The following is a 115,343-nucleotide window of genomic DNA, read 5'->3' on the forward strand; positions in this document are numbered from 1 at the left end:
GCCATCGTTACCCCGGTACTGGCTGGCTATGATCACATACCCCTTGCTGCTCAGTTCTCCCAAGCCTCGAAGGATAAACCCTTCGTCGGTGATCTTGCTGAACTCCTGGTTGCCACCCCTATTGTAAATAATGCCGGGGTAGCTGCCCGCCTGCTTAGGCGTTGCCAGGTACCCCTTCACCTTCAGGCCATCCGAGAGGTACGTAATATGGTAGAAGTCGACCGTGGCAAGTATGGACCGGATACGGGGAGCTATTTTCGCCAGACTATCGATACTTTGAGTGGACAGGGTAATAGGTACCTGATCTAAGATCCGCCTGGTCTGTGACCGGGCTGTGAGGCAGGATAGGACAAGTAGTAGGGAGAAGATATATTTCATATAAAGATTATAGTGCACACATAGAGGTCACAAAAGTAAAGAGTCGTAGCTTACACAGAAAACTACGACCAAAAATTACGTACTGTACAGCCCATGACTACTTACGATAAATGCGCAAAGCGGTGTAGGGTTGGGTAGTCTGGTAGGTGAATTTTCCCGCTGCTGCCGTACCTTTTTTCACTACCTGCATGTTCCAGGTATCCAGTACCTCCAGGGCGTAGTCTGTGGTGCCGGGTAAATCCAGATTAATGGGCTGTCCTGCCTCTGCCACATAAGCCAGGTAGTAGGTACCCGGCTTGGCGTAGATGTGTACATTGTTTTTCAGGTTTTTTGGGTCGCCGTTGTCTCTCATCTCCGGAGTCATTTCGTGTACCGGCGCCTGCTCCATGACTGTTCTGAAGTACCTGATCCGCTCGGGACTCTGACCCATCAGGGTACCCCCTTTGGCCCACCACCGTACTTCGGTTTCGGTATCTGAGTCATTCTTATACGTATCACCGTGGGTACCATAGCCACCACTCAGCCCCGCCATCCAGAAGTAGCTGCTCATCTCCTGAGAATTCATGTTACCCCAGCCACTCTTGACGTCCCCTTCGTAGCGCATCTCATCAAAAAGCAGGGGCTTCTTGTACTGATTGCGCCATTTAATGGCATTGTAAAATTCGGCAGTCTGCGCGCTGACGTGGGTGATCCAGGGGCGGGTATGGTCGTAGAAATGGTCTTCTGAGCTATACCAGTTGTGGATGCCCCGCAGGCGCTGGTGGGGATCTTCCTTCTGCAGCAGGGTACCTATGCCCTCCCAGTCTATGGTAGTTTTGATGTCCGGTACGTCCCACTCATTAGCCAGCGACCACCACACATTCCGGTAGGCCGACAGGCGGGCCATCATGTAGCGCACGTACTTCTCGTTCATCTCTTTACCCATCTTACTATATCCCCAGGCGTCATAGGGGTGAAACAGGATTACGTCCGCCTGAATACCCATCTTCATAAGTTGCTCCACCCGCTCGTCAAAATTCCGGAAGAAAGCGTAGTTGGGCTGCGTCAGGTCATTCTCCTTTCCTTCTCTTTTGTACGGGTACGCCCAAGGTTCGGTCTTGTTGCCGTACTCGTAGGACTTCGGAAATACGCACATCCTGATTTTGTTGAAGGGAGCCTTCGCCAGTGTTTCCAGCGTCCTGGCCTGAACCGGCTGCTTGACGCTGGTCCACTGGTAGGCCGTAGTACCTACTGCGTAGTAGGGGGAGCCATCGGCATACTGCAGGTAGTAGGTATTGACCACTTTAACAGGGCCATGATTCGTACCCGTAGGGGCTACGCACTGGAAGCCTCCTTTCTTCCCGGAAAGTTGGGCTACATTGCTTTGGGTCTGGTAGGTCCAGTTGCCCCGGATGGAAGGTGAAAAACGGATCCGGTAGGTGCAGTTACCGTCGTAAAAGCCCGGTACCTGTACGCTTTGTCCACCATTCTTGAAAACGGCCGCCAGCTCCACCTCCATGTAGGGGTTTCCGGTGGCGGGGCCACTGAGTACTATTTCATGCACCCCCCATTGCTCGGTTTTTTGCTTTTTATTGGCCTGAGCAAAACCCATTAGTGAGGCGGCGCTCAGAAGTAGTGTAAGTAGGAGTTGTTTCATACTGAAAAGGCTAAGGGTGAGGTATAGGTCTGTTACTGAAGGAAGAATTTATATGGTACAAGATACTCCTACTCAATGCCATAAATTATTATATGGAAGTATTTTGCCTCATATTCAAACAGGTGTCATTATAATTAATCAGGTAGTTATCTGATTTCTCAATTCCGTTGCTGGCGAATAGCAAATAGAGGAGACAAAGCGATCTACTGTATCGCTATAGAAAAAGGGCGTAGCCTCTATTTCCTGGCTATGCCCTTTCAAATAAAAACTATACAAAGATCTCCTTGCCTTACTCTTTATAAACAGATATCACCGCAGGTGTAGATATCTTCTGCTTTTTTAAGAAGCGAAAGAAACAAGCTGCTTCACCATCTTCTCAGCAGTACTCGAATAGACTTCTGTATATTTATTCATTAGCTCTTCTCTGGTGGGCTTTTTATCTTTGGCCTGCCGCTCCCATAAAACAGAGAGGGTGGCAAAGGGCGGAAAAAGTAGGCCAATGGCGTTATAAAAATTCGAAATATTGGCAATGACGCTCTGGGCGCCATCAGAATCACCCGTAATGATCAGGCCTCCCACCTTTCCTTCCAGTCTTGAGGTTTTCCCTTCTAGAATTTCGTCGTGAAGCTCGTCCAGCCGCTCAATGACCCGCTGTATTTTGGAGGACTGGTTGTTCCACCAGATCGGAGTAGCAAAAATGATGATTTGCGAAGCCAGGAGCTGGTCCAGGATCAAAGGCCATTGGTCATTATCTCCCATATTACTACAGGTACCCGGTAGTATGGTGTAATCCACCAGTCTGATGATTGTACATTCTACATTCTGTTTTTCCAGAAACTGTACCAGGAATTCTGACAACACGGCGGTATTCGACAGTTCCGTCTTTTTTAGGGTTCCGAGTAGTATGGTTGCTTTCATCATCAATGGTTTGTTTTCTATAAAAAGGTAAGGAGAATAAAGCTATCACAATTAGGTTATACCACACTAATTCGTCACCACTGGGGCGGTCGAATCAGACTAACTGGGAGATCAGTAGGGGTACTTGCCAGAAGAGGGGAAGATATCTTATTCTTCTCAAATGTAGCAGAATAGTTTACCTATTCAACCAGTCAATAGCTCCATACTTTACAGAAACAAGTATTGGCAGAACCTGAGCAACCATAGCCACCTACCTATCAGGATAGGTGGCTATGGTGCTTTTTTAACTGATACGTTGCCGTTTGGTATTGATTTTTTTTGAGCAAATAGCCAGTCCAGTACCCCCGGTGTATCACTGACCTGCTTCCAGATGTCGTGGCCCCGGTCCGGGAACTCCGTGTAGCGGGGAGTGCCCCCTGCTTTGCGGATGGCTGCTATCACATCCCGTGAGCCGCTGACGGGTACGTTCTTGTCCAGCCGGCCGTGAAAGGCCCAGATGGGTACATGGATCAGGTTAGAAGCCAGAGCCGGATCTCCTTCACCACAGATGGGCATGGCCGCGGCAAACAGCTCCGGACGAGTACCGGCTAGGTGCCAGGTACCATAGCCCCCGAGCGACCCCCCCCCTACGTACCTCCTCGTTTCGTCTATGGAATACTCCTGTTCCAGAGCGCGAATCGTTTCGAATACCAGAGAGTCTATGGCCGGTCGGCCCAGCAGACCACCCCAGCTCGCATCGGGCGGACACTGGGGCACAAACAGAAAGGCCCGATACTTCTGGCGGTTGGCGGGTTCGGATAGCGTCTTCGCCTCCCACGACCCATCTACCTGCCTGATGTTGTCGGTACCCCAGCCACCGCCCCCGTGCAGGCACACCACCAGCGGGTACTTCCGGGCTGGGTCGTAGTCCAGCGGTTTCAGGAGGCGGTACTGTAATTTGTCGCCTTTGGAGTTGGTGTAGGTATGGGCCTCAAAGGTTTGGGCCAGTACTTTGCCAGCGGGCGAGGCGTGCATATTCTGGTAAGTGGCGGTGGCTAGTCGGAGTCCAAAAAACAGCGTAAACCCTATGGAGGCTACAGCCAGAAAGCCCAGCATACCACCTGCTGCCTGTGGAAAGGGAGGGAGTACATCCCGGGCGGGCAACTGCCGTGCTTCCTCCCGAAAGTTCAGGAGAAACAGGACGGGGACCAGGCTATTTAGTAAGGAAGCCCATTCGGCCACCCTTTGCAGGGTACCTTGCAGGGCTACATCCTTAGTGCTGATCGTCCCTATAAAGGTTATCACTAAGATCGCATCCATAAGGAGCATACCTACCCCGGCTGCCCTGAGCCAGCCTCTCTCCCTCGCCGGGAATGCAATTAGACTAGTTCCATGCAGCAGTCCCGCTCCTACGACCAGCAGCGTAGCCGGTACAAACAGGTGCCGTAGCTCACCCTGTACCCGTACCGCCAGTATCACGCCAGCCTGAAAGGTAGTAGCCAGCAGGAGAACTACCCCTGATGTAAACGGGAAGCGGTACCCCCTGGCGTGATAGTAGTTGAGCAGGAGCAGTAAGCTCACCAGCGACAGGACGAACATCCCCACCAGCCATACCGTCAGGGTAGGCAGCGACAGAAAATGCGGCCCCGCCCACAGACCAAGCAGTCCCTGCAGCAGCCCAGCCGCTACGAACAGTCCCAGAAATAGGTTGGCAAAGAGGTAGAAATCCCGGTTGAGGGGGAGTGGTCTCATGGAGTAGCAGGACAGGTACCTCTCTAAGGTAAAGCAATGGGACCAGTACCCAAACACATTCGGGATGAGTGGTCAATAGTCCGGGGCTGGTGGGGCTAAGCCCCCCCTTACATGAAAAAATCAAGTTAAGACTGGGGCTTTGGCTCCGCCTTCACCCGCTTGTACTTCTCAATGATAATACGGTCAATGCCCAGCTCCTCAATTTTTTCTACGCCTTTCTGAATCAGGGTATCTTTCTGGATTTTGACCACAAACTCGAAGGAGTGGTTTTCCCAGGCGGGGTCACTGTAATAATTCAGGTGTTCGGTATAGGTACTATCCACCAGCGTATAGGTACCCCCACCGGCCGAATAGGGGGCCACCGTGGATGCGGCGGTAGAATCTGTCCGAGCATTTATCGCGTGATTCAGAAAAGCGAAGTGCGACTTGTTCAGGATCTTGATCATGCTGCGCGAGGAGTCGAAGGTGGAGTAGGTACTATCCTTCTCGGTGGCCGTAGCCGAAATTAATTCCCAGGTACCTTCAAGAGGAAGCTGATCAGTTTTGGAATTGCATGAAAACAGCAGGCTGGCGAACAGAAATACAGTATAGGTAGGTGTACGCTTCATAGACAAGAGGGATTCAGGAGTAGGATGGTTTATGAAAATGCAAGGTAGGGAGAAAAGGAAACAATTTATAAAACAAAACACCTACCCCCAATGGAGGTAGGTGTTTTGTACGAGCAGCTAACAGGATTACTTAGCCGCAGGAGTAATGATGATGTTGCGGTACTCTACTGGACCGTGGTCGCCCTGGATATAGATGGGGCCGGGCTCGCCTTCGTTGCTGTCGAGGGCTCCGCCGGTGATACCCGGGATCTCCTGATTGGTGATAACCCGCTTGCCATTAACATCCAGCGTGATCATCCGTCCAACCAGCGTCACGTCAAATGTCTGCCATTCGCCGGGCTCTTTGGCTACCATTTCGCTGGGAGTGATAAAGCCATACACGGCACCCAACTGATCCAGGGCCGGCTCCATGCCTTTGCTATCCGTTACCTGCACCTCGTAGCGTCCGCGCAGGTACAAACCGCTGTTGCTTCCCTTCGGAATCCGGAACTCCGCGTGTAGTTTGAAGTCATCGAATTTCTGGTCGGTGATCAGGTTCGCACCAGATTTCTCGCTTTTCAGTACGCCGTTCTGGATCGTCCATTGGCTGGGGCCTTCGGTATGCCAGCCTTTAATCGTATTACCTTCGGTTAATTTTATCGGCTTTCCCCAGGTAGGTTGAGTCGTTTTACGGAGGGAAGGGGCCCGTACGCCGGTCCAGTTGTATTTTTTGCCGTCGGGGGCGGTAATGGTACCGCTGATCTTTTCACCCTGAAGGGTACCTTCCAGCGAAAAGTCCCCGTCTCCCTGTTCCCACTGTGGCGGAATGGTGAAGTTGAACTTGCCGTCCTTAAAGTGTACCTCCGAAATAGGACGGGCGCTACCCGATACGGATGTAAATTGGCCCACCAGGGTCTTGTTACCTGAGTGTCTGACTTCCAGCCACGAAGGAGCCGGCTTGCCGTTCATGTCCACCGTAATATCCCACCGGCCTTCCAGCGGAGAAGCCAGGGGTTTGGCCTGTGCATTGATAGTAAGTACGGCCAGCAGCAGGGTAAGTGCCGATAGCGAGAAGTACCGGTAAAAGGGTTGAGGTTTGGTTTGGAATAAGCTCTTCATAATGATTTGTATGATGGAAAGGCCCTAAATTACTTATAAAAATGGAATAGACGAATGGATTTGCCTGAGAGGGGCCACTCTCCGGGGTAACAGAAGCTACCTTGATTCTTTCTGACCTGCTCTAAACAGTAGGCTCGTGGTGAACCTCCTTTTAGTAAGTAGATACATGTTCAAGACCCGATTCCCATGAAGCCTTCAACACTGCTGCTGCTGTTCCTCTTTTTTGTCTCTGTTTCTCCCCTCGCTTTGGCTCAAAAAAAGTGGCAGGACCTTACTACCGTGGAGGATATATGTACCTATATGCCGGGAACTATGAAAAAGATGCTGGACCAGTTTGATCTGGATAGGCCGGGCATGGAAAAGGTGAAGCAGGCCCATGCAAAAGGGGATCTGGTGCAAGCCTGCAAAGAGCTACTGGCCTATTACCGGAACGGAAATACCGCTTCTTACCTTCGCAAAACCCAGCCAGGTACCTCCACCAAGACCATAGCGGACGCGGATACGGTTCTGAACTATGTATTCTACGTCCAGAATGTACGGGGGCAAGTACCCCTCCTGGCCGACGGGCACCGCGACTGGCACTACCAGGGGCCCAACAATGACAAGGAGTGGGCCTGGTTATCCAACCGGCATACACAACTAGGGGAAGTATACAACGCGTATATGGAAACCGGTAACCCGAAGTACGCTCAGTACATGGATGGGTTCCTGCGGGACTTCATTATCAAAAGCATGCCTTACCCTGCAGCCAAAAGCAGTACTCCGGTATGGCGCGGGCTGGAAGTAGCCGCCCGGGTAAAGACGTGGTCACGGATATTCTATGGCATGATCAATAGTCCCTATTTCTCCCCGGCTACGCAGCTGTTGGTCCTGAGCAGCATGCCCGATCATGCCCATTACAACCGGTACTTCCACGCCGGTAACAACTGGCTGACGATGGAAATATCGGCCCTGGCTACGGCCGCCACCAACTTTCCGGAATACAAACAGGCGGACGAATGGCTCACCTACGCCATCGCCACCATGACCGAAAGCATGAAAGGGCAGGTGTATCCCGATGGCATCCAGACCGAACTCACCTCGCACTACCACAACGTGTCGCTGGCTAATTTCGAATTGTTCAAAGAGATCTGTGACCGGGCCAATCGCCCCCTGCCTGACTTCTTCAACCAGACCATCGTAAGCATGTACGACTACATCGCCCGGGCGGTACGTCCCGACGGATACCGGATCCTGAACAACGACGGCGACCGGGGCAGCGACCGCGAATTGCTCCTGAAGGCGGCCCAAAAATACAACAAGCCCGAGTGGGCCTACCTGGCTTCTAACGGACAAAGCGGTACCAAACCGGCGCAGGGACCGTCGTACTTTTTCCCGTGGGCCGGTCAGCTGGTGTCCCGGTCTGGGTACGAAGCCCAGGCGCACTGGTCGTATTTTGACATCGGTCCCTGGGGGAGTGGTCACCAGCACAACGACAAGCTGCATCTGTCGGTTTCTGCCTATGGGCGTGACTTGCTGGTTGATGCCGGACGATTTGCCTATACCGGCGAGGTAGCCCAAAAATTCCGTCCCTATGCCACCGGCAGTGCCGGGCATAATCTGGTATTGATCGATGGCAACGGGCAAAATCCCGGTCCCAAACTGGCCGATGCTCCGCTGGATAGGAGCCATTTCAAAATCACCCCCGACTATGACTACGCCACCAACCGCTTTGCCAGTTTCAAAAATGTAGAAGGTACCGCCAGCCACACGCGGGCGCTGCTGTATGTACGGGGAGAGTTCTGGGTAGTAGTAGACCGTATTAGCACCGACCGCCCCCGTACCATCGAAACTCTCTGGCACTGGCACCCTGACTGCCTCGTAACCCAGGACGGTACTATCGTAAAGACCACCAATCCCAAAGGAAACCTGGCGGTAATTCCAGTGAGTAATCAGACAATGGATATTCGGTTTGTAAAAGGGCAGGAGCAGCCGGAGATTCAGGGCTGGTACAGCCCCGAGTACAATGTGTATATGCCTAATACCGCCACCATCTACCGGGCCAGCATCCCCCGCGACCAGACTATTGTGTGGCTGCTCATGCCCTCCGAAGGTGTCACGCCCACGGTGCAGGCCAAAGTACTTTCTGAAAATGAAAGAGAAGTGCAGGTAGAGGTAACGACAAAGGGCAAGACCCGGAAACTGGTGGTACCGTATGCGGAGAGTGGGGGCGTATCGGTTGGGAAGTGATGGATATCGGGGGGCTATGCCCGCGTTAAAAACGCAAGGGGTTGCAACCCCAATTGCAAATTGGGGTTAGCGGGTGTTGTAAGACAAGTTCTACATAGGATTAAAATAAAATCCACACAGATTATATAAATTTAAAGCTCGCAACTGATTATTGAACTATGAATTTTTTAGTATTTAGATACTTTTCGATATTTTTTAATATATTTCTAAGGTAAAGTACTGTTTCCTTTTTCATTATACGTAGATCACTTATTGTATAGTTTCTTCCGCACTCAGCGAATGATACTACACCATGAGCTAAATTATTACGTTGAGTCTTAACTAGATGTAACTTGTTGCCATTATTGGCATTCTTATGTACTTTATTTGAAAATCCATACTTTATAGAAAATTCTCTAATCTTTCTTCCATCGATATTTCCAGATATTGTTCTAGTATGATCAAATCTAATTTCAATTATTTCTTCTGCTAAGTTGTTAATTGTAGAGAATATATTATCTGTTCCCTTATTTTTAAAGTTGTCGTATTTCTCTATAATCCATATCTTCTTTATTTCATCGATTACTTTGTTATACTTCAAGTTATTGGCAGAGATTGAGTCGTAGATTTCTGTTAAAGATTGTTTAATTGAAGACTCTGCTAAGTTATATAAAAGTAAAAATAAATTAGCTTTAAGAACTTTTATAAGTTCTGGGTCGTGTGCGACGATCTTTCTTCTTTTTCTATGAGGGAAATATATTGATGCGCCGCTTTCTTCAATACTTTCTAAGTGGGAAAAGAAAAGCTCGATTTCTGCTACCCTTTTTTCAAAGTCAGTTAATACTGAATTCATTTATTTTTAATTAATTTGTTATACACGAACTCTATTCTTTCCTTGATGGCTGATGGAGCGTTTTGCCCACCTTTTGTTATTAGCTCGTTAAATGTTTTACTATTAATCCAGTCTGTATCAGTGATCTCTAATAGAGGGTTATCTCTTAATGCTAAGTTAACTCCTACGGCTAATGCATCAAACCTAACTCTAGGTGTTTTTTTTGAGTTAGCTGATTTGATGAAGCCGCCTGGAAAATGTTTGTCTACGAACTTTAACATGTTGTCGTATTCTTTGTATAGTATATTTTTGTTAAATGATTTGTTTTTTTCTTCAACGAAATTATTTAAAAATTCATTTACCCCTGATCTTACTTCCTTATAATTTTCAGAATATGCAAAAAATCTAATGATGAGCTCTTGTGGTTCTCCACGTTTTTCTAAATTTTCTGTAAAGCGTGTATTTCTTATAAATAGGGGATGTTTAGAGCAATCATTGTACACAAAGTCCATAAACTTTCCACCAAATATTCCTTTTCTTTTTTCCATATCTTTTAGAAGTGCACTTCCTGTATTTATTCTTTCAAACATAAGGAATCTAACATCTTCATCACTTTTGTCTGACAGGGCTATCATTCTAATTGTTGAATTTAAGAATTTTCTTTGACGTGACTTAATCAAATCTTTGTACTTAAACCCATTTAAGCTAACCAAGATGTCAAGGTTTCTTAAAGTCAATTCATTTGAGTTAAACGCTACCAACGTTCTAAGTCTCTGTGATCCGTCTACAATTTCAAGCCGTCCCTCTGTGTCAGCTGAAAAAATATAAGGTATTGGGAGGCCAAGCAAAACAGATTCTATGAATTTTGACTGTCTATCTACATCCCAAACGAAGTTTCTTTGATAAGTTGGGATAAATATATCATTGTCATCGGATTCCTTTCCTGTTAAGTATTTTGATATTAGAAGTTCAATAGTGAACTCTTTTATGTCAAAATCAACTATTCTTTGTTTTTCAACGATTTGCTCTTCAGCTTTTTGGTAAATATCCATACCTTATCAATCGATTTATATTTATTTACAAAATTTTATTTATGCTAATATAAATATTTTACTTTACTATTATGCCTTGTTCTACTTTGGTAACCGAGAATTTTAGTTCAAAGCTATTCCTCTCTCAATACTCTTGATATTATTCAATGAATACTTACTCCAACTTCTTCGCCGCCGCCCACTGGCGGTACTTCTGGGGTGATAGCTGCATGATTTCCTTGAACTGCCGGTTGAAGTAGGAGAGGCTGTTGAAGCCGGCTTCGAAGCAGGCTTCGGTGACGGTGTAGTTGGGCTTCTGCAGGAGCTTGCAGGCATAGGCGATGCGGATCTCGTTGAGGTAGCGGGTGAAGTGTTTGAGGGTGCGACTCTTGAAGTACCTGCAGAAGGCCGTTTCGCTCATGTTGGCAATGGCGGCTACATCGGCAATAGTGATGCGCTCGGTAAAGTGCCGGTACACGTACTGGTTGATCTGCCACATACGCTCCTCGTCGCGGCCGTGGTCAAAGTAGTAACCCTGGTGGGTGAGGTAGTCGTAGTCGACCGTTTCGGATAGGGTCAGGAGTACATGCAGGATACCCATCAGCTTGCGGCTGTCGGGCTGGCCGGGCATCTCATTGAGTACATCGGTTACCTTTTTGCTGGCACTCTTCCCAAACCGGATTCCCCGCCGGGCCCGCTCAAAAAGTTGCTTCATGCCCTGCAGTTCCGGGCTGTTGATAAAAGCCTCCCCCAAAAAACAGTCGGTAAACTGGATGATCAACCCGAACGGCCTGGCAGTAGGGTACTGCTGCGTATACTCGCTATGGGGTTGCAGTACGTGCGGAAAGTTAGCACCCAGCAGCACTACCTCCCCCTCATCAAACTCCCTGAATCCATCCCCCATGACGCCACTGACTTTCCCCTCGATGAAGTAGATCAGTTCCAGCTCCGGGTGGTAGTGCCAGCGCGTGGTCAGGTCAAAGGGCTCCCATTTGAATATAAAAGAACGATTCGCTTGCGGGTTGATCAGGCGGTAAGATGGCGATGCCATTGGTATACGTTGGTAATATTATGACGTGAACGTTCTCAAAAGCTCTACTCCTTGCTAAAATACTTCAACTATCAGTAAGAAAACGGGTAGCGTCTGAACCAGCAGGAGTGGATATTTGCATAAAAATAGATAGAATATTTTGGATTTAGGGCTTAGTACATATTCCTTTCCGTGGGCGGTAGGAATACCCGGTTCGGTGCCGGAGCGTCCGATTACGCCGGTGGAGCTGGTACACCAGACGGTCAAACACGGGCTGCATCATCTGCAGTTTGGTGACAACCTTCCCCTGCACCAGCTTTCGGATTCCAGCCTTGAGGAGTTGATCAGGACGGCGGCCCAGTCCGGTGTACATCTGGAAGTGGGTACGCGTCGGCTGACGAAGGAGCACATCGCGCTGTACCTGGGCTTGGCCGTGCGCTGCGGATCACCTTTTCTGCGGGTGGTCATTGATGACAACTGCTTCAAACCGGGCAAAGAAGAGGTCATCCAGATCATCCATTCCTTACTGCCTGACCTACAGGCGGCCGGGGTAGTACTGGCCATCGAAAACCACGACCGTTTCCCGGTGCGGGAGATCGAGGAGATCATACTGGCCACGAGTACCCAATGGGTAGGCGTATGCCTGGATACGGCCAACTCGCTGGGAGCCGGCGAAGGTGTGCGGGAGGTCGTGGAGGTGCTGGCCCCCTATACCGTCAATCTGCACATCAAAGACATCACGATCCGTCGGGTCAGCCACAAAATGGGCTTTGAAGTAGATGGCTGCCCCGCCGGTAAAGGCATACTACCCATTCCCTGGATCATCGAACAGCTAAGCCAGTACGGCCGTTGCCGGACCGCTACGCTCGAGCTATGGTCGCACCCCGAAAGTACACTGTACGGTACCCTGGCCAAGGAAGCCAGCTGGGTTGAAGAAAGCATCGCGTACCTGCAGTACATAATGAGACAGGCAGGCCGGTAGTAGCAGAGTGTCACAATTTGAAATTAACATTTAGAAACAGCTAACACCTAATAGCTAACAACTAACAACTAAATATGAGCAAGATAAAAGTAGCCCTGATAGGAGCCGGAGGCAAAATGGGATGCCGGCTGGTAGATAACTTTCTGAAGTACGACCAGTACCAGGTAGACTGCGTGGAGATAGGAGAGCGTGGAATACAGAACCTGGCCCAGCGGGGCGTACTGACTACAGGGGCGGAGGTAACGGTACCCGAGGCCGACGTGGTGATCCTGGCCGTACCCGACGTGACCATCGGACAGATATCACAGGAAATCATCCCCCAGATGAAAGCCAACGCGCTGGTAATGACGCTGGACCCGGCGGCTCCGCTGGATGGTGTCATCGCGCACCGCGAGGACCTGGGCTACGTGATCGCGCACCCCTGTCACCCGTCTATCTTTAACTGGGAGCCTACCGAAGAAGCCTTCCGTGACTTTTATGGCGGTATCTCGGCCAAGCAGTCCATCGTAGTAGCCCTCATGCACGGCAGCGAAGAGCACTACCAACTGGGCGAGAAGGTATCGCAGGATATGTACGCGCCCATCAAGGACACGCACCGCATCACGCTGGAGCAGATGGCGATCCTGGAGCCGGCGATGGTAGAGACCCTGGCGCAGACCTGCATGGAGGTAGTGAAGGAAGGCTACGATCGCATAGTAGCCTTGGGGGTACCCGAGGCGGCCGCCCGTGACTTTGTACTGGGTCACCTGCGCATCCAGATCGCGGTACTCTTCAAGGAAGTAAACGGTACCTTCTCCGACGCAGCCTACAAGATCAGCAAGCGCGCCAAGCCGCTGCTGTTCCGCGATGGGTGGCAGAAGATATTCGAAATGGACGATATTAAGGAGCAGGTGCGGGATATTACGAATAAGTAGTTTTCGTATGCAGATCCAGCAGTGTACGAAGAATTTATTTGTGTCAAATAGGCTATCTGCCTATAAATAGTCAATGGCCCCATAGGGGCTGTACTTTAGTAGAAGTAATGCCATTATATCTATAATAGCTCCGTAGGAGCGGCACATTTACTCTTGCGTGCACTATTGATGCAGATTTTCGGATTTAGAAAATACCCTTTGCATATCTCCACGTTTTTCAATCCTAATAGAAAGTAGTTATATCCGAATTTTTATAATATGAAAAACCTTTCTCTAATCGCACTGCTCTGTCTGGTAAGTCTGGTTGCGCAGGCCCAGCTGAAAGTGAGTGATAACAAACGGTACCTAGTTACGCAGGACGGCAAGCCTTTCTTCTGGCTGGGTGATACCGCCTGGGAGCTGTTTCACCGCCTCAACCGGGAGGAGGCTGACCGCTACCTGAAAAACCGGGTCGATAAAGGATTCACCGTAATTCAGGCGGTGGCCCTGGCCGAACTGGACGGTCTGCACTCGCCCAACCCCTACGGCGAGGTACCCCTCGAAAACGACGATCCCACCAAACCTCGCGAAGCGTACTTCCAGCACGTGGATTATATCGTAGACAAAGCGGCTTCACTGGGCCTTTACATCGCCCTGCTCCCTACCTGGGGTGACAAGCTGAACAAAAGTTCATGGGGAACGGGCCCTGAAATATTTACTACCAGCAATGCCAAGGCCTTTGGCAAGTGGATGGGCAATCGCTATAAGAACCGGAAGAACATCATCTGGATCATGGGCGGTGACCGCAATCCCCGCGACAACAGCAACGATGTGGAGGTATGGCGGGCCATGGCGGCTGGCGTGGCCGAAGGAGTGGGTAGCCAAAATGCCGCGCTGATGTCGTACCACCCCCAGCCGAACAGTCTGGAAGATGCGGGCTCCGCTAAGTGGTTCCATAATGACGCCTGGCTGGACTTCAATATGTTCCAGACCGGTCACTGCCGCGAAAACAACGTGTGGGACCGGGTGCAGGTCGCTTACAACAAGACGCCCGTCAAGCCCGTGCTGGATGGCGAAACGCTCTACGAAGACCATCCGGTTTGCTTCAATGCCAAAGACCTAGGTACCTCCAGTGCCTACGACATCCGCAAGCACGCCTACCTGGATCTTTTTGCCGGGGCTTTCGGACATACCTACGGTGCCCATCCTGTGTGGCAGATGTACGGTCCCGGCCGCCAGCCCGTCAATGGTCCGCACTTCTACTGGTACGATGCGCTGGACCTTCCGGGAGCAGCTCAGATGACCTACGTGCGTCGCCTGATGGAGTCGCGACCCATGCTGGATCGCGTACCTGACCAGAGCCTGATTACCAACGCCCGCGAAGCCCACGACCGCATCCAGGCTACCCGCGGCAAAGACTACATCTTTGTGTACACGACGCAGGGAAAAGACTTTACGGTAAACATGGGCAAGATATCGGGCCAGAACCTGAAAGCTACCTGGTATAACCCCAAGAACGGCGAAACCAAGGAGGGAGAACAGGTGGAGAACAAGGGCCAAAAGAAATTTACTCCTCCCAGCAACGGCTACGGCCACGACTGGGTGCTGGTACTGGACGATGCTTCAAAAAACTATCCTAAACTCTGACCTTACTGATCAGGGGCAGGCGGTAAACCCGATGGGTAAACCGCTTGCCCCTCCATCTTTTATCCTCACAAGACTAGTTAAAATAGGTTGACTGATTTGCTCTAATGAAGAAACTGCGCTTCGCGGTAATCGGAACCGGCTTCTGGGCCAACTACCAGATCCCTGCCTGGCAGGAGCTGGAAGGCGTAGAGCTGGTGGCTGTATACAACCGCACCCGTTCCAAAGCCGAGACCATAGCCAAACGCTTTGGGGTACCCCGGGTGTACGACGATATCAATGAACTCCTGCAGCACGAGGAGCTGGATTTCGTAGACATCATCACGGACGTAGATACCCATTCGGTATTTGTGAAGCTGGCCGCGGAGCGGGGACTGGATGTGATCTGCCAAAAGCCGATGGCCTCGTCGCTGGCTCAGGCCCAGGCGATGGTGGATGTGTGTCAACAGGCGGGAGTGAAGTTTTTTATTCACGAAAATTTCCGCTGGCAGGCACCCATCCGGGCCGTAAAGAAGGCGCTGGACTCTGGCGTGATCGGCGAGCCTTTCAAGGCTCGCGTTACCTTCTGCTCGGGCTTTCCGGTATTTGACAACCAGCCCTTCCTGGCCGAGCTGGAGCAGTTTATCCTGACGGACATCGGCTCGCACGTACTAGATGTGTGCCGCTTTCTGTTTGGCGAAGCCCGGAGCCTGTACTGCCTGGCCCGTCGGGTCAACCCAAAGATCAAAGGAGAGGACGTAGCCAATGTACTGATGGAGATGGAGAGTGGGCTGCACTGCTACGCCGAAATGTCCTACGCCTCCATTCTGGAAAAAGAAGCCTTCCCCCAGACGCTGGTACTGGTAGAAGGAGAGAAGGGCTCCATCTGGCTGACCAACGATTTTGAATTGAAAATAACAACACGCGAAGGTACTACCTCCGAGTTCATCAAACCGGACCTGTACTCCTGGGTGGACCTGGACTATGCCGTGGTACACTCCAGCATCGTAGATTGCAACCGCGATATCCTTAACGGGCTACGCGGTGGTACTTCCGAAATCACCGGCGAAGACAACTTCCGGACTATGCAGCTCGTATGGGGCAGCTACCAGTCCGCGGCGGAGGGTAGAGTACTTACGTTCTAACTTAAAAAATGTAGTTTAACCACAGAGAGGTAAGAGCGGTACGCCACCCGGTTTTTACACAGAGTAAAATGAGTTTTTCTCTGTGCTGGACTCATTTTAATTCTGTTGAAAAATAAAACTTAAAAAACTAATAGCTATCGGCTACGAATGCTCCGGCTGGAAAACATATCGAAAAGCTTTCCCGGCGTCAAGGCGCTGGATGAGGTATCGCTGGAGTTCAGGGCCGGAGAGGTACATGCCGTGTGCGGGGAGAATGGAGCCGGCAAAAGTACCCTGATGAACATCATCACCGGCAACTACCAGCCGGATCAGGGGCGACTGGTATGGAACGGCGAAGAGACTACTATTCCCAACGTACAGCACGCCCAGCGCCTAGGCATCAGTATCGTATACCAGGAACGTAGCCTCGTGGATTCGCTGAGCGTAGCCGAAAATATTTACCCCATCAACAAGCCCCGGTACCGCTGGGGCATTATTAACTACTCCGCCCTTTACCAGAATACCCAGCAGCTCCTTGACCAGCTGCAGCTTACTGAGTTCTCCCCCCGCACGCCCGTATCTCTGCTTTCGTCGGCGCAGAAGCAGATGGTAGAAATAGCCAAGGCTTTGGCAACCGGGCCCAAACTCCTGATCCTGGATGAACCTACGGCCTCCATCACCGAGCGCGAAACCAGGCTGCTCTTTGACATTATTCACCTGCTTAAAGAAGAGGGCGTAGCCATTATCTACATCTCCCACCGCATGGCCGAAATCAAGGAGATAGCCGACCGGGTGTCAGTCCTGAAAGACGGCAGATTCCAGGGAACCGTAGAAGCAAAGGATACTTCTATCGATACTATTATCCGGATGATGGTTGGACGCGATATGATCCACAAGGCTTACGCCTCTGACGTCGGTGAAGAGGTGGTACTGTCGGTACAAAACCTGTCGGGGCGGGGCTTCCGGAATGTTAGCTTTCAGCTCCACAAAGGAGAAATACTGGGCTTCGCTGGTCTGATGGGAGCGGGCCGAACTGAAGTAGCCAAGGCTGTATTCGGAGCTAATCCAGTCACGGAAGGAGAAGTAGTGGTACAGAAAGAGGCGGTACAGATCAATCACCCATCCCAGGCCATCGGGCTGGGCATTGCCTACGTACCCGAGGACCGCAAGCAGTCGGGGCTTTTTCTGGATAAAACCATCGCTGAAAATATCGCCTCGGCCCGCCTGCAGGAGGTGTTTTACGAAGAAGAAACCACGGTAAGCACAGCCCGGCAATTGCAGCAGCAGCTGGGCATACGTACGCCTTCGGTGAAGAACAAGGTCATCAAACTCAGCGGGGGGAATCAGCAAAAGGTAGTACTGGGCAAGTGGCTGAATACCCGGCCCGACATCCTGATCGTAGACGAACCTACGCACGGTGTCGATGTAGGAGCCAAGAGTGAGATCTACGACATCCTCAAAAAAATAACCGCCGAAGGTAAAAGCATCATCGTCATTTCCAGCGAGCTGCCCGAGCTCCTGACCTTGGCGGATCGTATCGCGGTCATGCACGAAGGACGGCTGGTGCGGATACTAAATAAAGACGAAGCCTCCGAAGAACTGATTATTCAAATCGCCTCCGGGCAAACCCCATAACCCGATGGAACAACTGGAACCACGTGTATCTGTCAAGAAAAGTACTGCGGGTACCACCGGTACCGGCCATAGCCTGATGGCCGAGCGCCTGCAGGACCGGGTCTTTACGCTGGGTGTGACGACCCTGCTGCTGTGCATCGGTATGTCAGTTGTATTCCCAGACCAATTCCCAAGGGTCGAAAACCTCTCGCAGCTCCTGCTCAACCTGTCCGTCGATACCATCGTGGCCGTAGGCATGATGGTACTGATGATCGCCGGCATGTTTGACCTGTCGGTGGGTTCGGTGGTGGCCTTTTCGGGTGGCATGGCTGGGTACCTCATGTACTACCACAATACCAATTTTCTGCTGGCGATACTGGCGGGATTGGTGGGGGCCGTGCTGGTGGGGGTGATCAACGGCTGGCTCATTGCTAAGGCCCGCATCAACCCCATGATCCAGACGCTGGCGATGATGGGCATCGTACGCGGCTTTGCCCTGATGCTGAGCGGTGCCGGCATCCAGAACTTCCCCTACGAGTTTATCTACATCGGGCAGTCGAAGCTACTGGGCCTGCAGGCTCCCATCTGGTACATGCTGGCGACGGTGTTACTATTTAGTTTCCTGGTCAACCGCACTACCTTCTTCCGGAAGTACTACTTCATTGGGGGCAACGAAAAAGCCGCCGAACTATCGGGTATCAACGTCCAGAAGATGAAGATATGGGCCTTCGTCATATCCGCCACGCTGGCGGGTATAGCGGGTATACTGCTTGCTTCCCGCTTAGGCGCCGCCCTTTCTACTTCGGGTCGGGGGCTGGAGCTGCGGGTAATTACGGCCGTGATCCTGGGAGGCGCCAGTCTGTCCGGTGGCTACGGAAAGATCTGGGGGGCGTTTCTGGGAGCCCTTTTTATGGCTATTGTCAATAACGCGCTGATCATCGGGCGGGTATCGGGGTACTGGCAGGAGGTGATCCTGGGCGTAATCTTGATTGCGGCCGTGGGAATTGATCAGTGGCTGATCCGGCGTTCGGAGCGGGTGAAGGGGTAGTGGATTGTTGAGTTGCGACGGTTCGCCGCCGCGATTGGAGATTGTCGAATTGTTTTTGCGCTGAGATAACTTTTAGACGGTAGTCCCAGCGGGACCTTACTTTAGTAGTAGCATCCAACGCACCCATTCCTTTGAGCCCCATAGGGGCGGCACTTTAGTAGTAGCAGAAGTAGAATAGACATCCCCATTAGCCCCAGCGGGGCGACACCTTTTGCGTCAGAATATTTGATAGCTATTTTCTTAATATAGATGAAAAATTTATTTGCCATAGCCGCAATCCTAACTACCCTCACCGGCTGTGAACCGCCACCCCGGGCAGGGTCGGTAGCTTCGTCGGATACGCTGGGGGCTGAGAAGTTTATAACGGCCGATGAGGTGATGCCCAACGAGGAGTACGTGATGGTCACGACAGCCATTAACCTGCCCCTGTTCGTCAACCACGACCAGGCGGCGTTTCTGGAATGGGGGAAGAAGATGGGCGTCCGTACTACCATCCTGGGGCCTTCGGAGTGGGATGTACCCGCTCAGATTGCCACCATCGAACAGGTCATTCCTTCCAAACCGGCCGGGCTGCTCATCAACGGTACTGATCCGGGCATTGCCCAGGCCATCAACAAGGCCGTAGAAGCGGGTATCCCTACGGTGGTGTACGATTCGGAGATTTCCAATTCCCGGCGACACTCCTTCATCGGCAGCAACTGGTACGAGATGGGGCGTCTGCAGGGGGAACGCATGGCGAAGCTCATTGGTGGTAAAGGCAAGGTAGCCGTGATGGGTATACTGGGCATGGAAAACATGGAAGCCGGTTTTAAGGGGTTTCAGGATGCCATTGCCAAGTACCCCGGTATCATATTCCTGGGTAAGTACGACGACAAGGCCAATGTAGAGACCGCCGCCAAGATAGCCGCTGACATCATCGCAGCAAATCCGGACCTGGCGGGCATGGGCGGCTTCGACTCCAACTCCGGGCCGGGCATGGCGCTGGCGGTGAAGGAGGCTAACAAAGTAGGAGCCATCAAACTCACCACCGTAGACGCCGAACCAGAGCACCTGCGGCTGGTGAAGGAAGGCGTCATCGACTACCTGGTGGGGCAGAAGCGCGAGCTATTCACCTACCTGGGGGCTCAGATGCTCTTCGACATGCGTCACAAAACGGTACAGCTCTCGGCCAATGACTCCCGGGCGGGGGTAGTACCCATTCCTTCTACCGTGACCACCGGCTCCATCGAGATTGACAAAAACAACGTCGATATATTCCTGCTAACCCAACAACAGTAGGTCTTTATTTCTTGTTGATTCTTAGAAATCCTTACTTAGGCACCCGTGGCACGGTTCAGTACCGTGCCACGGGTTTTATAACCAGCTATTATACCATGGAACATACTACCTACTTCGGTACCAGCGAGCCCCTACCACCCCATAGAACACTAAGAGCAGGACAACTGGAATGCCTGTACGAACACGGCAACCTTCGCTACATCCGGGCCGGACAGGCCGAGGTACTTCGGCTGATCTATTCGGCGGTACGAGACGCCGACTGGCAGACGGCTCCGTATACGATAGAGGATGAGGTAGTCCAGGAGCAGCCCGATAGCTTCCGGATTACCTACACCGCCCGCTATGAAATGGGGGAGGTCCGCTATAAAGGTACCTTCCTGATCGAGGGGAGGGCGGATTGCAGCATTACCTTCCGGATGGAGGGGGAGGCGCTAAGTACCTTTAAGCGAAATCGCATCGGGATATGTGTGCTTCACCCCATAGCCGAGTGCCAGGGAAAGCCCGTGCAGATTACCCATCCCGATAGCAGTACAGAAGAAGCCCGCTTCCCCGATACCATTAGCCCTCACCAGCCTTTTCTGGATATACAGCAGATGGCGTGGCCGGTGGCAGACGGGGTGGAAGCCAGGGTACTTTTTGAAGGAGACATATTCGAAACCGAAGACCAGCGCAACTGGACGGATGCCTCTTATAAGACGTACAGTACCCCTTTGACCTTACCCAAGCCGGTACAGGTCAATGCAGGAGATACCATCAGCCAGCAGGTAACGCTACAGGTTGCACGAGCAGAAGGGGCACCCTCAATTGACCTGGATGATACCCTGTATTTTGATCTGGGAGAGAGTAAAAAGCCTTTCCCCCATCTGGGTTATGCCCGATCCACTACTCAGGAAGATCTGACCGATGTGCAGGTGGAGTTGCTGCAACAGCTGCCTTTTGATCATTACCGGGTGGAGGTAAAGCTGTACGAGGAGTGGGAGAAAGATTTCCTGCAGGCGGCCAGCGAGGCGCAACGGCTGCAGGTACCCATTGAGCTGATTGCCTACTTCAATGATGAAGCCGCCGGGCAGCTCCAGCGATTCCTGACTGGTATCAGGGAGCATTATGTGATCATCTCATCCATCCTGGTACTGCATCCTGACTCTCCCTGTACACCTGAAGGGCTGTTACAGCAGGTATATGCACAGCTAAAAGAAGCATTTCCCGGAGTACTCATAGGGTATGGTACCAATGAGTTCTTTACCGAACTCAACCGCAACCGGCCTGGCACCGGTCACTTCGACTTTGTTGGTTACTCCCTCAATCCACAGGTACACGCTACGGATACCCGCTCGCTGATCGAGAATGTGAGCGCGCAGCAGTATACCATTGCCACGGCCGGTACTTTCGCGGAGGGAAAGTCCATTCATGTATCACCCGTTACGTTAAAGCTGCGGCAGTACCCGGATGAAGAAAACCATAGCGGTACCGGACTGCCCCCGTCGGCCGATGACCGGCAGTTTACCGAACTGGCGGCCGCCTGGACCTTACTGAGCCTTCGGTACCTGAGTGGGGCGGACCAGATTACGTATTATGAAACAGTAGGTATCAAAGGAGTACTTCCCTCCGAGATCGTGGAGGACTGGGCAACGGCTTCGCCCCTGTATCAGTACCTCAAAGCGCTGAAGGACTTTGATCCCCGATGTATTGTAGAGAGTCGTAGCAGTCAACCTTTGCGGGGGGATGGACTTGTTTTGGAAAATGAAGAAGGCATGCGTATGGCCTTCTTTGTGAATTTTGAAGAGAAGGCTAATAGGTTGATTATGAATGCAGGTGGGTCAGAAGTCACACTTCCGGCTGCCTCTATACAGATTATAAGCTTCTAGGTACCTAAATATTTTACAATAAAATAATGAGTTGCTGCGGGCATATTGTGTAATTTCGGCCGAAAATTCAATTTTACGTAACAATGTGAGAGATGGAGTCTCCCATTCTTGATGAGAATATGAACGCAAACGTACACAAAGCACACCCCTGGCACGGTATCCCAATCGGAGATAAAGCTCCGGATATTGTAACTACCTTCATTGAAATTGTACCCACCGACACCGTTAAGTATGAAATCGACAAGCAGACTGGTTATCTGAAAATTGACCGTCCGCAGAAGTACTCCAATATCGTTCCTGCCCTGTATGGTTTTATCCCCAAGACCTACTGCAGCGAGCTGATCGCTCAGCTGGCCAGAGAGCGTTCGGGCCGTGATATCACGGAGGGCGACGGTGACCCGCTGGATATCTGTGTACTGTGCGAAAAGATTATCTCACACGGAAATATCATCTGTGAAGCCCGCCCTATCGGTGGTATTCGCCTGATCGACGGTGGTGAAGCCGATGACAAGATCATCGCTGTACTGAAAGGTGACGAAGTATACGGATCTTATAATGACCTGCACGAAGTACCTGCCAACGTGGTAGAGCGTCTGAAGCACTACTTCCTGACCTACAAGAACCTGCCCGGTGAGGAAGCCAAAATCGAAATTACCAACGTATACGGCCGTGAGGAAGCACTGGAAGTAATCCGTACTTCGGTTGAAGATTACAAGCAGAATTTTTATTGATCCTTCAGATCAAATGACTTGCAATGGCTCTGCCCTCGGCAGAGCCATTTTTTATGCCTATCTTTGCGGAAATTTTTAGAAAGAATTAGGTGTTAGGTAACTGGTGATTAGCTGGTTGTAAATCTATAAATAACGAGTAACGCTCCGCCGCTCAATCACCAATTGCCCAATTTGTCGAAAAAGATGAGTAACATTCAGGAAATAAAAAAGCGCCGCACGTTTGCGATTATTAGCCACCCCGATGCCGGTAAGACGACCCTGACCGAAAAGCTGCTGCTTTTTGGTGGAGCCATCCAGACCGCCGGTGCTGTAAAATCCAACAAGATCAAGAAGACGGCTACCTCCGACTTCATGGAGATCGAGAAGCAGCGGGGTATATCGGTGGCTACGTCCGTGATGACGTTCGAATACAAAGACCTGCTTATTAATATTCTGGATACGCCCGGTCACAAGGACTTTGCCGAAGATACCTACCGTACCCTTACGGCGGTGGATAGTGTCATCCTGGTGATTGACTGCGTGAAAGGGGTAGAGGAGCAGACCGAGCGCCTGATGGAGGTATGCCGGATGCGCAATACGCCGGTGATCATCTTCATCAATAAGCTGGACCGCGAAGGACAGAACCCCTTCGACCTGCTGGATGAGCTTGAGACCAAGCTGAACATCCGGGTACGACCGCTGACCTGGCCGATCAATATGGGCTCTGACTTCAAAGGGGTATATAGTCTGTACGAGCAGAAGCTGTACTTCTTTAAGATCAACAAAACCAAAGTAGAAAGCGATGTAGCCGAGGTAAGCCTGGATGATGAGAACCTGGATACCCTGGTAGGAGAGCGTGATGGCAATCAGCTGCGTGAAGACGTCGAACTGGTAGAGGGCGTATACGATACCTTCTCGGAGGAAGCGTATCAGAAAGGAGAGCTGGCTCCGGTATTCTTCGGAAGTGCCATCAATAACTTTGGTGTAAAGGAGCTGCTGGATACGTTCTGTCAGATTTCGCCGACGCCCCAGCCCCGCCCGACCGATGCCCGAAAGGTAGAGCCTACCGAGCCCAAATTCAGCGGATTTATATTCAAGATACACGCCAACCTGGACCCGCGCCACCGCGACCGCATCGCGTTTCTGCGTATATGCTCGGGTAAGTTTGAGCGGAATAAGTTTTACCACCACGTCCGTCTGGACAAAGACGTTCGTTTTGCGAGCCCATTCAGCTTTATGGCTTCTGCCAAGAGCGTGATGGAAGAGGGCTTCCCCGGTGATGTGGTAGGTTTGTACGATACCGGTAACTTCAAGATAGGTGACACCCTGACCGAAGGCGAAGACCTGATGTTCTCGGGTATCCCGAGCTTCTCGCCCGAAATATTCAAGGAGCTGATCAACCTGGACCCTATGAAATCCAAGCAGCTGGAGAAAGGAATACAGCAGTTGACGGATGAGGGGGTAGCGCAACTATTTACGCTTGACCTGGGTAACCGGAAGATCGTAGGTACCGTGGGTGAACTGCAGTTTGATGTAATCCAGTACCGACTTGAGCACGAATACGGAGCCAAGTGTCGCTGGGTACCCATGAATACCGCCCGCGCCTGCTGGATCACATCCGATGATAAGCGTAAGCTGGATGAGTTTATCCGTCTGAAAGGGAACCAGATTGGCTACGACAAAGACCGTAACCCGGTGTTCCTGGCGGAGTCGGAGTGGATGATCCGGATGAACCGTGACAACAATCCAGATATCCAATTCCACTTTACTTCTGAATTCAAAACCGAAACTGCCGTCTAGTAAATCCGTTCCAGCGGGGGCAATAAAAAAATCCGGTCGGAGATCCGACCGGATTTTTGGTATTCACAACCTTCACTTATAACCACTTGATTATTACTTGCGGGCTTCTTTGCTCCTGAGTGTTTTGCCTCCCTGCTGGTCTGACTGGTGCTTTTGGTGGTCTTTCTTCTGACCATGGTAGTTACGACCACGCTGTACATTACCCCGCTTGCGCATATCCTCGCGCAGCATCTTGTACTTATCCTGCTGGGCCGGTGTCAGAATGGCCGAAAGCTCTTTCTGATAGTTCTCGTGAGCGGCTTTCATTCCTTCACGATCTTCACTCTTCCGGAGGTCCTGCATTTTCTGCATGCGACTCATGTTGAGGGCATATACCTGTTTTTGTTGTTTATCGGTAAGCTCCAGCTTCTCTGTCATAAACTTTGTCTGGTTCTCGGCGCGCTGCTCGGGGGTAGGTCGGTCACCACCACGCTGAGCAAATGATGAGGTAAGGCCGGCAAATACCAGCATCATGGCTAACATTACTTTCTTCATTATCTATGTGGGTTTATTTTGATTTACAAGGGTTAGATAATGGGAAAGCATAAAGGTTTAATAAGGTTACAAAAAAACTTTTACAGCCACCTTTTTACCAGCGCTTCCCACTCCTCCTTCAGGGACTTGTCGGGCATGCTGGCTCCGGCCCGGCGGTACCAGTAGTTGGCGTTCCAGGTATCTCCTTCTACCCGGTGCAGGTAAGCGTGCAGCAGGTCATAGTCGCGGGTACCTTCGCGGCTCTGGGCTATTTCGTGGGCAGCGGTCCAGTCTCCATTGGCATCGTGCCAGAGCGCGGCTACTACTTCGGATACCTGCGTGGGAGGGGTAGGTTGGTCAAGTGAGGCTACAAACTGATCGTAAGTCATGGGCGTATAAGTTAAATCCGTTTACTAAGTCAAAACCGTGCGGCCAAAAATAAGGAGTAACTATCTAAAACCAATTGAGGCGCAGGCTGGTTACGTTATTCCCCCGTGACAAACCGGGAGCAAAGGCAAATGGATGGAGGTGAGCAAAATACATGAGTCTGGGTAGTAACCGTGTAAAAAGTTAACACATTTTTAAAGATTTAGGTAGTATTTTTGATTTATGAGTACTATATTTACTCAACAAGAAAGGTAACTACTCTGAATCGTCTATGCATTTTGCTCAAAATATAATCTTCCTTCGTTCGCAGCATCCGGAGCGTCCATCCCAGCAGAAGCTGGCCGATGTACTGGGCTTCAAGAAGTCAACGCTGGCAGCCTGGGAGTCTGGTCGGGCCAAACCCTCTTTTGATGACCTGCTGCGACTGGCGGAGTATTTTGGCGTATCTACGGACGATCTTCTTAAGAAGAATCTGACGGAGAAGCAGGTACGTCCCTGGATGAAAGAAGAAAACCTGCGGGTACTGGTCACGACGGTAGCTCAGGACAACCGGGAAAATATTGAGTTTGTGCCGGTCAAAGCCATCGGAGGATATCCCGAGGGGTACGGTGATGTGGATTATGTGGCTCAGTTGCCCATCTTCAATCTGCCGTTCCTGTCCAACGACCGCAAGTACCGGGCCTTTCCGTACGAAGGGGACTCCATGCCACCTATGCGGGAGGGAGCTATTGTATTTGGGGAGTACGTGGAGTACTGGGAGAAAGTCAAGAGTGGTACCCTGTGCCTGGTTGTAACGAAGGACGAAGGGGTAGTACTCAAAAAGGTATTTAACTACCTGGAAGAAAAAGGGGTGCTGGTACTGAAGTCGCTGAATGAGCGCTATGCCCCGTATCCGGTACGGAAGGAGGATATCCTGGAGGTGTGGCAGTTTGCCGGCTATTTTGATCGGGAGTTTCCGGCGTCCTGAGTTATGTGTGCTTTTGATCTGACTGATTATATGGTTTATTTATACTCTTGGTTATGAAAAAAGTTGACTTAGTACTCCAGGACTTCCGGATCATTACCCCGTACTTCACCGTCAAAGAAGCGGACGAGTTTATCTGCTTTCTGAAGGAAGCTTTTGGAGCTCAGGTGGAGTTCTGTGAGCGTCGTAAGGATGGTACTATTGACAATGCGCTGGTACTCCTAACGGATATACTTATCGAAATCAGCGACGCCAGCGCCAAGCATCCTCCCAAGTCTATCTTCATGCACCTGCCCGTCGACAACGTAGAGGTATACTACGCCAACATGGTGGCAGCAGGCGCCCGGCCCGTTACGGAGCCCACCCGGCAAAGCAATGGCGCCAGTGACTCGCTGCTGCTGGACCCCTGGAATAACCACTGGCATCTCACTACCTGGGAGTAAACGGGACTATGGAGGCTGGACCTGACCGAGAATACAGCCGTAAGATCATCCATGTGGATATGGATGCTTTTTTTGCGTCGGTCGAGCAGCGCGACAATCCCGAACTACGCGGCAAGCCCGTAGCCGTAGGAGGAGGTAGTGAACGTGGGGTAGTGGCGGCCGCCAGCTACGAAGCCCGTCGCTATGGCGTACGATCAGCCATGTCGTCGCGGATTGCCAAGCGTAAGTGCCCGCACCTGATATTTGTGAAGCACCGGTTCGAGGTGTATAAGTACGTATCGGGACAGATCCGGGAAATATTTGCAGAATATACACCGCTGATCGAGCCCCTCTCGCTCGACGAAGCCTACCTGGACGTAACCGAGAACCTGAAAGGCATGCGTTCGGCTACGCATATAGCGCAGGAGATCAAGTATAAGATCAAGCAAGCTACTTCACTGACCGCCTCGGCGGGCGTATCCTACAATAAATTTCTGGCCAAGCTCGCCTCCGACTACCGTAAGCCGGACGGGTTGTTTGTGATCAAACCCGGCGAAGGGGAAGCCTTTGTGGCCAACCTGCCGGTGGAGCAGTTTCATGGGGTAGGGCGGGTGACAGCCGAGCGGATGCATCAGCTCGGGATCCGTACCGGACTGGACCTGCGGGCCCAGACGGAGGACTTCCTGCGTAAACACTTTGGCAAAGCCGGAGGACACTACTACAAGATTTCGCGCGGTCAGGACGACCGACCCGTAGAGCCCGACCGCATCCGGAAGTCAGTAGGATCGGAAAATACCTTTGAGCGTGACCTCGAGACGCTGGCCGAGATGCAGCTTGGACTGGCGCCGCTGATCGCTGATGTGTGGCAGTGGTGCGAGCGGACGCGGATCTTTGGCCGTACCGTTACGGTAAAGATCAAACTCAACGACTTCCAGAACCTGACCCGCAGCCGGTCTACACTTTTACCCATCAAAGAATACGCCCTTATAGAGCAGATGGCCTACGATCTGCTCGAAGAAAATTTCCCTACTCCCAGGCCCGTACGCCTTTTGGGTGTGTCGGTTTCCAACCTGGAAGATACCCAGCCGTACGAGGGAAAACAGCTCACACTTAATTTTTAGGTAAAAGTTTTTACTATTTTCGGGGCTTCGTGCCGGTACCAGCCATCTGGTAGCGGCTATCCATTGCATTACACAGGGTATTTGCCACAGGCGGAAACCTGTTAATAATGCAAAACAGGAGTGCCGGATAATAGGGCTGAATACATGTGCCATAAATCAAAAGACCTGACTTATACGTTTAACTACCAGTATACTTTTACCTTAGCAATCAACACTTTAAACCAGTTACTTCAATCTAATCCAATATGAAGCAAACCCTTAGAATAGTATTTCTTCTCATCCTGTCTGTGCAGTTGTACGCCCAGATACCGGATACTTTCCAGTGGCTACCCGATGGAAGTGGTTTCCGCGATGTCGACAACAACGAGATCATCGAAGTAACCCTGCCCGGACGTACTCCCAAAACACTCCTGACCCGGCAGCAGCTCACGCCGGCCGGTGCGCAGGCTCCGCTCGAGATTCGTAGTTATACCATGTCGGAGCAGGGGGATAAAATCATGATCTACACTAATACGAAACGTGTGTGGCGCTATGATACCCGCGGCGACTACTGGCTGTATAACCGTACCAACAACACCCTCAGAAAACTGGGCAAAGGACGTCCCGAATCATCCCTGATGTTTGCCAAGTTTTCACCGGATGGTACGAAGGTAGCTTACGTCAGCGAACACAACGTATACGTGGAGGACCTGGCTTCGGGTGAGGTAAAGGCCCTGACTACCGACGGAACGGACCGTGTGATCAACGGTACTTTCGACTGGGTTTATGAGGAGGAGTTTGACGACCGGGATGGTTTCCGGTGGAGCCCCGACAGCAAGTCGGTAGCGTACTGGCAGCTTGACGCCCGCCAGATCCGTAACTTTCTGATGATCAACAATACAGACTCCATCTACGCCTTCAATGTACCCGTAGAGTACCCCAAGGTAGGTGAAACCCCTTCGCCCTATAAGATTGGAGTAGTGGATATCGCATCTGCCAGTACCAAGTGGATGAATATACCCGGCGATCCCAAGAATACCTACGTACCCCGTATGGAGTGGGCCGCTAACGCGCAGGAGCTGGTGATCCAGCAACTGAACCGCAAGCAGAACGAAAGCCGCCTGATGTACCTGAATGTGAAGTCAGGTAACGCTACGCCCTTCTACACCGAAACCGACGAAGCCTGGATCGATATCAAGAGCCGCTGGGAAGATAGCCCCGAAGGCTGGACCTGGCTCAACGGTGGCAAAGAGTTTCTGTGGGTAAGCGAGAAGGACGGCTGGCGCCATGCCTACCGCGTAAGCCGCGATGGCAAGAAGGAAACGCTCATCACCACCGGTAACTACGATATCATCAATCCGGTGCGGGTGGATGAGAAGGGGGGCTACTATTACTTTACGGCTTCGCCCGCCAACGCTACCCAGGCTTACCTCTACCGGACCCGGCTGGATGGCAAGGGACAGGCTGAGCGCCTGAGCCCCGAGGACCAGAAAGGTACCCATGCGTACGATGTGTCTCCGCTGGCCCGCTACGCCCGTCACCAGTTTTCCAACGCCCAGACCCGCCCCCTCGTGGAATGGATCACCCTGCCCGACCACAAGTCCATGGATCCTAATGCGGGCGTAAGCAAATCACTGGCTAACCAGGGAGCTCCTGATATCAACATCGAGTTCTTCAAAGTGACTACTACAGACGGCGTAGAACTGGACGGATGGATGGTAAAACCCCAGAACTTCGATCCCTCTAAGAAGTACCCCATCGTGTACTTTGTGTATGGTGAGCCTGCCAGCAGCACGATCACTGACCGCTTCGGCACCGGCCGCAACCGTCTCTACGTGGGTAACATGGGCAACGATGGCTATATCTATGCTTCTATCGACAACCGGGGTACCCCATCTCCCAAGGGCAGAGCCTGGCGTAAGGCCATCTACCGGAAGATCGGGATGATCAATATCCGAGACTACGCTGAGGGAGCCAAGGCGATGTTCCAGAAGTACCAGTACATTGACACCAGCCGCGTAGCCGTACACGGTTGGAGTGGGGGAGGAGCCTCTACGCTGAACCTGATGTTCCAGTACCCCGATATCTTCAAAACGGGTATTGCTGTAGCCGCTATTACCAACCAGCTTACCTACGATAATATCTACCAGGAGCGGTACATGGGGCTGCCCCAGGAGAATCGCGAGGACTTCATTAAAGGCTCGCCCGTAACCCACGCCAAGAACCTGCGCGGTAACCTGCTGTACATCCACGGTACCGGCGACGATAACGTACACTACCAGAACGCCGAGATACTCATCAACGAACTGGTCAAGCACAACAAGCAGTTCCAGTTTATGGCGTACCCCAACCGCACCCACGGCATACGGGAAGGCGAAGGTACCAGCTTGCACCTGGCTACGCTGTTCACCAAGTTTCTGAAAGAGCACTGCCCTCCGGGAGCCAGAGACGCTGGTAGCGTTAAATAATACATTAACAGAAAAGGGGCGGTTACCGCCCCTTTTTGTTTCTAGAACTATCTCTTTACTAAGCTCCTCCCATACGACGCCACATCTCAGCGCAGGCGCGGGCATTGTGATAAGGTCCCTTCCAGAAGTGTACCTTATCACCCCTGACGGGAGCGCCCTGACCCGTAGCTTCGTCGTAGGTCACGGTGGTGTGCCACTCGCCCTTTTCCTTATCTATAAAACTGGCCTGTATGTAGTCCCAGCTCTTTTTTGCTTTTTCCAGGAAGTGATTTTCGCGGGTGAGCTGGTAGGCGTTGTAGAAACCTACCAACTGCTCGGCGGCTACCCACCAGCTCCGGTTGTACTGGGTGTGGCCGGTGGCGGGGTCGTATTCGTAGTGGAGAGCACCATCCTTACCCAGGCCCGTAGCAGCGGCTTCGGCCATCTTTATGGCCCGGTCCCGCACGCGGGCCGTCATAGCCTCGTCGTGTAGTACTTCGGCGGTTTCGTACAGGAGCCATGAAGCCTCTATGTCGTGGCCGTAGGAGATAATCTCGTCCCTGGGCTGCCAGTTGGTATCAAAAAAGAGCCGCATCCGGTGGGTCTTGTCACTCACGATGTGCGTCAGGATCTGGTCCATCATGCCCTTGATCTGCTCCTTGAGCCTGGCATCGGGCCAGGCACGGTAGAGGTTGGTATACGCCTCGATCAGGTGCAGGTGCGTGTTCATGCTCTTGTTCCAGGGGGCTTTGCTCAGGATGTAGTCGTCGGTATCGCTCCAGTCCTGCGCGAATGCCTCCCGGTACCCGCCTTGCTTGGGGTCAAAGGAGTACTTCTCCACCAGTTCGTAGAGCTTTCTGGCTTCGGCTAGGGCGGGAGCGTGGTTGCTGGCGAGGTAGTACTCACTCAGGCCGTATATGGCAAAAGCCTGGCCGTAGATCTGCTTTTTGGTATCAAGTGGTGAGCCATCGGCTTTTACTGACCAGTACACGCCACCGTTCTGTTGGTCCATGAAGTGGCGGGTCAGGTACTGGTAGGCGTTGGCGGCGTGGGTCAGGTACTTCGATTTGTGCAGGTACTGGTTAGCCATGGCGAAGGTCCACAGGATGCGGCTGGTAACTACTACTGAACGGGGAGAGTCGGCTACCGGCTGGTTGTCGTAGTTGACGCGTCCGTGAAAGCCGTTGTGGCCGTCGGGCGTGTACTTTTCCCAGTAATCCAGAATCTTGACCAGCTCCTGACGGAAGGCACGGGCACTAAAGGGGGCTAACATAGGGTAGGTTCTATTCGTAGGTTTAAGTGCTGGTATATCATCGGGGTACCGCTACCGGATGGCCATCTGGTCCATGAGGCGGGCTATTTCGTTTACATCGGCATCCGGTTTCAGTACTACGTACTCGTGCAGGCTGTCCCGATCGGTCCGCCACTGGTTGCTGCCGTCGGCATTGACGTGGCAGTATCCCTGCTTTACGGTATCAAAGTACTTATTGGACTCATCCATCAGCAGAAACACCGCCACCTGATCCCAGCTGGCCCGTCCCTGAAATCCATTGTATAGCTCATAGGCGCGGTAGACCGGGCTACTGGGGGTAAGTTGGCCTTTGAGGTAGGTACCTCCGGTCTTGATCCGGTCGCCTACTTCCCAGCCGGCAAATACCACCGGTTTTTTCCATTCCTGTAGGCAGTAGACGGTCGAACCCGGATCGGGGCGGTAGAAGTTAGCCTCTTTTCCTTCGGGATAGGTACCTCCCATGCATAGCCACTTCGCCACTTTCTTCTGCACCAGTTCCTTACCGCTCAAGGGAGAGTATTTATCACCTACTGACTGAAGGAGGTTCTGCAGGCTGGTCAGGTGGCCGACCGTAATGATGACCACCGAACCGTCGGGGCTCTGGCTCAGCAGTTGCCGGTACAGACTGGTAGCATCCGGTGCCTTATCGTGCGAGCCAAGCGCGTGCGGGTACTCCTCGCTGAGTTGCCGGGTGTATTTTGAATGGTTCTTAAGCGCAGGCTGATTTTTCAGAAAGCCTACCGGTAGGTTGGGGCGTCCGTAGTACTGGTTGATAACAGCCGTACAGGTCGCTGCGTACGGATCATCACTGGTGACTATGACCCCTTTCAAATCGATTTTCTGCTGGTCGGCCAGGGTATGCAGCATAGCCAGCGCTTCTACATCATCCACATCCGAGTCAATGTCCGTATCCAGGATTACGCTATACCGTTGCGACATGGCACTGCTACTTAGCAGCAGACTTACATAGACAAAGAGTACTTTAAGGCAGTAGTTCATGAGGGGGTTAGAGGTTTAAACAGCGGTAAGTGGCATAGAGCCTGGTTTCTTAGTTTAATAAAAAGAACTGTCCGGAAAGTTACTGAACCTACTGTGGCAGGCTACTACTTTCGGAGGTACTTACAACAAAAAGGGGCAAAATGGGTCTTTATACCTGAATTAGGAGGAAATGCTCCCCTAATTTTCTATATTCGTCATTATTCACCACCACTTATTTCTTTACAAAATCATTAGCACTTATGAAGCACGTTTTTCTTAGTCTGCTGCTGCTATCATCGGCAGCAGCTATGGCGCAAACATCCACCCAGATGTCCGAAACCACCAAAGACTGGATCAATTCCAACGGTATGCAGTTACATTCTGCGGGTATAATCTGGGCCATGTCTTCCGCTGGAAAAGCAGAAGTACTCGGGGAAACCTACCACGATACGGTGTGGGCCAAAGGCAACATCAAGTTTTACCAGAGTATCCAGCCGGTGGGAGGGCAGCCGGTCGACAGTATAATAGGGCTGGGCCTGCGCTACAACGTACACTTCAATGAGCTGGAAGTAATGCTCAGTACGTACAAGGATGTAAAGGCCATAGAGGGACCCCGAATTAAAAACTTCTCACTCGAGAAAAACGGCCGCTCGACGCTATTTGTTAATACGCAGGAGTATAAAACGGATAAGCCTCTGAAGGGCTTCTATGAGGTACTGGTACCGGGCAAGGTACAGTTGCTGCACAACCAGCGCACCACAGTACGGAAGCCTACCTACAACGCGGCCATGGACGTGGGAGATAAGCACGTACGTATAGCCATGAACAGTGATTACTACGTGTTGCGCGATGGTACCATCAGCAAATTGAGTCCGACGAAAAAAGGGCTTCTGCAGGTACTGGGAGATCAAGCTGATCAGATCAACAGTTTTTTGAAGACCAACGAGCTTGACCTCAAAAATAAGCAGGATCTGACGCGCGTTTTTGAGTACTACAACAGCAGGTTGTAAAAGTCTGATGAAGAGGAGGATTGGTACTGTGTCAACAAAAAGTGGCTACGGCCTTCTCAGACTTTTAGTATAAAAATCAAATATTATTTTGTGAACGGTATGTATATATGATTTACACGCCTTATTTTTGAAACAAATAGTGTGTGTATAGTGTCAAACACCTGGTCGAAACTTTTCGGCCAGGTGTTTTTTTGTGCCTGATCAGGGCTGGATTTTTTCTTTTATAACCGGCAGCGGCTGAGTTAGTATGTCAGCATTTCCTGATGTTCCGGAACGGACACTGATAGTCTTCTGAGCTGGCTCACAATGGTCGCGCACAGTTCGTACTCCTCCTTCTCTTCGAAGTAGCCGATTACTTCCTCCACGAAAGGTACCCCAAAGAACAGCGCCATGGTATAGTAGTCTTTCTGGTAGAGGTAAATAGCAATAGTGCCGATCTGATTATTGATAATTCTGAATTCGAGAGAGCTGGATTTTTGAGAATTGAGATATTCAACGAGCTCCTCAGCCTGGGCAAACGATTTGTTGAAGTTGTTCATCAAGTAAGATAGAGGAAATAGTGTATGCGTTGATGGTAAAGTTAGTTACAAAACGTAATCTACGGTAGACTTAACCAAAATTTAATTTTGCTTTAATCTTGGTGCTCAGTAGTATAGACAGAAAAAGTAGCGTCGACGGTGGGAGAGCGAGGTGGAACTGGTATAACTTTTTAACGTATAGGTGAAGATGAGATGGTTGGAGGAACCTCCGAGGCAAAGGAGCGGAATCGAATCAGCGAATGAGGAGATAGATTTTTAAACTAAACCTGAGTACAATGGAAATTGTCCTGAAAGACCCACGTAACGACGCAGAACTAAGACTGACCGTTGAACCCGAAGATTATAATGGAGAGCAGGGGGTTCGTATCGTATATCCAAATAAGGATTCGTTTGTAATGGTACAAAAAAATGGCGATTGGGAAGTAATGGATGAGGATTTTGTAAATCCGGAACTGGTGGATGCCATTGGCAAAGCCTTACATCCCCGTGCCAGCTACAATTCTATTTAAGGATGGTGAGCAATTAGCTACTTGAAATTAGTACTTATCAGTAGATTACAATAGACTAAAACAGAGACACCCCGCCGGAATAGCTCCGGCGGGGTGTTTCATGTATGAACGGTCACTAGTTTAACTCATCTACGTCTACAAAGAACTTACGCTCTTTCAGCGAATAGGTAACTCCTTCGGCGAGGATGTGGAGCTTGAAACTCTCTACATATACTGGCTCCATATTTTTGGCTTCCCTATAGTTGGTACGCTGGATTTCGTCGGGTTCCAGTATCACTACCACGCCGGAGCCAATGGTACGCATCAGGTTACCTTCGGTGATGATCAGGCCGGTGTCTTCACAGATACCTAAGGCTATACAGGATGGGCATTCGAGTAAGGCTGCCGCCAATCTTGAAAATCGCCCGCGGGACAGAAAGTGCGTGTCAATGACAGTTCCGGGCAGGAATGAAAAACCGGTACCCATTTCTACGATACCTTTCAGGAGCGATTCGGAATCGGATCCGCCTTTGATCATATGCGAAGCCATCGCCATGGCGCCGGCACTGGTACCAGCTATCACAAAATCATCCTTCATGTACCGTTCTGTGAGTGCGTCCAGAAAGGCGGTATCACAGATTCTATCCAGGAGCTGTACCTGATCGCCACCCGTAAAAAAAACTCCGTCTGCATCGGCCAGGCGCTCCAGTACTTTCTTGCTGTTGACGTTCCGGCCATCCAGGTGCATGATATCCACGTTATTACAGCCCAGCTTGCCAAAAGCTTCCTGGTACATTACACCCATTTCTTCAGGATAGCCCGAAGCGGAAGTAATAACCTCGATACGGCTTTCCTCCCCTTTCATCTCTTTCAGAACATCATTCAGGATTCCGGATCCAAAGAAATCAATGGTTTTTTCATCTTTTGAGTCTTGTGCATTTGACGGACTTCTTGCTTCTTTTCCTCCAATTGGTATTAATTTTCCTTTCGGTGCTTTCATAAGTACTCCTGGTTATACTTCTCCATTTACTTTAAGTTCCACCTTGCGGGTAAGTCCGTACTGCTTGTCGAGCTCCATAAACTCCCTGACCAATGACACCGACTGACTGACCTTTTCGGTCAGTAGTACAATGACATTACCGGGCTTGACGTGACGAATGGCGTAGTTGACAGCCTGTAGTTCATCCTGTATGACCCGTATCTTTCGGCTGGGATTGATAGCTCTGATCCCGCGTTTGATGAGGTTGATGATTTCCTGTGTCTTACGACCCCTGAGGTCTTCGTCCACCCGGATGATCACTTCATCAAATACCTGAGCGGCCACCATGCCTAATGCCCTGATATCCTCATCGCGGCGATCGCCTACTCCCGTTATGATACCTACCTTACTGGTAGCCGGTACCTGATGCAGGTATTGCCCCAGCGCCGATAGCCCGTGCGGGTTGTGAGCGTAGTCGATCAGTACGTCAAAATCCTTGAAGTGGAACATATTCATTCGTCCGGGTGTGTTCTCGGCGGATATTTCGAAACTACGAAGCCCCTGCGCAATCAGATCTACGGAAACACCCTGCGTATAAGCGGCTAGTACTGCTCCCAGCGCGTTCTCGATCATGAAGCGGCACTTGCCCTCAAAGGTGGCCGGAATATTCATGACCGATTCTACCCGAATCTTTTCGGAGCCTACTAGTAGTGTGATGTAATTATCTTCAAATACACACGCCATACCACCTGCTTTGGTGTGTTCAAGGATACGCTCATTGTCAGCATGCATGCTGAAAAGAGCGATCCGGCACTTCAACCGCTCGCGCATGGCATAGGTATAGTCGTTGTCGGCGTTCAGGATCGCATAGCCGTCTTTTTTGACCGTTTCGGGTATTACAGCCTTGACATAGGCCATCTCTTCCAGGGAATTGATATCCTTCAGGCCCAGGTGATCGGCGGCGACGTTGGTCACTATGCTGGCATCACACTGGTCAAAAGCCAGCCCTGAGCGGAGCAGTCCTCCGCGGGCGCACTCCAGTACCGCTACGTCTACGGCGGGGTCTTTGAGTATGGTACGGGCACTATCCGGACCGGTGCAGTCGCCCTCTTCAATCAGATGGTTGCAGATATAGATACCATCGGTAGTCGTGTAGCCTACACAGTTGCCGGTTTGCTGCATCAGGTGCGCCGTTAGTCGGGTAGTGGTGGTTTTGCCATTGGTGCCGGTTACGGATATAATGGGTATGCGGGATGTAGTACCTTCCGGAAACAGCATATCAGCCACGTAGCCTCCCACATCACGAGCTTGCCCTTCGGTGGGGTGCGTATGCATCCGGAATCCCGGAGCTGCATTGACCTCCATAATGGCCGCTCCTGATTCTTTCAGCGGTCTGGCTATGTTCAGGGCCATCATGTCGATACCACATACATCCAGACCAATAGCCCGGGCGGCACGCTCCGCCATGAATACGATTTCGGGGTGGAGCTTATCGGTTACGTCCGTAGCGGTACCACCCATACTCAGGTTAGCGGCCTTCTTGAGTAGTACTTCCTGGCCGGCTTCTACAACCGAATCCAGCGTGAGCTCCTGATCCTGCAGCAGGCTCAGGGTTGTTGCGTCTACTACAATCTTAGTGAGTACATTCTGGTGCCCCTCGCCACGCCGTGGGTCCTGATTGGCTTTATCGATCAGTTGCTGTATGGTAGAAGTACCGTCACCGACTATACAGGCGGGCGTACGTCGGGCGGCAGCCCGCAGCTTGTAGTTGATCACCAGAAGCCGGTAGTCACTACCTACTATGAAGCGCTCCACAATGACTTCTTCGGAGTGTTCTCTGGCCAGACGAAAAGCATCCAGCGCCGACTCGCCGTCCCGGATGTCGGTAGTTACGCCCCGACCGTGGTTGCCATCCAGTGGCTTGATGACCAGCGGAAATCCCACTTGCTTCACGGCGTCGCACAGCTCGCTTTCGTCTTTGATCACTACGCCCTCGGGTACAGGTATACCGGCACTGCTCAGGATCTCCTTGGTCAATGCTTTGTTGGAAGCTATCTCTACGGCCAGGCTGCTGGTCTGGCTAGTAATGGTGGCTTCTATACGTTTCTGCTTTGAGCCATACCCCAGCTGTACGTAGCTGTCATCATTGAGTCGTATGTGGGGGATACCCTTACGGACACAGGCTTCTACAATAGCCGATGTACTGGGGCCCAGCTTTTCGGATTCGTAGAGTCTTTTCAGCTCCTCCACATCGGCCTGGATGTCATAGGGCTGATCATTGATAAGTGCCTGGGCTATGGCTACCGCGCAACGGGCAGCGTGGACACCCGCTTTTTCTTCTTTAAATTCAAATACAACGTTGTAAACGCCGTGCTCGCCGGTACTGCGGGTCCTTCCGAATCCGCAATCCATTCCGGCTAAAGTTTGTATCTCAAGTGCGATATGTTCAATCACATGACCCATCCAGGTGCCATCCTTGACGCGTTCAAAAAAACCACCGGGATGTCCCTCTGAGCATTCATGGCTATGAAGGCTGGGAAGTAAGGTCTGTATTCGGTCATGAAATCCTGGGATCAGATTAGTTGGACATTCTTCCAACTCTTCGAGGTCTAACCTCATCACTATCAGCTTGTGTCGCTTAACGGACCAGTAGCTGGGGCCCCGCATGCAGCGGATATCTACTATTTTCATTGAAGGTTGCGGATTGGTGCTACGTATTTTTTTGCCTGTGCTGTTTCTGTCTCTATTCCTGGTTGCTGTCTATATTCTGTCTTGCTCACAACACTATTTAGAACCCTTAAATAGAAAATACATGCCCTGACAAGTAATAGTGGCTCCACCTGCTGATTCCACTCCTCTTATAGTTGATTTATACTACGTTTTGTTGCGGGTAGAACCAAATAAGGTTCTGTTATAGTCAATGATTTCGAAATATATAATTGTGTATTCGCTATTTTGATAAGGAAGAAGTAACTGGATGTATAACTACGCCATATAGACAAAACTTAGTTGCGATTAGATATTTCCTAGGAATAGCAAAAGCTCCACCTGAGGAAAAGCAGGTAGGTAGCTATTCTCATAATGTGAAAATTTTTACGCAGAAAGCACCTGTAAAAGGCCTGGTTTCTCAACCCGTAGATAAATATACGCAGGAGCAGGCCAAAGGGTACATCAGCAGTACAGCTGGCTGACAAACAGGAAATACCTGATGCCGTTAAAATTGAAATACATATACCTGCTGAGTGGCGGTTGGGAGGGCGTGGCAGAGGACAGGAGCAGCAACGGACCTTATTTTTTGGAAGGAGAGCAAGGTCCGGGTACCAGGCTTTTAACAGAAAGCACGTAGGTGCCCGAGGCTCACGCTGATAATCAGGCACATCATACAGTAACTACACCCAGCATTTTCTATGTTTACAATTGCTATTCACGGAGGAGCCTGTTCGGTAACCCGGTCTGAACTAACGGAAGAGAAAGAGAAGCAATATCGGGAAGGGCTTGAAGAGGCTCTTACGGCCGGGTATAACGTACTCGCCCGGGGCGGATCGGCTCTGGATGCTGTAGAGCAGGCCGTAAAGTCTATGGAAGATAACCCACTATTCAATGCCGGACGGGGAGCTAATCTTACATCGGAGGAAAAAGTAGAAATGGATGCGGCCATCATGTGCGGCAAAACGCTGAAGGCCGGAGCCGTGGCTAACGTCCGGAACATACGCAACCCCATAGCGCTGGCGCGGGCTATATTGGAAAAAACCGAGAATGTACTACTGGATAAAGACGGAGCCATGGCCTTTGCCAGGGATCACGGTATCCCCTTTGAGCCCGATGAGTACTTCGTTACCGAACACCGCTTCCAGATGCTACAGGAAGCCAAAGAAGAGGAAGAATCCAACAATGTAGGCAAAGGCACGGTAGGAGCCGTAGCGCTGGATCAGGAGGGTAACCTGGCCGTGGCAACCTCTACGGGGGGGATCGCCAATAAGAAATACGGCAGGGTAGGAGACAGCCCCATTATAGGCGGAGGTACCTACGCCAACAACCGCGCCTGTGCGATATCCTGTACCGGCGACGGCGAGTACATCATGCGGGCGGTAGCCGCTCACGATGTTTTTTGTCTGATGGACTACAAAGGCCTGTCACTGCGGGAGGCCTGTGAGATAGTCATGAAGGAGAAAGTAAAAGAGCTGGGAGGAGGTGCTGGACTCATAGCCATAGATCGTAGCGGTCAGGTGGAGCTGGTATTTAACTGCGAGAGTATGCTCAGAGCCTGGCGTAACGAACGGGGGGAAGGTGAAATAGCTATCCTTTGATGAGGCGGCTTGCTGAATACTTGGTTATTCAACAAGCCGCCTTTTTAGTTGATGCTCTGATATAGAATTATTCCGCCATTTGCGTAGTTCAGGCCATACGGACGGTACCCCCCGCGGGTACCCGATGCTTATCCACCCAGTACGCCCATAGTACCAGGATCCACTGCAGCTGGCCTGCCCAGGCTATATCAGTGGTGTTGGTAGGAGGCGGCCCGAACAGGTTACCCACATGGATAAGTACCAAAGAGCCAATCAGGGACCAGAAGCCGATGCTGCCTATCCTGTCCTGGGCGCTAGTACTCCGGGCGTACAGTACCACACCGGCTGCAAACAGGATACTTTCCACGACTACACTACCCGCCAGCGAATTCCACAGGCCCAGGCCCAGCATGGGAGAGTCGCCGGGGTACAGCGGCAGGTCGGGCCGGTGCATGATCACATCCAGCAGCCAGTGGCTTAGCACACATAGCCCCACAACCATCGCATCCAGTCGGGCCCCTTCCCGCTTTCTTCTCAAAATCCAGTACAGTACTCCTGCCAGCAGGCTCCAGCCCAGCACGAGGAGCAGACTGTGCGAGATGGGATAGTGGGTAAAGTTGAGGGGCGTTACTTCCGTAATACCGGGCTGAATGGTTACTTCTTCCAGCCCCATGAGCAGGAAGGTCGGCCACATCAGATCGAGTAGCTGCGAGGCCAGAAATAAAGTACCCAGCGAAATGGCAGGCCGGATTGACTTGGCTCCGAGGCCTACTCCAAAATGTCCAATAAACATAGCGCGTAAAGATTGTGAGGATTAATAGATTATAACTACTGCCATGACCCTATCAGGCCTTAAAAGTGATACTCAAAGGTACAGGGGTAAGGTTGGGAAAGTCCAATAAAATAGGATGAAATGGATAGAAAAAAGGATGAAATCTACAATTTGAATGATGAAGGAAACTAACTACTTGTGAAGTAGTGTCAGGTATTCTATAATTATATTCCTTTGCACCAAATTTCCGTCAGAAGCACCCTTTGGGAACAGGATTTGTAACGTGTTATTGGTACCCAGCCTGAACCTTTCGGAGGCTTATAGGTTTGAAAGTGAATGACAATTGTTAACTAATATAACAGAATGACAGCCCAAAGTAAATCCATAAAAGGTACAAATCCCGATGTGGTTTTGATCGGTGCGGGAATCATGAGTGCTACTCTTGGTATGCTGCTAAAAGAGTTACAGCCTGATCTGACCATTGAAATAATTGAGAGACTTGACGTAGCCGCCGCCGAGAGCTCTGACGCCTGGAATAACGCCGGTACCGGCCACGCGGCTTTCTGCGAACTTAACTATACACCCCAACGCGCCGATGGCTCCATTGACACCTCCAAAGCGGTGAAGATTGCGGAGTCATTTGAGGTGTCACGCCAGTTCTGGGCTTACCTGATTCAGAAGGAGCTCGTGCAGTTGCCCGATTCATTTATCCGCAGGCTGCCCCACATGAGTTTTGTATGGGGAGACGAAAACGTAGACTACCTGCGCAAGCGGTACGAAGCCATGCGCGAGTGCCACCTGTTTGAAGAGATGGAGTATTCGGAGGATCCTACTCAGCTCAAGGAGTGGATGCCCCTGGTGATGGAAGGCCGCGACCCCAACCAGAAGGTAGCCGCTACCTACATGCCCATCGGTACCGACGTAAACTTCGGAGCCCTGACCCGCAGCATGTTTGAATGCCTGCAGCAGATGGAAGGCGTAACCCTGCACTTCGACCAGGAAGTAAACGACCTGGACCGCAAGAAGACTGGCTGGGAAATAAGTGTAAAGGATAGAAAGACGGATAAGAAAAGAAAGATACGGGCCCGATTCGTATTTATTGGTGCGGGTGGTGGATCCCTGCCGCTGCTGCTCAAGTCGGGCATACCCGAGGGTAAGGGCTTTGGTGGCTTTCCCGTTAGTGGCCAGTGGCTGCGTTGCAACAATCCGGAGGTAATCAAGCGGCACCATGCCAAAGTATACGGTAAGGCCTCGGTAGGTTCGCCGCCGATGTCGGTACCTCACCTGGATACCCGTATGATCAAAGGAAAGCAGGAGCTGCTGTTTGGCCCCTACGCGGGCTTTACGACCAAGTTCCTCAAGCAGGGCTCGTACTTTGACCTGCCGCTTTCGGTAAAGCTGCAGAACATCCGCCCCATGATCTCGGCCGGTCTGCACAACATTCCGCTTACGCGTTACCTCATTGACCAGGTACGTCAGTCGCCCGAAGATAAGTTTGAGGCCCTGAAAGAGTACTTCCCCGAAGCCCGCATGGAAGACTGGGAACTGGAAGTAGCCGGAAAGCGGGTACAGGTGATCAAGAAGGATCCCAAAGGCGGTGGTGTACTGGAGTTTGGTACTGAGGTAGTAAGCGCCGCCGATGGTAGCATTGCCGCCCTGCTGGGTGCCTCACCGGGAGCCTCTACGGCCGTATCCATCATGCTGACCCTGATGGAGCGCTGCTTCCCCGATCAGGTACGCTCAGAAGCCTGGCAGCAAAAGCTCAGAGACATGATCCCGTCCTACGGAAAGTCTCTGGCCAAAGACGCCCAACTCTGCCGCGAAATCCGCAACTACACCAGCGAAGTACTCGGCCTGGAAATGGTAGGGTAGTAGGTGGTTTGATATATTTGATTATAAATAGAGCCTGTCAGCAACTGACAGGCTCTATTAGTTTTATAATGATCAAAGGCTAGTGCTTAAATTTAGCAATAAAAATATCATTGGAATGGGAAGTAAGAGTAGTGCTACCGAAAGTAGCACTACCAAGAAATGATCCAGTCACCGTCATATTACCCAGTGCATCAACAGCAATACCATGACCTTCATCAATGCCACCTGTTGCTCCCGCTTTCTCAGCCCAGATAAAAGTCCCTGAAGAAGAATATTTCATTATAAATATATCCCTATCAAAAAGTCCTCCAGTAGTTAGAGATTTGGTGCCAAAATTTGCAACATCAGAATATGTTCCAGTAACATATACATAGCCATTATTATCTACAGAAATACTAAATCCTAGATCAAAACCTGTACCTCCTCCTTGTCTTGCCCACTGAACTTCTCCATTACTACTATATTTGGCTAGGAAGACGTCTATCCCTCCTGTACCATTAAAGACAGTTGTACCAAATAGGGCAGAATCAACAAAGTACCCGGTTATATATACATCACCATTTTCATCTGTAACAATACTATTTCCTCCATCATTTTGGCTCCCTCCTGCTTTCTGGACCCACTGAAGTTGACCATGTTGATTATATTTTGCAATAAAAATGTCAGTAAAACCACTTGAAGTGAGAGTGGTCGTATTGAAGGTGGCTCTTCCACTAAATGATCCAGTTACAAATACGTTTCCGCTTTTATCTACTGCTATTCCATTACCTTGGTCAATTTCACTAAAACTTCCTACTATACTTGTGACTTTTTGAACCCACTGCCCTTCTCCATTAGTATTAAATTTGGCAATAAAAATATCGCTCACGTCACTGGAAGTAAGTGTAGTAGCGCCAACTGTTATTTTTCCATCGAAATTTCCAGTCACATATACATTTCCACTTTCATCAACTGCAATACTTCGTCCGTAATCAATGCCTGCACCTCCTATTCTCTGGACCCATTGCATCTCACCACTGCTACTGTATTTGACTATGAATGCATCAAATAAATCAAGGATTTGATTTGAACTATTAGAAACAATTGTACTAGTGCCAAATGTAGCCGAATGCTGAAAGCGTCCAATAACATATACATTGCCATGGATATCTACAGCAATATCTTGTCCGTTGTCGTGACCAGTTCCTCCTCCATGTTTAGCCCACTCCACTTCGCCGCTGCTATTGTATTTGACAACAAACATCTCATTGTATCCACTCCCAGAAAGTGTAATTGCTCCGAAATCAGCCTTATCATAAAAAAATCCGGTTACATATGTGTTCCCGCTTTTATCTACGGCTACACCCAATCCCTCGTCATGACCAGAGCCCCCCTCGCTCCAGGCCATAACGTCTTCGGGGAGAGGCTCCAGATTGTGATCCTGACAGCCTGATATGAAGGCTATGAGTAGTGAGGTCAGTAAGATTACAGTTTGTTTCATAATGTAGTTGTGTAAGTGTGCATGGATTATTGAATGAAGGATGCTTATTTAGCATGAGTAGGTATGATAGAAAAAGCCCGGCAGCTATTTGGATTAATAGTTGCCGGGCTCTTGTTATTGCTTATACTTAGCTACAAATATGTTATTACTACCACTGGAATTAAGGGTAGTGGTACCAAAGGTGGCAGGGCCTAAAAAAGTACCTATTACGTATACATTTTTATCTTCATCTACTGCAACCCCTAGACCATCTTCAAGGCCGTTTTTCGCTCCTGCTGTCTGAGCCCATTGAAAAGCTCCCATAGAATTATATTTAGCAATAAACATATCTCTATCAAAAATGCTTGCAGTGGTGAAGGTTGTCGTACCAAAGGTGGCGATATGAGAGTAGTTTCCAGATATGTAAACATCATCTTTATTATCTAAAGCTATACTAAGACCATTTGCATTTTCTATATTCTGTACCCACTGTATATCACCGCTGCTGCTATATTTTGCTAGAAAGAAGTTTGGCCCACCTTCACCAAGAAGTACCTTTGAGCCGAATGTAGCGTTATGATGAAAATAACCAGTTACATATATATTATTATTTTGATCAACTGTAATACTATTCCCTCTATCGCTTCGGGAGCCTCCAGCTCGTTGAGCCCACTGGAGATCTCCAGTGGCGTTATATTTTGCAATAAATATATCACTTGCGCCACTGGATGTAAGAGGTGTCGTTCCAAAAAAGATTGTACCGTTAAATATTCCGGTCACATATACATTGCCGCTTTTGTCTACTGTTATACCCTGGCCTTCATCTACTTCGCCAAAACTTCTAACTAAACTCGCTGCTATCTTAACCCATTGACCTTCTCCATTGGTGTTGTATTTAGCAACAAATACATCACTCACATCATTGGAATTTAGAGTTGTGGAGCCAACTGTTATTTTTTCGCCAAAATAACCAGTCACATACACATTGCCACTTTCATCAACAGTGATACTTTGCCCGAAATCATTGCCGTTCCCTCCTAATTGCTGGACCCATTGAAACTCACCATTGCTGCTGTACTTTGCTATGAAAATATCAATCACATCGAAAATGTGAATTGAACCATTGGAGACAATTGTAGTAGTACCAAAAGTTGCTGATTTCTGAAATCGGCCTATGACATAGACGTTACCATTTATATCTACACTAATATCCTGTCCAAGATCGTAACCAACTCCACCCTCATTCTTAGCCCATAGTACATCACCATTACTGTTATACTTAACAATAAATACATCATCTTCTCCTTTGGAAGTAAGTGTAGTTGTACCGAAGGTAGCTGTCCCCTTAAAATGGCCCGTTGTATATATATTGCCACTTTTATCTACAGCTATACTAGTTCCAATATCATAGCCTGGCCCGCCCGCCTGCCAGGCCATGACATCTTCGGGATGAGGTTCCAGATTGTGATCCTGACAGCCTGATATGAAGGCTATGAGTAGTGAGGTCAGTAAGATTGCAATTTTTTTCATAATGTAGTTGTGTATGGATAGATTCGATTGGAGATAACAGAAAAAAACCGGCAGCTACCTCAACCAGTAGCTGCCGGGATCATCTTGCTATTCTTTGTATCGGGCTATAAATAGACTTCCTCCACTTGCGGAGAGGGTTTGGCCGGCCAGGGTGGTAGTGGTGTTATGAAATTGACCGACTACAAATATATTTCCTTCGGGACTTAGAGTTATACCAGATGCAACTTCATAGGAAGCGGTTCCATCCCTTCTAATCCATTTGAGCGTACCATCACTAGCCAGTTTGGCTATGTAGATATCTGATCCTCCACTGGATGTAAGGGTTTGTCCCAGAATGTTTGCTGTACCACTAAAGTTACCGGTTATAAATACTTCACCCTGCGCGTTGGCTGCTATATCAACGGCAGGAATTTGATGAAACCACTGAACAGTGCCGCTGCTATTGATTTTACCTATACTATTCTCTGTGTCGACATAAACATTTCCTGCCTCATCCACTTCTACATTCTGACCCCAGCCGTTGCCTATTCCTAATGTCGTTATCCACTGTAGGGCGCCCTGGGGGTTGTACTTTGCAATATTACCGGCACCATTGGCCTCTGCTATTATCCCTGTTATGTAGAAGTTTCCCTCTTTATCTGTTGTCATATTAACGGCCACATCGATCCCGCTTTTACCAACCTGCCTGACCCATTGATACTCGCCAGAAGTATTAAGCTTGGCTATGAAAAAGTCGTGTGTGGTCATGCGCGGAATTCCACTGTCACGAGGAGTCATTCTAATTCCGTTCACCATTGTGGTATTAAATCTAAAAGATCCTGCTATATAAATATTGTCAGACTGGTCTATAGCAATCGCTAATATTTCACTATCACTATTCAATGTTTCATCGAGTTTTATCCACTGAATTTCTCCTTGACTCGAGTATTTTACAACAATAAAGCCCCGGCCATTAATTGTTGTCCCACCAATAGTGGCGGTATGGGTAATCTTACCCGCGGCGTATACGTTGCCATGGCTGTCGACGGCTATGCGATAAAAGTAATTATCCCCATTACCTCCTATCTTTTGGGCCCACAGTACTTCTCCTGATGAGCTGTATTTAACAAGAAAGGAATTAATAAAATTAGTTGATTCAGGACCAGTAAGTGTTACCCCGCCAAAGGTGGCCGTATTACTATATATACCGGCCACATATACACTTCCGTCTTTGTCTCTATAAAGGTCATGCGGATACGAAATAGGTCCTCCGCCAAGCCAGGCAGACTCTTCAAGAGGAGGATTATTTGGATTAGGCTCAAAAACATGATCTTGGCAACTCGTGATAAAAGCAAGCAATAGAGACGTCAGTAGAATAGCTATTTTTTTCATAATGTAGTTGTGTAGGTGTGAATGGATTAGTGGATGAAGGATGTCTCTTTAAGCAAGACAGGGTTTAATAGAAAAAGCCGGGCAGCTATCGGTAAAATAGCTGCCCGGCTCCTGTTACTGCTTGAACTTTGCTACGAAGATGTCACTACCACTACTGGATGTGAGGGAAGTGATGCCAAAGGTGGCGGTATGTTCGAAGCTTCCTGTGATATAGACGGTACCACTATAATCTATGGCAATGCTTTGGCCGTTGTCATTGCCAGTCCCTCCGGCAGTTTTAGTCCATAGCAAATTTCCATGGCTATCAAATTTTCCAACAAACACATCTGCATCACCATAATGAACCAGGTCGATAACACTTCCACTTGGTCCTGACCCTTGCCTAGGATAGGGAACATAAGTGAGTTGTGGAGATGAATTAAAGCTGATTAAGTATACATTTTCATCTTTATCTACGGCTATATCTTCACCTCTATATTGCATACCAATTGTACCTAAGAAATAGGACCACTGTCTTTCTCCATTCGTATTGTATTTAGCAAAATAGATCTGACTATCGAACCGATATTCAACCATTTGTCCCGTAACGTAGGCATTACCATTCTTATCTACTGCGATAGCGGTTCCAGATCCCCCAACATCACCCTGCTGAGCCCAAATCACCTCTCCGGTGTTGCTGTATTTGGCAGTAAATATTTCTTGTCTACTACCAGAGGTAAGTGTTGTGGTACCAAAATCAGCAGTTCCTCTGAAGTACCCTGTTATATATGCGTTACCACTTTCATCTACGGCAACACCACGACCACCTCCATTAAAATCAGTTCCTCCTGCCTGCTGGGCCCATAGTACATCACCATTGCTATTGTACTTGGTGATAAATACAGAAGTGTATAAATCACTGCTACCTCGGGAGGTAAGGGAGGTAGAACCAAAGGTGGCTGTACCATTGAAAGATCCGGTCACGTATACATTGCCGACCTCATCCGCCGCAATACCATTGCCAATATCGCTAGTGAAAGGGTAATCTGAGCTACTACCTTCGTTGCGGCCCCACTGTGCTTCACCGCTGCTGTTAAGTTTGACTGTGAATATATCGGCTCCTCCGCGTGAATTAAGAATTACAGTGCCAAACGTAATTCTGCCCCGGAAGCTCCCGGTGAGGTATACGTTGCCGCTGGCATCAACCGTCATGCCTCCAATGCTGGATGAACTGGTAGCTGTCGGCTGCTGGACCCACAGTATTTCGCCGGTAGGGCTGTACTTCGCTATGAAAATAGTAACACCACCGGCTGGTGAGGTGAGGGATTTGGAGCCGAAGATGGCCGACTGGGTGAAGTACCCGGCTACATATACGTTGCCACTATGATCGGTGGCAATATGCTCGCCCTGATCAGAAGCCGCTCCTCCGGCACGCCAGGCCATGACGTCTTCGGGATGCGGTTCCAGATTGTGATCCTGACAGCCTGTTACAAAGGCTATGAGTAGTGAGGTCAGTAGAATGGCTACTTTTTTCATGGGGTAGTTGTGTAAGTATGGATGGAGTATAGAATGTCCTGTGGAATGAACAAAAAGCAGGAGGGGCTTCTACCTCTGGGTAGTAGCCCCTCCTGTTACCTTACTCTTTATACGTAGCCACAAATATGTCAGTCAGGCCCGCAGAGGTCAGGCTGGTACCCGCTATGGTGGTGGTACCTTCGAAGGTACCCAAGAGGTGGATAATTCCTCCCTCACTTAATATATTTTCACGGGAAGAATCATTTTGGGGACCTCCTTCCTGTACTATCCATTTAAACGACCCATTTTTATCATATTTGACCAGGAAGATGTCATACCCTCCACGGGAGGTAAGTGTTTGTCCTTCAATAGTGATGGTGCCACTAAATGTGTCCGTTACGTAGTAGTCACCATTCCTGTTAAAAGTTACCTTAGTATAAGTCGGATGACTCCCAACAGGAATACCTTTGTGCCATTCTGCCTCGCCATTGCTGTTAAGCTTTGTAACAACAGCACCGGTTTGTACATAGCTGTTACCAGCTTCATCTACTCCAATGTTTCTTGCCTCACCAAATGTTAATGCTTGACGTACTGCTGTAACCCACTGTCGGGTTCCGTCAGGCGCGAATTTTGCAGCAAAGGAGGTTGCCCCGGTAACATTGATACCGTCAAATGTAGAACCGGAATCTGTAACGCCGGAGACAAATACGTTACCCGCCTGATCCAGGGCTAAACCTAAACCATAATCTGTCCTGTCCCCTGCTAAGTGCTTAACCCACTGCAAGGTTCCGTCCTTATTTACCTTGAGCAGAAAGCCATCCTCAAAGCCGCCAGGTTTAGCAGACTGTGGCCTTGAAGCGAATTCGATTCCCCCAAAATCCACTGTTCCCGAAAACCAGCCGGTTATATAGGTGTTTCCGGCACCATCAGTAACTAAGTCAATGGGAATCATGATACTTGTGAAGGTGCGATCGCCGGTATTAGCCGTAGTAGCAAGTATCCATCTCAGAGTGCCATCGTTGGTATAGCTGGCAAGGTATACCTCATTCTCACCGGATTGTCCAAAGTCGGCTTTACTACCCAGGCGCTGCGCGGCTACGTAGACGTTACCACTCGCATCAACGCCAACAAAATGTCCCGCTGGATCGAGAACTGGTCTTAGATTCTTCCTCCATTGTAGTACTCCACTGCTGGTGTATTTACCAATGAAAGTTCCATCAAGATTTCCTGTCAAAAACAGATTGCCCTGAGCGTCCCGGGCAATATTGTAAGATTGATCACTTCCTGTTCCTCCGGTTCGCCAGGCTCCAAGTGCCTGAATTGTACCGGATGGGGGAGGTTCAAATACGTGATCCTGGCAGCCTGATGCTAGAGCCACCGTTAACGAGGTCAGTAGAATGGCTACTTTTTTCATTGTGTAGTTGAGTAAGTGTGAATGGAGTATAGAATGTCATGTGGAATGAATAAAAAACAGGAGGGCTACTACCCTGATGTAGAAGCCCTCCTGTTACCTTACTCCTTATACGTAGCTACAAATATATCGGTCTGTCCAGCGGAGGTCAGACTGGTACCCGCTATGGTGGTGGTACCTTCGAAGTAACCCAGCAGGTGAATGACGCCTCCTTCACCCAGCACAATTTTCCTTGCCGTTTCGTTTTGAGGCCCTCCTTCCTGTACTACCCATTTTAAAGAACCATACTTATCATATTTGACCAGAAACACGTCATACCCTCCACGGGAGGTAAGTGTTTGTCCTTCAATAGTGATGGTGCCACTAAAGGTATCTGTTACATAGTAGTCGCCATCGGTATTAAAAGCTATGTCTTCGTTGGCCTCGTTGAAATAGAATGATGCAGAGGGAATTCCTTTGTGCCATTCTGCCTCTCCACCGCTGTTAAGTTTTGTAACGACAGCACCGGTTCCTACATAGCTATTACCGGATGCATCTACGCCAATATGTCTTCCATGTCCAAAGCTGGCCTGGCGAACAGCGGTTATCCATTGCCGTGTACCGTCGGGTGTGTACTTAATGGCAAAGGAGGTTGTTCCGGTAACAGTAATGCCCCCAAACGTAGAGCCTGAATTAGTAAAGCCGGAGACAAATACGTTACCTGCCTGATCCAGGGCTACATCTAAACCTGAATCTGTCCTGTTCCCTGCTAACTGCCTGACCCACTGCAAGGCACCATCCTTGTTTACCTTGAGCAGAAAGCCATCCTCAAAGCCGCCAATTTTATCAGCCTGAGCTCTTGAAGTAAGTTCGATTCCGCCAAAATCGACAGTTTCTGAAAACCAGCCGGTCATATAAGTATTGCCAGCATCATCAGCAATAAAGCCAAGGGGATGCAAAGAGCCTTTGCCCGTATTAGCGGAAGTAGAAAGTATCCACCGGAGGGTGCCATCGTTGGTGTAGCTGGCAAGATATACCTCATCCACACCGGATTGTCCAAAGTCGGCTCTACTACCCAGGCCACGTCCGGCTACGTAAATGTTTCCACTTGCATCAAGAGCTATAAGTTGCCCAGAGGGGTCCACAACCCTTTTTAATTCATTCCTCCACTGCTGGCTTCCACTGCTATTGTATTTGGCCACAAAGGGCACGGTCTGCCTACCGGTAAGGTAAAGGTACCCCTGTGAGTCGCGAGCCATATAGTTGGGAATATCAGACTCTGTACTTCCCGTTCTCCAGGCTCCTAGTGTCTGAAGGGTACCGGATGGGGGAGGCTCAAAAACGTGATCCTGACAACCTGTCAAAAAGGCTATGAGTAGTGAGGTTAGTAAGATTGCAGTTTTTTTCATAATGTAATTGAATAGGTATGAATAAATTATTGGACTAGGACGCCTCATCAAGTACTATTGGGCATAACAGAAAAAGCCCGGCAGCTACTGGTTGGAATAGCTGCCGGACTTTTCTGTATTACTTGAATTTAGCTACAAATACATCAATATCACCGCTGGATGTAAGGGTAGTGGTACCAAAAGTAGCGGTGCCTGGAAAGTATCCTGTTGTGTACGCCGTACCCTGCTCATCTACGGCAATGCCAAGTCCGACGTCGTCACCAGGACCTCCGGCACTTCGGGCCCAGTACAGATTTCCATTGTTGTCAAACTTTACTACAATGATATCGTCATCACCATAATGAACTATGTCTATATCAACACTTACCAATCCTGAGCTCGTTCTTTTGCCGATTCCGATTTGTGAACCATGAGTTCTACCTATCACATATACATTTCCATTTTTATCTACGGCTATATCTGCTCCATATTCTGTTCCACCCATTCTGCCTATGAACCCGGACCATTGTATTTCACCGGTAGTAGTATATTTAGCAATATGTATATCTGGAGTGAACGCACCTATGTAAATTGTTCCCGTGACATAGACATTCCCACTTCCATCTACTGCGATTCCGGACCCGAAACTACCCATACCACTTTCCTGCCGGACCCAGAGAGCCTCACCGGCGCTGTTGTATTTAACAACGAATAAATTAGAATCAGTAGCTCTGGAATGTGCTACTGCGGTAAGTGTAAATGCGCCAAAGGTAGCAGTTCCTGTGAAGGACCCTATTATATATGCGTTACCGTTTTCATCTACGGCAATATCACTTACACCATCTGAATCTGTTCCTCCTGCCTGCTGGGCCCATAGTATATCCCCATTGCTGTTGTATTTAGCTATAAATACATCGTTGCTACCTCGGGAGGTAAGGGTGGTAGTGCCAAAAGTGGCGGTACTCTGAAAGCTACCGGTGACATAGGGGTTCCCGCCTCTATCTAAGGCAATACCATATCCAGAGTCAAAGTTTGTGCCGCCAGCATTCCTTGCCCATTGTACCTCTCCGTTGGTGCTGTACTTACTAATGAATATATCCCGTTCTCCGGTAGAGGTAAGCGAAAGGGTACCAAAGGTGGCGGTACCTGAGATGTACCCTGTGATGTAGAAATTACCCTGTTCATCTAACGTAATACCATACCCCTGGTCAGCGAGAGGCCCTCCGGCTTGTTTAGCCCATAATACATCCCCTTTATTGTTGTACTTGACGATGAATATGTCTGATATGCCATTGGAGATGAGAGTAGTAGAGCCAAAGGTAGCAGTGCCGGTAAAACCTCCTGTGACATATACGTTGCCGCTCTGATCTACAGCAATATCTTGTCCTGAATCTCCGGCGGGACCTCCCGCCCGCCAAGCCATGACGTCTTCGGGATGAGGTTCGAGATTGTGATCCTGACAGCCTGATACAAAGGCCATAAGTAGTGAGGTCAGTAGAATTATGACTTTTTTCATGGGGGAATAGGTATAGATGGATAAAGAGTAGAACCTAGTATAAACCAGACATACAATTGCATCAGTAGTAGTGTGTATAAGCCGAAAAGCGATAAGGCTACTGCCAATGGATAGCGACCTTATCGCTTCTGAGTATTACTGATCATACCTGACAATGAAGATCTCAGAGTTTCCTGCCGAGCTGAGAGAGGTGCCGGCTAAGGTAGTAGTACTATTGAAAGTGCCCGTTACGTATAGCTCCCCACGGGCTCCCGGATCAACACGGATCCCGTAGTCGTTCTGACGGCCTCCTTCCCGCTTCATCCAGACCAGACCCCCACTCCGGTTGAGTTTAGCCAGAAATACATCCGTTCCTCCGCTGGAAGTCAGGGTAAGGCCTTCCACGTTCAGGGTACCTTCGAAGCTTCCTGTTATATACACACCCCCATCAGCACTGGCAGCGATATCGTAGATGGAGGCATTGCCAAGCTGCCTGTTCCACTGGACTACCCCACTGCTGTTGAGCCAGGAAATTACATTGCCCGATTTGACAAAGCTGTTACCAGCCTCATCTACCGTAATTTTATCCCCACGCGCGGGCGAGTTTCGTCGTACGCCTGTGGCCCATTGCAATGTACCATCGGTCGCAAACTTGGTGGCGTATGAATCATTTGAAAAGTAGAACTGGATATCGCCAAAGCGGGCAGGGTGGGAAGTGGAGTAGCCGGAGGCATATACATTACCGGCCTTATCTACCGCTACGCTATTGCCAACATCTATCTGAGCACCGCCTACCTTTCTAACCCACAGAAATACGCCATCGGTATTTAGCTTGGCTATAAAGGCATCTTCACGTCCGCCGATTTTGATTTCACTGGAAGTGGCCGTAAGAGGTATGTCGCCAAACAGTACTGTTCCTTCAAACAAACCCGTCAGATATACAAAGCCACTTTCATCTGCTTCAATACCAAAGGCAGGGCTTGCATTGAACACAGAATGGGGGGAGCTTACCTGCCGTACCCAAAGGACATCTCCGCTGCTAGTGTACTTTACGAGGTAGAAACCCTCACCTGTCAGTGTAGTTCCGTCAAAAGTCGCAGAGCCGTTGAACCCGCCTGTTGCATATAAGTTGCCGTTTCCATCAACTGCAACGCCAAAAATATTGGCAGACCTGTTAGATTCCACCATTCGAACCCACTGGGCTTCGCCGGTAGCGTTGTACTTAGCAATAAACGTGTGTGTTTCCTGATCAGGTTTTGTGATGGTGATGTGACCAAAGTGTGCGGTCCCACGGAAGGTCCCGCTTATAAAAGAATTTCCGTTTCTGTCTACGGCGAAATCCTGAATGGAGGAGTTAGGCCCTCCGGCTTTCCATGCCAGGCCGTTACTGGGGGGATCATTGGGGGAAGGTTCCAGATTATGGTCCTGACAAGCAATCAAAACTACTAGTAACGAAGAGACCAGTAGAATAGCGACTTTCTTCATAGAGGTGTAGTTATATTTAAAAGTTGATTATAGATCTAGTGTTTATGATTTGCTGAGCTAATTAGCAATTGAAGCAGAAAGCTCTGACACAGACTTTCTGGTACAAGTACCACCTAAGAACCAGCTCGATCATATCGAGACCTGCCTGATCGGCCTTAGAGGTAAAGGAGTAGATAGAGGAGGGGCACGTTAATAGTCTAACCGCTGTACCTGTTTTAGTCCGGCGGTTAGGCTAGTTGACTGTAAATAACCCAATTAATTCAATGAGGAACAAAAAATGCATAATAAGTTTTTACTAATTTTATCTTACGGTACTAAGGTTACATTTTATTGCCACTGACTGATAGTCAATGATTTGCTTGCGAAAAGCCTTTGGCAGTACCAGGAGTACCCGCTGTCCCTTCTTTTAGTAGTGTAGGGCTGTTGTAATTGCTAACAACGTGTATATTTGACGCATTATCTCCTGATCATAGGGGATCTTTACCTTTAAGCGATAAGTATACATATGACAAGATGCTACTCCTGCCTGATGGGCCTGGTTTTACTGCTTGCTCTGCCCTTCACCACGCTGGGGCAGCAGGCGGGTATGGAAAATGCGGTTACTCCCCGGATGCGGGTGATTATTGACAATGATTTCAGTGGTGATCCGGACGGATTGTTCCAGTTGGCGCACCTGTTGCTATCCCCGTCGGTGGAGGTAAGGGCCATCGTGGGTTCGCACCTGAGAGTAGGGGATGGATTTGACCCTTCCAAAGTCCAGGCCGACAATGCGGCCAAAAAAGCCAGAGAACTGGTACAGCTAATGGGTGGTAAAAGTAACATCCCCATTATAGCCGGATCAAATACAGCCATGCCCAACGACAGTACTCCCGTAAAAAGTGAGGCAGTCAACTTCATTATAAAAGAAGCCTTACGGACTGATACCAAACAGCCACTGTATGTACTGTGCGGAGCCGGACTTACCGAGATAGCATCGGCTCTGCTGACTTCGCCCCAGATTGCCGGCAAGCTGACGGTGGTCTGGATTGGCGGGCCGGAGTACAGCGATCTGGCCTTTCCTCCCCCTAATTATTCAAGTCCTGAGTACAATCTGAACATCGACATACCGGCGGCCCGGGCGGTATTTAACCGTTCGGCGGTGCCGGTGTGGCAGGTACCCCGCAATGCCTACCGGCAGGCTCTGCTGCCCTATTCGCAGCTCTTACTAAAGGTAAAGCCGCACGGTAAGGTAGGTAGTTACCTGACGGAAGTAATCGAAGGCCTGATGACCCGACTGTCGAAGTATGGCCTGAACATTGGCGAAACGTACGTTATGGGTGATAGCCCGCTGGTGTTGCTGACGGCGCTACAGTCATCCTTTGAGGCCGATCCGTCGTCCAGTGAGTATGTAGTCCGGATGTCCCCCCGGATCAACCAACAGGGAGCCTATGAACATAATCACCAGGGACGGCCCATCCGGGTATACACCCGTCTGGACATTAATCTCATGTTCAACGACTTTTTTGCCAAGCTGGAGCTGATGAACAGGTAGGGGGGAGACTGATACTATGGATTAAACGAAGGTTGATAGCCTAATATACAAGGATAGGGATATTGCCTTGTGCAGCTAAGCCATGTACATCTGAAACGATTTAGCCAATATCAGGTTCAAAAAGCTGGTAGGGCTTTGTTTAAATGGAGGAAGACGTATATACTTGTGGAAACATTCCACCTCTATTCCACTTCATGAAAAAGTTACTACTCCTGCTTGCCCCTGTGCTGGCTCTATTTTCCCTGTCCGGTTGTGCTACTCTTTTTTCCGGAACTACTCAGGTAGTTCGTATTGAATCCAGCCCTCCGGGAGCCCTGGTAGAGATTAACGGCGTTTCGCACGGTACTACCCCTGCTGCCGTTCCAATGAAGAAAAACCTGAGCCAACCTTCGGTGGTCCTGACCAAAGAGGGGTATCAGTCCAAAGTATTTTCCCCCTCGTCGACCTTTGATGTAGTGAGTATTCTCAACATATTTTTCTGGCCGGGATTTGCTATCGATGCAGTAACCGGGGCAATGATGAAATACGATCAACTGCTTTATAAGGTAACGCTGGAGCCTAGCCCTAAGGCGTCTGCGTCCAATTAACCTTTTGGCTGATAAGATATATCAGGAGGTACCAGCTGTTATAAGTTGGTACCTCTTTTTTGTTAGGGGCAAACAGGCAGGGGAAACACAGGTGCAACAAAAAAGCCCAAACACTTTCGTATTTGAGCTTTTCAAGTTTCTCTGGCGGTCCGGACGGGACTCGAACCCGCGACCCCATGCGTGACAGGCATGTATTCTAACCAGCTGAACTACCGGACCAGAGTATGTACTATTTACTTTTGTTTCAGGATAAAAAAACGCGTAGCTGATGGTGCTAAGCGCTTCTTTCTCTGGCGGTCCGGACGGGACTCGAACCCGCGACCCCATGCGTGACAGGCATGTATTCTAACCAGCTGAACTACCGGACCAGAGTATGTATCTTTTGATTTTGCTGTGTGTAACAGTGAAATCGTGGTGCAAAAGTATGCGGTTGAACTATACCACGCAAGCGTCTTCAGGAAAAAAAATCAAATATTTCCGAATGGGTTGATAGTCAGGTATCATTTTTTTGTGGGTTGCAGTTTTTTATTTTTGCCCCGTATCATCACCCACTTTATGACTCAACTTAAAGATTTCATCAGGGAGCTGGAGGCGCTGGCGCCGCCCATCTACCAGGAAAATTACGATAATTCGGGGCTCATCGTAGGTGATCCCGGCATGGAGGTACAGGGCGTACTGTTTGCGCTGGATTCGACGGAGGCCGTGGTGGACGAAGCCATCCAGCGGGGCTGTAACGTGGTAGTCGCGCACCACCCGATTGTATTCAAAGGCCTCAAAAGACTAACCGGCCGTACCTATATAGAGCGCACCGTAATCAAGGCCATTAAGCATGATGTGGCCATCTACGCCATCCATACCAACCTCGACAACGTAGCCAATGGTGTCAACTGGATGATCGCCAGAAGGCTCGGCCTACAGAACCTTCGGGTGCTGGCTCCCAAGCGTCAGCAGCTGATGAAGTTGACCTTCTTTGTACCCGTCGACGACACCGAAAAGGTACTGGACGCGGTATTTGCCGCCGGAGCCGGACAGATCGGCGACTACTCACGCTGCAGCTTCCGACTGACGGGGACGGGGGCCTTCCGTCCGGGCGAAGGGGCCAACCCTACCATCGGGGAGCGGGGGGAGGATGAGGAAGTACAGGAGAACCGGGTGGAGGTGATGTTGCCTATCTATCTGGAGAAGCCCGTCATACAGGCACTTCGCAAGGCGCATCCCTACGAAGAGGTATCGTTTTACATTAATACCCTCGAAAACGAAAACCAGGAGATAGGCTCCGGTGCCGTGGGTGACCTTCCCGAGCCCATTACGACGGCTGAGTTTCTGGTTATGCTCAAGAAGAACATGCATACGCCCGTGATCAAACATACGGCGCCGGTACACGATACCGTTCGCCGGATAGCGGTCTGTGGGGGAGCCGGTAGCTTTCTGTTGCCGAATGCGCTGGCGGCCGGAGCGGATGCTTTTGTAACGGCCGACTTCAAGTACCACGAATTTTTTGATGCCGATAATAAGATACTAATCTGCGATATTGGGCATTATGAAAGCGAAGTGTACACGAAAGAAGTACTTTGCCACTATTTATCAGAAAAATTTGGTAATTTTGCGCTCTGTTTGTCGGAAGTAAATACCAATCCGGTCAGGTATTTTACGTAAAATTGCCGGTTGTTCCATTTCTTCCGCCCAGAATACTACCGTAACAGTCCGTAAAGACATACATGGAAAATACAATCGCCCAAAAATTAGACGCTCTCGTACAGCTTCAGGAAATCGATTCAAAGCTGGACGAAATATTAAAGATTCGTGGTGACCTGCCCGAAGAAGTTCGTGATCTGGAAGATGAAATTATAGGTTTCGAAACCCGGATGAGTAAGTTCAAAAACGAGATTGACGCGCTTAACTCGGAGATTGATAACCTGAAAGGTGCTCAGAAAGACTCCGAAAAGCTGATTGCTAAATACAAGGATCAGCAGATGAACGTGCGTAACAACCGCGAGTACGATGCCATCACGAAGGAGATCGAGCTGCAGGAACTGGATATGCAACTGGCGGATAAGAAGATCAACGAAGCCAAGGCCCGTATTCGCCTCATCGAGGAGGATGCTGATCGTACCAGAGCTACTCTGAACGAGCGCCAGGAAGACCTGAAGGCGAAGAAGCAGGAGCTATCGGTAATTACCGGTGAGAGCCAGGAAGAGGAGAATCGTCTGATTGCGGAGCGTGAGAAGCACATAAAGAAAATTGAAGAGCGTCTGCTAAGAAGCTACGACCGTATCCGTGGCAACTCCATGAACGGACTGGCCGTAGTACCCGTATCGCGCGGAGCCTGCGGAGGCTGCTTTAATATCGTACCTCCCCAGCGCCAGGCAGATATCCGTGAGCACAAGAAGATCATCGTGTGTGAGCACTGCGGACGTATCTTTGCCGGTGTGGAGAGCAGCGGAGAGCCGGTAGGCCGCCGATAAGCCTACGCTATAAAAGACTTGTAAAAGGTTGCCTTCGGGCAGCCTTTTTGCTTTTAGGGCGGTATGTTACAAAACCTAATCAGCCGGAATAGCGTATTTAGTATACCGACACCCGGACCTACCAATGAAAACGTACTTCTTCATACTACTTACCAGTCTTTACCTGTTTGTAAGCGGGGGAGGGGAGGTGCGTGCCGAAAGTGAAGCTCCGGACGCTGCTTTTAATTTTACTCCACGTCTGCAGCTGGCTTACTTCGAGATCCAGAAGCTGCGACTGGAGGCAGGGCGCAGTCTGATCGCTCAGGAGCGTAGCCAGCATCCGGCTAATGGCGTACTCCTGTACCTGGATAACTACGCCGATATGTACTACCTGCTCATATCGGAAGATAAGGCCGCTTTCAACCGGCTGCTCCCGCAGGAAGAGGCCCGGCTGGCGGCCCTGTCGCGGCTGCCGGGTTCGTCGCCCTTTCAGCGGTTGCTTATGGCGGAAGTCAGGCTGCACTGGGCCTTTGCCAAGCTCAAGTTTGGGAGTGAGGTGAGTGCCTGCTGGGACATCATCAAAGCCTACCGCCTGCTGGACGAAAACAGTAAGAAGTTTCCCACCTTCGTGCCGACCTACAAATCGCTGGGCCTGCTGCACGTCCTGATCGGCTCGGTACCTGAGAACTACGCCTGGGTGACCCGAATCCTGGGGCTGAAAGGAAATGTACGGGAAGGACTGAAAGAGCTGCAGCTCGTCCAGCAGAAGGACGAACTCTTCCGGCAGGAAAGCCAGCTTATTGATATTCTGCTGCATGCCTTTACGCTGCAGCTGAGCCCTGCTCAGTTGCAGACCCTCCGGCAGCTACCCACCCGCCATCCTGACAACCTGCTGCTGCATTTCTTCGGGGCGTCGGTACTTATGAAGGAAGGGCGCAGTGAAGATGCCCTCGCCATCCTTAAGAAAGCCCCCACCGGTGGTGACTACACGGACTTTCCCTTCCTCCATTACATGCGGGGCGAAATCCTGTTACAGAAGGGGCAGTACCGCGAAGCCTTTGCGCTGTACAGCCGGTTTCAGCGGGAGTTTAGAGGGGCCAACTTTGTTAAGGACAGCTACTTTAAGCAGTTTCTGTGCCGGTGGCTGGCTGAGGATGAAAAAGGGGCGGAGGAGATGCTGGCCCGGGTAAAAAAAGTGGGGGCTACCATTGTGGAGTCGGATCAGTACGCTATGAAGTTTGCAGAGCGCTACGCTGCCGGTACCATCAGTGATCAGCAGAAAGTACTGCTCAGAGCCCGCTACGCTACCGACGGTGGCTACCTCAAAGAAGCGCTGGAAGGGCTAGAAACTTACCGCGAAAGTACCTTTAGAGCAGTGGGCGACCGGGCCGAGTTTAACTACCGCAAAGGACGCATCCTCCAGAAGATGGGGCAGGAGGAGCAGGCGGTGCCGTACTTTAACCGCTGCGTCGAACTTACCCGCAATACCAACCTGTATTTTGGAGCCTCATCGGCTCTGCAGCTGGGATACATATACCGGGAAAAGCGTCAGAAGGAGCAGGCCATTGCCTCGTTTCGGCTGGCCATGACCTATAAGAAGCACGAGTACAAAAACAGCATTGACAACAAAGCCCGGGCTGCCCTGACCGAACTGGGTGTATAGTCCGTAGATACAACACACACCAAAGAAAGGAGGAAGATTATGTCAAAGGATAACTACCTGCCTTCCCGCAAGATCCTGAGCTGGGCGGAGGAGGATCGTCCGCGTGAGAAGCTACTTCAGCGGGGCAAGGCCGCCCTGACCGACGCCGAACTCATCGCCATCCTGATCGGATCGGGTACCGTAGATCAGTCGGCGGTGGATGTCGCTAAGCTGATCCTGGGCTCGGCCAACAACAACCTTAACGAGCTGGCCCGGCAGGGCATCAATGAGCTGAAAAAGATCAAAGGAATAGGGGAGGCCAAGGCCATTACCATCGTGGCGGCGCTTGAGCTGGGCCGTAGGAGAAAAGAGAGCGAAGTACCCCGCCGCCGGCGTATTACCAGCTCTAACGATGCCTACGAAGAGATGAAGCCCTACCTGCTGGATAAGCCGCACGAGGAGTTCTGGATCCTGCTGCTGAACCGCGCCAACGAAGTACTCAGGCCGGTACTGATCAGTACCGGAGGGGTAGCGGGTACGGTGGCCGACCCCAAGCTGATATTTAAGCACGCGCTGGAGCACTTGGCGAGCTCGATGATCCTGTTTCACAACCATCCTTCCGGCAACCTTACCCCCAGCCAGGCCGATAAGGACCTGACCCGAAAACTAAAAGAGGCAGGCCGAGTGCTCGACCTGCCCGTTCTGGACCATTTGATATTTACGGATAGCAGCTATTACAGCTTTGCTGACGAAGGTCTCCTGTAGTACCTAGAAGATCTGTTCGCGGCGGATGATGCCTTCCACTTCGGAGTACGGAATGGTAAACTCAATAGGTCCGCGCGCGTAGGCAGCTATCTCGTAAGGATTATACAGTAGCACTACTCCCTCGTGGGTAAAGGCGATGTTGGCCGGTAGAAAAAACTGGTTGCCGGGTAAGAAATAGCCGTACTCCTGGAGGCTGGCGCGAGCCGGAAGCCGTTCGTGTTTGCGAAAGGCCACTTCGGCCTTTTGCAGGAGCTGGGTGGTATCCCGTATAAAGGTAGTCAGCTGCCGGGGGCGTCCATTCTGCCGGTCAAAAATATAGTAGCCCGTATGGGTATTGGGGTGTGCCCCACCCGTGAATGAATACTGGTCGAGCCGGTATACTACCACTTTGGGGGTAGTCATGACGGTATCACCTTCCACTTCGATAGCCCAGCATCCGGTAGACTCAGGAAAATCATTCTTGAAATCGCGGTAGGTACTCGCAAATGCCTCAAATGCCTCCTCTATATGGGTACCCGCCCGTTTTTCGGCCTCTATGTACGTACTGTCCGTAAAGGAATTCAGTAGCTTTACCACGGAGCCCCGGATGAATTTCGTCAGGTTCTGCGGCGCATCCTGCGGGTCATTATCTTCATCCGGCGTAGGTTCCAGATACTTTACCTGCGCAGTCACACCTCCTCTGCCAGTAGTGTCACATTCGCCATAACTGGTCTGATAGTAGGTGGCATCCTGAAAATTCAGCCCGTCCGTTTCCGGAGATTGCACTGTATTTTCATTGTAGGTAGTAGTACATGCTGCCAGTAATATCGCAATAAGAGAATATATACAGATTCCGTAATGTTTCATTAGACACGTTTTCCTTCACACATTCTCTGCGCATCCTATAAGCTCATCAGTTCTTTGAACCGTATGGCCTGTCGGCGAGAGATTTCAATGCGGTCCCCGCCCTGCAAAGTTACAAGGAGTCCGCCACTAAACCAGGGTTCTATCTTTTCGATCCACTGCAGGTTGATGATATGCTTCCGGTTGGCTCTGAAGTACGTATTTGGGTCCAGACGCTCTTCCAGACTGTTCAACGATTTGAGTACCAGGGGCTTTTGATCATCAAAATGCAGACGTACGTAGTTGCCCATCGACTCAAATAAACGAATTTTACTTAACTTAACAAACCAGCACTTCTCTCCGTCCTTTACAAACACCTGGTCATTCTCGCCTAATACCTTCTCTGTACGCTCGTGGGGCACATCCGACCCTTCAACCGGTGCCTGATTTTCTTCAACCCGATTAATTGCGTCGCGGAGCCGGTCAGCGTCAATGGGCTTGAGTAGGTAGTCGAGCGCGTTAAATTCAAACGCCTTGATGGCGTACTCGTCGTAGGCGGTCGTAAATATTACCTCGGGGGCCTTGCCCTCGATGGAAGAGAGGAGCTCAAAGCCATTTTTGCCGGGCATCTGTATATCCAGAAACAGCAGCTCCGGCTGCAGCTCATCAATCATGACCAGGGCTTCGTCGGCGTTGGAGGCTTCACCGACTATTTCTATTTTGGAATGGATTTCAAGTAAACGTTTCAGTTCATTGCGGGCTAGGCGTTCGTCGTCAACGATAAGCGTCTTCATGGCGGTACGATTAGGTAAGTGTATGTGTTTAGGGTGTTTACTGTTTTACTGTTTCCTGAGGAGCGGTGGTTTTTTCATCCGAGTAGCGCTGCAGGCCATCCGATAGCATAGGTATCACTACTTCAGCACAGACGGTCTTTTCGTCTTCCTGAAACAGCCGGAAACTGGCCTCTTTCCCGTACAGGATCGACAGGCGCTCCGCTGTGTTCTGCAGGCCTACTCCACCGCTCTGGTCGTCCGTATTCTTTTCGCAGAGCGTACCCGTGTTACGGATCCGGATCACCAGCATCTGATTCTCGATGGTAGTCGCTACTTCCAGCATACCGCCACCCATTACCTTGGATACTCCGTGCTTGATGCCGTTTTCGACCAGCGTCTGCAGCATCATGGGAGGTACCTGCCAGAATATGCTCTGCGGGTCAGCCTTGATAGAATGGCGGAGCCGCTCTTCGTAGCGTACCTTTTCCAGCTCGAGGTAGTCTTCAACGGTTTTCAGCTCCTCCCGTAGTTCTACGGTCTTACGGCGGTCAGCCAGCAGCGAATTTCGTAAAATATTGGATAACTGCGTAATACTATGCTGGGCTTTGGCCGGATCTTCCGAAACGAGGGCCCTGATACTGTTGAGAGCGTTGAACGTAAAGTGGGGGTTCAGCTGGGAGCGAAGTACCTTGGCCTCGGCCTCGCGCATGGATGTCTTGAGCATGATTTTCTCGAGCTCAGCCAGGCGGTTCTGCTCCACGTAGTGGTATATTGTATAAGACAGGATCCAGGCCAGCAGATTTTTGCACCAGGTAGAAAGGTACCCCCAGAATACAAAAGGCTGATTGACGAGCTGTTCGGCCAGGATCTGCCGGTCCAGAGGCAGGTTGACAATGGTCATGATAAAGCCTAAGATCAGTACCGAAAGGGCTACCCTGAATACCAGCTTGTGCACCGGCAGGGCCGTCCAGTTCCAGCGGCGGATCACCAGCCGGTAGGTATGCGTCAGGGTGATGCCCAGGAGGATATTGGCAATGGCCAGAAAGAGGGTTTTGGAGTCAAAGCCATACTCCACCGTGTAGAGCAGAAACTCGTACATGACCAGGGCTGTCCAGCCGGAAATTTGAAGTGTCCAGTAAATGCGGGTTTTGGACATTGAATTTGCCACTAGTTATTGCTTTACGTAAGCAGTAGCAAGGCCAGAGCCCGGCAGTCTGCGGGTAGTCTACATGATAAATATAGGTCCAATGTAAGTACATCCCACTACATGAGTGGGAGTAATTACACCAATGGGAGCCACCGTCCACAAACGGTTACTAGAAGTTATTAGGAATTTCGAGGGTCAGCAGATGGGTAATGTCGTTGGAAAGCTCCAGCGTGAACCGTTTTTCTACGTACGAATAGGTAAGCTTGTACAGACACAGGTTACTGTGCTCGTAGCGGTCCATTTCGCTGAGTGGCTCGTCAAACAGGGTAGTCAGCAGAATACGGATCGCGCGCCCGTGCATGGCAATCAGCACAGTACGCTCTTCCGGACGTGAAAGGATCAGATCAATCACCGGAATCTGCCGCTCCCGTACCTGTACCGGACTCTCACCTTCCTCGGCGGGCAGGTCTACATCGCCGTTGCGCCAGGCCAGCACCAGGTTGCGGTAGTAGTCGTTGTCCATGGTGTTGGGCGTACGTCCCTCGCGGTTGCCCCAGCTGATCTCGTTGAGTCCGGCGTGCGATTCGTAAGGTATACCCATATCAATAAACCCCTGCACTGACTGCTGGGTACGTTTGAGAGCTGAGGTATAAATCTTATCAAATGGTACGTGTTGGTAGGCATCAAAAAAAGCCTGAGCCTGTGCTCTTCCCCAGCTATTCAGGTCGGCATCTATGAGGCTTCCCTGTACCACTCCATTTCGGTTATAGTCGGTCTCTCCGTGGCGGATCAGATATATGGACTTATTTTTCAAAATTTTGTAATATTTATAGAGACGGGTTGTTAAAAACCTTATTCTTTGCTTACTTGGCAAATACAAATTTAGATATTTTTTAGATATGTTTAATACTTCTGTATCAATTGATTTCCTACAATCACTGGATAAAGATACCATCGCGCGGCATCTGGGTATTGAATATCTGGAGGTGGGGGAGGACTACATCGTAGCCCGTATGCCGGTAGACCACCGCACCCACCAGCCGTTCGGCATCCTGCACGGCGGGGCCTCGGTAGTACTGGCGGAGTCGCTGGGAAGTGTAGCTTCGTACCTGACACTGAAAGACCCGGAGAAGCAGCGGGCCGTCGGGCTGGAGATCAACGCCAACCACGTCAGGCCGGTCCAGTCGGGCTACGTGTACGGCAGGGTGACGCCCATACACGTAGGGCGCACGACGCATCTGTGGGAGATCCGGATCACCAATGAAGAAAACAAACTCGTTTGTATAAGTCGCCTGACGGTGGCTGTGGTAGATGCAAATCGCGGATGAAGTGAAACAAAATACTCTCCACAAAATGTTATATCTGTAAGCAGAAAGAGGATACCTTTACTGGTAAATGTACAATCTGAACCACTTAGTCAGCCCTCTTTACGTACTAGATTGACATAGTCACTGATGATTGATAGTAATCGTACAAATAGTAATACTACAACGGGGGTGTGCCTTCGGGCCGAAGCCCTCTGGGAAGCCGCTCTGAATCTGGGTTTTCCGGCTGCCATGTGGCGGCTCCCGCATCAGGAGCAGGTAAGGCTGCTGGTTGCGGTGACAGAAGGAGTGAGTCGACGCCAGCCCGACCTGGAAGCTCTTCCGGCCGGATTTATAGTCAGTCCTTTCATGGTACCGGATTCACAGGAAGTACTGTTTCTGGAAGGAGATATTCTTTTCACCGTTTTACCCGATGAGCAGGTAAAAGAGGTAGAATCAAAACTGGGGGAGGAGCATCCGTCAATAAAGCAACTACTAGATACGGCTCACGAAATCCAGTTTAAGGGAACAGATACCGCCCATTCCCCCCTAAGTACCGGACTCTATACACGGGCCTCTGCCCGGACTAACCAGCAGGAACGATTCAAAAGAGCCGTTGCACTGGCCGTTGAGGCTATCCGTCAGGAGCAGTTCGATAAGGTGGTACTTTCACGAACGAGAGAGCTGACCTATAACGAAGATTTTCGTCCGGTGAAGGCTTTTACCAAACTGGCCGCTGCTTATCCTTCCGCTTTTATTTCGCTGGTGTACTTACCCGAGCAACGGGAAACCTGGCTGGGCGCGTCACCCGAGACACTGGTATCAACCGACGCGCAGGGGATATTCCGCACGGCCTCGCTGGCGGGTACCCAGGTAGCCCGTACAGCATCCGGCGAACTACTGCCGAAGGGGGAGGTACGCTGGGGACAAAAAGAAATAGAAGAGCAGGCGCTGGTAAGCCGCTATATCGTGGAGTGCTTTAAGAAGATACGTCTGCGTGAGTACCTGGAGAAAGGCCCCAAGACTGTACAGGCCGGTAACCTGTACCACCTGCGTACCGATTTTGAGGTAGATACGCAGGCTGTAAACTTTCAGGGACTTGACAGTGTGATGCTGCGCCTGCTGCACCCAACGTCGGCGGTATGCGGTATGCCCAAAGAGCCTGCGCTACAATTCCTGACCGAAGTAGAGGGCTACGACCGTACCTATTACAGCGGGTACTTGGGGCCGGTTAATGTAGAGCAGGAGTCGCACCTGTTTGTGAACCTGCGCACCATGCGCCTGGCGGATGGTGTAGCTACGGTATACGCCGGAGCGGGTATTACCGAAGACTCCGACCCGCAGCGGGAGTGGGAAGAAACCGAACTGAAATGCCAGACGCTTCTGAGAGTACTTGCTCCCGAGGCCCAGTAAAATCATATAAAGCTTAATAGAAAAGGGTACTCTGCTGAATTAGGGTACCCTTTTCTGTTTTCAATACCGTTGCAGGAGTTCAAGCATTTTCCGGTCCAGCTTTTCGCCTTCAAAGGTTTCGTAGGCTACATCTGTACGTCCGCTGTTTATAAAGCCAAACGAGCCATCCAGGTTCCAGAGGGCCCAGCCCCAGCCGGCTTCCTTCCATAGCTGCAGGTTATCCTCCATCCATTTCAGCGCTACGTCGTGCGGTGTCCGGTTGTAGGCACCCCATTCCCCTACGTGTATGCCTACACCTTTGGCTTCCAGTTCTTTCCAGGGCTTGATGTAGCGCTCACGGAGCAGGTCTTTGTCCCAGTGCGTTTCGCCTATGTCCATGGGCCACTGCGGCGTAGGAAACTTATCGCTTCCGTTCACCCAGTTGGCGTGGTAGTGACTGATCTGCGTGGGATTATAGCCGCGGGTACTCTGTCCCACGTTCAGATCCGCAATGCTGTGTACCGGACCGGTACCCCAGCGGATCCCGTCGGCTATGATGAGTCGCTTCGGTGATACTTTGCGAATGCCTTTTACGAGCATACGTATCACATTAGCGTAGTCCTCTTCGGGTATGTTGGGGGGCTCGTTGATCAGATCAAAACTGACGTCTTTGTTGGATAGCTTGCGGTACCGGCGGGCCAGCGTCTGCCAGTGGTGAATGGCTGCTTTCTGAGCCTGTTCATCCTTCCACAGGTTGAGAGGCTCAGCCGGTGGATTGACGCAGTAGCCGGGTATGCGGTGCAGGTTGAGGTTGACGTGGATCTTGTACTTCTGTCCCCATTCTACGGCCTGGTCTATTTCGCGCAGTACTTTTTCATCCATCTGCATCCACACGGCCGGGTCGGGCTTGGACCAGCACTGGTACGACATCGGCAGCCGCACAAAGTTAAAGCCCCAGTCGCGCATCCAGCGGAAATGGCGCTCCTGATAGGGGCGGTTCTGGGTGGGATTGAATTTCTCTAACAAATTAACCCCCCGCCAGACTGGTAGTTTGGAAGGCTTGGGTTGGGCCTGAACCAGGGCCGGTAAACTGGCCGCGGCGGTGGTGAGTACTAAAAATTGTCGACGATTCATGCTACACTTTTACTGTACTTATACAAAGGTATTTCGGGTAACTTTATACTTTTTCAGGTAAAGATCAGCATTTTTCAAAACCAAACGTAGGGGACTGTAGTAATAAGAGTGACGACTGGATGTACGTGTTAGTACAGAATAGATTGGATATAAGTAGTTTATTTACCTATAACTCCAAAAAGACTCATGAAAAGATTATTCTCAACGGACATTGGCTTAGAAGCGGCGCACGTATGGCTGGCTTTCCTCAGGATAGGTGTAGCAGCACTTATGCTGACCCACGGCATACCCAAACTGATGAAGATAATTAACGGCGAAATGCAGTTTGCCGATCCTTTGGGAATCGGGCCGGAGGTTTCACTCATCCTGGTTACGTTCTCGGAGGCCATATGTTCTATATTAATATTCTTGGGCTTGGGTACCCGCCTGGCGGCAATCACGCTCATAATCAGTTGTTCTGTTGCTGCCTTTGTACAGCATAGCACTGATCCTTTTAGCGCCAAAGAAATGCTGCTGTTGTACATACTCATCTACCTGACGCTACTGGTCTTGGGTGGAGGTAAGTACTCGGTAGACTCCCTGATCAACCCACCCAGAAGGAGAAGGTAGTCGTTGCTTAATCCCCCGCTGGATGCATCTGGTAGTACCACACGACTATTTACAAGAATAGTAGGCTATCTTTGTAGCCAATCAATGTTAGATGGAATATGCTGTTTATAGGAAAATATAACACCCTTACCGTATTGCGCCGGACCAGCGTTGGGCTGTTTCTGGGTGATGTGGAGGGGGAAGAAGTACTACTGCCCAACAAGTACGTCACCGACGACATGGAGGTAGACGAAGACGTCAGGGTATTTGTATATAAAGATTCGGAAGATCGTCCGGTCGCTACCACCGAGACACCCAAGGTGGTCCGTAATGAGTTTGCCTACCTACAGGTAAAGGATGTCAATGAGTATGGGGCTTTTCTGGACTGGGGGCTTGAAAAAGACCTCTTCGTCCCTTTTCGGGAGCAGAACGGTGAGATGCGGGTAGGTGAGTGGTACCTGGTGTACCTGTACCTCGACCGCAAGACCAACCGCCTGTCGGCTTCGGCTAAGATTGGTAAGTTCCTGGACAACAGCCGCCTGATCGTAGACGAAGGGGATGAGGTAGATATTATCATCTGGGAACGTACTGACTTGGGCTACAATGTCATTGTGAACCACTTCCACAAGGGGCTCATCTATGAGAATGAGCTGTTCAGACAGGTGAACATCGGCGATCAGATGAAAGCGTACGTGAAGCGCGTCCGTGAAGAAAATAAGCTGGATATCAGCCTGGAAAAGCAGGGGTACGAGAGTGTTGAACCCAATGCCCAGCGTATCCTGGATGTACTCAAGAAGGAGGGGGGCTTTCTGAACCTGTCGGACAATAGCTCGCCGGAGGAGATAAAGCGCCGGCTGGAAATGAGCAAAAAAACATTCAAAAAAGCCATCGGAGGACTTTATAAACAGGGTATGATCCAGATCCAGGACCAGGGTATCCGCCTGATTTCGGAGGATTGATACTTTCTACAAGTATATAGTATTAAGTCAGATGGAAGACATTAAAAAGGGAGATGCACCGCAGTGCATCTCCCTTTTTGCTTATAGCATAGAGCGTACAGCTTAAAGCGCTAAGCTATTTGCCCAAATCATCCTGCCCGTACTTGTCCTTGTACTTCTGGTACAGGCGCTTGTGCTTGTCGTCCAGGTTTATCTGGGCGCCTTTGATATAGGCTAGCTCTACTACATTGGTACGCATATCCAGAATATCGCCTTTGGCAACGACCAGCGTTGCCAGTTTACCTTTTTCGAGGGAACCTACCTGCTTGTCGACCCCCATGATCTGAGCGGGTATCAGTGTGATCAGCTGCAGGGCTTCTTCTTTGTTGATCTCACCGAAGCCGGCCGCAGTACCCGCCAGGAAGGCCAGGTTACGGGTGCGCCACCATTCGTCGTTGTAGCTGAGGGCTACCTTCACGCCAGCCTTGTGCAGACGTCCGGGCTGCTCGTAAGGCAGGTATACGTCATCGTCGGCGCGGGTAGGCAAACGGTGAATTGGATCCAGTACTACCGGCACGTTGTTGTCCTTGAGGTAAGTGGCTACTTTATAGGCTTCGTCTCCGCCCACAATCACCACCTTCTTCACTCCCAGGTCCTGAGCAAACCGGATAGATTCAACGATGTCCTTGGCGTAACCGGCCCGCACGTACAGGTTGGTACTTCCGTCAAACAGGCCTTTCATGGCGGCCAGGCGCAGGTTCATGGGTGAAGGAGCCTTTTCTTCGGCGTAGGCTTTGGCTTCCACCAGGTGTCGGCGTAGCTCGTTGATTATTTCCTGACGCTTCTCGTTGCGCTTGATGGTGATAGAGAAATCTTCCTGGCTGAAGCTACGGGCCAGGAAAGCGGGCCAGTTGACCCAGATCCCATCATCCTTGCGCAGTACAGCATCCTCCCAGTTCCAGCCGTCTGTGTTGAATACTGATGACGAACCCGAAACCATACCACCCTGGGGGACGGCCTGAGCCATCAGTACCCCCGTGTTACGGATGGTGGGGATGATCTCGGAGTCGGTGTTATAGGCAATCAGCGCCCGTACGTGCGGGTTGATATCGCCTACTTCCTGATAGTCGAGGGTAGCGCGTACCGAGGCCACTTCCTGCAGACCCACGGTAGTACCCATAGCGATCAGACCGGGGAAGATGTGCTTGCCGGCTACGTTAACTACCTCGGTAGCGTTGCGGTCGAAGGTAGTGGCGGAGCCGCCTACGGCGGTAATGACACCTTTATCAAATACAATGATTCCGTTTTCGATCACCTGACCGTTGCCCACGTGGATGGTAGCGCCCGTCAGCGCAATGGGCTTCGACTGCGGATTGGCCGGTGCCGGGTTCTGGGCCTGCATGGACAGCGGAACGAGTGCCAGCAGGGCTAAAAATATCTTTTTCATAGTTGATGTTTTCATCTGGAAATTAGCTTACTCTTTTTCGCCGTGCTCCGCATGGATACCTACCACATCTTCGCAGTGCCACATACGCGTACGGCGGGTCTGCGGAGCCTGGGTGGATGCACCACCGGCTTTGGCTTCCATGGACTTCTGGATCAGGCGAGCCTTTTCCTTCGCAATGGCTTCCTGCTTCTTCTGATCTTCCTGGTAGTCAAAGTAGATAGTACCTTCGATCATGGTGAAGTCAGGACGCGCATAGATGGAAAGCGGGTGGTTGTTCCAGAGTACCAGATCTGCATCTTTACCAGCCTTGATACTACCCATCCGGTTGTCGAGGTGCAGGAGCTTAGCAGGGTTGAGAGTCACCATTTTCCAGGCTTCGATCTCAGATATACCTCCGAACTCTACGGTTTTGGCTGCTTCCTGGTTGAGGCGGCGGGCCATTTCGGCGTCGTCGGAGTTGATGGCTACCGTTACTCCTTCGCGGCTCATGAGGGCTGCGTTGTAGGGGATTGCTTCTTCCACCTCCATCTTGTACGCCCACCAGTCGGCAAAGGTAGATCCTCCCACACCGCGCTCGGCCATCTTATCGGCCAGCTTATAGCCTTCCAGAATGTGGGTCAGGGTATTCACTTTGAAGCCCAGCGAGTCGGCTACGTGCAGCAGCATGTTGATCTCTGACTGTACGTACGAGTGGCAGGTAATAAAGCGCTCGTTCTTGAGGATTTCGGCCAGCGCGTCCAGCTCCAGATCACGGCGGGGAGGTGTTACGCCCGACTTGTTCTTGAGGGCATTGTACTCCTGCCAGGCTTTGGTGTACTCTTTGGCCCGGATGAAGTGGTCATAGTACACCTGCTCTACCCCCATGCGTGTTTGCGGGAAGCGTACCCGGGCTACATCCCCCCAGTTGGCCTGTTTTACGTTTTCACCCAGCGCAAACTTGATGTACTTCGCCTCGGGCAACCACATTTCGGTAGGAGTAGCTCCCCATTTTAGCTTGATCACGGCGCTCTGTCCGCCGATGGCGTTGGCCGATCCGTGCAGGAGTTGTGAGGTAGTCACGCCACCGGCCAGCTGGCGGTAGATGTTGACATCTTCGGAGTTGATGACGTCGCTCATGCGTACTTCGGCCGAGCTGGTCTGAGAGCCTTCGTTCACGGCAAAGAGCGCTATGTGCGAGTGCTCGTCGATGATCCCGTTGGTCAGGTGCTTGCCGGTACCATCAATGGTGCGGGCACCCGCCGGAGCGGTCAGACCTTTGCCGACGCGGGCAATCTTACCATTCTGGATCAGTACATCTGCATTCTGCAGGATACCATCGGCTTCGTTGGTCCAGACGGTGGCATTCTTTACCAGGATCGTCTCCGCCTTTGGCTTTGACTCGTTCCCGAATCCGGCAAACGGATAGATTAGCTTACCCAGTTCTTTGGGCTTGCGTACGGTAGTGTCGGTCTTGGCAACCGGTTCGGTATAGGCTTCGGCCAGCGTCGCTTTCCAGTTCATAGGCATCCCGTCAGGTAGGGTACCTTCCCCCTGTAGTTCACGCGCCGACAACCAGCCCGTCAGACGCACCGTACCGGGATTTTTCTTATCGGGCTGGTACGTGACAGTCATCAGCTGGTTGGTCAGGCTTACCTTCGGCGTAATGGTCACGGAGTCGTTCAGCACCAACTGGTACTCAGGCTTCGATGGGGTACCCGTTACTTTCAGCTTCCCACCCGGCTTGCCGGCAAAGCTGAGGTCGTAGGTACCGCGCAGGTCGGGAGCGTTCATCTCCTTAATGATATACGCCTTGCCTTGTACCCAGTTTTCATAAATCTCACTGCCGTTTTTGAACAAGTCATCGGAGGTAATCAGGAAGTTGGCCAGCATGCCTTTTTTCAGAGCACCTACCTGGTTCTCGGCTTTGATGAGGCGAGCGGGTAGTGTGGTGAGGGCTTCCAAGGCTTTCTCCTTGGGTAGTCCGAACTCAACGGCGGTACGTACGCGGGTCCAGAAGTCAGCTTTGTTTCTCAGGCCGGAGGTAGTCAGCGTGAAAGGTACATTGGCCCTGGCGAGAGCCGCGGGATTGCCGGGGGCCAGTTCCCAATGCTTAAGTTCGGCCAGGGTTACGGCATCCGCATCCCAGGGGTCATTTACGTCAAACGCATCCGGGAAGGCCAGCGGTACTATAAGCGTAGCACCGGTGGCTTTGATTTCATCAATGCGCTGGTACTCGTCACCGCCGCTCCTGATGATATACTGTACTCCAAACTCATCCCCGATCTTATCGGCACGCAGTACGCCCAGCTTGTCAGTAGTTTCGAAGAAGGCGGGCAGGCCCTTGAGCTGACCAAATGCCTTCAGGGACAGGTTGTTTTCCTGATTGCTTCCGCCTTTGGCAAACCAGTCGGCATCGTAGTAGGTCTGGCGGAGCAGGGCCACAGCACCCATCAGGGAGTTGGGGTAGTTTTGGGTGGAGCTGCCTTTATCCAGCGAGTAGTGAGCGGAGGCTGCACCACGGAGTAGTGCCTGGTTGGCTGATTCGTTGGTGAGGGCTACCAGAGCACCACTTCCCCGTACAATGCCATCGTGGTGGTGGGTAAGAACGGTACCGAAGCCAATCTTACGAAGCTCGTCGGCCCTCTTGGTATCTACGGTAAACAGGGTAGCCGCTTCGCTTTCGGGCTGAATGGCCTGGTTCCAGCCGTAGGCTCCCTTCTTGTTGGATTCGAGCTGGGGCGCCGAGCGGAACGACTGACGCGCCTTCTTTACCTCGGGCATCCCGTAGTCTGACTCCAGATCCAGCAACGAGGGGTAGATGTACTTGCCTTTCAGGTCGGTAACTACCGTACCGGCGGGTACTTTTACATTGGTACCTACCTCTTTGATCAGGCCATTTTCGATCAGAAGTGTTCCTTTCTGCAGCGTAGTTTGCGGGTCTACGACAATGGTAGCGTTGGTAAAGGCATATCGCCCCGAACGCTCATCGTAGGCACCATTGCGGGGGAACGTTTGCTGCGCATAGCTAAGAGTCCCGAAAGTTAGCCATGCCGCCAACGTCCATACCAGTTTTCTCATGAAGTGCTTGGGTTTGGTTAAGATTACTTGTTAGTAGCGTAATAATTTTACTAAAATACAAACATATTGTGGAGAAAACGGAGGTGTAGCTATGCTGTGCCCAACAAACTCTAGGTAAGGAAGCTTTTTCTTGAAATATTCGTAATAGTTAGTAGGGAGCGCTCTAACAACAAAGAAGGCTACTTCCGTAGGAATAGCCTTCTTTGTGTATCTAGATCTAAACCTATTACTGGGTGCTGACGCGCCAGAGGGTATTTCCTTTGTCGTCGTTGACCAAAAGCGATCCATCCGGTAGTACCGTAACCCCGGCAGGGCGGCCATGAACCCGATCTTCCTCAAGGTCTTCTACGAATCCGGTCAGGAAGTCTTCGGGCTTACCCGATGGCTTGCCATTCTTGAAAGGCACAAACAGTACTTTGTAGCCGGACAGTTCGGAGCGGTTCCAGGAGCCATGCTGACCAATAAAGGCACCGTTGCGGTACTTAGCCGGGAACTTGTCTTTGTCATAGAAAGCAAGTCCCAGTGAAGACGTATGCGAACCCAGTGGTACCTCCGGTACTATCGCCTTCGCTACCAGGTCAGGTCGCTCGCCCTTTCGGCGGGGATCTACGTGCTTACCGAAGTAGGAGTAGGGCCAGCCGTAAAAGCCCCCCTCCTTCACGCTGGTCAGGTAGTCAGGGACCAGGTCATCGCCCAGTTCGTCGCGTTCGTTGACTGAGGTCCAGAGTACATTGGTACCGGGTGCCCAGTCCATACCGACGGGGTTGCGTAAGCCGCTGGCGTAAATCTTCTCGTTGCTGCCATCCAGATTGATCTGGAGGATACATGCCCGCCGTTTTTCTTCATCCATCCCGTACTCGCCCACATTACTGGCCGATCCTACCGATACGTAGATCTTAGTTCCATCGGGACTGGCTATGATATTGCGGGTCCAGTGGTGGTTATAGCCACCAGCCGGCAGTTCCATGATCTTTTGCCCTTTTCCTTCCAGTTTGGTCTGACCAGGCTTGTAAGGGTACCGGGTTATTCCGTCGGTGTTGGCTACGTAGAAGTAATTGTTAAGCACCAGCATGCCGAAAGGTTGGCTAAGGTCTTCTATGAACACCTGCCGCAGGTCGGGCTTGCCGTCCTTGTTCTGGTCGCGAAGCAGCGTAATGCGGTTGGCACTTTTGCCTTTGTCATCCGACTCTACCACAAAAATATCCCCGTTGGGAGCCACGTAGGACCAACGGGGATTTTTGAGATTATCAGCAAATTTGGTTACTACAAAACCAGCCGGTGCTTTAGGGGCCTCACCATCTGACCAGCCAACCAGCTTGGACTCATTTGTTACTGACTCCGTGGCGTAAGGAGCGGGCAGTGTAAGGGTGTCTACGGCTGTCTGTACCACAGTGGGACCGCTGGCAGCCGCTTCCTCTTTTTCTTTCTTCTCTTCCTTGTTACTACAACCCGCAAGGCTCAGCAGAGCGCAAAAAGAGGCAACCGTTACGTGTCTGATTTTCATGTCTTTGTGGATTAGTTTAATAATTCAATACTTATTTACTAACCCACTCCGCACAGTATTGTTCACTATTTTGTGGAAGCTTGCTTCAACGTCTGCTTCTTTACACCCTCGTTTGTAATGATTACCGGGTTGATGTGACCATTGCTGTCAAAGGTCATTACGTCCATGCAGGTAACGCGGTGATTGGCATCGGTTTCGGTAAGGGGACGGCGGTGGTAGACGATGTACCATTGGTCCTTCCCGGGTACTTGTATAACCGAGTGGTGACCCGCTCCGGTAGCAATCTTAGGATCCTGCTGCAGGATCTTATCTATACGCTGGAAGGGACCGAATGGCGAGTCCGCGATGGCGTAGGCTACCGAGTAGTTGGGGCCGGTCCAGCCGCCTTCTGACCACATGAAGTAGTACTTACCATTCCGCATGAACATAAACGGTCCCTCTACGTAGCCTTCGGGGGTAATCTCTTTGAACGTAGTACCGTCTTCAAAAGGTACGAAGCCGGTAAAGTCATTGTTCAGCTTGGCGATGTTGCAGTGGCGCCAGCCGCCGTACATCATATAGTACTGTCCGTCTTTATCTTTGAATACAAACTGATCGATGGGCTGCGCTCCGTTGTGAAACTTGTCAATTAGTGGCTTGCCCAGGTGGTCTTTGAAAGGACCCGCCGGATTATCCGCCACGGCTACGCCTATACCGCCCAGTTCGTTGTTGCTCTGGATATCATTCGCTCCGAAAAACAAGTAGTACTTTCTGTCTTTTTCGATGATGGCCGGAGCCCACATAGCCCGCTTAGCCCACTTGATGCTGGTGGTATCAATGATCCGGTTGTGCTTGGTCCAGTTGATAAGGTCGGTTGAGGAGAAGGCGTCCATATGTACCTGCTCATTGTAAGGTGCCGAGTAGGTAGGGTAGATCCAGTACCGGTTGCCAAAGATGATGCCTTCCGGGTCGGCGTACCAGCCGGGAAATATAGGATTGCCCGAAGTAGTTGCTTCGCTGCTCTTTCTGGGAGCGGATGCTTTTTTGGGCTGGGACTGGCTGTGAGCCATCGGGGCAGCAAGAGCTAAGGTAAGCAGGGTACAGGTAAGTGTTTTTTTCATTTGTTAGAAGTACAGGTTAATGCTTTATGGCTAAGTAAAATGTAGTGAGGCTATAACTTGGTATGCTGGAGTGGCTTATAGCCGCGTACTAGAAAAATGCCCAGGTAGATCCAGCCCATGCCTTCGGCTATCAGTAAAAAATTACTGGCGAGGGAAGATATCTGATTGGCAGCCAGGCCACCCCCTAATTGGTAATAGAGCAGTACCGATGCCAGGCCCGCCAGCGTGTGCAGTACCCCGATCCAGAGAAGCATAACACCCTGAGACCGTACCGGTGGTATCCTATTCAGCGCCAGTCCGGTCACTAAGGTTCCTGTCAGGAAAGCAGCCAGACCGGGGTAGCTATATAGGTCCCAGGGGGCTGATAGCTCAATAGATTCAAGCAGGCGGATCAGGCTGTCCCATACCAGACCGACGGAAGCGATAAGGAGTCCATAGCGTATAGTCCTGACGTCACGGAAGTGCCGGTACAGGCTGATCAGAACAACCAGAAAAAGCAATTGCACCAGGAAGAAGTACTGCGTAGCTGGGGTAGGGGGATAGCCCATATGCTTGACCCGGCCTTCCGACAGTTCCCAAATCCAGCGCGCGTTGTACAGTACCCCCCCAACTATGGACAGCCAACCGCTCGGGGTGGTCAATCGGGCTGGGGCTGATGATTTCTTTTCTACTTCTGTAATCATAAAAGCTAATCTTGGCGGCTTATCTAAACCATTACCTACCTATCCAAAGTGCCCGTTCGGTAGTGGATACTAAATTTCTGCCTGCCTAAACAGTAGCTTTTCTATAAGCTTGTGTTTTTATACAGCTGGCGGGCACTATGCCTTAAAGGTACTCAAACCAAACTACTAACAATACCCTTACCCCCATGAAAAGAACCTTGTATCAGGCTGTACTGATGCTGTTACTGGCAGCCAGTGTATCATTTGCACAAAAAAAACAAAAAGATGGCTGGATTTCACTATTTGACGGAAAATCCCTGAACGGGTGGAAGGTAGGTGCCAATAGCAGTACTTTCAGCGTCAAGGATGGTGCTATAGTCGTGGCTGGCCCGCGGGCACACCTGTTTTACGAAGGACCTGTCAATAACCATTCTTTCAAAAACTTTGAATTCAAGGCTCAGGTCATGACTACCCCGGGCTCCAACTCCGGTATTTTTATTCATACAGATTATCAGGAAGACGGCTGGCCAGCCAAAGGGTATGAGATACAGGTAAACAATTCCCATACCGACTGGCGTCGTACCGGCTCCCTGTATGCATTTGATGATGTAAAGGAGGTATACGTAAAAGACAATGAATGGTATACCGAACATATTATTGTTCAGGGCAAAAAGATAACTGTCAAAATCAACGATAAAACGGTTGTTGAGTATACTGAACCCGAGGGAGTGGAGCGTACTAAGGGCAATGAGAAAAAGCTACTTGATAAGGGGACATTCGCCCTGCAGGGCCACGATCCCAAGAGCGTGGTGTACTTCAAAGACATCATGGTGCGGCCTCTGCCCGAGTAGGCCCTAGCATAACCATCAAACGACAAAGCCCCGGACCTGCCGGGGCTTTGTCGTTTGATACAGTACCCAACCCTACTCCTCATCCTTGGGTGAGGCCAGTATACCAGCCGGTACAAACAGCTCGCCCGTATGGGGATCAATGAGTCCGTTGCGCTCGTCTTCGATGTTGGTAGCCTGGGTATAAATATCGCCCGCAATGGGTCGGTCCCGGAGCTCCTTCTTAAACTGACGGATACGCTCAGCCCGGTCTTCCAGGTTTTTGGGACCACCGTAGTCAACAAAGCCAAAGCCTCCCCATTCGCTGACAACAATGGGTATTTGCTTACGGTAAAAGAACGGGTCACCTACCACCAGCGGGAAGGCAGCTACGCCTTCGGTCTCACCACTGATAAGCTTATCCAGTACTTCGCGCCAGCGCTCCAGCTCAGGCGTGTAAATATGTACCGTCAGCAAGTCCGATTTCAGACGTCCCAGATACGAGATATGCTGCCAGCCATCGTTGTCCACGACCAGAAACTGCGGGTAGGCAATATGCATGTAGTGGTACATGTCAATGATGTACTTGCGGGTTTCGGGATTGGTAGCAATATCCTGGGCGCCCCAGTCCTCATTGTAAAGGCTCCATATCACTACCGACGGGTTAGTCTCGAGCAGGTCAAGCATCCGGAACAGCTCCGCCCGGTGGTTTTCCCGGCTCTTTTGGGTACTACTGTGTGGGCTGGGTACCTCTACCCATAGCAACAGGCCCAACTCATCGGCCAGGTTGTATATGCGGGGGTCTACCCCGGCTATATGTACCCGCACCAGATTACAGCCCAGCTCCTTCATGGCGTGCATGTGCAGCTTCATCTCCTCGTAGGTAGCCGTACCCGGCTGGTACAGGATGCCGTCCAGGTAAATGGGCTTGTTATTCAGGTATATATAGCGTCCCCGGGCTTCGATCTTGCGTAGGCCAAAGTGGGCTTCTATCTCGGCGGCGTATCCCTCAGAGTCGATAAGTTGTGCCACCAGCCGGTACAGCACGGGGCTTTCGGGGCTCCATAGCTTGGCATCAGGTACCTCCATTACTACACGCTGCATTTTCTGACCGGCTTCCAGCCTGAGCGGGTAGTCCGAAGTAGCAATGGGGTCTCCCGATGACTGATTACGATCGTAGACATTCAGCCGGAGGGTATACTGCCCCGGATCATGAATACGCGTGGTAAGATTAAAGCGTACCAGAGAGTCCTCTACATGACTGACTACTCCCACGCGCGAACGCAGACGATTGCGCTCCACGGCTTCCAGCCATACACTACGCACGGCGCCGGTATAGGTCTGGTACCAGATGCCACCCCGCTTATACACGTGTGATTCCTGTTTTCCCCGGGGGAGGTCGGCATCCATGGAGTCGGCGATACGCACCGTCAGGCGGTTGACCGGCTGGAGGTACTCTTCATTAAGCTCGTACGAAAAAGAGGTATATTCTCCGAAGTGGACCTCTTCGCCCTCAACGGTCGTAAGCGGTCGTCCGTTCAGCCAGACGCGGGTTTCGTACCCACAGGCACCAAATGTCAGCTGAAACATGGAGTGGCACAGGCTCTTGTCGCGCTTGGGAAGCGGAAACTCCCGCTCGTACCACACCACTACCTTGTCGTGCCAGGTGGGAGAGTCTTTCTGAAGTCCCTTCGCCTGGATCAGGTGATCTTCCACCGACCCGGGCCACTGGGCGGTATGATCGTACTGGTGTCCCAGGTGCCAGCCCTCATTCAGACCACGATCATCGTTGTCCAGAGCAAAGCGCCATTCTCCATCCAGCAGGATGTACGTGTTGGGACGTAATACAGCCCTGGGCAACGGATTGATAAACTTCTCACTAACCTGGGCCTCTTCTACTACTTCGGTAATGCCAAAATTGGGATGCTGTAAATCCATACAATCTTCTTTATTAATTGTATTTGTTGATACGTGTACTACTCGCTTTCCACTTCCAACTACGGATTAAAGCCGGGTTTTGTTTTATTTATTTTGTAAGTGAGGTCTTCTGCCAGTTACTCTACTTCAGAGTATACGTATTACCTTCACAAACCGCTCCTGGTAGTAGTCACTCATGGGAGTGATGGTGACGGAAGCCTGCTTGCCGGAGGACGAATGAATGAATTCAAGCCCGGATGCGTCATTTTTGACTATGATTCCTATATGTCCTACGGTGCGGGTAGTGGGGTCGGTGCCCGTAAAGAGGATAAGGTCACCGGGAATAGCTCTGGCTAGCTGTACGGGGGTACCTTCGTCGGTGAAATCGACTGATGAGCGGGGTACTTCAATCCCGAAATGATTATAAACATAGTTGATAAAGCCCGAGCAGTCGAAGCCCGCTTCGGGGTTGGACGAGCCAAACTTATAGGGTACTCCGTAGAATAGCTTGGCGTAATCAACTACTTCTTCCGGATCGGCTTCACCAGATCCGGGTCGCCCGGCCGTTGCATCGGGTACCAAGTCACGGCCGCTAGTACTTGTGTTCACTTCCTGTTGGGTATCTACTGTCTGCTGATTGCATCCAGTCCAAAGTCCCATTGCCACAATCCAGATTAAGTACTTCATAGCATGTATGGGTTACCTCCTCCGGGGAAGAGGTAACGGGAGGTTTTAGGGGCGACAAAAGGTCACCGGTGAAAACTCTGACTGATAAATGCCAGCGCATCAGGTAGTCCGGTACGCCAGTATTCCCAGGTATGTCCACCATTCCTAACCCTATATTCGTGCGGAACGTTCCTGTCTCTCATTAAAATGTGCAATGTAGCATTGCCTTTGTACAAGAAGTCGTCGTCGCCGCAGTCCAGATAAAACCGTACATCCTTCTTACGCTCCTCCGGCAACTGCTGCATCAGGTACAGGATACTGTTCTGATTCCAGTAGTCAGAGATGCGTTTTTCGCCCTCCTTCACCTCGCCCAATGCCGTACGGTACCTTCTCAGAAATTCCGGATGTGTAAGGGCGTTTATCTCCTCGTCGGTACGCACGGCGGCACTCATGGCCGCACAGGCCGCAAACATATCCGGGTGGTGCAGGGCGTACAGCAGCGACCCGAAGCCACCCATCGACAGGCCCGCCACCGCCCGGTATTCTTTTCGGGGCAGGCAGCGGTAGTTCTTCTCGATGTGAGGGATGAGTTCTTTGATGAAGAAGTCTTCAAACTGGTACTTGCCCTCGCGGTTGTTGAGGTAGTAGGTCATTTCGGCATCGGGCATCACAATGATCATGGGCGCAATAGTACCTTCCTGAATGCCCTTATCCACTATGCGCTGCATCTCCCCAAACTGGATCCAGCCCGTCTGGTCGTCGCCACCGCCATGCAGCAGGTATACTACCGGGTAGCGTCGGTTGGATGTTTCGTAGCCGGCCGGCAGGTACAGGCCAAATTTCTTTTCTTTTTTTAGAATAGTACTTTGCAGGCCAAGATTATCAAATACAGTGCTTTGCTGGGCAAAAAGCGGAGAGGAAACCAGGACGAAAAGCAGGAAGAGCAGGCGCAGGTTCATAAATAAAATACTAGAGTTGTATCAGGTTAGAGTATGAAATAATTAATCCACAGTTTAATTAAGTACATTGTGAGAGTAATCTAATGCTTGTACTATATGCGTATCCTTTATAAGAGCCGCAATCAGGGAAGAACTATACTTTTATAGTAAGATTTGGACCATTTGTCAGAAAATCTGTGGAAGTTCACTATAACAAAAGTAGCTTTACAATTGGTTGTTTCTTCGGTGTGCACACTGACTGAGGTGCAAAGTGACGGGAAGTAAAAGTCCAGCCGGATTTTGAGCAGGAGCTCCCGCCGGAGGGGTGATTACATAGTAGTGTACATGCATATACAGTAACAGATTTTATTATGGTTGTGGGACCCTCTTTCAATAGGTTTTATGACATATTCAGGCAAGCTCCCGCGGCGATGGCTGTCTTTAGGGCAACTGATCGTCAGGTAGAATTTGCGAATGAGAAATATAAGGAATTCTTTGAGGAACGGTCAGACTCAGGGCCGAATCCCTATCAACCCGTAAGCTCCCACATCAACAGTCTCTTTGAGCCCTATGTAACGCAGGTACTCGATTCGGGGCAGTCGCTGGTCGTGGATTACCAGTTGCCCTCCAGCCAGCGCGACGATATACCGGCCGTCAGCTTTCGGTTGACCTTCCAGCCGCTTCCGGGTGCCAACGGCGCTATCGAGGGAGTCCTGATGATGGCTACCGAAGCCCATCCCTTACCGGCTACACGTACGGAACCAACGGCCACTGCGCAGCAGGCACCCCTTGCCTGGGCTGATGCTATACCTCCGCAAAAGCTGCTGGTATTTAGAGTAGTGAGAGACGCCGAAGGTCAGCCTCAGGAATTTGAGCCTTTGGAACAGGAGTGGCACAGTACTGGCAGAAATGATGCAATTGAAGTCCGGGAAGCCGTAGCTGTCAATCCCTGGCAGCCTGTACTGGATTCAGACGTACTTCGTAACCTCTACAAAAAGGTGGCCCAAACCGGCGAATCCTACGTAGGCAATATAGAAATACCCGCCCGTGGGGGATGGCACAAGGTAAATATTTCCCGGCGTGACGAAGATACCCTCATCACCACTTTCATCGGGGTGGAGCCATTACCAAAAGCCGTGTCGGCTGATACAACAGTAGCGCAGGAGGTACTTGAAGGCTCACTAAGTGCCATGCTTGTTTGCGTACCGGTACGGACGGCGCAGGGCGAACTGGTGGATTTCCAGATTAGCCAGGCCAACGAGGCTGCTTCGGCTATCACTGGCTATACCGCCGAACACCTGACCCGATCCACGCTGCTGGGGCTCTTCCCCGACCTCCGCAAAATAGCCGTCTCATCCGTAGGAGGTACTGCCTTCGAAGTGTTGTGCGAAGTAGTACATACGGGTACACCGTTACAGGACGAGGTACTGGGCCCGCTGAACCGGCACGAAGAGAGCAGGTGGTATCAGATCCGGGCCAGTCGCCTCAACGATAGCCTGCTCCTGTCGTTTACTGACACCACCGAAACCCGGGAGGCCCTGCGTACCGTAGGAGAGCAGAATAGCTTTATCCAGAATGTACTTGACCTGATCCCGTCCGGCATTGCGCATTTGCAGCCGGTGTACGATAGCCGGGGAGCTGTTACGGACTTTGTGGTAAAGGTAGTGAATAAAGCTTCGTTGCGGCAGGCAGGTATTGCACCGGAGGAGGCCATAGGGAAACCTCTGAGTACTTTACTGCCCGGCTACCGCCAGACAGCCTTCTTCGGGGCATTCCAGCAGGTTGTTTACTTTACCCCCTTTATACAGGGAGAATTTGTATATACCTACAAAGGGAGGAACAGGGCCTGGATCAACCTGGCTGCTGCGAGGCATGAGGATGGGCTGATTGTTTCCTTCTGTAATGTTACCGATGTCAAGCAAAACGAACAGCATATAAAAGAATCGGAGGAACGACTGCAGACCATTATCGATACCGTTCAGATCTCGGTGGGCCTGCTTAGTCCTGTGTATGATAACGACGAATTGATAGATTTCCGTTTCAAGACCGCTAACCAGTCGTACGCCAGTGCGCTGGGGCAGCAACGCGCCGACATCATCGATACCCGACTGAGCCAGTGGATACCCGGGTACCTGACCAATGGGCTCTTCGATGCCTATAAGGAGGTGTATCTGACGGGGGAGGGGCGTCACTTTGAATTTCACTACCACAACGACGGCTTTGATGACTGGGTGGATGTAAAGGCTTCCCGAATCAACCGGTATCTCCTGGTTACGGGTACCAACTACACCCGGCTTAAGCAGGTACAGTTACAGGCTGAGGCGCTGGTGGAGGATCTGCGCAAGTCGAACGACAACCTCGAAAAGTTTGCCTATGTGGCCTCCCATGACCTTCAGGAGCCCCTGCGTAAGATACAGGCTTTCGGGGGAATCCTGCAGAAAAAACATGCCGCCTCGCTGGATGAAAGTGGGGTAGATCTCATCCTCAGGATGCAGAGGTCGGCCGACCGCATGCAGACACTGATCACCGACCTGCTGACCTACTCACGCATCTCGTCCAATAAATCCAGAACGCAGACGGTGGATCTGAACCGCCTGCTCAATGACCTGCTCGCCGATTTCGAGACCACTATTCAGGAAAAGAACGCCGATGTGCAGGTCGGGGAGCTGCCTGTCATAATGGGTGAACTCACGCAGCTAAGGCAGCTCTTCCAGAACCTGCTTAGCAATTCGCTCAAATTCGCCAGTCAGGAGCGTCAGCCCCGTATCCGGATTTCGTATAAGAAGGTAGTCGGACGTACCCTGGAAGGCACCATTTCGTCCACCGATGCACATAAGTCCTTCGCCCAGATCGAGATCAGAGATAATGGCATTGGCTTTGACCCCAGGTACACTGAGCGGATCTTCCAGGTATTTCAGCGGCTCCACGGGCGGTCAGAATATCCGGGAACGGGTATAGGACTGGCTATTGTACAGAAGGTCATTGAGAACCACAAAGGGTACCTGATGGCCGAAGGCCGACCCAACGAAGGAGCTACTTTCCGGCTATTGTTACCTCTATAAACCGGGATACGTACATTTTATAAGCCAGGCAGGTAAGTAAATGTTGCTCCGGTCTGGCTTTGAAAATAAGTCTGTTACTCTTTTTATTTACAAATCCTTTACATGCAAAAGTTTATACGTCCTGTCTGTATGACTGCCGCCGTGGCAGGCATCAGCTCTTTATTGGCTTTTACCGGCGAAGTACCCCAGCCCAAACGTACGGATGATACTCCCAAACTAGCTACCTCCATCAAAGTACCCCAGGGCTTTACAACCACCATCGTGGCCGAGGACCTGCTGGGAGCACGGCATATGGTAGTGTCTAAAAGCGGGGATCTGTATGTGAAACTATCAAAACTCAAGGATGGCAAGGGTATATACCGCCTGCGCGATGCCAACAAGGATGGGGTACCCGAGCAGGTAACCAGCTTTGGCGACTACAAAGGCACGGGTATCTACATCAAGGATGGGTACCTGTATGCTACCTCCAACAGTGCCATATACCGCTACAAGCTCAACGAAAAGGAAGAGATCATCAATCCGGATCAGCCCGAGACCATTGTAACGGGTATGGTAGATACCGGTCGTGATAACTCCAAGTCCATTGCGCTGGATGACAAAGGCAACATCTACGTGAACATCGGCTCCTCAAACGACGCCTGCCGCGAAGAGGGTACCGGTAAGGGTATGATGCCCTGTACCCTGCTGGATACAGTTGGTGGTATCTGGCGCTTCAAAGCGGATGTAAAGAACCAGACTCAGAAAGATGGGGTACGCTTCGCTACAGGTCTGAAGAATACCGTAGGCCTGGACTGGAACCGGAAGACCAACTCCTTGTTTGTGTTGCACCACGGCCGGGGGCAGTTCCACGATTTTTATCCGCAGTACTATACACCTAAGCATAGCGCCATCCTTCCTTCCGAAGCCATGTACGAGCTGCACGAAGGAGACGATGCGGGCTGGCCGTACATCTACTACGACCATATCCAGAAGAAGAAAATGCTGGCTCCTGAGTACGGTGGAGATGGCAAAAAGACCGGTGGTAAAAATGCCATTAACCCCGTAGTAGGCTTCCCGGCTCACCTGGGTCCTAACGGCCTCTTGTTCTACACCGGTGATATGTTCCCGGCCAAGTATAAGGATGGTGCTTTCGTAGCCTTCCACGGTCAGAACTCCGAGCTTAAGCAGGGGTACTTTGTAGCCTTTGTACCTTTCAAAAACGGAAAGCCTTCGGGCCCCTGGGAAGTATTCGCCGACAACTTCGCGGGTATAGACCTGGCAAAGCCCAGCGGTCCTGTACAGCACCGCCCCTGCGGCCTGGCTCAGGGACCCGATGGTTCACTGTATGTATCTGACGATATGAACGGTACTATCTACCGGATTGCCTATAACAAGTAGTTAAAACCATTGTAAGGTCAGGTAGTACCACTTCATAAAACTGTACAGGGTTATTTAAAAATAACTTCTAGTTCCTGGAGTACTCCTGACATAGGGCTGTCAGTTGACCGATCTAGATTTGTAGTGTTCATCTTAAACAGCTACAACATGATTGGTCAACTGACACACCTTTCCCCGCTTTGTACCTTACTCGCGCTGGCTGCCTACTTTTTGTGTAAGCCTTATTTTAGTTGCCATGAGTAGTGAACTAGTAATGCAAAGCAAGGACCTGGAAACCTTCTGCCCCGCAAGCCGGCACGACTGGAGACAGTGGCTGTATGAAAATCATAGGTCAAAGCAATCGGTTTGGCTTATTTTCTTCAAAGCGAAGTCCGGGCAGCCCACCCTCTCGTGGAGTGAGGCAGTGGACGAAGCACTGTGTTTTGGCTGGATTGACAGCACACGGAGAACTATTGACGATGAGAGGTTCTTGCAGTTTTTCTGCAGACGAAAACCGAAAAGTGGCTGGTCAAAAGTCAATAAGGAAAAGGTTCCGCGATTGATGGAGGCAGGATTGATGACCCCGGCTGGCTACGAAAGCATAGCCATTGCAAAGCAGAACGGTTCGTGGGCAATGCTGGACGAGGTAGAAGAGCTGAAGGTACCCGATGACCTGACTCAGGCATTCAGAGCATATCCAGGATCAGAAGACTACTTTCTAAGCTTGAGCAAGTCGGCCCGCAAAAGCATTCTGCAGTGGATCGCCCTGGCCAAACGACTGGAGACCCGACAAAACCGAATCAACGTAGTAGCTGAATTGGCCTGCCAGAAACAGAAGCCTAAGCAGTTTTGACCAAAGAAAGAATCTTATTACAAACGACAAAGAGTCCAGTATACCCGCTGGGCTCTTTGCTGTTTATAATAAACTCAAGTACATATTTTTTGTAAAATATCAGCCCCAACCTTATCACAAGTTTAACTGCTTCCTGATCAAACTTCCCGGCAGGCTGATGTGCGCCGTGCTATCCATAGTGAGTTGCAGAGAGGTAAAAATGTCCTTTTCTACTACTACACTACTTGAGTCCCTGATCAGAACCGACGTAGCACCAAGTTGATTGGTACCTTTGATGATCACCGTGGCTCCGGCCTGATTTTCAACAGACACGGTGTCAAACTTATTATCTGCCAGCATCATTTCCCGCCCGGTTTGCCTGATTCTAAAAGTACCTCCCGGCCATCCGGTAACTTTGCTGACAATCCCGTTTGAACTAATTCCTTCCAAAGCAGGCGCCAGTATGTAAAGATGCGGCCTTTCCGTAAAAATATCCCTTCCATTAAATGGTGATTCAAAGTCCTCCCGTTCGTAACGGACAACCAACGTATCACCCACCATGGTCCAGCTTACCTTGGCATGGTCCACTGAGTTGCTCAGGTCAATCCTCCTGATTTCAAAAGTCTTACCCGGCTGAATCTGAGCCACACCGAATTGTTTCCCATCTAGCTTTACGTACCGGAAAGGAGTAAGCGTATCATGAAGGTACCCGTAGAAAGAATCGTTCTTGTCGATTTTACTAAACTCCGCTTTAAGGGAGAAGCTGGTACCTATCAGGAACAGAATGGCAAAGGCAAGGAGGCCCAGGAGTAGTTTATTGCTGGTTTTCATAGAGTCAGAGATTAAGCTTTAACTGGAAATTCTTCGGCTATAAATAGGTTGTATCTCTTTTGCAGCTCTTCCATGCTTATATTCAATAGGTACATCGTCTTTAATAATTCGGGAAGTTCGGTCTCCAGAAAACGCTCCCGTCGGAAAGCCAGAATAAGCTCAGGAGCATTTTCAGCTGTAAAGTACCCAATGCCCCGCTTGTTCATAATGATACCTTTGGTCTGTAAAAATTCAAAGGCACGCATTACCGTATTTGGATTTACTTCCAGTGAAGCTGCCAAATCCCTGACTGACAGAATCCGTTCTCCCGGGGGCCATTGCCCCAGCACAATCTGCTCACAGATATAGTCAGCGATTTGGAGGTAAATAGATTGTTTATCTTTAAATTCCATACATCATTACAATTAAATCTCCTTCTCCGTCAGTCGGACATAGGTAGTATACCACAGCCCCAGCAGGAGGATAAATGGAAAGAGATACACCAGGTACTGAACCTCCCGGGGATACTCTACAAAATAGACTGTCCCAGCCATCCCAAACCAAATCCGCCAACTTGAAAAAGGAAAGGCAACTACCTTGGTTGGAAAGTCTGTAAATACAAACGCCATCAGCATGGAAAGAAAGGTTATCACCACAAAGCTGATAAAGAAAGCTGCGGCTGTTTTGACGTAGGAAAGCCGGGCAAAATAGAGAGAACCCAGCATGACCGTTCCCTGGATAAGCAAATATAGTATAGCGAAATACATAAGCGGGTCCCGGGGTATTCTTGAATATTTATAGGAGTCAGCGGATAAACCCTGGTTGGCGTAGTCAACAGCCCAACTGTGTAAAAATAGAAATAGCAGCAGGAAAGGCACAACAAACAGGAGGTTGATCAGCAGGGCGCAGAGGTACTTTTCGAGCCGGGATGCCGGTATCATCAGGGCCGCGATGCCGGTAGAGGGAGAACCATAATGCATAAAAGCCTGGCTGGTGTACAGGCTCCCCCCAAAAAGCAGTACCATAAACAGGGCCAGCGGATGTAGCAGATTGAGCAGGCCGCTATATCCCTTATTGATCGTCATTGGAAGCATCAACACCAGCATCAGTCCCACCAGTAAACTTCCCATCAAAACGTAGTTTCTGCCTCTCTCGGCAATTTCCAGCTTCACCAGAAGCCGAAACCGTTTAATGCTAAAATTCTGATTCATAGTATTTGGATTACCACTGTTAAGACTGTGAGCAAAAGAGTTTAAAGTAAGGGAATCAGGCAGGATTGAATACTTGGTAGAAACAGCACTTTCAGGACCAGGAGTAGCAGCCAGTATGGTTTTAAACCTGTTGCCTGAAAACGTCTTTGATACGATTGGGGTTAAGAACCGCCGCATTGAACAGTTGTTCCAGGTCCACACGGCTCTCTTCACATTGGGCGTTTTCGGCAATAACCTTGTATCCGCGCAACGAAGGTTCAGAATAAATCACTAGCTCATCGTCACCAATATCTACCTGATTACCGAAGTGTAATCGTTCCGCAACAACCGTCAAACTGTGCTGGACGACCAGTTCGCTATTTTCCAGAATCAGAATACTATCAATCAGATTATCAAGGTCCCGTACCTGGTGGGTAGATATTACGAACAACCGATCAGGTGTCAAAGCCGACGATACAATCCGGCGGAATTGGCTTTTGGAAGGAATATCCAGCCCGTTAGTCGGTTCATCCATAAGAAGTACCTTCGTATTAGTAGCCAAAGCAAAAGCCGTTAGTACTTTCTTCTTTTGTCCGTACGACATCCCGGTCAATTTATTTTTTTGGGGAATATCAAAATTGTTAATGTAGAAATGGAATTGCCGCTCGTCAAAGCCAGGGTAAAAGGGAGCGTAAGTGGCAATGTACCGGTCAATAGTTACAGCGGGCAGGTAAATCTCCTCCGGAATGAAAAATATATCCTGCAAAAAAGCCGGTTGGCGGTCTTCGGGTTTGTGACCATTTACAGAGATGTCCCCACCAAGTGGAAAAAGCAAACCGGCCATCGTTCGCAGCAGACTCGACTTGCCGGCCCCGTTTTTACCCAGCAGCCCATAGATTTGTCCGGGCAGGAGCTCCATAGATAGATTCTCAAAAAGTAGGTTTTGCTTGCTGTACCCAAACGAAACGTGGTCAAACCTGATCATAGGAAATGTATTTACAGTGTTCTAGTACAATAGTACACTGTAAATATAATGAAAGGTTTTAGATTAGCAACCCTAATCACCCAAATAGGCAGAATTATTTTTAAAATTTGTAGGGAGGAAAATGAAACAGGTAGTGTGCTACTCAATCGTAATCTTGTACTTATCCAGAAGTCCTGCCACGCTATGTAGCGCGAAGCGGGATTTGCTGATCCGGTTGGCTTCGGGGTCAATAGAGAAGTTATAAGCAGAGCGGAAGTCGGCGCCTTCCAGAATAGTACTTCTGAAAACGGCCCGGTTGAGGTCACAGTTGAGGAAGGCGGCATTGGTCAGATCAGCCTCAACAAAATCTACCTCTTCAAGCCGGCAATCGGTGAAGCGGATACTCTTGAGCTTCAGTCTGTAGAAGGAAGAGAAGTTGAGCAGGCAGCTTTCAAACCGGAAGGTAATGATAAAGCCATTGCAGTCATTGAAGTGCAGCCCCAGCAACTTACAACCTTTGAAGAGTACATCCTTGAACACCGTACCCCTTAGTTTGGCCATACTCATGTCACAATTCTCAAATACACACTCCACGAAGTGATAACCGGACAGGTCGGTATTGGCAAAGGTGCAGCCGGTAAACGTACAGTTTTCGTACTCCCCTTTGGGCAAGGCCTTTTCGGAATAATTCTCGTTTTTGAAGCTTTGACCTTCGGTATATTCTTTACTCATCAATCTAAGTATTAAGGTGAGGGAGTGACAGTATCAGTCTACTAAAAACAACTATACAAAAAGCCCCGGTAACAACCGGGGCTCCATGGTAATGATTCGCTGACATTAAGCAGGGTACTCGTGGGGGAGCTCGATATTAACGCGCTCGTGCCAGGGGAGTCCGTGCTGGTTCAGCAACTCCATGAATGGGTCGGGGTTGAGCTGCTCGCAGTTCCATACGCCGGGCTTCATCCACTCAGAGTTGGTAAGCATCAGCATGGCACCGATCATGGCGGGTACGCCGGTGGTGTAGCTCACCGCCTGTCCACGCACCTCGCGGTAGGTTTCAGCGTGGTCGCAGTTGTTCCACACGAAGTAGGTCTTTTCCTCACCATCCTTGATCCCTTTGATCTGGCAGCCAATTGACGTCTGGCCCTTGTAGTTTTCGCCCAGAGTATCCGGAGCCGGCAGCACCGCCTTCAGGAACTCCAGAGGTACGATATCTATGCCCTGGAATTTAATAGGTTGGATGCTGGTCATACCTACGTTCTGGAGTACGTTGAGGTGCGTGATGTACTGCTGTCCGAAGGTCATCCAGAAGCGGGCCCGCTTCAGAGTAGGGAAGTGCTTCACCAGCGACTCCAGTTCCTCGTGGTATAGTACGTAGCTCTCTTTCTCGCCGATACCGGGATAGTCGATGGGCTTGTGGATAGACATGGCCGGAATCTCTACCCACTCACCATTCTCCCAGTAACGACCGGGTTGGGTAATCTCGCGGATATTGATTTCGGGGTTGAAGTTGGTGGCGAAGGCTTTACCGTGGTCACCGGCGTTACAGTCTACGATGTCGAGGTAGTGCATTTCGTCGAAGTGGTGCTTGGCGGCGTAGGCCGTAAATACCTGCGTCACGCCGGGATCAAAGCCACAACCCAGCAGCGCCATCAGACCGGCCTCTTTGAACTTGTCCTGGTAAGCCCACTGCCAGCTGTACTCAAACTTGGCTACGTCTTTGGGCTCGTAGTTGGCGGTGTCGAGGTAGTGAACTCCCGTAGCCAGACAGGCATCCATAATGGCCAGGTCCTGGTAGGGCAGGGCCACGTTGATCACCATCACGGGCTGAAACTGCTTGATCAGCATCACCGTTTCGGCTACCACGTCGGCATCGACCTGAGCGGTGGCTATATCTACGCCGTGCATCTCTTTGATCTCGGCGGCTATTTTATCACATTTGGACTTAGTACGGCTGGCCAGCATGATACTGGTAAACACGTGGCTGTTCATGGCACACTTGTGTGCTACCACACTTCCAACTCCACCGGCTCCTATAATGAGTACTTTGGACATGATCTTAGTATTGAATGAGTGAAATTTTTAATGAAAACGGCTGGTTTGCTATCAGCCCGACCGAAGGCTATTCCCTATTGGCGGCGCAAAGATAGAATGACGCATGGTTTTTTTAGTACTTCAAATTCAATAAAAACCTTTACACCATGGATACTATATTACTCATTCTGGGAGTGATTTGTTTGGTAGCCGGCCTGGCCGGAGCTGTATTGCCTACTCCGGGACCATCGCTCAGTTTTGGCGGACTCCTGCTGCTGCATTTCAGTAGTTACGCCGAATTCAGTACCGGAGTGCTAATAGGATTGGGGCTGCTGACCGCTGTCATGGTAGTGTTGGACTACCTTATTCCCATATGGGGGGCCAAGAAGTTCGGGGGAACCCGCTACGGAGCCATTGGAGCTACATTAGGACTCGTGATTGGATTTTTCCTGATTCCTGGCTTAGGAATCTTTATCGGAGCCTTTGTGGGGGCACTGGTTGGGGAACTGATCGGTGGCTCTACCCGTCACGTAGCCATGAAGGCCGCTATGGGTTCGTTCCTGGGCTTTGTGACCGGAATGGTAATGGAAGTACTGCTCTGCCTGGTGATGATCGGCTATGCGGTAGTGGAGCTGGTCAGATACTTCTGACCAGCTATAGATTCAATCTTAAAACAGGTGCTTCCAGATAACATCATACACCTCCGTTGCTTCCAGTTCGGACTGGGGCAGCGGCTTATCAGTGATACAGATCGGGTAGTACTGACGAGGCACCAGGGGGCTACCATGTGAGCCCTTCACCAGCGTAGCATCCAGCGGAATCACATCCATCAGGTAGCGGAAGCCCATAAGCTTACGTCCCAGCTTATACCCGGCGCGTAGCTTGATGAGCGGGTTCTTGGGGTCCATAAACATCTCCACGGGGTCGTAGCCGGGCTTACGGTGAATATCCACCAGCTTGGCGTAGTCCGGCGCTTTAGCGTCATCGAGCCAGTAGTAGTAGGTAAACCAGCTATCGGCTTTGGCCACGACTACCAAGTCACCGGCGCGCTCATGATCGATGTGGTGTGCGCACTTTCCTTCCTCGTCGAGTACCAGGGCTATACCCGGCTCCTGTTCGAGGCGCTTCTTAACCCTTTCCTTTACCGACGAGTCGTTGATGTACACGTGGGCGATCTGGTGGTCGGCGGTAGCGAAGGCTTGGGAGGCACCACCGTCTAGTAGTTCATACCAGCGCTCGGTCCGTACTGCAATAGTACCTTCTTCGCGCAGGATGCGGTTGATATGGATAGGTCGGCTAACCGGATTAATGCCATACTCAGAAAGCAGGATAATACGGGCGTTCTTTGGTTCGTAGTGGCGTACCAGTCCAGCCACCAGTTCGTCTATCTCTCCCAGCTCTTTATGAATCTTGGAAAAATCATCACCGAACTTCTGCAGACAGTAATCCAGGTGGGGTAAGTAGATGAGTGTAAGCGTGGGGTCGTACTTCTTATCCACCCATACGGAGGCATCCGCAATCCATTTGGATGACTTGATGTTGGCGTTGGGCCCCCAGAAGTTGAACAGCGGAAACTGTCCCAACTCCTGCTGCAGCTCATCCCGCAGGCTGGCCGGGTGGGCGTAGCAGTCCGGCGCTTTGACGCCATCGGCATGGTACTGGGGGCGGGGCGTAACGGAGTAGTCGGCGGTGGAGTACATATTGTACCACCAGAACATCTTGGAGCAGGTAAAGTTTGGATCCTGCCGGCGGGCAGCATCCCAGATCTTCTCGGCCTGCACCAGCTTGTTGGACTGCTTCCAGAACTTTACTTCCGAATCCTCCCGGTCGTACCAGCCATTACCCACAATGCCGTGCTCAGAAGGCCATTTGCCCGTCACGTAGCAGCTCTGGCTGGTGGTAGTAAGGGCCGGCAGTACCGGCTTAATAGGTGTCAGGTGCCGCCCCTGCAGGTACCCCTTCAGGAAAGGAGTATGCTCTCCAATCAGATTGGCACTCAGACCAACAATATCTATTACAACTGTCTTTTGCATTCTATATTAATCCTCGTTCAACTGATTGACTACCCATGCTACTTCACGAACTATGGATTCGCCAATAGGTTTCTGAATTTCGGAGGGGAGTACGCCCCAGGTGTAGGTTTCTACTTCGAGGTGGTTGGTAAATGGGTACTGCTTCTGGATTGCCAGCGTCTTTACAATGTCGTACTGCGTCGAGTCCAGCGATCCGTAGGTATTTATAAATAAGGGTACGTGGAAGTGAATCCGCCACTCGCTGTGCTGACCGTTCCAGTCGGCCAGGGCCTCCGGTAGATCAGGATATTTCTGGAAGCTGTTGTCTCCATTGCGGGCTACTACCTGGTGCAGGTACACGGGCTCGTCGAATTGGCGGATGGCCTCTATTTTCTGGTCCGCATCCTGGCTCAGATCCATCCGTACAGCCGAGCTGATCTGAATCCGGCCTACCTGTATCCCTACGGTGTCGAGGCGGTCGAGTACGTCCTGCGGTTCTTCGTAGCCTACCGCGAAGTGACATACATCAAAGCAAAGCTGGATGTGGGTGAGCAGGGCTTCACGAGCTTCTTCCTCCCGGAATCCGTACTTCTCCTGCAGGTAGGGGATACCCTGTGGCAGGAGGTAGTCGCGGTACCAGTTGACAAACTCCTCCGAGTTTTCGAGCAGTCCGTCCGGCTCCGGCTCAATGTCCAGGTGCATGGTTTTACCCGTTTCCCTTTTCAGCTCTACGAGTGTATCCGCTACCAGAATAACATTATTGGTCGCTATCTGCATAGCTGACTTTGTCGCGGCTTCATCCTTCCACCAGAAACGGTAGGAAAGGGGAGAGGTAGATACGCCACCATCCATGCCGTCGGGCAGTAGTTGTGCCAGTATGCTGAACAGCCGCTGGGTGTACAGGGTCCGGTCGGTAGTAGTCCAGTCGGGGCTATGTACATCGTCCTTAACCCGGGTATTATGAAAGCCTCCGTACGGGAAGCCGTTCATGTTGAATACGTACATGCCCTGCTCCTGCAGCCACGCCTGAAACTCAGCCAGCCGATCCGGATTGCTCAGTTCGATAGATGCATCGTTGGCCAGCCGGAGTCCCAGGGCAAAGGCCTGACCGGGTGCCAGCTCCTTACGAATAAAGGGAATATTCTCCTGTAATGCCTGAAAATGATCATCCCATTGTTCGCCGGGATGAATATTGCTGCAATAGGTCAGGTGTCCGTGGGGCGTTTTCATACAAGCGATGAGTTGTAGGTTTCGAGGTAGTCTACCGATTCGGCTATGAGTTCGGCATCCATTTCGTGCACTTCCACTCCCTTACCAAGCTCCTGCAGAAGCATAATGGTCAGGCGGCCGCCCAGGTGCTCCTGGAACTCATGCAGACCAGCCCGCAGCAGTTCTTTATCATTTTCGGACAGAGCCGGGTGGTACAGCTCAAAACCTAGTCGGTTCATCAGGTTCAGAATACGATTGAGACCTTCTTCTGACAGCAGACCCACTTTTACCGAATATACGCTATCCAGCGCTATACCAATGGCTACGGCTTCGCCGTGACGGATGGAGAAGTTGGTGAGGTACTCGAGCTTGTGCGCCGCCCAGTGGCCAAAATCCAACGGACGCGAGGAACCAAATTCAAACGGATCGCCGCTACGGATATGCTCTACGTGCATTTCGGCGCAGCGGTGGATGAGGTAGTCCATAGTCGCCTGGTCACGCTGAGCCAGGGCATCGGCATTCTGTTCCATCCACTCAAAGAAGCTCCGGTCTTTGATCAGGGCCACTTTGATGGCTTCGGACATCCCGGCGCGCCAGTCGCGGTCGTCGAGGCTTTTGAGGAAATCGCTGTCATTGAATACCGCTACCGGAGGCGCAAAGGAGCCCAGGAAGTTCTTCTTGCCGTGGTAGTTGATGCCATTCTTTACGCCTACCCCCGAGTCGTTCTGAGAGAGTACCGTAGTTGGAATACGTATATGCTTGACACCCCGGTGGGAAACCGCCGCGGCGTAGCCTACCAGATCCAGCATGGCACCACCACCTACGGCTATAACGAACGAGTGGCGGTCAATACCAGCAGTATCGACGGCTTGGACAATCCGCTCAAAAAGGGATGGATCATTTTTACAGGCTTCGCCACCGGTAATGACCAAGATTGAAGGTACCAGCTGTACGGCATCGGCTAGAGGGGCGAAGTAGTTGGTAATATCGTCTACCAGATCCGGATAATGATCTATAAGGCCATCGTCTACTACGAAAAGAGCCTTACGTTTAAATCCGAATTCGCCATAGGCGCGCAGGAAGTCGCTCAAGGTGGTATTCTGGGGAGAGAACAGTCCCTGGGTAAAGAATATAGAGTAGTTAAATTCTACCTGAAATCGTTGATGTAGGGTTTGCATATATTAGGTATCAGACACTATGTCACAGCAAAAATACGGGCCAGTTTTATGGAAATGGGTAATAGTACTACTACAATCAGTGCCAGGTGCCAGTTCCCGAAGGCCATGCACCAAGCCGCATTCATGATAATGAGCGAAATAACGCCCGCTTTTACTGCTTTTCCTATGTTAGGCCCGATGGGATTATTAATAGCATTGAGTAGCGGGCGCCCTACCATCCAGGCGTGCGCAGCCACCAGCGGTACCGTAAGCAAGCCATTGCCTTGCATAAAGGCCACCACCAGCTGAACCACGTGGACCAGCAGGTAGAGAGCGGCCGCTATGTATAACGTGCGGCGCTTGCCCCCGTGTACTTCGTCCTGGCTAATAAGGGTAATGGCTCCGATGTAAGCCACCGGAATGAGCGCCAGATAGCCCCAGTCGTAAAGGGCCTGTGGTACCGAGCTCATACCCAGCAGCAGGTTTCCGCCCCGGCACAGCCCCATGAGCAGGGGACCAAATACCGTGTAGTGCTTGGCCCACTTGTCATATACGAGGGCGCCAAGGGCTACCAGGGCGGCTATATAGGCACTAAGGGGGCCATAGGCAGCGGCAAAAATGATACCGGCTACCAGGAGTAATAAGCCCATGGTAGTCGCCGACTGAAGGCTCACCCTACCGCTTGGAATAGGGCGTTCGGGACGCTCTACGGCATCCAGGTCGGCATCAAACACATCATTCATGACCACACCACCACCATACAGGCCAAGGGTAGCCAGCAGGAGCGTACCGGGTGCGATGTAGCTGGAGTAATAAGTAAATTGCGCAATGGCTACTCCGGCCAGTATATCGGCCAGAGCAGTTACCAGATTAGCCGGACGTGTTAGCTGTAGGTAGGCTTTTAGTTTGCTCACGTTAACGAATTACGAGTGAGTCTTTGGCAACCCGGGGTTGCTGGCCGCCCCGCAGGATGGTATTGCCGTTAAACTTCTGGCTTTGGTCTACTGCTACCCCATTCTCAAAATCCGCGACGTCAATCTGACCGCTCAGGCCGAAGGCGTCGATGGCATTCTGGTAGGTTACCATCCGGATGGCTTCGTCGGATATGCCACTCTTTTTCATCAGTGCGGCCGTTTTGGGTATAGCCAATGGATCTGAGATACCCCAGTCGGCAGCTGAGTTAACCATGATGCGCTCAGGACCGTACTGCTCTACTACCTTTACCATCCGCTCGTTGCCCATCTTGGTAAACGGATAAATGGTGAAAGCAGCCCAGAATCCCTGATCCAGTACGCTCTTTACCGTTTCCTCGTTGTTGTGGTCAATGATTACCCACGACGGGTCCAGTCCGTGCTCGAGAGCAATGGCCATGCTGCGCTCGGTACCTCTTTTTTTGTCGCGGTGGGGAGTATGCACCTGTACGGGCAGTTTGGCTTCCTTGGCCAGTTCAAGCTGAGCCCGGTAGTACTTGTCTTCGGCGGCGGTCTGGTCGTCAAATCCGATTTCGCCCACGCCTACGACGCCTTCCTTGTAGAGGAACAGGGGGAGAATCTCCATGACCTGTTCGGCCAGAGGCTCGTTGTTAGCCTCGCGGGAGTTGAGTCCGATGGTACAGTAGTGCTTGATACCAAACTGCGATGACCGGAAGCGTTCCCAACCTACCAGACTGCTGTAATAATCTTTGAATGAAGCCAGACCCGTCCGCGGTTGTCCCAGCCAGAAGGCCGGCTCTATAATGGCGACTATCCCCGCATCGGCCATGGCCTGGTAGTCGTCGGTGGTGCGGGAGGTCATGTGAATGTGCGGGTCAAAAAAGCGCATACCCCGGATCAGGTCCTGGTACTCGTTCCAGCCCATATCGCTATGTGTTGTTACTTCGTCGCTTTGTTCAAAGTGCGAAGGGTTTTGTTGTAATTCGTTATGGTTACACATACGTGTTCAGATCAGTAAATTCAAGTTGGGCCCAGGTCAAATTGCCATGCTGTACAGCTTTTTCCAGATCGGGGTAGGAGGCCAGGAGTTCATGTGCCGGCTTGTACTCGGCGTGGTAGCAGGTAAGGGCTGCCGCCTCGCGGTCGTAAGGCTGCGTGGATTCAAACAAGTGCTCCATATCTTTTAAAAGTGCATCATCCAGAAATTTACTCACCAGTCGCCATACCTGAGGGGCCACCTTCCGGCCGGCGGCCCAGCGCTCGTGAGCAAAGTCAGACAACGTGTGAGCCAGTGGCTCATTGGCTCTTTCGTCCAATCCAACTATAAAGTGGATGGGTTTGTCGTTAAAGATCACTTTGAGGACCAGCTGGTTCCATGCGGCTTCGGTAAAGTGCCGGGCGGGGTAGGGGTTGTGCAGTGCAATGGCATCCAGCACTACGCCCATGTTGGATCGTACGGCATCCGTAGCCCGGAAGAGCCACTGCTCGGGGTATTCCAGCAGGGGCAGCGCCGAGTACAGGGCCACCAGTTCGTTCATCTCTGCGGTATCAAACAGCGTCTCTATGTGCCGGATGTACTCTTCTTTATCGGTAGCCTCCAGGCAGGCCAGCAGCCACACCCTGCTCAGCCGCACCACAGTCCAGCCTTCGATCGAAAATCCGGGAAGCAACTTACTGATTTCGAGGCTATGGCTTACATCCATATCTACAACCCGTTTGGACAAGAAGCGGGGAGCGGCCACGAAAGCAGTCATCAGCTCGCGCGGTTGGGCCAGACTTTTTTCATTCAGCCATTGCTGCTCGGTGATAGTAAGGTTTTGCTGGAGAACCTCCCAGAGTAGATCATTTAATAGTAAACCAGGCATAGTAGTGGCACAAAATGTAGTACAAAAAACCGTAGGATTAGTACATTAATAGGATAACGAATTTAGAAAAATATGCGTTTCCGGGCATTGCAATTTACACCCATTTCTGTTTTTATGCCTAACCCGGAAGAATGACCTTACTCATACTAAAAGTCAAATTCCACTACATCAGAGTCATTCAATAAATATTTTGTGAGTTTTTCGTGCTGCTTTTCACTACCCTGTAAGGTCCAGTTGCCACTGATGCGATCACCGGTGCGGTTCTGCTTACCCCGCATCACATCCAGCTTATATTCCCTGAAAAGCTCCTCGTAGCGCTTGAGGGTTTTTTGCTGGTACTTGGTCACGATGCGGTAGTTCCGGATCTGGTTCCTAGTCTTCATGAAGCTCTGCAGCGGGATCAGGGCTATCAGTGACAGGATCACCAGGGCAAAGGTAAAAAAGGCCATTTCGTAGTAGCCCGCGCCAATGGCCATGCCCATGGCCGCTGTTACCCATACGGCTGCCGCCGTCGTAAGCCCTACTACCTGATTATGCTCCCTAAATATGATCCCTCCACCAATAAAGCCGATACCCGTAATGACATTGGCGGCAATCCGACCCGCGTCCAGACTTACTTTAATGGAAAGAAGCGTGAAGAGGGTAGAGCCCAGGGAAATCAGAATCATAGTCCGCAAACCAGCCGATTTGCTGCGGTATTCCCGTTCCAGGCCGACAACGGCACCAATGACAAATGCTAAGAGTAGTCTTAAAAGGTCCTCCGGTGATAAGTACATAGATAAAGTAGGCGATGAAGTGTACAAAAAGCACCGGCCAAGTTCCCAATGGTACCTGGCCGGCCTGACTAATGCATATACAAAAAATATACCTGCTGCTGCTCTAGCTGTTCATGATCTCTTCAATCTCTTCGGCCTCAATGGGTATATCTGCCATCAGGTCCTTATTGCCGTCGGCGGTGATGAGGATGTCGTTTTCCAGACGAATACCCAGGCCTTCTTCGCGGATGTAGATACCCGGCTCACAGGTAAATACCATACCCGGCTCGAAGCGACGGTACTTGTTGCCTACGTCGTGTACGTCAAGGCCCAGGAAGTGCGAGGTACCGTGGGGGAAGTACTTCTTGTAAGCGGGTAGTTCGGGGTCCTGCTTTTCGATGGCCTCTTTGGTAAGCAGTCCCAGCCCGATCAGCTCACTCTCCATCACCTTACCTACCTCTACGTGGTAGTCGTCCCAGATGTTGCCGGGTACCAGCATGGATTTAGCCGCTTTGAACACCCGCAGTACCGCGTCGTATACCTGGCGCTGCCGCTCCGTAAAACGGCCGTTGACCGGGATAGAGCGGGTCAGGTCGGCATTGTAGTTGGCGTACTCAGCGGCTACGTCGAGCAGGAGTATTTCACCGTCCTTACAGGGCTGGTTGTTCTGGAGGTAGTGGAGCACACAGGCATTAGCCCCCGAGGCGATGATTGGCTGGTAGGCAAAGCCGCGCGACCGGCTCCGTACAAACTCATGCAGCAGCTCGGCCTCTACCTCGTACTCCATCACACCGGGCTTGACAAACTTCAGCAGGCGGTGGAATCCGGCGCGGGTGATGTCGCAGGCTTCCTGCAGGAGGGCCAGTTCCTGGGGCTGCTTGATGGCCCGCAGGTAGTGCATGAGTGGCGCCAGGCGGTCCAGCTGGTGCAGGGGGTACCTTTCGCGGAACTCCCGGATGTACCGCGCCTCACGGGTCTGTACCAGGGAGTCGTTGCGGGTATGCTCGTTGGTGTTGAGGTACACACGTTCGGCTTCAAACACGATATTGCGGAATACCTGCTCAAACTCATGGGTCCAGTAGATGCGTTGAATACCCGATACCTCGCGGGCCTGCTCTTTTGTCAATTTTTCGCCTTCCCACACGGCTATGTACTCGTTGGTTTCGCGCAGGAACAGCACCTCCCGCATCCTCTCGTCCGGGTGCTCGGGAAACAGGACCAGGATCGTCTCTTCCTGATCTACCCCCGACAGGTAGAACAGGTCCGTGTTCTGGCGGAAGCCCATGGTACCGTCGGCGTTGGTGGGCATGATATCATTGGCATTCAGGATGACGAGTGACTTGGGTTTCAGGATACTGGCCAGCCGGCGACGGTTTTCTATAAACAGGGCTTTGTCAATGGATTGGTAACGCATGATAGTTTATTTATGAGGAACACTTTTGACGAATCGAATAATTAATTACGTTTAACTCCCTATAGTCTTGTCGGGTTTTGGATAGACCGCCAGCCAAATGGAGTACTACAGAAAGTCAGGCACTATAATTTTACAGCATAAAGCTATTGATTGACCAAAATTACAAAACATTACCAAACTAATTTTTTCCTGATTGTATGAAAGCCAGACTTCTCGGTATACTCTTACTTCTACCCCTATTTCTTTCTGCTCAACCCAAGTACTGGATATACCTGAAAGATAAAAACTCTGCTGACCAGCCAGCTGTATCCGAAACGACCATGCAGAACCGTAAGCTGCTGGGACTGCCCCTCTTCGACGAAACCGACCTGCCGGTGCAGGCAGCTTACGAAAAGGAGCTGACCAATGTCACCGTTACGATCATCAACCGGTCCAAGTGGCTCAATGCCGTATCGGCTACGCTGACGCCCGAGCAGGCGTACCGGGTATCGAAGCTCCCCTTCGTCACCGACGTGGTACCTATGACCTCCGGCTTCTACATAGCCCGTACCCAGCCCGTAGATAAAGCGCAGCTGGCTCCGGTGATGGCGCAGGTGCAGTCGGAGGCTTTTATGCAATCGGGTTTTACGGGTAAGGGCGTAACTATTGGGGTGATTGACGCGGGTTTTTACGGGGCGGATTCGTCCTATGCCCTGCGTGATATATTCACCAGCAAGCGGGTACTGGGCATTCGTGATTACGTCAAGCGCGACCGTCCGGCCACACTGTTGTACACTACGGCGGAGTCATTCTCCGATGTACACGGTACCGAAGTAATGGCGGCTATCTCGGGAATGGATAAGAACGATAACATCCAGTACGGCATGGCCATGGATGCCAAGTTTTACCTGGCTCGTACCGACTACTCACTACGCGAGTGGCGGGGCGAAGAAGACAACTGGATCGCGGCTATGGAGTGGATGGATAGCCTGGGGGTACGCCTGATTAATACTTCACTGGGCTACGCCCGTGGGTTCTCAGATCCCAAAGAAAACTACGAACCCAAGCAGATGGATGGCAAAACCAGCGCCATCAGCCGCGCGGCCCAAATGGCCTCGGACAAAAAAGGTATGCTGATCGTGGTATCGGCTGGTAACGAAGGCGAAGACAAAAACTGGCGCATTATCTCGACTCCCGCGGATGCCAAAGGGGTACTTTCCATCGGAGCTACCAACCAGCGGCTCTGGAACAAGATCGGGTACAGCAGTATCGGGCCGGAGTTCCTGCCGTACCTCAAGCCCAACGTGTCCTGCTTCTCGCTCTATGGTACTTCGCTGTCGGCACCGGTGATCACGGGCTTTGCGGCCTGTCTGATGCAGGCTCACCCCGAGCTGAATAACAAGGAGCTCATCGACCTGATCGAGAAGTCGGCGCACCTGTACCCGTACGGCAACAACTACGTAGGCTACGGAGTACCCCTGGCGTCCCGTGCGCTGGCACTGGCCAAGGCTCCCTATCTGCCCTCGAATGGTACCGCAGTTAAGGCCGACGGCAAGAGCATAGAGGTACCCGTGAAGACCTCGGAAAGCACAGTGGTGATCTACCGCAAGAAGAACAAAAAGGACGTGATCGCGCAGCAGGTGGCTAAGGTACAGAATGGGGTAGTATCCCTGAAGCGCCAGACCGGTGAGCAGTACACGACCATTGACCTGAAAGATCAGGTGGTAGAGGTAGCCTGGGAGTAAACTTCCATTTTACATCCAACTCAATACTATTTTCATCCTACGGGCAGGCTGGACCTGCCCTTTTTTTTACTGTAACTTTGCCCCATGGAAAATACAATAGCTGTCATTTTTGACATGGATGGCGTGATCTGCCATACCAATCCGTACCATTCGAAGGCCTTCCGGGAGTTTTTTGCCAAGCGCGACCTGTCGCCTACCGACGAGGAGTTTGCCCAGCATATGTTTGGCAAGAGCAATAGCTATATCCTGAGCCACTTTCTGCAGAGAGAGGTAGTAGGCGAGGAGTTTAAGCAGCTGGAGGACGAAAAAGAAAGCCTGTTCCGCACCATCTACGAACCCTACATCGAGCCCATTGGCGGGCTGTTGGAATTTATTGCTAGTCTCAAACAGAACGGCGTCAAAACGGGCGTGGCCACTTCGGCTCCCTGTGCCAATCTGGACCTTATTATAGATAAGCTGGACCTGCGCAAACAGATGGAGTCCATTCTGGCCAGTGAAGACGTAACCAAGCACAAGCCCGATCCGGAAGTATACCTGACTTCGGCCCAAAACCTGGGGGTCGATCCAAAGCAGTGTGTAGTGTTCGAAGATTCGTACTCGGGTGTTTCGGCGGCGCTCAATGCGGGTATGAAGGTAGTGGGGGTACTTACCTCCCACACGCGCGAAGAGCTACCTCCCTGCGACCTCTACATCGAAAACTACCACGAGATGTCGTTCGCGAAGGTAAAGGAGCTGTTCTAGGGTCTGCTCGTCCCGATTTGCAATCGGGCGCGGCCCGGCAAGGGCATCTTTTTGTAGCGTCTGCGACGCGATGTAGTTTATTACGCGTCGCAGACGCTATACAATGCAACACCCAATTATAGATTGGGGCTAGCTAAGTCAAATAGAGAAGCCCGGCCATATAGGGAGCCGGGCTTCTTCGTTATATGCTATCGGCAGACTTAAATCTAAAACTCTTCGTCAATAAGATCTTTATTGATGACAGCTCCTGCTTTATTACCCGCCGCCACGGCGGCCGCAACTGACCGCATGCCATACGAGTTATCCCCTGCTGCATAGATGCCCGGTAGAGTAGTTCGCTGGAAATCATCCACTTTGATGAAACCATGATCTGTAAGCTCGCACCCGAGTTCATTAGGAATAGAACTATGCTGCTCAAAGGGGACGCGGGCAAAAAGAGCCGAAATAAAATAGCTGGTACCGCCCTTTAAGAGCAGATTCTGGATAGTACCCGCTTCATGTTCTACCTGCTGGATCTCTTCTTCAACAATCTCCACTCCTTTACTTTGCAGTTTGAGTACCTGGTCCTCATTCAGCGTAGAGGTACCGTTGGTAAAAAGTACCAGATCCTGGCTCCAGTTGCTTATGAGTTTTACGAATTCATAGCCCATGTCCCCGTTGCCCAGTACACCAATCTTCTTGTGGCGTACTTCATAGCCGTGGCAGTAGGGGCAGTGTAGTATAGATATCCCCCAGCAGGCGGCGAATCCTTCAATATCGGGCATGATATCTCTAATACCCGTGGCGAACAGTACTTTTTTAGCAGTAAAGGATTCACCCTCCGTGGTTTCAACTACAAATGTATTGGAGTCCCGACTTACCTTATTTACAACTGAATCCCTGAAACTAGCGGTGGGGTAGCTAAGGGTCTGGCTAATAGCTTTATTTCGTATCGCTTCCGGCGTTTCGCCATCCTCAGTAAGGAAGTTGTGCGAGTGCGGGGTCTGGATGTTGCAGGGCCTACCGCTATCGATCAGCAGCACCTTTCGTAACGAACGCCCCAGGGCCATGGCGGCGGAGAGGCCGGCGAAACTGCCACCTACTACTACTACATCGAATTTTTGTGTGTCGTGCATATGGATTGATTGCTATGATCAGACAAATGTAATAATAAAATCCATAAATGCAACAATGTTGCATTTATGGATTGGGTATGACTTCAGCTACTAAGGTATGTGACAACAAGCTAGTCCGCGAGAAAAGCGGGTTGCCCACTAGTAAGGAGGGTAATTTTATAACTTTTCAAATAAGAGTGTTTTCTGGCTGCTCCGATCCTCTTCACCATAAAAGTGGTGCTGTAATTCATAGAAATTAGGAATCGAAAGCTGTCGGCCTGATAGCTTCACCGGGTACTCAAACATAGCAGGCATGCTGCTGCTGTATATGACGCGCGTAATACGGAGCGTATTATCCTTGAGTTCGTAGCCAAACAGGCCGCTGCCAGGTTTGGGTACCAGGTACCCGCTTGCGTTAGGGGCCTTACCCCGCCTTACTTCCACCCATTCGCGGTTGATGATAAGGGTGTCCTGCCGGGCCGAGCGCTCCACCCAGGTACCCCGGATAGAAGTGGGAGAGACCTTATCTGACGAACAGCTGCTGCCCAGCACCAGCCAAGTGATCAGCAGGAGCATGGTTGACGGTAATAGAGTTTTCATCGGTGTTAATAAAGGTTAAGTACATCTGATAGACCCACTTCCTCATAGGATCGTTGGAAGAGCTACGGGGGATGGCACAGCCTTAGTATGTACGGTTTATGATAAAGCTGCTCTCCTGTTTGGTGAAGCCCACCTTAGGGTAGTACTCCATGGCTGTCGGTACCGATAGTAAAAGTACCATAGATTGCTCGCCTACTTTCTCTTTGGTGATCCCGATAAGTCTACGACCTATGCCTGCTTTCTGGTACTCGTGCTGGATCGCCAGATCGGCCAGGTAGCAGCTCCATACCCAGTCGGTGATGGAGCGGGCTACTCCCACGAGCTGGTCGCCGTCCCAGGCCGTCACGACCAGGTTTGCGTTTTGGAACATGAGTCGGATGCGCTCCCGGTCGTGGGTAGGGCGGGGCAGACCCGCGTTTTCGTAGAGTTCTATGACCTGCTCCGGGGTAGGAGTGGCGTCGGTCTTATAGGTTATTTCCATGGGTGGTCTGATGGCTACTTAAAACCAAATAAAAACGGAAACAGAAAGGTAACAATAGCTGCCCACAAAAAATACAGGGGGAGATAGGCCGCTATGGTCCGACCCACTTCGGAAATGTCTTTTTTTGAAGCCACCACTCCGTATAGCTTCCCCGTGACAAGTACCAGATTCACCAGGATCAGAATATTACTACCAAGTACTACCGTGCGGTTGGGAGTAAAGCCCCACTCCGATATCCGAAACAGAATAGCCGACAGAGCAATACCATTGACAATGATGGTAACTACCGAAAGCAGAAACAGCAGCAGGTGCTCGATGCGGTAAATGCTGGAGCGGGTACTTTCGGCTACTGAGAAAAAGATGATGGCCATGACTCCCACCAGCAGCACGTTGAACAGAATCAGAAACTCCCGGTCGTTGTAGGGATCTTTCTGGTAGATGAGGATGGCAATCAGGTACGCGACCAGCGTCACCAGTACCAGCGGGCAGAAGAGGCGGGCAATGACGGGGGATACCCTGTTGACGAGTTGAGGGTTGGTCTGGGTGAGGTAGGTGCCCACCAGGGGAGCCGCGGACAGACCAAAGATCACCACGTACTGGAAATAGAACTCTTCGATCCGGAGGCCGATCAGGGTAAAAAGGCCAATGGTGATTCCGGTCAGAAGTCCGCCCGTGATCAGGATCAGGCCGGTCATGATGATTAGTTCGCCATTAAAGCTGAGGTAGTCGAGGCGTTTGCGGAGGTCGTGACGGAACCCACCCGCAAAGGCTACACACAGGAGCGACCAGAGGAACAGGGGCAGGTGCAGCATGGATAAGGCTAGCGTATCACTCTTTGGGGTATCGGGAAGCAGGTTGATAAAGATCAGGGCAGCCAGCAGTAAACCGCCCAGCAGGAGTCGGTTCTGCAAGTCAGCTTTACGCTTCCAGACAAAATAGGCAATCAGGAATGGGAATAGGATAAACCCCACATTGCGGGTATAAAAGAACTCTTCCGGGATGGATAGAATTTGGGGCAGCTTGGCAGTGGTACCCGCCAGCAGGGCCGAGACCAGTATAAACAGCAGCTCACTGGTAGAGCCCCACGACAGCCCATCATCATCGTAGTTGAGACGGGCATTCCAGACATGAGCATAAGGGCTTTCGCTCAACTGCGGGTACAAAGTATTGAACTCCCGCTTAAAAGTAGGCTTGTTATCCCGGTACAGCTTTTCCAGCTGGCGGGGGTTGTCCAGGTTGGTTAGGATCTCGCTTTTCATATCCATAATAGGTTTTGCTTGGTTATATGTACTTTAATAGCTTCCTGAATAGTACGCTCAGTTCTCCATCTCTACCTTTCTTACATTATCGTCTATTTCCAGATCAATCAGCAGATGATTGGGGTCAATCCCGGCACGGTCAGGCTTTTCAGTCATAGTAAGGACGAACGTCTGCTTACCAGAGCGGATGCGGTGCTTTTGCAGGTGGAGTATTTTAGCCGATTTTTCATCTGCTGCCTGCGGAGCATATACGCCCACTTCTATCCAGTCATGCATAGGTACTTTTGTCTCCCTGCCGATGCTGTCGACGGTCACTTTACGCGCTTCCACGTCCAGCTTTACCTGCCAGGTACCTTTGGGGGTCTGCTTTGCAGTGGCTCGTTCTGTGCGGAGCTCCCAGAAGGTATTGGCTGCAAATAGATCATGCACCAGATAATGCAGCGAATCCGGCGTCACCGCCCGCAGTTCCCGATAGAAGTCGAGCGTAGTGGGTAGTGGCGGGTTAGGCGAATAGTCCCTAAGCATCCGTCGGAGCGCATCGTTCACTTTGGATTTCCCGATGTAATGCCTCAGCGCGAATAGCGCGAAGGGGCCTTTGCGGTACAGCATAAACCGGTTGTTGGCCCGGAGCAACGGAGGTGCCGCCCGCGAGCGGGGTACTTCATACTCCTGTCGCATCTGGGACATGTACTTGAGCAGGTGCTCGTAGCCCAGCGTTTCCTCCACCACCTGCATGGCAGAGTAGGTGGCGAAGCTTTCAATGAGTAAACCTGATCCCTCCACCGCGGCGGGAGCGAGGTGGATGCCCCACCACTGGTGCGCCACTTCGTGTGCCATGATGTGGTAGGGGAGGTCAAGGCCGCCTGACTTCGGGTTCATCAGGGAGTACCCTTCCGGGTAATCAATTGTCATGGGTTCGGCGTGCATCCCCCGGCCGGGACCTGGTCGCTCCAGTACACGAAAATAGGTGTACGGGTAAGGGCCAAACTCCTGTGCGTAGTACTCCAGCGAAGCCTGTGCACTTTTCACCATGCGCTCTACGTTGGCATCGTGGGTGGGATGATAGTAGATCTGAATCGTAACCGGTCTTGCTGTGCTTTCTGATCTCTGAGCATAATTTGTTTGACCGGAGGCCAGTGGTTTGGGTACCCACCGGGCTTCCCGTACGGCGTACCTGGCTGAGAAGAGGGCGTACTCATTAAGAACTGGTGCATTGGTGGCGTAGTGAAAATATCGGCGCTCCTGTCCTGAGCCTGACAAAGGGGCTTTTGTCCACGTACGCTTGAGAGTACCTGGTGCTACCGCGATCTGATCCTTTGTGGTACCTACCACAGCTTCAAAATCCATCCGTGTGGCATGCTGAGTATCGTAGCGCGCTGACACATCGTACAGGGAGGGCCTGGCCGGACGCGGAGCCAAACTATACTTTTTTCGGTCTTCCGCATCGCTCAGGCGGCGATTTTCATCGTAACCAATAGTGGGCATCCATTCGTTGCTATCAATGTGGCTACCATTCGCAACGACTGCGTCATTCATCCCACTGTTGCTGAATCCATTGGGCTTGATATGTACCTGGAAGCTCATCTGCACGGAGTCGCCGGGCCTGAGTGGTTCTTTTAAAGAATAGATACGATATCCGAGAGCTTCATCCTGAACTATTTGGGTAGCTGCCTGACTAAAAGTAATCGCTGTTATACTAAGGTTTGGAACGCTGGAAAGATGTATGGAGTCGATAGCTACCTGGCTACGGTTCACCAGAAGGTACGTTGCCCGAATGTCAGCCGCTCCATCCTCAGGATATAGCTCAACGTGTAGCCTGGTACGTGCCAGTACGGGCTGTGGTGTAGCTTCAAACGCTCCATAGCACCGCTCATACTCCGCCCGCATCTCCATCCGCTCCTCTTGACTCAGGTACTTATTCAGCACATTGGTATTGTAGAATACAAAACCACTTGATATGAAAACAAGAACCAGGGCCATCGCAGCGATGAGTTTGTGCTGCCCGAATCGGTGCCGGGCCAGGAGAAGCCGAGTTTTGGGTCCGCCTTCTTTGCTGCGCACCCAGAACAGAATAGCTACCACCGCCAGTAAAAAGGCCCATGATGCCCAATAGAACTTGAACCACAGCCAGGGTGTGATATAAGGTCCGAAGCCGCGCATGTCACTGTACGACCAGCCCGTGTCGGAGGCATACACCAGCATGTTATGCTCCACTCCGATCATGGAAGCAAAAAGTATGTAACCATACGCGGCGATTGCCACCATGAGCCCGAGGTACTTTTGATTCACCACGACATGGATCACGAATACAAGCAGTGCAAAGAGGAGGTAGTTGGTAAGCTGAATGCCGAAGAGCGCCCTGATGTATACGTTGATCTCGAAATGGTGGTACTCCATCACAAGTTGGTTAATGATTCCGGCCAACATCAGGAAGGCCATCCACGTAGTGATGATGAGCGCGAGCCCTACGAACCTACCCAGGAACAGGACCCGTTCGGGCACGGGCGTCGTGTCCGAGAGTTCATGTACCCCTGCTTCGCGTTCGCGCCAGACGAGCTCTCCGGCGTAGAAGATGGTGAGTAGGGGAATGATGATCCACTGGGTCTGGTAGCTGCTCAGCGGTGGGGTAAGTACCCTTAGTACTTCTTCCGTACGCGCCAGCAGCGGCACTCCCAACCACTCCATGTACTCGGTCGCGAACAGCCCCGTACCGATAGCCAGTATGGCTACAAGTGTAAGTCCAGCCTGGCTACCCGCAATCGCCTTGTACGAGGCCCAGGCAATGGTGCGTGTCTGGCGCAGATAGGTAGCAAATGCAAAATCACGGGTGATGTGGGGTATACTGGTCCGGCTGCTGGAATAGCTACGAGTAGGAGTTATCTCCAATGAAGGCTGCGCAGTGGGGAGTGCCGGATCGGGACGGCGCCCGAATAGGGGTAACCTTAGTACGTTTGGCGTAACATGGGCCAATCGAAACCGGACATAAGTAAATAGGAGCGCACCCGCAGCCACTCCAAACCACGTGATGCGGTTCCAGAGCCAGGTACCTTCCGGCAGGATTAGCCGTGTATTCTTGTCGATGGGTGTCCAACCTTCCATCTCTACGATAAGGCTGGTACCGAGCAGGTCCATCAGGCTGCCGAGTACCTTCCACTCCAGCGCGTACCGAACCGTGGTACCACCAAACTGCGAAAATATAATGATAACAATGCTGGCGATATAGCTGGCAATGGCCCGACCACTCAATGTGGCGAACACAAACTGGACGGCCGTAACAACAACTACAGTAGGCAAAGCCAGGAAGCCGTAGTTGGTCAGATAAGACGCCAGACGCCATGGGGCAACAAACTGCGTCTTAGCCCCGGGGCCATAGAAGGAGAGGAGCATTCCGACGTAAAGGGCCAGCAGGATCAGGACATTGAGAGCCAGGGCTGCGAGGAAACGTGCACCCAGATAGATTAATTTGCTTACCGGCGTAGTATACGTAAGCGGATGCATCCGTGTCTGTATATCCCGGGTTGCCGAATCGCCTGCCACCACGCCGCCAATCACAACCCATATCGCGCTACCGAAGACCGTAAAGAAGGCAATGGTACCGGGAGCATTCAGATAAGTGCCGTCGGTGAGATTAACTAATCTTAGTAGTATAAATCCAAACAGAAGAAATGCCGTAAACAGGAGCCAGGTCGAGACATGACCTAGCTGATAGCGGAATTCGTAGCGAAAGATCGTATTGAACTTCATAGCTTTATCTCCTTCCTATTATCATCTGTTTTTTGTTCAATGAGTAGTTGCCGGGGGTCGAGGTCAATTAGGTCGGGCTTGTACGGTACCGTTACCAGGATGGTTTGCTTGCCGGAGCGGATGCGACGCTTCTGCCGGTAGAGCGGCTTGTCAGAGTCTTTGCCCTGCTCACTTATCCCTATCTCTACCCAGTCATTCATAGGTACTTCCTTTTCAACACCTGCGCTGTCGGCTACCACTTTACGTGCCTGCAGGGCGAGCGTCACCTCCCAGGAGCCGGTCCCTGTTTGCTTCGCCGTTGCTCCATCTGTCTTGAGCTCCCAGTACGTGTTCACCTCAAACAGGTCGTGTAGCAGGTACTGCAGAGTATCAGGCGTCACCGCTTTTAGCTCACGGTATAGATCCAGCGTTGTTGCCAGTGGAGCCTCTCCTTTTCGATGCTTCTCTACCAGGCTCCTCAGCGCTCCATTGACCCGCTCCTCGCCAAGGTACTCACTCAGTGTGTACAGCGCGAACGGCCCCTTGCGGTAGGACATGTACGGGTCAAGTCCCCGGAGCAACGGTTCACCCCGCCGGATCTCCGGACGTATCTGAGACACCCGCAGGAAGTTTAAGAGTCGCTGGAGCTCTTCACTCCCCCTGGTATGCTCCACGGCTTTTATCGCGTAGTACCAGGCAAGGCTCTCGGACATCACCGGCGCTCCTTCAACGTTGGCATAGGGGACCGTCCACTGGTGCGCCATTTCGTGCGCCACCACGGCTGAGGGGAAATCAAAACTATCCTGCGTATCATTCAGGTTCCAGAGGGCAAATCCCTCCGCGTAGGTGAGCATACCCCCTTCGGCGTGCATACCCGTGCCGTTGCCGGCCCCTTCGACTACACTCAGGTAGCCGCGCGGGTAGGGACCAAACTCTCTGCTGTAGTAGTCCAGGGAAGTCCGGATACTCCGAACCAAGCGGTCCAGGTGCGCCGTATGCTGCGGGTTGTGGAAAATCTGTATGTCTACGGTTTGGCCTGAGCTATCCGGATTTTTCCACTGCACTTTATGTACCACATAATTGGCGGAGAAGAAGCCCCATTCGCCCCCGGCTGATCCAGCTGTTGCATAGTGGAAGTACCGGCGCACCTGCCCTGGGCCTGACGATGGGCCTGTTGTCCATGTCCGGCGAAGCGCGCCCGGAGCAACGGCTACCTGATCCGAAGCAGTGCCTACCACCGTTTCAAGCGTGCCTCCCCCGGTGCCCTTATCCTCTATTGCTTTGAGGTCGTAGAGCGAGGCAATCACCGGGCGTGGGGCAAGACCGTGTTCCCGCCGGTCAGGGGCATGGAGCAGTTCGCGACTCTTTTGGTAGCCGATGGCGGGTAGCCAGCTGTTCGTGAAGTACGTGCCATTCGCAGCCACGGAGGCGTCTACACCATTCTCGTGGAAGCCATGCGGCTTGACCAGCACCTGGAATGCAAGCTGTAGGGAATCACCGGGCTGTAGAGGCTTGTCCAGCGTATAGATTCGGTGGAAAAGCTTCTCGTCGGTCAGCACATGAGCCACGGGGCGATTGAACCTCAGGGCTTGGGTTTCAACTCCGGGCACCGTGGCCACATGAATGGAGTCTATGTCTACATCACTGCGGTTCACGAGGTGGTACGTGCCGCGAATCTCTACCGTTCGCCGCTCAGGATAAATCTCTATATGCAGTTTGGTCGCCGCAAGTCGGGGTTGTGGGGTATCAGCATAACGCGCGTAGCGGAGCTCATAGGCAGCGGCCCGCTCTTTGGTTTCGGAAGCGGTGTGATAGTCGTTCAGTACATTCGTGTTATAGAAAATGTAACTGCCCAGTATCAGGATAAGCCCTGCCGCCACCCCGGCAGTCCAGGCTGTGTGACGCGTGAGACGCCGCCGCGCCAACTGTAACCGCACGCGGAAACTGCTCTCCCGGCCGCGTACCCAGAGCAGCCTCGCCGCCACCGCAAGTAGCAGGGCCCACGCTGCCCAATAGCCCTTGAACCACAACCAGGGCAAGAGGGACGACCCGAAGCCCCGCATCCCGGTATAGGACCACCCCGGGCTGGCGCCGTAGATGAGCAGGTTATGCTCCACTCCAAACAGGGAGGCGAGGGCGATGAATACGAAGGCAATGATCGCTACCAGATGACCGATGTATTTGTGGTCTACCACCACATGCACCACGAGGGCAAGCAACGTAAAGAGTAGGTAATCAGTCAGCTGAAGCCCGAACATGATTTTCAGGTACAGCCCGATCTGGAAGTCATAATAATCCATCATCACCTGAGCAAGCATCCCCGCCCCAATCTGGAGAGTTAGGAACACGACGAGCAGGAGGGCCAGGCCCATGAACTTACCCAGGAAAGAGGCCCAGTCCGATCCGGGCATCGCATCGGTGATTTCGCCCATTCTGGCTTCGCGTTCGCGCCAGACCAACTCACCGGCGAAAAAAACGATAAGGAACGGGATGATGACCCAGCGACTCAGCTCATCGGCCAGTGGGGCAGTCAGTTCGGAGATGACCCGGATGGTAGTGGGTACCAACGGAACGCCATTAGACTCCATTTGATCGAGTACCACCGGGATGGCTAGGAGCGGGATGAATGCCAGCATGAATAGTCCGGCCCAGCTCGTCACGATAGAGCCAAACGATGCCCACGCGACGGTGAGCATTTGATGAATGTTGGTAGTGAAGCCAAACCGCCTCTCCACCTTCGGGACGTAGACTGGCGTATCTGCAATAGCACCAAGGACGGCAGGTACTGGTGCGTAGGCTTTCGCTGTGGCTCCTCTAAACGGAGTGAAAAGCTGCCTCATGCGGCTCCACGAGGCGCTTCCCGTACGATGGGCAAATCCAAAGCTCAGGTAGGTGACTGCAAGCCCTGCCAGACCAATGCTGACCCACAGAAGGCGGTTTGTAAGTACAATCCCCTCCAACCCGATCAGGCGCCGGTTCTTCTCGATGGGTGTCCATAGATGCGCGATATCTTCTACTACAAAACGAATACCGATTGGATCCAGTAATGTGCCAAGGCCTTGTTTGAAAAGAAGGAAGGAGGCTACAAAGAAGCCCATGAAGATGATAAGGAAACTGCCGAAGTAAGCCCCCATGGCACGGCCGGTTCTTGCAGCCACGAAAAACTGGATAGTGGTAGCAGCAAAGGCATTCGGCAGCGCAATGTAGGCGTAGGCGGTAACAAAGGCAGCGGGCCGGAACGGACCGATCAGCTCGGCATCCACGCCGGGCAGGTAGACGCCCAGCAGGATGCCTGCCTGCACGGCAAGCAGAATCAGTAAATTGAGAACAAGAGCTGCCACGAATCGCCCTCCCAGGTACTCAGCCTTACTGACGGGGGTGGTGTAAATAAGAGGATACATGCCCGTGGTCACATCCCGAGCGGCCGCATCTCCGGCAATGGGCGCAGCCAATACCAGCCAGAGCAGACTACCAAAAACGGTGGTCTTCGCGATACCAAACGGAGAGTTGAGAAAGAATTCGGAATAGAGTACCTCCGAGACGGAGCCGTCCCTGGTCATTAGAAAATCCAGTACGAGCAGGACGATGACGAAAAGCCACGGCCAGGGGCGACGTACCTGGTAGATAAACTCAAAGCGGACTATCTCCCGGAACTTCATAGGGCGACCACAGGTTTATGAGTACCTATATGACCGGCCATGGTACTGAAGTACACATCTTCCAGGTCCGGAGCTACGGGCTCAAAACCATTTCCCGGATCTTCCTCGCTGTAGATATGGACGACGGTGCGGCCGCTGAGTAGCTTAGTGGATATGATCCTGTACTCACGCTCCAGCTGGGAGAGCGCACTCTTCTCGACGATTCTGCGCCAGATGTGGCTCTGCAATCCATCTATTGCCTTGAGCGGCTCCGCTTCGAGCAGGATCTCACCCTTATTGATGATTGCCATCCGGGTGCAGAGTTCGCTCACGTCTTCGACAATATGGGTGGAAAGGATCACCACACTGTTTTCACCCAATTCGCTGAGCAGGTTCAGGAAGCGCACCCGCTCGGCCGGATCCAGCCCCGCTGTCGGTTCATCTACAATCATTAGTTTTGGATTTCCCAGCAGGGCCACCGCCACCCCAAAGCGCTGCCGCATACCTCCCGAGAACCCTCCCAGCCTTTGCCTCCGTACATCCCACAGGTTGGTTTGCCGGAGCAGGGCTTCCACTACCTCCTTTCGCGCCTTTCGTTGGGTGATGCCCTTGAGTATGGCAAAGTAATCGAGCAGATCCTCCGCTCGGGCTTTGGGGTAGACACCAAATTCCTGCGGCAGGTAGCCGAGCGTCTGACGTACTTCGTCCTTCTGCTTCAGTACGTCTATGACAGGGCCTGCCGATGGGTCGCCGAGGCGGATGCTGCCTTCGTCCGGCTCCTGCAGGGTAGCCAGGATGCGCATCAGCGTGGACTTACCAGCTCCGTTGGGTCCCAGCAGGCCGTACATCCCATTCGGAATAGAGAGCGATACGTTTTTCAGCGCCTGCACCACCTCGGTGGACCGGCCGTTGGAATAGCTCTTGGAGATGTTGGAAATTTCGAGTGTCATAGCTTTGGGTGTTAAGTAGCTTCAGATTCAGGCGGGAGTAGGGTTGATCAGAATGAGATAGACTTTAAATTCTTATATGGATGAAGAAATCATCGGGGAGTTAATCGGGCCCGTTTAGCCCCACGATCAGCGTCGCCGCCAGCAGCAATACATAGATCAGCAGGCTCAGTACATTGGCCAGGTTCCTTCTCCAGCCGCCCTGGTACCGCATAAAGTCCATCAGGTAGTACACCAGTCCACCCAGCGCACCTCCGAAGGGGACCGTAAGGAAGGGGAGTATCATCAAAGT

96 protein-coding genes and 2 tRNA genes (2 of these 98 only partly in view) are annotated in these 115,343 nt (G+C 51.1%); 36 read left to right on the forward strand and 62 right to left on the reverse strand.

The features are described from left to right. The 6 genes from JTN23_RS02165 to JTN23_RS02190 form a co-directional block, all read right to left on the reverse strand. Nucleotides 1–378, reverse strand: partial view of an alpha/beta hydrolase family protein gene (locus JTN23_RS02165; RefSeq protein ID WP_247232045.1) — the beginning only. Its footprint begins 570 nt before the window's first position; the window shows 378 of its 948 coding nt (coding positions 1–378); it begins with the start codon at nucleotides 376–378; its stop codon lies off the left edge, out of view. 97 nt (nucleotides 379–475) lie between these two features. Beyond that, complete coding sequence (locus JTN23_RS02170; protein ID WP_247232046.1) at nucleotides 476–2,014, reverse strand: DUF5060 domain-containing protein; 1,539 nt, start codon at nucleotides 2,012–2,014, stop codon at nucleotides 476–478. 339 nt (nucleotides 2,015–2,353) lie between these two features. Continuing rightward, entirely contained in the window at nucleotides 2,354–2,935 is a 582-nt protein-coding gene (locus JTN23_RS02175; protein WP_247232047.1) for a flavodoxin family protein, read from the reverse strand. A 267-nt stretch (nucleotides 2,936–3,202) separates the two neighbouring features. Beyond that, complete coding sequence (locus JTN23_RS02180; protein ID WP_247232048.1) at nucleotides 3,203–4,663, reverse strand: carboxylesterase family protein; 1,461 nt, start codon at nucleotides 4,661–4,663, stop codon at nucleotides 3,203–3,205. A 125-nt stretch (nucleotides 4,664–4,788) separates the two neighbouring features. Next, entirely contained in the window at nucleotides 4,789–5,271 is a 483-nt protein-coding gene (locus JTN23_RS02185; protein ID WP_247232049.1) for a lipocalin-like domain-containing protein, read from the reverse strand. A 126-nt stretch (nucleotides 5,272–5,397) separates the two neighbouring features. Continuing rightward, on the reverse strand, nucleotides 5,398–6,369 hold the full coding sequence (locus tag JTN23_RS02190) for a 3-keto-disaccharide hydrolase (protein WP_247232050.1): 972 nt from the start codon (nucleotides 6,367–6,369) through the stop codon (nucleotides 5,398–5,400). Between the two features lie 186 nt (nucleotides 6,370–6,555). Between JTN23_RS02190 and JTN23_RS02195 the strand changes: the two genes are divergently transcribed. Beyond that, nucleotides 6,556–8,598 carry an alginate lyase family protein gene (locus JTN23_RS02195; RefSeq protein WP_247232051.1) on the forward strand — a complete coding sequence of 681 codons (2,043 nt, stop codon included), beginning with the start codon at nucleotides 6,556–6,558 and terminating at the stop codon, nucleotides 8,596–8,598. 148 nt (nucleotides 8,599–8,746) lie between these two features. Here the strand turns inward: JTN23_RS02195 and JTN23_RS02200 are convergent, their stop codons facing one another. The 3 genes from JTN23_RS02200 to JTN23_RS02210 all read right to left on the reverse strand — a co-directional run bounded on the left by JTN23_RS02200 (nucleotide 8,747) and on the right by JTN23_RS02210 (nucleotide 11,491). Beyond that, the gene (locus JTN23_RS02200; RefSeq protein ID WP_247232053.1) at nucleotides 8,747–9,430 is read right to left on the reverse strand and encodes an MAE_28990/MAE_18760 family HEPN-like nuclease; all 684 of its coding nucleotides are present in this window, start codon (nucleotides 9,428–9,430) and stop codon (nucleotides 8,747–8,749) included. Next, on the reverse strand, nucleotides 9,427–10,461 hold the full coding sequence (locus JTN23_RS02205; protein ID WP_247232054.1) for a DUF262 domain-containing protein: 1,035 nt from the start codon (nucleotides 10,459–10,461) through the stop codon (nucleotides 9,427–9,429). The genes JTN23_RS02200 and JTN23_RS02205 overlap by 4 nt, the downstream gene beginning before the upstream one ends. 154 nt (nucleotides 10,462–10,615) lie before the next feature. Then, nucleotides 10,616–11,491, reverse strand: coding sequence for an AraC family transcriptional regulator (locus JTN23_RS02210; protein WP_247232055.1), 876 nt, complete (start codon nucleotides 11,489–11,491; stop codon nucleotides 10,616–10,618). 139 nt (nucleotides 11,492–11,630) lie between these two features. On the opposite strand from JTN23_RS02210, the gene JTN23_RS02215 reads away from it, so the two are divergent. From JTN23_RS02215 to JTN23_RS02260, 10 genes are all read left to right on the forward strand, one after another. Next, nucleotides 11,631–12,452, forward strand: a complete 822-nt coding sequence (locus JTN23_RS02215) for a sugar phosphate isomerase/epimerase family protein (protein WP_247232056.1) — start codon at nucleotides 11,631–11,633, stop codon at nucleotides 12,450–12,452. A 74-nt stretch (nucleotides 12,453–12,526) separates the two neighbouring features. Then, nucleotides 12,527–13,366 (forward strand): phosphogluconate dehydrogenase C-terminal domain-containing protein, encoded by an 840-nt coding sequence (locus JTN23_RS02220; protein ID WP_247232057.1) that lies wholly within the window; start codon nucleotides 12,527–12,529, stop codon nucleotides 13,364–13,366. A gap of 258 nt (nucleotides 13,367–13,624) precedes the next feature. Then, nucleotides 13,625–14,992, forward strand: coding sequence for a glycoside hydrolase family 140 protein (locus tag JTN23_RS02225; RefSeq protein ID WP_247232058.1), 1,368 nt, complete (start codon nucleotides 13,625–13,627; stop codon nucleotides 14,990–14,992). 104 nt (nucleotides 14,993–15,096) lie between these two features. Continuing rightward, nucleotides 15,097–16,113 (forward strand): Gfo/Idh/MocA family protein, encoded by a 1,017-nt coding sequence (locus tag JTN23_RS02230; protein ID WP_247232059.1) that lies wholly within the window; start codon nucleotides 15,097–15,099, stop codon nucleotides 16,111–16,113. A 147-nt stretch (nucleotides 16,114–16,260) separates the two neighbouring features. After that, the gene (locus tag JTN23_RS02235; protein ID WP_247232060.1) at nucleotides 16,261–17,727 is read left to right on the forward strand and encodes a sugar ABC transporter ATP-binding protein; all 1,467 of its coding nucleotides are present in this window, start codon (nucleotides 16,261–16,263) and stop codon (nucleotides 17,725–17,727) included. Nucleotides 17,728–17,731: 4 nt separating this feature from the next. Next, a complete protein-coding gene (locus tag JTN23_RS02240) occupies nucleotides 17,732–18,754 on the forward strand; it encodes an ABC transporter permease (protein ID WP_247232062.1) in 1,023 nt (340 codons plus the stop codon). Nucleotides 18,755–19,003: 249 nt separating this feature from the next. Next, complete coding sequence (locus tag JTN23_RS02245) at nucleotides 19,004–20,032, forward strand: substrate-binding domain-containing protein (protein WP_247232063.1); 1,029 nt, start codon at nucleotides 19,004–19,006, stop codon at nucleotides 20,030–20,032. Nucleotides 20,033–20,127: 95 nt separating this feature from the next. Next, on the forward strand, nucleotides 20,128–21,897 hold the full coding sequence (locus JTN23_RS02250) for a D-apionate lactonase family protein (RefSeq protein WP_247232064.1): 1,770 nt from the start codon (nucleotides 20,128–20,130) through the stop codon (nucleotides 21,895–21,897). Nucleotides 21,898–22,016: 119 nt separating this feature from the next. Then, entirely contained in the window at nucleotides 22,017–22,628 is a 612-nt protein-coding gene (locus JTN23_RS02255) for an inorganic pyrophosphatase (protein ID WP_247232334.1), read from the forward strand. Between the two features lie 183 nt (nucleotides 22,629–22,811). Then, nucleotides 22,812–24,407, forward strand: a complete 1,596-nt coding sequence (locus JTN23_RS02260) for a peptide chain release factor 3 (RefSeq protein WP_247232065.1) — start codon at nucleotides 22,812–22,814, stop codon at nucleotides 24,405–24,407. A 93-nt stretch (nucleotides 24,408–24,500) separates the two neighbouring features. Here the strand turns inward: JTN23_RS02260 and JTN23_RS02265 are convergent, their stop codons facing one another. Next, entirely contained in the window at nucleotides 24,501–24,941 is a 441-nt protein-coding gene (locus tag JTN23_RS02265; RefSeq protein ID WP_247232066.1) for a DUF4890 domain-containing protein, read from the reverse strand. An 80-nt stretch (nucleotides 24,942–25,021) separates the two neighbouring features. Beyond that, nucleotides 25,022–25,309 carry a hypothetical protein gene (locus JTN23_RS02270; protein ID WP_247232067.1) on the reverse strand — a complete coding sequence of 96 codons (288 nt, stop codon included), beginning with the start codon at nucleotides 25,307–25,309 and terminating at the stop codon, nucleotides 25,022–25,024. A gap of 269 nt (nucleotides 25,310–25,578) precedes the next feature. Here JTN23_RS02270 and JTN23_RS02275 point away from each other — a divergent pair, with 269 nt between their 5' ends. From JTN23_RS02275 to JTN23_RS02290, 4 genes are all read left to right on the forward strand, one after another. Continuing rightward, the gene (locus tag JTN23_RS02275) at nucleotides 25,579–26,274 is read left to right on the forward strand and encodes an XRE family transcriptional regulator (protein WP_247232069.1); all 696 of its coding nucleotides are present in this window, start codon (nucleotides 25,579–25,581) and stop codon (nucleotides 26,272–26,274) included. A 53-nt stretch (nucleotides 26,275–26,327) separates the two neighbouring features. Beyond that, nucleotides 26,328–26,714 (forward strand): VOC family protein, encoded by a 387-nt coding sequence (locus tag JTN23_RS02280; RefSeq protein WP_247232071.1) that lies wholly within the window; start codon nucleotides 26,328–26,330, stop codon nucleotides 26,712–26,714. An 8-nt stretch (nucleotides 26,715–26,722) separates the two neighbouring features. Beyond that, the gene (dinB, locus tag JTN23_RS02285; RefSeq protein WP_247232073.1) at nucleotides 26,723–27,814 is read left to right on the forward strand and encodes a DNA polymerase IV; all 1,092 of its coding nucleotides are present in this window, start codon (nucleotides 26,723–26,725) and stop codon (nucleotides 27,812–27,814) included. A 245-nt stretch (nucleotides 27,815–28,059) separates the two neighbouring features. Next, on the forward strand, nucleotides 28,060–30,261 hold the full coding sequence (locus JTN23_RS02290; RefSeq protein WP_247232074.1) for a S9 family peptidase: 2,202 nt from the start codon (nucleotides 28,060–28,062) through the stop codon (nucleotides 30,259–30,261). A gap of 58 nt (nucleotides 30,262–30,319) precedes the next feature. On the opposite strand, the gene JTN23_RS02295 is transcribed toward JTN23_RS02290, so the two are convergent. Both JTN23_RS02295 and JTN23_RS02300 read right to left on the reverse strand, forming a co-directional pair. After that, a complete protein-coding gene (locus tag JTN23_RS02295) occupies nucleotides 30,320–31,513 on the reverse strand; it encodes an AGE family epimerase/isomerase (RefSeq protein ID WP_247232075.1) in 1,194 nt (397 codons plus the stop codon). 51 nt (nucleotides 31,514–31,564) lie between these two features. Next, nucleotides 31,565–32,530: a nucleoside hydrolase gene (locus JTN23_RS02300; RefSeq protein WP_247232076.1), complete on the reverse strand. Its 966-nt coding sequence runs from the start codon at nucleotides 32,528–32,530 to the stop codon at nucleotides 31,565–31,567. A 239-nt stretch (nucleotides 32,531–32,769) separates the two neighbouring features. Here JTN23_RS02300 and JTN23_RS02305 point away from each other — a divergent pair, with 239 nt between their 5' ends. After that, nucleotides 32,770–33,519: a hypothetical protein gene (locus tag JTN23_RS02305; RefSeq protein ID WP_247232077.1), complete on the forward strand. Its 750-nt coding sequence runs from the start codon at nucleotides 32,770–32,772 to the stop codon at nucleotides 33,517–33,519. 242 nt (nucleotides 33,520–33,761) lie between these two features. On the opposite strand, the gene JTN23_RS02310 is transcribed toward JTN23_RS02305, so the two are convergent. Continuing rightward, nucleotides 33,762–34,058, reverse strand: coding sequence for a hypothetical protein (locus JTN23_RS02310; protein WP_247232078.1), 297 nt, complete (start codon nucleotides 34,056–34,058; stop codon nucleotides 33,762–33,764). Between the two features lie 275 nt (nucleotides 34,059–34,333). Between JTN23_RS02310 and JTN23_RS02315 the strand changes: the two genes are divergently transcribed. Further along, complete coding sequence (locus tag JTN23_RS02315) at nucleotides 34,334–34,567, forward strand: hypothetical protein (protein ID WP_247232079.1); 234 nt, start codon at nucleotides 34,334–34,336, stop codon at nucleotides 34,565–34,567. A gap of 115 nt (nucleotides 34,568–34,682) precedes the next feature. Here JTN23_RS02315 and JTN23_RS02320 read toward each other — a convergent pair whose 3' ends face one another. Then, entirely contained in the window at nucleotides 34,683–35,546 is an 864-nt protein-coding gene (locus JTN23_RS02320; RefSeq protein ID WP_247232080.1) for a cyanophycinase, read from the reverse strand. Between the two features lie 12 nt (nucleotides 35,547–35,558). After that, nucleotides 35,559–38,216: a cyanophycin synthetase gene (gene cphA / locus JTN23_RS02325; RefSeq protein WP_247232081.1), complete on the reverse strand. Its 2,658-nt coding sequence runs from the start codon at nucleotides 38,214–38,216 to the stop codon at nucleotides 35,559–35,561. Between the two features lie 716 nt (nucleotides 38,217–38,932). Here cphA and JTN23_RS02330 point away from each other — a divergent pair. After that, nucleotides 38,933–39,832, forward strand: a complete 900-nt coding sequence (locus JTN23_RS02330; protein WP_247232082.1) for an isoaspartyl peptidase/L-asparaginase family protein — start codon at nucleotides 38,933–38,935, stop codon at nucleotides 39,830–39,832. An 88-nt stretch (nucleotides 39,833–39,920) separates the two neighbouring features. Here the strand turns inward: JTN23_RS02330 and JTN23_RS02335 are convergent, their stop codons facing one another. Further along, nucleotides 39,921–40,604, reverse strand: coding sequence for a hypothetical protein (locus JTN23_RS02335; RefSeq protein ID WP_247232083.1), 684 nt, complete (start codon nucleotides 40,602–40,604; stop codon nucleotides 39,921–39,923). Nucleotides 40,605–40,946: 342 nt separating this feature from the next. On the opposite strand from JTN23_RS02335, the gene JTN23_RS02340 reads away from it, so the two are divergent. Next, entirely contained in the window at nucleotides 40,947–42,455 is a 1,509-nt protein-coding gene (locus JTN23_RS02340) for a malate:quinone oxidoreductase (protein ID WP_247232084.1), read from the forward strand. 79 nt (nucleotides 42,456–42,534) lie between these two features. On the opposite strand, the gene JTN23_RS02345 is transcribed toward JTN23_RS02340, so the two are convergent. The 8 genes from JTN23_RS02345 to JTN23_RS02380 all read right to left on the reverse strand — a co-directional run bounded on the left by JTN23_RS02345 (nucleotide 42,535) and on the right by JTN23_RS02380 (nucleotide 54,067). After that, nucleotides 42,535–43,935: an SBBP repeat-containing protein gene (locus JTN23_RS02345; protein ID WP_247232085.1), complete on the reverse strand. Its 1,401-nt coding sequence runs from the start codon at nucleotides 43,933–43,935 to the stop codon at nucleotides 42,535–42,537. A 114-nt stretch (nucleotides 43,936–44,049) separates the two neighbouring features. Beyond that, nucleotides 44,050–45,444: an SBBP repeat-containing protein gene (locus JTN23_RS02350; RefSeq protein WP_247232086.1), complete on the reverse strand. Its 1,395-nt coding sequence runs from the start codon at nucleotides 45,442–45,444 to the stop codon at nucleotides 44,050–44,052. A gap of 87 nt (nucleotides 45,445–45,531) precedes the next feature. Beyond that, the gene (locus JTN23_RS02355) at nucleotides 45,532–46,815 is read right to left on the reverse strand and encodes an SBBP repeat-containing protein (protein WP_247232087.1); all 1,284 of its coding nucleotides are present in this window, start codon (nucleotides 46,813–46,815) and stop codon (nucleotides 45,532–45,534) included. A gap of 114 nt (nucleotides 46,816–46,929) precedes the next feature. Continuing rightward, nucleotides 46,930–48,330: an SBBP repeat-containing protein gene (locus JTN23_RS02360; RefSeq protein WP_247232089.1), complete on the reverse strand. Its 1,401-nt coding sequence runs from the start codon at nucleotides 48,328–48,330 to the stop codon at nucleotides 46,930–46,932. A gap of 100 nt (nucleotides 48,331–48,430) precedes the next feature. After that, the gene (locus JTN23_RS02365; RefSeq protein WP_247232091.1) at nucleotides 48,431–49,723 is read right to left on the reverse strand and encodes an NHL repeat-containing protein; all 1,293 of its coding nucleotides are present in this window, start codon (nucleotides 49,721–49,723) and stop codon (nucleotides 48,431–48,433) included. A 98-nt stretch (nucleotides 49,724–49,821) separates the two neighbouring features. Then, on the reverse strand, nucleotides 49,822–51,108 hold the full coding sequence (locus JTN23_RS02370) for an SBBP repeat-containing protein (RefSeq protein ID WP_247232092.1): 1,287 nt from the start codon (nucleotides 51,106–51,108) through the stop codon (nucleotides 49,822–49,824). Nucleotides 51,109–51,226: 118 nt separating this feature from the next. Continuing rightward, nucleotides 51,227–52,603, reverse strand: a complete 1,377-nt coding sequence (locus JTN23_RS02375; RefSeq protein ID WP_247232093.1) for an SBBP repeat-containing protein — start codon at nucleotides 52,601–52,603, stop codon at nucleotides 51,227–51,229. Nucleotides 52,604–52,738: 135 nt separating this feature from the next. After that, a complete protein-coding gene (locus JTN23_RS02380; protein WP_247232094.1) occupies nucleotides 52,739–54,067 on the reverse strand; it encodes an SBBP repeat-containing protein in 1,329 nt (442 codons plus the stop codon). A gap of 505 nt (nucleotides 54,068–54,572) precedes the next feature. Here JTN23_RS02380 and JTN23_RS02385 point away from each other — a divergent pair. After that, a complete protein-coding gene (locus tag JTN23_RS02385) occupies nucleotides 54,573–55,598 on the forward strand; it encodes a nucleoside hydrolase (protein ID WP_247232095.1) in 1,026 nt (341 codons plus the stop codon). 194 nt (nucleotides 55,599–55,792) lie between these two features. Further along, nucleotides 55,793–56,185 carry a PEGA domain-containing protein gene (locus tag JTN23_RS02390; protein WP_247232096.1) on the forward strand — a complete coding sequence of 131 codons (393 nt, stop codon included), beginning with the start codon at nucleotides 55,793–55,795 and terminating at the stop codon, nucleotides 56,183–56,185. 142 nt (nucleotides 56,186–56,327) lie between these two features. Here JTN23_RS02390 and JTN23_RS02395 read toward each other — a convergent pair. Both JTN23_RS02395 and JTN23_RS02400 read right to left on the reverse strand, forming a co-directional pair. After that, a tRNA-Asp gene (locus JTN23_RS02395) sits at nucleotides 56,328–56,404 on the reverse strand. Between the two features lie 72 nt (nucleotides 56,405–56,476). Continuing rightward, nucleotides 56,477–56,553, reverse strand: a tRNA-Asp gene (locus JTN23_RS02400). Between the two features lie 187 nt (nucleotides 56,554–56,740). On the opposite strand from JTN23_RS02400, the gene JTN23_RS02405 reads away from it, so the two are divergent. From JTN23_RS02405 to radC, 4 genes are all read left to right on the forward strand, one after another. Next, complete coding sequence (locus tag JTN23_RS02405) at nucleotides 56,741–57,841, forward strand: Nif3-like dinuclear metal center hexameric protein (protein WP_247232097.1); 1,101 nt, start codon at nucleotides 56,741–56,743, stop codon at nucleotides 57,839–57,841. A gap of 62 nt (nucleotides 57,842–57,903) precedes the next feature. Beyond that, nucleotides 57,904–58,650 (forward strand): zinc ribbon domain-containing protein, encoded by a 747-nt coding sequence (locus JTN23_RS02410; RefSeq protein WP_247232098.1) that lies wholly within the window; start codon nucleotides 57,904–57,906, stop codon nucleotides 58,648–58,650. 124 nt (nucleotides 58,651–58,774) lie between these two features. Next, entirely contained in the window at nucleotides 58,775–60,292 is a 1,518-nt protein-coding gene (locus JTN23_RS02415) for a tetratricopeptide repeat protein (RefSeq protein ID WP_247232099.1), read from the forward strand. Between the two features lie 39 nt (nucleotides 60,293–60,331). Further along, on the forward strand, nucleotides 60,332–61,036 hold the full coding sequence (gene radC / locus JTN23_RS02420) for a RadC family protein (protein WP_247232102.1): 705 nt from the start codon (nucleotides 60,332–60,334) through the stop codon (nucleotides 61,034–61,036). Nucleotides 61,037–61,039: 3 nt separating this feature from the next. Here radC and JTN23_RS02425 read toward each other — a convergent pair whose 3' ends face one another. The 4 genes from JTN23_RS02425 to JTN23_RS02440 all read right to left on the reverse strand — a co-directional run bounded on the left by JTN23_RS02425 (nucleotide 61,040) and on the right by JTN23_RS02440 (nucleotide 64,592). After that, nucleotides 61,040–61,801, reverse strand: a complete 762-nt coding sequence (locus JTN23_RS02425; RefSeq protein ID WP_247232104.1) for a DUF3298 and DUF4163 domain-containing protein — start codon at nucleotides 61,799–61,801, stop codon at nucleotides 61,040–61,042. A gap of 116 nt (nucleotides 61,802–61,917) precedes the next feature. Next, entirely contained in the window at nucleotides 61,918–62,652 is a 735-nt protein-coding gene (locus JTN23_RS02430; protein WP_247232106.1) for a LytR/AlgR family response regulator transcription factor, read from the reverse strand. Between the two features lie 37 nt (nucleotides 62,653–62,689). Further along, nucleotides 62,690–63,787, reverse strand: a complete 1,098-nt coding sequence (locus JTN23_RS02435) for a sensor histidine kinase (protein ID WP_247232109.1) — start codon at nucleotides 63,785–63,787, stop codon at nucleotides 62,690–62,692. A gap of 160 nt (nucleotides 63,788–63,947) precedes the next feature. Beyond that, entirely contained in the window at nucleotides 63,948–64,592 is a 645-nt protein-coding gene (locus JTN23_RS02440) for a histidine phosphatase family protein (RefSeq protein ID WP_247232111.1), read from the reverse strand. 85 nt (nucleotides 64,593–64,677) lie between these two features. On the opposite strand from JTN23_RS02440, the gene JTN23_RS02445 reads away from it, so the two are divergent. Together JTN23_RS02445 and JTN23_RS02450 are read left to right on the forward strand one after the other, a co-directional pair. Continuing rightward, a complete protein-coding gene (locus tag JTN23_RS02445; RefSeq protein ID WP_247232113.1) occupies nucleotides 64,678–65,106 on the forward strand; it encodes a hotdog fold thioesterase in 429 nt (142 codons plus the stop codon). A gap of 126 nt (nucleotides 65,107–65,232) precedes the next feature. After that, entirely contained in the window at nucleotides 65,233–66,495 is a 1,263-nt protein-coding gene (locus tag JTN23_RS02450) for a chorismate-binding protein (RefSeq protein ID WP_247232115.1), read from the forward strand. A 60-nt stretch (nucleotides 66,496–66,555) separates the two neighbouring features. Here JTN23_RS02450 and JTN23_RS02455 read toward each other — a convergent pair whose 3' ends face one another. Beyond that, the gene (locus JTN23_RS02455) at nucleotides 66,556–67,608 is read right to left on the reverse strand and encodes a glycoside hydrolase family 5 protein (protein ID WP_247232117.1); all 1,053 of its coding nucleotides are present in this window, start codon (nucleotides 67,606–67,608) and stop codon (nucleotides 66,556–66,558) included. A gap of 186 nt (nucleotides 67,609–67,794) precedes the next feature. On the opposite strand from JTN23_RS02455, the gene JTN23_RS02460 reads away from it, so the two are divergent. Then, a complete protein-coding gene (locus tag JTN23_RS02460) occupies nucleotides 67,795–68,217 on the forward strand; it encodes a DoxX family protein (protein WP_247232120.1) in 423 nt (140 codons plus the stop codon). Nucleotides 68,218–68,315: 98 nt separating this feature from the next. Further along, nucleotides 68,316–69,155 carry a CvfB family protein gene (locus tag JTN23_RS02465; protein ID WP_247232121.1) on the forward strand — a complete coding sequence of 280 codons (840 nt, stop codon included), beginning with the start codon at nucleotides 68,316–68,318 and terminating at the stop codon, nucleotides 69,153–69,155. Between the two features lie 115 nt (nucleotides 69,156–69,270). Here the strand turns inward: JTN23_RS02465 and JTN23_RS02470 are convergent, their stop codons facing one another. The 5 genes from JTN23_RS02470 to JTN23_RS02490 form a co-directional block, all read right to left on the reverse strand. Then, nucleotides 69,271–70,581, reverse strand: a complete 1,311-nt coding sequence (locus JTN23_RS02470) for an amidohydrolase family protein (RefSeq protein ID WP_247232122.1) — start codon at nucleotides 70,579–70,581, stop codon at nucleotides 69,271–69,273. Between the two features lie 27 nt (nucleotides 70,582–70,608). Then, nucleotides 70,609–73,638 carry an amidohydrolase family protein gene (locus JTN23_RS02475; protein WP_247232124.1) on the reverse strand — a complete coding sequence of 1,010 codons (3,030 nt, stop codon included), beginning with the start codon at nucleotides 73,636–73,638 and terminating at the stop codon, nucleotides 70,609–70,611. 226 nt (nucleotides 73,639–73,864) lie between these two features. Beyond that, nucleotides 73,865–75,142, reverse strand: coding sequence for a PQQ-dependent sugar dehydrogenase (locus JTN23_RS02480; protein WP_247232125.1), 1,278 nt, complete (start codon nucleotides 75,140–75,142; stop codon nucleotides 73,865–73,867). A 65-nt stretch (nucleotides 75,143–75,207) separates the two neighbouring features. After that, nucleotides 75,208–76,191: a glycoside hydrolase family 43 protein gene (locus tag JTN23_RS02485; protein ID WP_247232335.1), complete on the reverse strand. Its 984-nt coding sequence runs from the start codon at nucleotides 76,189–76,191 to the stop codon at nucleotides 75,208–75,210. A gap of 101 nt (nucleotides 76,192–76,292) precedes the next feature. After that, the gene (locus JTN23_RS02490) at nucleotides 76,293–76,925 is read right to left on the reverse strand and encodes a hypothetical protein (RefSeq protein WP_247232126.1); all 633 of its coding nucleotides are present in this window, start codon (nucleotides 76,923–76,925) and stop codon (nucleotides 76,293–76,295) included. 185 nt (nucleotides 76,926–77,110) lie between these two features. Here JTN23_RS02490 and JTN23_RS02495 point away from each other — a divergent pair, with 185 nt between their 5' ends. Continuing rightward, nucleotides 77,111–77,755: a 3-keto-disaccharide hydrolase gene (locus JTN23_RS02495; protein ID WP_247232127.1), complete on the forward strand. Its 645-nt coding sequence runs from the start codon at nucleotides 77,111–77,113 to the stop codon at nucleotides 77,753–77,755. Nucleotides 77,756–77,827: 72 nt separating this feature from the next. Here the strand turns inward: JTN23_RS02495 and JTN23_RS02500 are convergent, their stop codons facing one another. The 3 genes from JTN23_RS02500 to JTN23_RS02510 form a co-directional block, all read right to left on the reverse strand. Next, entirely contained in the window at nucleotides 77,828–79,669 is a 1,842-nt protein-coding gene (locus JTN23_RS02500; RefSeq protein WP_247232129.1) for a glycoside hydrolase family 2 protein, read from the reverse strand. A 126-nt stretch (nucleotides 79,670–79,795) separates the two neighbouring features. Next, nucleotides 79,796–80,335: a C40 family peptidase gene (locus JTN23_RS02505; RefSeq protein WP_247232130.1), complete on the reverse strand. Its 540-nt coding sequence runs from the start codon at nucleotides 80,333–80,335 to the stop codon at nucleotides 79,796–79,798. 62 nt (nucleotides 80,336–80,397) lie between these two features. Further along, nucleotides 80,398–81,273 carry an alpha/beta hydrolase gene (locus tag JTN23_RS02510; protein WP_247232131.1) on the reverse strand — a complete coding sequence of 292 codons (876 nt, stop codon included), beginning with the start codon at nucleotides 81,271–81,273 and terminating at the stop codon, nucleotides 80,398–80,400. Nucleotides 81,274–81,623: 350 nt separating this feature from the next. Here JTN23_RS02510 and JTN23_RS02515 point away from each other — a divergent pair, with 350 nt between their 5' ends. From JTN23_RS02515 to JTN23_RS26080, 3 genes are all read left to right on the forward strand, one after another. Next, nucleotides 81,624–84,314 carry an ATP-binding protein gene (locus tag JTN23_RS02515; RefSeq protein ID WP_409049422.1) on the forward strand — a complete coding sequence of 897 codons (2,691 nt, stop codon included), beginning with the start codon at nucleotides 81,624–81,626 and terminating at the stop codon, nucleotides 84,312–84,314. 102 nt (nucleotides 84,315–84,416) lie between these two features. Further along, nucleotides 84,417–85,691, forward strand: a complete 1,275-nt coding sequence (locus JTN23_RS02520; RefSeq protein ID WP_247232134.1) for a PQQ-dependent sugar dehydrogenase — start codon at nucleotides 84,417–84,419, stop codon at nucleotides 85,689–85,691. Nucleotides 85,692–85,944: 253 nt separating this feature from the next. Continuing rightward, a complete protein-coding gene (locus JTN23_RS26080; protein WP_247232135.1) occupies nucleotides 85,945–86,523 on the forward strand; it encodes a YdeI/OmpD-associated family protein in 579 nt (192 codons plus the stop codon). A 114-nt stretch (nucleotides 86,524–86,637) separates the two neighbouring features. Here the strand turns inward: JTN23_RS26080 and JTN23_RS02530 are convergent, their stop codons facing one another. The 6 genes from JTN23_RS02530 to JTN23_RS02555 form a co-directional block, all read right to left on the reverse strand. After that, nucleotides 86,638–87,333 carry a hypothetical protein gene (locus JTN23_RS02530; protein WP_247232136.1) on the reverse strand — a complete coding sequence of 232 codons (696 nt, stop codon included), beginning with the start codon at nucleotides 87,331–87,333 and terminating at the stop codon, nucleotides 86,638–86,640. An 11-nt stretch (nucleotides 87,334–87,344) separates the two neighbouring features. Then, a complete protein-coding gene (locus tag JTN23_RS02535) occupies nucleotides 87,345–87,725 on the reverse strand; it encodes a GntR family transcriptional regulator (protein ID WP_247232137.1) in 381 nt (126 codons plus the stop codon). A gap of 12 nt (nucleotides 87,726–87,737) precedes the next feature. Next, nucleotides 87,738–88,523 carry a hypothetical protein gene (locus tag JTN23_RS02540; protein WP_247232139.1) on the reverse strand — a complete coding sequence of 262 codons (786 nt, stop codon included), beginning with the start codon at nucleotides 88,521–88,523 and terminating at the stop codon, nucleotides 87,738–87,740. Nucleotides 88,524–88,644: 121 nt separating this feature from the next. Further along, nucleotides 88,645–89,487 carry an ABC transporter ATP-binding protein gene (locus tag JTN23_RS02545; protein WP_247232141.1) on the reverse strand — a complete coding sequence of 281 codons (843 nt, stop codon included), beginning with the start codon at nucleotides 89,485–89,487 and terminating at the stop codon, nucleotides 88,645–88,647. 138 nt (nucleotides 89,488–89,625) lie between these two features. Next, complete coding sequence (locus tag JTN23_RS02550; RefSeq protein WP_247232142.1) at nucleotides 89,626–90,198, reverse strand: pentapeptide repeat-containing protein; 573 nt, start codon at nucleotides 90,196–90,198, stop codon at nucleotides 89,626–89,628. A gap of 105 nt (nucleotides 90,199–90,303) precedes the next feature. Continuing rightward, on the reverse strand, nucleotides 90,304–91,521 hold the full coding sequence (locus tag JTN23_RS02555) for a saccharopine dehydrogenase family protein (protein ID WP_247232143.1): 1,218 nt from the start codon (nucleotides 91,519–91,521) through the stop codon (nucleotides 90,304–90,306). A gap of 146 nt (nucleotides 91,522–91,667) precedes the next feature. Here JTN23_RS02555 and JTN23_RS02560 point away from each other — a divergent pair, with 146 nt between their 5' ends. Then, nucleotides 91,668–92,150 carry a DUF456 domain-containing protein gene (locus tag JTN23_RS02560; RefSeq protein WP_247232144.1) on the forward strand — a complete coding sequence of 161 codons (483 nt, stop codon included), beginning with the start codon at nucleotides 91,668–91,670 and terminating at the stop codon, nucleotides 92,148–92,150. Between the two features lie 18 nt (nucleotides 92,151–92,168). Here the strand turns inward: JTN23_RS02560 and JTN23_RS02565 are convergent, their stop codons facing one another. The 8 genes from JTN23_RS02565 to JTN23_RS02600 all read right to left on the reverse strand — a co-directional run bounded on the left by JTN23_RS02565 (nucleotide 92,169) and on the right by JTN23_RS02600 (nucleotide 100,844). Beyond that, entirely contained in the window at nucleotides 92,169–93,533 is a 1,365-nt protein-coding gene (locus tag JTN23_RS02565) for an alkaline phosphatase family protein (protein WP_247232145.1), read from the reverse strand. A 6-nt stretch (nucleotides 93,534–93,539) separates the two neighbouring features. Beyond that, nucleotides 93,540–94,742, reverse strand: a complete 1,203-nt coding sequence (gene eboE, locus JTN23_RS02570; RefSeq protein WP_247232146.1) for a metabolite traffic protein EboE — start codon at nucleotides 94,740–94,742, stop codon at nucleotides 93,540–93,542. Then, nucleotides 94,739–95,899 carry a 3-dehydroquinate synthase gene (locus JTN23_RS02575; RefSeq protein WP_247232147.1) on the reverse strand — a complete coding sequence of 387 codons (1,161 nt, stop codon included), beginning with the start codon at nucleotides 95,897–95,899 and terminating at the stop codon, nucleotides 94,739–94,741. Before JTN23_RS02575 ends, eboE begins: the two co-directional genes overlap by 4 nt. Nucleotides 95,900–95,916: 17 nt before the next feature. Beyond that, nucleotides 95,917–96,792: a UbiA-like protein EboC gene (gene eboC / locus JTN23_RS02580; RefSeq protein WP_247232148.1), complete on the reverse strand. Its 876-nt coding sequence runs from the start codon at nucleotides 96,790–96,792 to the stop codon at nucleotides 95,917–95,919. Between the two features lies 1 nt (nucleotide 96,793). Continuing rightward, nucleotides 96,794–97,810 carry a TatD family hydrolase gene (locus tag JTN23_RS02585; protein ID WP_247232150.1) on the reverse strand — a complete coding sequence of 339 codons (1,017 nt, stop codon included), beginning with the start codon at nucleotides 97,808–97,810 and terminating at the stop codon, nucleotides 96,794–96,796. Next, nucleotides 97,803–98,675, reverse strand: a complete 873-nt coding sequence (locus JTN23_RS02590) for an EboA domain-containing protein (RefSeq protein WP_247232153.1) — start codon at nucleotides 98,673–98,675, stop codon at nucleotides 97,803–97,805. The genes JTN23_RS02585 and JTN23_RS02590 overlap by 8 nt, the downstream gene beginning before the upstream one ends. 146 nt (nucleotides 98,676–98,821) lie before the next feature. Next, nucleotides 98,822–99,451, reverse strand: a complete 630-nt coding sequence (locus JTN23_RS02595; protein WP_247232155.1) for an MgtC/SapB family protein — start codon at nucleotides 99,449–99,451, stop codon at nucleotides 98,822–98,824. A gap of 103 nt (nucleotides 99,452–99,554) precedes the next feature. Beyond that, on the reverse strand, nucleotides 99,555–100,844 hold the full coding sequence (locus JTN23_RS02600) for an aminopeptidase P family protein (protein WP_247232157.1): 1,290 nt from the start codon (nucleotides 100,842–100,844) through the stop codon (nucleotides 99,555–99,557). Nucleotides 100,845–101,041: 197 nt separating this feature from the next. On the opposite strand from JTN23_RS02600, the gene JTN23_RS02605 reads away from it, so the two are divergent. Then, nucleotides 101,042–102,568, forward strand: coding sequence for a S8 family serine peptidase (locus JTN23_RS02605; protein ID WP_247232159.1), 1,527 nt, complete (start codon nucleotides 101,042–101,044; stop codon nucleotides 102,566–102,568). An 84-nt stretch (nucleotides 102,569–102,652) separates the two neighbouring features. After that, the gene (locus JTN23_RS02610; protein WP_247232161.1) at nucleotides 102,653–103,309 is read left to right on the forward strand and encodes an HAD family hydrolase; all 657 of its coding nucleotides are present in this window, start codon (nucleotides 102,653–102,655) and stop codon (nucleotides 103,307–103,309) included. 206 nt (nucleotides 103,310–103,515) lie between these two features. On the opposite strand, the gene JTN23_RS02615 is transcribed toward JTN23_RS02610, so the two are convergent. From JTN23_RS02615 to JTN23_RS02650, 8 genes are all read right to left on the reverse strand, one after another. Continuing rightward, nucleotides 103,516–104,424: an NAD(P)/FAD-dependent oxidoreductase gene (locus tag JTN23_RS02615; protein WP_247232162.1), complete on the reverse strand. Its 909-nt coding sequence runs from the start codon at nucleotides 104,422–104,424 to the stop codon at nucleotides 103,516–103,518. 156 nt (nucleotides 104,425–104,580) lie between these two features. After that, entirely contained in the window at nucleotides 104,581–105,003 is a 423-nt protein-coding gene (locus tag JTN23_RS02620; protein ID WP_247232164.1) for a hypothetical protein, read from the reverse strand. Nucleotides 105,004–105,085: 82 nt separating this feature from the next. Further along, nucleotides 105,086–105,484, reverse strand: coding sequence for a GNAT family N-acetyltransferase (locus JTN23_RS02625; protein WP_247232165.1), 399 nt, complete (start codon nucleotides 105,482–105,484; stop codon nucleotides 105,086–105,088). 14 nt (nucleotides 105,485–105,498) lie between these two features. After that, nucleotides 105,499–106,743 carry a hypothetical protein gene (locus tag JTN23_RS02630; RefSeq protein WP_247232166.1) on the reverse strand — a complete coding sequence of 415 codons (1,245 nt, stop codon included), beginning with the start codon at nucleotides 106,741–106,743 and terminating at the stop codon, nucleotides 105,499–105,501. 57 nt (nucleotides 106,744–106,800) lie between these two features. Beyond that, nucleotides 106,801–110,487: an ABC transporter permease/M1 family aminopeptidase gene (locus JTN23_RS02635; protein WP_247232167.1), complete on the reverse strand. Its 3,687-nt coding sequence runs from the start codon at nucleotides 110,485–110,487 to the stop codon at nucleotides 106,801–106,803. Further along, nucleotides 110,484–114,125, reverse strand: a complete 3,642-nt coding sequence (locus JTN23_RS02640) for an ABC transporter permease/M1 family aminopeptidase (RefSeq protein ID WP_247232169.1) — start codon at nucleotides 114,123–114,125, stop codon at nucleotides 110,484–110,486. Before JTN23_RS02640 ends, JTN23_RS02635 begins: the two co-directional genes overlap by 4 nt. Next, nucleotides 114,122–115,054 (reverse strand): ABC transporter ATP-binding protein, encoded by a 933-nt coding sequence (locus JTN23_RS02645; RefSeq protein WP_247232171.1) that lies wholly within the window; start codon nucleotides 115,052–115,054, stop codon nucleotides 114,122–114,124. Before JTN23_RS02645 ends, JTN23_RS02640 begins: the two co-directional genes overlap by 4 nt. 100 nt (nucleotides 115,055–115,154) lie before the next feature. Next, nucleotides 115,155–115,343, reverse strand: partial view of a potassium transporter KefB gene (locus tag JTN23_RS02650; protein WP_247232173.1) — the 3' portion only. It continues 141 nt past the right edge of the window; 189 of the gene's 330 nt are visible here — the last part of the coding sequence; its start codon lies beyond the right edge, outside the window; it ends in the stop codon at nucleotides 115,155–115,157.

Source organism: Telluribacter roseus, assembly GCF_017355915.2.
Classification (GTDB): Bacteria; Bacteroidota; Bacteroidia; order Cytophagales; family Spirosomataceae; genus Telluribacter.

What these genes read in the sequence shown, in the direction of transcription:
- JTN23_RS02170 (WP_247232046.1), bottom strand. Translation starts at nt 2,014, where the DNA reads ATGAAACAACTCCTACTTACACTACTTCTGAGCGCCGCCTCACTAATG.
- JTN23_RS02175 (WP_247232047.1), bottom strand. Translation starts at nt 2,935, where the DNA reads ATGATGAAAGCAACCATACTACTCGGAACCCTAAAAAAGACGGAACTG.
- JTN23_RS02180 (WP_247232048.1), bottom strand. Translation starts at nt 4,663, where the DNA reads ATGAGACCACTCCCCCTCAACCGGGATTTCTACCTCTTTGCCAACCTA.
- JTN23_RS02185 (WP_247232049.1), bottom strand. Translation starts at nt 5,271, where the DNA reads ATGAAGCGTACACCTACCTATACTGTATTTCTGTTCGCCAGCCTGCTG.
- JTN23_RS02190 (WP_247232050.1), bottom strand. Translation starts at nt 6,369, where the DNA reads ATGAAGAGCTTATTCCAAACCAAACCTCAACCCTTTTACCGGTACTTC.
- JTN23_RS02195 (WP_247232051.1), top strand. Translation starts at nt 6,556, where the DNA reads ATGAAGCCTTCAACACTGCTGCTGCTGTTCCTCTTTTTTGTCTCTGTT.
- JTN23_RS02200 (WP_247232053.1), bottom strand. Translation starts at nt 9,430, where the DNA reads ATGAATTCAGTATTAACTGACTTTGAAAAAAGGGTAGCAGAAATCGAG.
- JTN23_RS02205 (WP_247232054.1), bottom strand. Translation starts at nt 10,461, where the DNA reads ATGGATATTTACCAAAAAGCTGAAGAGCAAATCGTTGAAAAACAAAGA.
- JTN23_RS02210 (WP_247232055.1), bottom strand. Translation starts at nt 11,491, where the DNA reads ATGGCATCGCCATCTTACCGCCTGATCAACCCGCAAGCGAATCGTTCT.
- JTN23_RS02220 (WP_247232057.1), top strand. Translation starts at nt 12,527, where the DNA reads ATGAGCAAGATAAAAGTAGCCCTGATAGGAGCCGGAGGCAAAATGGGA.
- JTN23_RS02225 (WP_247232058.1), top strand. Translation starts at nt 13,625, where the DNA reads ATGAAAAACCTTTCTCTAATCGCACTGCTCTGTCTGGTAAGTCTGGTT.
- JTN23_RS02230 (WP_247232059.1), top strand. Translation starts at nt 15,097, where the DNA reads ATGAAGAAACTGCGCTTCGCGGTAATCGGAACCGGCTTCTGGGCCAAC.
- JTN23_RS02235 (WP_247232060.1), top strand. Translation starts at nt 16,261, where the DNA reads ATGCTCCGGCTGGAAAACATATCGAAAAGCTTTCCCGGCGTCAAGGCG.
- JTN23_RS02240 (WP_247232062.1), top strand. Translation starts at nt 17,732, where the DNA reads ATGGAACAACTGGAACCACGTGTATCTGTCAAGAAAAGTACTGCGGGT.
- JTN23_RS02245 (WP_247232063.1), top strand. Translation starts at nt 19,004, where the DNA reads ATGAAAAATTTATTTGCCATAGCCGCAATCCTAACTACCCTCACCGGC.
- JTN23_RS02250 (WP_247232064.1), top strand. Translation starts at nt 20,128, where the DNA reads ATGGAACATACTACCTACTTCGGTACCAGCGAGCCCCTACCACCCCAT.
- JTN23_RS02255 (WP_247232334.1), top strand. Translation starts at nt 22,017, where the DNA reads ATGAACGCAAACGTACACAAAGCACACCCCTGGCACGGTATCCCAATC.
- JTN23_RS02260 (WP_247232065.1), top strand. Translation starts at nt 22,812, where the DNA reads ATGAGTAACATTCAGGAAATAAAAAAGCGCCGCACGTTTGCGATTATT.
- JTN23_RS02265 (WP_247232066.1), bottom strand. Translation starts at nt 24,941, where the DNA reads ATGAAGAAAGTAATGTTAGCCATGATGCTGGTATTTGCCGGCCTTACC.
- JTN23_RS02270 (WP_247232067.1), bottom strand. Translation starts at nt 25,309, where the DNA reads ATGACTTACGATCAGTTTGTAGCCTCACTTGACCAACCTACCCCTCCC.
- JTN23_RS02275 (WP_247232069.1), top strand. Translation starts at nt 25,579, where the DNA reads ATGCATTTTGCTCAAAATATAATCTTCCTTCGTTCGCAGCATCCGGAG.
- JTN23_RS02280 (WP_247232071.1), top strand. Translation starts at nt 26,328, where the DNA reads ATGAAAAAAGTTGACTTAGTACTCCAGGACTTCCGGATCATTACCCCG.
- dinB (WP_247232073.1), top strand. Translation starts at nt 26,723, where the DNA reads ATGGAGGCTGGACCTGACCGAGAATACAGCCGTAAGATCATCCATGTG.
- JTN23_RS02290 (WP_247232074.1), top strand. Translation starts at nt 28,060, where the DNA reads ATGAAGCAAACCCTTAGAATAGTATTTCTTCTCATCCTGTCTGTGCAG.
- JTN23_RS02295 (WP_247232075.1), bottom strand. Translation starts at nt 31,513, where the DNA reads ATGTTAGCCCCCTTTAGTGCCCGTGCCTTCCGTCAGGAGCTGGTCAAG.
- JTN23_RS02300 (WP_247232076.1), bottom strand. Translation starts at nt 32,530, where the DNA reads ATGAACTACTGCCTTAAAGTACTCTTTGTCTATGTAAGTCTGCTGCTA.
- JTN23_RS02305 (WP_247232077.1), top strand. Translation starts at nt 32,770, where the DNA reads ATGAAGCACGTTTTTCTTAGTCTGCTGCTGCTATCATCGGCAGCAGCT.
- JTN23_RS02310 (WP_247232078.1), bottom strand. Translation starts at nt 34,058, where the DNA reads ATGAACAACTTCAACAAATCGTTTGCCCAGGCTGAGGAGCTCGTTGAA.
- JTN23_RS02315 (WP_247232079.1), top strand. Translation starts at nt 34,334, where the DNA reads ATGGAAATTGTCCTGAAAGACCCACGTAACGACGCAGAACTAAGACTG.
- JTN23_RS02320 (WP_247232080.1), bottom strand. Translation starts at nt 35,546, where the DNA reads ATGAAAGCACCGAAAGGAAAATTAATACCAATTGGAGGAAAAGAAGCA.
- cphA (WP_247232081.1), bottom strand. Translation starts at nt 38,216, where the DNA reads ATGAAAATAGTAGATATCCGCTGCATGCGGGGCCCCAGCTACTGGTCC.
- JTN23_RS02330 (WP_247232082.1), top strand. Translation starts at nt 38,933, where the DNA reads ATGTTTACAATTGCTATTCACGGAGGAGCCTGTTCGGTAACCCGGTCT.
- JTN23_RS02335 (WP_247232083.1), bottom strand. Translation starts at nt 40,604, where the DNA reads ATGTTTATTGGACATTTTGGAGTAGGCCTCGGAGCCAAGTCAATCCGG.
- JTN23_RS02340 (WP_247232084.1), top strand. Translation starts at nt 40,947, where the DNA reads ATGACAGCCCAAAGTAAATCCATAAAAGGTACAAATCCCGATGTGGTT.
- JTN23_RS02345 (WP_247232085.1), bottom strand. Translation starts at nt 43,935, where the DNA reads ATGAAACAAACTGTAATCTTACTGACCTCACTACTCATAGCCTTCATA.
- JTN23_RS02350 (WP_247232086.1), bottom strand. Translation starts at nt 45,444, where the DNA reads ATGAAAAAAATTGCAATCTTACTGACCTCACTACTCATAGCCTTCATA.
- JTN23_RS02355 (WP_247232087.1), bottom strand. Translation starts at nt 46,815, where the DNA reads ATGAAAAAAATAGCTATTCTACTGACGTCTCTATTGCTTGCTTTTATC.
- JTN23_RS02360 (WP_247232089.1), bottom strand. Translation starts at nt 48,330, where the DNA reads ATGAAAAAAGTAGCCATTCTACTGACCTCACTACTCATAGCCTTTGTA.
- JTN23_RS02365 (WP_247232091.1), bottom strand. Translation starts at nt 49,723, where the DNA reads ATGAAAAAAGTAGCCATTCTACTGACCTCGTTAACGGTGGCTCTAGCA.
- JTN23_RS02370 (WP_247232092.1), bottom strand. Translation starts at nt 51,108, where the DNA reads ATGAAAAAAACTGCAATCTTACTAACCTCACTACTCATAGCCTTTTTG.
- JTN23_RS02375 (WP_247232093.1), bottom strand. Translation starts at nt 52,603, where the DNA reads ATGAAAAAAGTCATAATTCTACTGACCTCACTACTTATGGCCTTTGTA.
- JTN23_RS02380 (WP_247232094.1), bottom strand. Translation starts at nt 54,067, where the DNA reads ATGAAGAAAGTCGCTATTCTACTGGTCTCTTCGTTACTAGTAGTTTTG.
- JTN23_RS02385 (WP_247232095.1), top strand. Translation starts at nt 54,573, where the DNA reads ATGACAAGATGCTACTCCTGCCTGATGGGCCTGGTTTTACTGCTTGCT.
- JTN23_RS02390 (WP_247232096.1), top strand. Translation starts at nt 55,793, where the DNA reads ATGAAAAAGTTACTACTCCTGCTTGCCCCTGTGCTGGCTCTATTTTCC.
- JTN23_RS02405 (WP_247232097.1), top strand. Translation starts at nt 56,741, where the DNA reads ATGACTCAACTTAAAGATTTCATCAGGGAGCTGGAGGCGCTGGCGCCG.
- JTN23_RS02410 (WP_247232098.1), top strand. Translation starts at nt 57,904, where the DNA reads ATGGAAAATACAATCGCCCAAAAATTAGACGCTCTCGTACAGCTTCAG.
- JTN23_RS02415 (WP_247232099.1), top strand. Translation starts at nt 58,775, where the DNA reads ATGAAAACGTACTTCTTCATACTACTTACCAGTCTTTACCTGTTTGTA.
- radC (WP_247232102.1), top strand. Translation starts at nt 60,332, where the DNA reads ATGTCAAAGGATAACTACCTGCCTTCCCGCAAGATCCTGAGCTGGGCG.
- JTN23_RS02430 (WP_247232106.1), bottom strand. Translation starts at nt 62,652, where the DNA reads ATGAAGACGCTTATCGTTGACGACGAACGCCTAGCCCGCAATGAACTG.
- JTN23_RS02435 (WP_247232109.1), bottom strand. Translation starts at nt 63,787, where the DNA reads ATGTCCAAAACCCGCATTTACTGGACACTTCAAATTTCCGGCTGGACA.
- JTN23_RS02445 (WP_247232113.1), top strand. Translation starts at nt 64,678, where the DNA reads ATGTTTAATACTTCTGTATCAATTGATTTCCTACAATCACTGGATAAA.
- JTN23_RS02450 (WP_247232115.1), top strand. Translation starts at nt 65,233, where the DNA reads ATGATTGATAGTAATCGTACAAATAGTAATACTACAACGGGGGTGTGC.
- JTN23_RS02455 (WP_247232117.1), bottom strand. Translation starts at nt 67,608, where the DNA reads ATGAATCGTCGACAATTTTTAGTACTCACCACCGCCGCGGCCAGTTTA.
- JTN23_RS02460 (WP_247232120.1), top strand. Translation starts at nt 67,795, where the DNA reads ATGAAAAGATTATTCTCAACGGACATTGGCTTAGAAGCGGCGCACGTA.
- JTN23_RS02465 (WP_247232121.1), top strand. Translation starts at nt 68,316, where the DNA reads ATGCTGTTTATAGGAAAATATAACACCCTTACCGTATTGCGCCGGACC.
- JTN23_RS02470 (WP_247232122.1), bottom strand. Translation starts at nt 70,581, where the DNA reads ATGAAAAAGATATTTTTAGCCCTGCTGGCACTCGTTCCGCTGTCCATG.
- JTN23_RS02475 (WP_247232124.1), bottom strand. Translation starts at nt 73,638, where the DNA reads ATGAGAAAACTGGTATGGACGTTGGCGGCATGGCTAACTTTCGGGACT.
- JTN23_RS02480 (WP_247232125.1), bottom strand. Translation starts at nt 75,142, where the DNA reads ATGAAAATCAGACACGTAACGGTTGCCTCTTTTTGCGCTCTGCTGAGC.
- JTN23_RS02485 (WP_247232335.1), bottom strand. Translation starts at nt 76,191, where the DNA reads ATGGCTCACAGCCAGTCCCAGCCCAAAAAAGCATCCGCTCCCAGAAAG.
- JTN23_RS02490 (WP_247232126.1), bottom strand. Translation starts at nt 76,925, where the DNA reads ATGATTACAGAAGTAGAAAAGAAATCATCAGCCCCAGCCCGATTGACC.
- JTN23_RS02495 (WP_247232127.1), top strand. Translation starts at nt 77,111, where the DNA reads ATGAAAAGAACCTTGTATCAGGCTGTACTGATGCTGTTACTGGCAGCC.
- JTN23_RS02500 (WP_247232129.1), bottom strand. Translation starts at nt 79,669, where the DNA reads ATGGATTTACAGCATCCCAATTTTGGCATTACCGAAGTAGTAGAAGAG.
- JTN23_RS02505 (WP_247232130.1), bottom strand. Translation starts at nt 80,335, where the DNA reads ATGAAGTACTTAATCTGGATTGTGGCAATGGGACTTTGGACTGGATGC.
- JTN23_RS02510 (WP_247232131.1), bottom strand. Translation starts at nt 81,273, where the DNA reads ATGAACCTGCGCCTGCTCTTCCTGCTTTTCGTCCTGGTTTCCTCTCCG.
- JTN23_RS02515 (WP_409049422.1), top strand. Translation starts at nt 81,624, where the DNA reads ATGGTTGTGGGACCCTCTTTCAATAGGTTTTATGACATATTCAGGCAA.
- JTN23_RS02520 (WP_247232134.1), top strand. Translation starts at nt 84,417, where the DNA reads ATGCAAAAGTTTATACGTCCTGTCTGTATGACTGCCGCCGTGGCAGGC.
- JTN23_RS26080 (WP_247232135.1), top strand. Translation starts at nt 85,945, where the DNA reads ATGCAAAGCAAGGACCTGGAAACCTTCTGCCCCGCAAGCCGGCACGAC.
- JTN23_RS02530 (WP_247232136.1), bottom strand. Translation starts at nt 87,333, where the DNA reads ATGAAAACCAGCAATAAACTACTCCTGGGCCTCCTTGCCTTTGCCATT.
- JTN23_RS02535 (WP_247232137.1), bottom strand. Translation starts at nt 87,725, where the DNA reads ATGGAATTTAAAGATAAACAATCTATTTACCTCCAAATCGCTGACTAT.
- JTN23_RS02540 (WP_247232139.1), bottom strand. Translation starts at nt 88,523, where the DNA reads ATGAATCAGAATTTTAGCATTAAACGGTTTCGGCTTCTGGTGAAGCTG.
- JTN23_RS02545 (WP_247232141.1), bottom strand. Translation starts at nt 89,487, where the DNA reads ATGATCAGGTTTGACCACGTTTCGTTTGGGTACAGCAAGCAAAACCTA.
- JTN23_RS02550 (WP_247232142.1), bottom strand. Translation starts at nt 90,198, where the DNA reads ATGAGTAAAGAATATACCGAAGGTCAAAGCTTCAAAAACGAGAATTAT.
- JTN23_RS02555 (WP_247232143.1), bottom strand. Translation starts at nt 91,521, where the DNA reads ATGTCCAAAGTACTCATTATAGGAGCCGGTGGAGTTGGAAGTGTGGTA.
- JTN23_RS02560 (WP_247232144.1), top strand. Translation starts at nt 91,668, where the DNA reads ATGGATACTATATTACTCATTCTGGGAGTGATTTGTTTGGTAGCCGGC.
- JTN23_RS02565 (WP_247232145.1), bottom strand. Translation starts at nt 93,533, where the DNA reads ATGCAAAAGACAGTTGTAATAGATATTGTTGGTCTGAGTGCCAATCTG.
- eboE (WP_247232146.1), bottom strand. Translation starts at nt 94,742, where the DNA reads ATGAAAACGCCCCACGGACACCTGACCTATTGCAGCAATATTCATCCC.
- JTN23_RS02575 (WP_247232147.1), bottom strand. Translation starts at nt 95,899, where the DNA reads ATGCAAACCCTACATCAACGATTTCAGGTAGAATTTAACTACTCTATA.
- JTN23_RS02585 (WP_247232150.1), bottom strand. Translation starts at nt 97,810, where the DNA reads ATGTGTAACCATAACGAATTACAACAAAACCCTTCGCACTTTGAACAA.
- JTN23_RS02590 (WP_247232153.1), bottom strand. Translation starts at nt 98,675, where the DNA reads ATGCCTGGTTTACTATTAAATGATCTACTCTGGGAGGTTCTCCAGCAA.
- JTN23_RS02595 (WP_247232155.1), bottom strand. Translation starts at nt 99,451, where the DNA reads ATGTACTTATCACCGGAGGACCTTTTAAGACTACTCTTAGCATTTGTC.
- JTN23_RS02600 (WP_247232157.1), bottom strand. Translation starts at nt 100,844, where the DNA reads ATGCGTTACCAATCCATTGACAAAGCCCTGTTTATAGAAAACCGTCGC.
- JTN23_RS02605 (WP_247232159.1), top strand. Translation starts at nt 101,042, where the DNA reads ATGAAAGCCAGACTTCTCGGTATACTCTTACTTCTACCCCTATTTCTT.
- JTN23_RS02610 (WP_247232161.1), top strand. Translation starts at nt 102,653, where the DNA reads ATGGAAAATACAATAGCTGTCATTTTTGACATGGATGGCGTGATCTGC.
- JTN23_RS02615 (WP_247232162.1), bottom strand. Translation starts at nt 104,424, where the DNA reads ATGCACGACACACAAAAATTCGATGTAGTAGTAGTAGGTGGCAGTTTC.
- JTN23_RS02620 (WP_247232164.1), bottom strand. Translation starts at nt 105,003, where the DNA reads ATGAAAACTCTATTACCGTCAACCATGCTCCTGCTGATCACTTGGCTG.
- JTN23_RS02625 (WP_247232165.1), bottom strand. Translation starts at nt 105,484, where the DNA reads ATGGAAATAACCTATAAGACCGACGCCACTCCTACCCCGGAGCAGGTC.
- JTN23_RS02630 (WP_247232166.1), bottom strand. Translation starts at nt 106,743, where the DNA reads ATGAAAAGCGAGATCCTAACCAACCTGGACAACCCCCGCCAGCTGGAA.
- JTN23_RS02635 (WP_247232167.1), bottom strand. Translation starts at nt 110,487, where the DNA reads ATGAAGTTCAATACGATCTTTCGCTACGAATTCCGCTATCAGCTAGGT.
- JTN23_RS02640 (WP_247232169.1), bottom strand. Translation starts at nt 114,125, where the DNA reads ATGAAGTTCCGGGAGATAGTCCGCTTTGAGTTTATCTACCAGGTACGT.
- JTN23_RS02645 (WP_247232171.1), bottom strand. Translation starts at nt 115,054, where the DNA reads ATGACACTCGAAATTTCCAACATCTCCAAGAGCTATTCCAACGGCCGG.